Annotated in this window: 104 protein-coding genes, 1 tRNA gene and 1 pseudogene (2 of these 106 cut by a window edge); 42 read left to right on the forward strand and 64 right to left on the reverse strand. The window is 73.3% G+C overall.

The genetic code is table 11. The features are described 5' to 3' along the window. Positions 1-379, forward strand: the 3' portion of a protein-coding gene (locus Ae505Ps2_RS01355) for a cob(I)yrinic acid a,c-diamide adenosyltransferase (RefSeq protein ID WP_020621463.1). It extends 215 nt beyond the left edge of the window; only the last 379 of its 594 coding nucleotides appear in the window; its start codon lies off the left edge, out of view; its stop codon occupies positions 377-379. Positions 380-440: 61 nt separating this feature from the next. Here Ae505Ps2_RS01355 and Ae505Ps2_RS01360 read toward each other — a convergent pair whose 3' ends face one another. From Ae505Ps2_RS01360 to argS, 22 genes are all read right to left on the reverse strand, one after another. After that, positions 441-890 carry a DUF2550 domain-containing protein gene (locus Ae505Ps2_RS01360; RefSeq protein ID WP_020621464.1) on the reverse strand — a complete coding sequence of 150 codons (450 nt, stop codon included), beginning with the start codon at positions 888-890 and terminating at the stop codon, positions 441-443. Positions 891-910: 20 nt separating this feature from the next. Beyond that, positions 911-1282, reverse strand: coding sequence for a F0F1 ATP synthase subunit epsilon (locus Ae505Ps2_RS01365; RefSeq protein ID WP_020621465.1), 372 nt, complete (start codon positions 1280-1282; stop codon positions 911-913). Positions 1283-1300: 18 nt separating this feature from the next. Next, entirely contained in the window at positions 1301-2734 is a 1434-nt protein-coding gene (gene atpD, locus Ae505Ps2_RS01370; protein WP_075553348.1) for a F0F1 ATP synthase subunit beta, read from the reverse strand. Beyond that, the gene (locus Ae505Ps2_RS01375; RefSeq protein ID WP_075310509.1) at positions 2734-3732 is read right to left on the reverse strand and encodes a F0F1 ATP synthase subunit gamma; all 999 of its coding nucleotides are present in this window, start codon (positions 3730-3732) and stop codon (positions 2734-2736) included. Before Ae505Ps2_RS01375 ends, atpD begins: the two co-directional genes overlap by 1 nt. Positions 3733-3744: 12 nt before the next feature. Next, positions 3745-5382, reverse strand: a complete 1638-nt coding sequence (atpA, locus tag Ae505Ps2_RS01380; RefSeq protein ID WP_075333822.1) for a F0F1 ATP synthase subunit alpha — start codon at positions 5380-5382, stop codon at positions 3745-3747. A 76-nt stretch (positions 5383-5458) separates the two neighbouring features. Beyond that, positions 5459-6289 (reverse strand): F0F1 ATP synthase subunit delta, encoded by an 831-nt coding sequence (locus Ae505Ps2_RS01385; RefSeq protein ID WP_075310505.1) that lies wholly within the window; start codon positions 6287-6289, stop codon positions 5459-5461. Next, positions 6289-6837, reverse strand: coding sequence for a F0F1 ATP synthase subunit B (locus tag Ae505Ps2_RS01390; RefSeq protein WP_083695233.1), 549 nt, complete (start codon positions 6835-6837; stop codon positions 6289-6291). The genes Ae505Ps2_RS01385 and Ae505Ps2_RS01390 overlap by 1 nt, the downstream gene beginning before the upstream one ends. Before the next feature lie 63 nt (positions 6838-6900). Next, positions 6901-7146, reverse strand: coding sequence for a F0F1 ATP synthase subunit C (locus tag Ae505Ps2_RS01395; RefSeq protein WP_020621511.1), 246 nt, complete (start codon positions 7144-7146; stop codon positions 6901-6903). A 124-nt stretch (positions 7147-7270) separates the two neighbouring features. Continuing rightward, positions 7271-8044 (reverse strand): F0F1 ATP synthase subunit A, encoded by a 774-nt coding sequence (gene atpB, locus Ae505Ps2_RS01400; protein ID WP_075553349.1) that lies wholly within the window; start codon positions 8042-8044, stop codon positions 7271-7273. Between the two features lie 360 nt (positions 8045-8404). Beyond that, positions 8405-8881, reverse strand: coding sequence for a hypothetical protein (locus Ae505Ps2_RS01405; RefSeq protein WP_139318942.1), 477 nt, complete (start codon positions 8879-8881; stop codon positions 8405-8407). A 250-nt stretch (positions 8882-9131) separates the two neighbouring features. Continuing rightward, positions 9132-11054: a hypothetical protein gene (locus Ae505Ps2_RS34165; protein ID WP_075310501.1), complete on the reverse strand. Its 1923-nt coding sequence runs from the start codon at positions 11052-11054 to the stop codon at positions 9132-9134. A 38-nt stretch (positions 11055-11092) separates the two neighbouring features. After that, on the reverse strand, positions 11093-12376 hold the full coding sequence (gene glyA / locus Ae505Ps2_RS01415) for a serine hydroxymethyltransferase (protein ID WP_020622278.1): 1284 nt from the start codon (positions 12374-12376) through the stop codon (positions 11093-11095). Positions 12377-12452: 76 nt separating this feature from the next. After that, complete coding sequence (locus Ae505Ps2_RS01420) at positions 12453-13115, reverse strand: L-threonylcarbamoyladenylate synthase (RefSeq protein WP_020622279.1); 663 nt, start codon at positions 13113-13115, stop codon at positions 12453-12455. 59 nt (positions 13116-13174) lie between these two features. Then, positions 13175-14074: a peptide chain release factor N(5)-glutamine methyltransferase gene (prmC, locus tag Ae505Ps2_RS01425; protein ID WP_060713082.1), complete on the reverse strand. Its 900-nt coding sequence runs from the start codon at positions 14072-14074 to the stop codon at positions 13175-13177. A gap of 71 nt (positions 14075-14145) precedes the next feature. Then, a complete protein-coding gene (gene prfA, locus Ae505Ps2_RS01430) occupies positions 14146-15222 on the reverse strand; it encodes a peptide chain release factor 1 (protein ID WP_075310499.1) in 1077 nt (358 codons plus the stop codon). An 88-nt stretch (positions 15223-15310) separates the two neighbouring features. Continuing rightward, complete coding sequence (gene rpmE / locus Ae505Ps2_RS01435) at positions 15311-15532, reverse strand: 50S ribosomal protein L31 (protein WP_020623493.1); 222 nt, start codon at positions 15530-15532, stop codon at positions 15311-15313. 132 nt (positions 15533-15664) lie between these two features. Beyond that, the gene (rho, locus tag Ae505Ps2_RS01440; RefSeq protein WP_084786488.1) at positions 15665-17986 is read right to left on the reverse strand and encodes a transcription termination factor Rho; all 2322 of its coding nucleotides are present in this window, start codon (positions 17984-17986) and stop codon (positions 15665-15667) included. 403 nt (positions 17987-18389) lie between these two features. Continuing rightward, the gene (gene thrB, locus Ae505Ps2_RS01445) at positions 18390-19292 is read right to left on the reverse strand and encodes a homoserine kinase (protein ID WP_075553351.1); all 903 of its coding nucleotides are present in this window, start codon (positions 19290-19292) and stop codon (positions 18390-18392) included. Next, on the reverse strand, positions 19292-20308 hold the full coding sequence (gene thrC / locus Ae505Ps2_RS01450) for a threonine synthase (protein WP_233147795.1): 1017 nt from the start codon (positions 20306-20308) through the stop codon (positions 19292-19294). Before thrC ends, thrB begins: the two co-directional genes overlap by 1 nt. 164 nt (positions 20309-20472) lie before the next feature. Then, positions 20473-21852 (reverse strand): homoserine dehydrogenase, encoded by a 1380-nt coding sequence (locus Ae505Ps2_RS01455; protein ID WP_020626020.1) that lies wholly within the window; start codon positions 21850-21852, stop codon positions 20473-20475. Between the two features lie 99 nt (positions 21853-21951). Then, positions 21952-23400, reverse strand: coding sequence for a diaminopimelate decarboxylase (gene lysA / locus Ae505Ps2_RS01460; RefSeq protein ID WP_075310495.1), 1449 nt, complete (start codon positions 23398-23400; stop codon positions 21952-21954). A 1-nt stretch (position 23401) separates the two neighbouring features. Then, positions 23402-25051 (reverse strand): arginine--tRNA ligase, encoded by a 1650-nt coding sequence (gene argS / locus Ae505Ps2_RS01465; RefSeq protein ID WP_075310493.1) that lies wholly within the window; start codon positions 25049-25051, stop codon positions 23402-23404. 74 nt (positions 25052-25125) lie between these two features. On the opposite strand from argS, the gene Ae505Ps2_RS01470 reads away from it, so the two are divergent. The 8 genes from Ae505Ps2_RS01470 to Ae505Ps2_RS01505 all read left to right on the forward strand — a co-directional run bounded on the left by Ae505Ps2_RS01470 (position 25126) and on the right by Ae505Ps2_RS01505 (position 32654). After that, positions 25126-27228: a hypothetical protein gene (locus tag Ae505Ps2_RS01470; protein ID WP_075333824.1), complete on the forward strand. Its 2103-nt coding sequence runs from the start codon at positions 25126-25128 to the stop codon at positions 27226-27228. Between the two features lie 55 nt (positions 27229-27283). Further along, complete coding sequence (locus Ae505Ps2_RS01475; protein WP_020626016.1) at positions 27284-28099, forward strand: DUF3105 domain-containing protein; 816 nt, start codon at positions 27284-27286, stop codon at positions 28097-28099. Beyond that, complete coding sequence (locus Ae505Ps2_RS01480) at positions 28096-28761, forward strand: DUF305 domain-containing protein (protein ID WP_075310489.1); 666 nt, start codon at positions 28096-28098, stop codon at positions 28759-28761. Before Ae505Ps2_RS01475 ends, Ae505Ps2_RS01480 begins: the two co-directional genes overlap by 4 nt. 62 nt (positions 28762-28823) lie before the next feature. Next, a tRNA-Arg gene (locus Ae505Ps2_RS01485) sits at positions 28824-28895 on the forward strand. A gap of 418 nt (positions 28896-29313) precedes the next feature. Next, positions 29314-30135, forward strand: a complete 822-nt coding sequence (locus tag Ae505Ps2_RS01490) for a helix-turn-helix transcriptional regulator (protein ID WP_075310464.1) — start codon at positions 29314-29316, stop codon at positions 30133-30135. A gap of 136 nt (positions 30136-30271) precedes the next feature. Then, positions 30272-31297, forward strand: a complete 1026-nt coding sequence (locus Ae505Ps2_RS01495; RefSeq protein WP_233147647.1) for a lysophospholipase — start codon at positions 30272-30274, stop codon at positions 31295-31297. Continuing rightward, positions 31294-31761 (forward strand): SRPBCC family protein, encoded by a 468-nt coding sequence (locus tag Ae505Ps2_RS01500; RefSeq protein WP_075310462.1) that lies wholly within the window; start codon positions 31294-31296, stop codon positions 31759-31761. The genes Ae505Ps2_RS01495 and Ae505Ps2_RS01500 overlap by 4 nt, the downstream gene beginning before the upstream one ends. Then, complete coding sequence (locus Ae505Ps2_RS01505; RefSeq protein WP_075333833.1) at positions 31758-32654, forward strand: aldo/keto reductase; 897 nt, start codon at positions 31758-31760, stop codon at positions 32652-32654. The genes Ae505Ps2_RS01500 and Ae505Ps2_RS01505 overlap by 4 nt, the downstream gene beginning before the upstream one ends. A gap of 335 nt (positions 32655-32989) precedes the next feature. On the opposite strand, the gene Ae505Ps2_RS01515 is transcribed toward Ae505Ps2_RS01505, so the two are convergent. Continuing rightward, positions 32990-33886 (reverse strand): alpha/beta hydrolase, encoded by an 897-nt coding sequence (locus Ae505Ps2_RS01515; protein ID WP_075312864.1) that lies wholly within the window; start codon positions 33884-33886, stop codon positions 32990-32992. 134 nt (positions 33887-34020) lie between these two features. Here Ae505Ps2_RS01515 and Ae505Ps2_RS01520 point away from each other — a divergent pair, with 134 nt between their 5' ends. The 3 genes from Ae505Ps2_RS01520 to Ae505Ps2_RS01530 all read left to right on the forward strand — a co-directional run bounded on the left by Ae505Ps2_RS01520 (position 34021) and on the right by Ae505Ps2_RS01530 (position 35986). Continuing rightward, positions 34021-34632 carry a DJ-1/PfpI family protein gene (locus tag Ae505Ps2_RS01520; RefSeq protein ID WP_075553352.1) on the forward strand — a complete coding sequence of 204 codons (612 nt, stop codon included), beginning with the start codon at positions 34021-34023 and terminating at the stop codon, positions 34630-34632. A gap of 128 nt (positions 34633-34760) precedes the next feature. Further along, on the forward strand, positions 34761-35585 hold the full coding sequence (locus Ae505Ps2_RS01525) for a transposase family protein (protein WP_075553319.1): 825 nt from the start codon (positions 34761-34763) through the stop codon (positions 35583-35585). Beyond that, positions 35582-35986 (forward strand): helix-turn-helix domain-containing protein, encoded by a 405-nt coding sequence (locus Ae505Ps2_RS01530; protein ID WP_249265203.1) that lies wholly within the window; start codon positions 35582-35584, stop codon positions 35984-35986. Before Ae505Ps2_RS01525 ends, Ae505Ps2_RS01530 begins: the two co-directional genes overlap by 4 nt. 352 nt (positions 35987-36338) lie before the next feature. Here the strand turns inward: Ae505Ps2_RS01530 and Ae505Ps2_RS30795 are convergent, their stop codons facing one another. Together Ae505Ps2_RS30795 and Ae505Ps2_RS01535 are read right to left on the reverse strand one after the other, a co-directional pair. Further along, positions 36339-36734 carry a hypothetical protein gene (locus Ae505Ps2_RS30795; RefSeq protein ID WP_139320113.1) on the reverse strand — a complete coding sequence of 132 codons (396 nt, stop codon included), beginning with the start codon at positions 36732-36734 and terminating at the stop codon, positions 36339-36341. Beyond that, complete coding sequence (locus Ae505Ps2_RS01535) at positions 36731-37081, reverse strand: PadR family transcriptional regulator (RefSeq protein WP_075310452.1); 351 nt, start codon at positions 37079-37081, stop codon at positions 36731-36733. The genes Ae505Ps2_RS30795 and Ae505Ps2_RS01535 overlap by 4 nt, the downstream gene beginning before the upstream one ends. Positions 37082-37386: 305 nt before the next feature. Between Ae505Ps2_RS01535 and Ae505Ps2_RS33935 the strand changes: the two genes are divergently transcribed. From Ae505Ps2_RS33935 to Ae505Ps2_RS01545, 3 genes are all read left to right on the forward strand, one after another. Next, on the forward strand, positions 37387-37515 hold the full coding sequence (locus Ae505Ps2_RS33935; RefSeq protein WP_020621644.1) for a hypothetical protein: 129 nt from the start codon (positions 37387-37389) through the stop codon (positions 37513-37515). After that, positions 37515-37724, forward strand: coding sequence for a DoxX family protein (locus Ae505Ps2_RS31720; RefSeq protein ID WP_158071533.1), 210 nt, complete (start codon positions 37515-37517; stop codon positions 37722-37724). Before Ae505Ps2_RS33935 ends, Ae505Ps2_RS31720 begins: the two co-directional genes overlap by 1 nt. Positions 37725-37874: 150 nt before the next feature. Beyond that, positions 37875-38405: an SgcJ/EcaC family oxidoreductase gene (locus Ae505Ps2_RS01545; RefSeq protein ID WP_075310450.1), complete on the forward strand. Its 531-nt coding sequence runs from the start codon at positions 37875-37877 to the stop codon at positions 38403-38405. Here Ae505Ps2_RS01545 and Ae505Ps2_RS01550 read toward each other — a convergent pair. Then, positions 38301-39248, reverse strand: coding sequence for an NADP-dependent oxidoreductase (locus Ae505Ps2_RS01550; protein ID WP_075310448.1), 948 nt, complete (start codon positions 39246-39248; stop codon positions 38301-38303). The two genes, Ae505Ps2_RS01545 and Ae505Ps2_RS01550, sit on opposite strands and share 105 nt — an antisense overlap. Before the next feature lie 108 nt (positions 39249-39356). On the opposite strand from Ae505Ps2_RS01550, the gene Ae505Ps2_RS01555 reads away from it, so the two are divergent. Continuing rightward, entirely contained in the window at positions 39357-39692 is a 336-nt protein-coding gene (locus Ae505Ps2_RS01555; protein ID WP_233147649.1) for a metalloregulator ArsR/SmtB family transcription factor, read from the forward strand. Positions 39693-39742: 50 nt separating this feature from the next. Here Ae505Ps2_RS01555 and Ae505Ps2_RS01560 read toward each other — a convergent pair whose 3' ends face one another. From Ae505Ps2_RS01560 to Ae505Ps2_RS01605, 10 genes are all read right to left on the reverse strand, one after another. Further along, positions 39743-40225: a DinB family protein gene (locus tag Ae505Ps2_RS01560; RefSeq protein WP_020628004.1), complete on the reverse strand. Its 483-nt coding sequence runs from the start codon at positions 40223-40225 to the stop codon at positions 39743-39745. A gap of 2 nt (positions 40226-40227) precedes the next feature. Continuing rightward, positions 40228-40875, reverse strand: coding sequence for a class I SAM-dependent methyltransferase (locus Ae505Ps2_RS01565; RefSeq protein WP_075312851.1), 648 nt, complete (start codon positions 40873-40875; stop codon positions 40228-40230). 56 nt (positions 40876-40931) lie between these two features. Next, a complete protein-coding gene (locus tag Ae505Ps2_RS01570; RefSeq protein WP_249265204.1) occupies positions 40932-41921 on the reverse strand; it encodes an alpha/beta hydrolase in 990 nt (329 codons plus the stop codon). Between the two features lie 178 nt (positions 41922-42099). Further along, entirely contained in the window at positions 42100-42549 is a 450-nt protein-coding gene (locus Ae505Ps2_RS01575; protein ID WP_063718833.1) for a hypothetical protein, read from the reverse strand. 54 nt (positions 42550-42603) lie between these two features. After that, positions 42604-43581, reverse strand: a complete 978-nt coding sequence (locus Ae505Ps2_RS01580; RefSeq protein ID WP_075553354.1) for an asparaginase — start codon at positions 43579-43581, stop codon at positions 42604-42606. 55 nt (positions 43582-43636) lie between these two features. Next, positions 43637-44293 carry a FadR/GntR family transcriptional regulator gene (locus tag Ae505Ps2_RS01585; RefSeq protein ID WP_075553355.1) on the reverse strand — a complete coding sequence of 219 codons (657 nt, stop codon included), beginning with the start codon at positions 44291-44293 and terminating at the stop codon, positions 43637-43639. 113 nt (positions 44294-44406) lie between these two features. Next, positions 44407-44844, reverse strand: coding sequence for a VOC family protein (locus Ae505Ps2_RS01590; protein WP_075553356.1), 438 nt, complete (start codon positions 44842-44844; stop codon positions 44407-44409). A 77-nt stretch (positions 44845-44921) separates the two neighbouring features. Then, positions 44922-47519, reverse strand: coding sequence for a rifamycin-inactivating phosphotransferase (gene rph / locus Ae505Ps2_RS01595; protein WP_075310442.1), 2598 nt, complete (start codon positions 47517-47519; stop codon positions 44922-44924). A 140-nt stretch (positions 47520-47659) separates the two neighbouring features. After that, entirely contained in the window at positions 47660-49093 is a 1434-nt protein-coding gene (locus tag Ae505Ps2_RS01600; RefSeq protein WP_075310440.1) for a gluconate:H+ symporter, read from the reverse strand. A 70-nt stretch (positions 49094-49163) separates the two neighbouring features. Continuing rightward, the gene (locus tag Ae505Ps2_RS01605) at positions 49164-50333 is read right to left on the reverse strand and encodes a lipase family protein (protein WP_043282380.1); all 1170 of its coding nucleotides are present in this window, start codon (positions 50331-50333) and stop codon (positions 49164-49166) included. Between the two features lie 165 nt (positions 50334-50498). Here Ae505Ps2_RS01605 and Ae505Ps2_RS01610 point away from each other — a divergent pair, with 165 nt between their 5' ends. Beyond that, a complete protein-coding gene (locus Ae505Ps2_RS01610) occupies positions 50499-51617 on the forward strand; it encodes an alpha/beta hydrolase (RefSeq protein WP_075554156.1) in 1119 nt (372 codons plus the stop codon). 110 nt (positions 51618-51727) lie between these two features. On the opposite strand, the gene Ae505Ps2_RS01615 is transcribed toward Ae505Ps2_RS01610, so the two are convergent. Further along, a complete protein-coding gene (locus Ae505Ps2_RS01615) occupies positions 51728-52525 on the reverse strand; it encodes a PRC and DUF2382 domain-containing protein (protein WP_075553357.1) in 798 nt (265 codons plus the stop codon). 296 nt (positions 52526-52821) lie between these two features. Here Ae505Ps2_RS01615 and Ae505Ps2_RS01620 point away from each other — a divergent pair, with 296 nt between their 5' ends. The 5 genes from Ae505Ps2_RS01620 to Ae505Ps2_RS01640 are packed head-to-tail and all read left to right on the forward strand — an operon-like array spanning position 52822 to position 59130. Further along, positions 52822-53754: a hypothetical protein gene (locus Ae505Ps2_RS01620; protein ID WP_075553358.1), complete on the forward strand. Its 933-nt coding sequence runs from the start codon at positions 52822-52824 to the stop codon at positions 53752-53754. Then, complete coding sequence (locus Ae505Ps2_RS01625; RefSeq protein ID WP_083695245.1) at positions 53741-55552, forward strand: GNAT family N-acetyltransferase; 1812 nt, start codon at positions 53741-53743, stop codon at positions 55550-55552. The genes Ae505Ps2_RS01620 and Ae505Ps2_RS01625 overlap by 14 nt, the downstream gene beginning before the upstream one ends. Positions 55553-55577: 25 nt before the next feature. Beyond that, positions 55578-56765, forward strand: a complete 1188-nt coding sequence (locus Ae505Ps2_RS01630; protein WP_083695247.1) for an alpha/beta hydrolase-fold protein — start codon at positions 55578-55580, stop codon at positions 56763-56765. A 13-nt stretch (positions 56766-56778) separates the two neighbouring features. After that, the gene (locus Ae505Ps2_RS01635; RefSeq protein WP_020625124.1) at positions 56779-57051 is read left to right on the forward strand and encodes a hypothetical protein; all 273 of its coding nucleotides are present in this window, start codon (positions 56779-56781) and stop codon (positions 57049-57051) included. 24 nt (positions 57052-57075) lie between these two features. Then, positions 57076-59130, forward strand: a complete 2055-nt coding sequence (locus Ae505Ps2_RS01640; RefSeq protein ID WP_075329692.1) for an NAD(+) synthase — start codon at positions 57076-57078, stop codon at positions 59128-59130. On the opposite strand, the gene Ae505Ps2_RS01645 is transcribed toward Ae505Ps2_RS01640, so the two are convergent. Continuing rightward, positions 59127-60572, reverse strand: coding sequence for an amino acid permease (locus Ae505Ps2_RS01645; RefSeq protein ID WP_075333837.1), 1446 nt, complete (start codon positions 60570-60572; stop codon positions 59127-59129). The two genes, Ae505Ps2_RS01640 and Ae505Ps2_RS01645, sit on opposite strands and share 4 nt — an antisense overlap. Before the next feature lie 423 nt (positions 60573-60995). Here Ae505Ps2_RS01645 and Ae505Ps2_RS33940 point away from each other — a divergent pair, with 423 nt between their 5' ends. Beyond that, positions 60996-61322: a hypothetical protein gene (locus tag Ae505Ps2_RS33940; RefSeq protein WP_075310428.1), complete on the forward strand. Its 327-nt coding sequence runs from the start codon at positions 60996-60998 to the stop codon at positions 61320-61322. A gap of 44 nt (positions 61323-61366) precedes the next feature. Here Ae505Ps2_RS33940 and Ae505Ps2_RS01655 read toward each other — a convergent pair whose 3' ends face one another. Then, a complete protein-coding gene (locus Ae505Ps2_RS01655) occupies positions 61367-62710 on the reverse strand; it encodes an MFS transporter (protein WP_233147652.1) in 1344 nt (447 codons plus the stop codon). 277 nt (positions 62711-62987) lie between these two features. Here Ae505Ps2_RS01655 and Ae505Ps2_RS33015 point away from each other — a divergent pair, with 277 nt between their 5' ends. Further along, positions 62988-63764 (forward strand): hypothetical protein, encoded by a 777-nt coding sequence (locus Ae505Ps2_RS33015; RefSeq protein WP_233147653.1) that lies wholly within the window; start codon positions 62988-62990, stop codon positions 63762-63764. A 49-nt stretch (positions 63765-63813) separates the two neighbouring features. On the opposite strand, the gene Ae505Ps2_RS01665 is transcribed toward Ae505Ps2_RS33015, so the two are convergent. Then, a complete protein-coding gene (locus Ae505Ps2_RS01665) occupies positions 63814-65871 on the reverse strand; it encodes a PhoX family phosphatase (protein ID WP_075312844.1) in 2058 nt (685 codons plus the stop codon). Positions 65872-66208: 337 nt separating this feature from the next. After that, positions 66209-66946: a response regulator transcription factor gene (locus Ae505Ps2_RS01670; RefSeq protein WP_083695250.1), complete on the reverse strand. Its 738-nt coding sequence runs from the start codon at positions 66944-66946 to the stop codon at positions 66209-66211. 269 nt (positions 66947-67215) lie between these two features. Between Ae505Ps2_RS01670 and Ae505Ps2_RS01675 the strand changes: the two genes are divergently transcribed. Continuing rightward, on the forward strand, positions 67216-68721 hold the full coding sequence (locus Ae505Ps2_RS01675; RefSeq protein WP_075554157.1) for a helix-turn-helix domain-containing protein: 1506 nt from the start codon (positions 67216-67218) through the stop codon (positions 68719-68721). Positions 68722-68758: 37 nt separating this feature from the next. Here the strand turns inward: Ae505Ps2_RS01675 and Ae505Ps2_RS01680 are convergent, their stop codons facing one another. The 4 genes from Ae505Ps2_RS01680 to Ae505Ps2_RS01695 form a co-directional block, all read right to left on the reverse strand. Further along, positions 68759-72544: an ABC transporter ATP-binding protein gene (locus Ae505Ps2_RS01680; RefSeq protein WP_084786181.1), complete on the reverse strand. Its 3786-nt coding sequence runs from the start codon at positions 72542-72544 to the stop codon at positions 68759-68761. Positions 72545-72801: 257 nt separating this feature from the next. Further along, positions 72802-73662 (reverse strand): hypothetical protein, encoded by an 861-nt coding sequence (locus Ae505Ps2_RS01685; protein WP_075310424.1) that lies wholly within the window; start codon positions 73660-73662, stop codon positions 72802-72804. Next, on the reverse strand, positions 73662-74603 hold the full coding sequence (locus tag Ae505Ps2_RS01690) for an ATP-binding cassette domain-containing protein (RefSeq protein WP_075310422.1): 942 nt from the start codon (positions 74601-74603) through the stop codon (positions 73662-73664). The genes Ae505Ps2_RS01685 and Ae505Ps2_RS01690 overlap by 1 nt, the downstream gene beginning before the upstream one ends. 158 nt (positions 74604-74761) lie before the next feature. Continuing rightward, positions 74762-75361: a TetR/AcrR family transcriptional regulator gene (locus tag Ae505Ps2_RS01695; RefSeq protein ID WP_075553360.1), complete on the reverse strand. Its 600-nt coding sequence runs from the start codon at positions 75359-75361 to the stop codon at positions 74762-74764. A 108-nt stretch (positions 75362-75469) separates the two neighbouring features. On the opposite strand from Ae505Ps2_RS01695, the gene Ae505Ps2_RS01700 reads away from it, so the two are divergent. The 4 genes and pseudogenes from Ae505Ps2_RS01700 (at position 75470) to katG (ending at position 78997) form a co-directional block, all read left to right on the forward strand. Further along, complete coding sequence (locus Ae505Ps2_RS01700; RefSeq protein WP_084786182.1) at positions 75470-75883, forward strand: nuclear transport factor 2 family protein; 414 nt, start codon at positions 75470-75472, stop codon at positions 75881-75883. A gap of 134 nt (positions 75884-76017) precedes the next feature. Then, a pseudogene (locus Ae505Ps2_RS33020) lies at positions 76018-76191 on the forward strand (long-chain fatty acid--CoA ligase); the annotation flags it as partial. A gap of 120 nt (positions 76192-76311) precedes the next feature. Continuing rightward, positions 76312-76758, forward strand: a complete 447-nt coding sequence (locus tag Ae505Ps2_RS01710; protein WP_175581824.1) for a Fur family transcriptional regulator — start codon at positions 76312-76314, stop codon at positions 76756-76758. 25 nt (positions 76759-76783) lie between these two features. Beyond that, on the forward strand, positions 76784-78997 hold the full coding sequence (gene katG, locus Ae505Ps2_RS01715; RefSeq protein WP_086002306.1) for a catalase/peroxidase HPI: 2214 nt from the start codon (positions 76784-76786) through the stop codon (positions 78995-78997). A 217-nt stretch (positions 78998-79214) separates the two neighbouring features. On the opposite strand, the gene Ae505Ps2_RS01720 is transcribed toward katG, so the two are convergent. The 4 genes from Ae505Ps2_RS01720 to Ae505Ps2_RS01735 all read right to left on the reverse strand — a co-directional run bounded on the left by Ae505Ps2_RS01720 (position 79215) and on the right by Ae505Ps2_RS01735 (position 81510). Continuing rightward, entirely contained in the window at positions 79215-79409 is a 195-nt protein-coding gene (locus Ae505Ps2_RS01720) for a hypothetical protein (protein ID WP_020623821.1), read from the reverse strand. Next, a complete protein-coding gene (locus Ae505Ps2_RS01725; RefSeq protein ID WP_139318939.1) occupies positions 79406-80029 on the reverse strand; it encodes a helix-turn-helix domain-containing protein in 624 nt (207 codons plus the stop codon). Before Ae505Ps2_RS01725 ends, Ae505Ps2_RS01720 begins: the two co-directional genes overlap by 4 nt. 352 nt (positions 80030-80381) lie before the next feature. Continuing rightward, on the reverse strand, positions 80382-81089 hold the full coding sequence (locus Ae505Ps2_RS01730) for an alpha/beta hydrolase (RefSeq protein WP_075553361.1): 708 nt from the start codon (positions 81087-81089) through the stop codon (positions 80382-80384). Between the two features lie 43 nt (positions 81090-81132). Next, complete coding sequence (locus tag Ae505Ps2_RS01735) at positions 81133-81510, reverse strand: DUF5997 family protein (protein ID WP_043278687.1); 378 nt, start codon at positions 81508-81510, stop codon at positions 81133-81135. Positions 81511-81603: 93 nt separating this feature from the next. Here Ae505Ps2_RS01735 and Ae505Ps2_RS01740 point away from each other — a divergent pair, with 93 nt between their 5' ends. Continuing rightward, complete coding sequence (locus Ae505Ps2_RS01740) at positions 81604-82221, forward strand: LysR substrate-binding domain-containing protein (RefSeq protein WP_083696176.1); 618 nt, start codon at positions 81604-81606, stop codon at positions 82219-82221. A 71-nt stretch (positions 82222-82292) separates the two neighbouring features. Here Ae505Ps2_RS01740 and Ae505Ps2_RS01745 read toward each other — a convergent pair whose 3' ends face one another. Further along, complete coding sequence (locus tag Ae505Ps2_RS01745; RefSeq protein ID WP_020623104.1) at positions 82293-83261, reverse strand: acyl-CoA desaturase; 969 nt, start codon at positions 83259-83261, stop codon at positions 82293-82295. 120 nt (positions 83262-83381) lie between these two features. On the opposite strand from Ae505Ps2_RS01745, the gene Ae505Ps2_RS01750 reads away from it, so the two are divergent. The 4 genes from Ae505Ps2_RS01750 to Ae505Ps2_RS01765 all read left to right on the forward strand — a co-directional run bounded on the left by Ae505Ps2_RS01750 (position 83382) and on the right by Ae505Ps2_RS01765 (position 89734). Continuing rightward, on the forward strand, positions 83382-84410 hold the full coding sequence (locus Ae505Ps2_RS01750; protein ID WP_020623105.1) for an LLM class F420-dependent oxidoreductase: 1029 nt from the start codon (positions 83382-83384) through the stop codon (positions 84408-84410). A gap of 83 nt (positions 84411-84493) precedes the next feature. Next, on the forward strand, positions 84494-84670 hold the full coding sequence (locus Ae505Ps2_RS31725) for a hypothetical protein (protein WP_158071534.1): 177 nt from the start codon (positions 84494-84496) through the stop codon (positions 84668-84670). Positions 84671-84856: 186 nt separating this feature from the next. Beyond that, the gene (locus Ae505Ps2_RS01760; protein ID WP_083695254.1) at positions 84857-85636 is read left to right on the forward strand and encodes a hypothetical protein; all 780 of its coding nucleotides are present in this window, start codon (positions 84857-84859) and stop codon (positions 85634-85636) included. 144 nt (positions 85637-85780) lie between these two features. After that, positions 85781-89734 (forward strand): multifunctional oxoglutarate decarboxylase/oxoglutarate dehydrogenase thiamine pyrophosphate-binding subunit/dihydrolipoyllysine-residue succinyltransferase subunit, encoded by a 3954-nt coding sequence (locus Ae505Ps2_RS01765; RefSeq protein WP_043280452.1) that lies wholly within the window; start codon positions 85781-85783, stop codon positions 89732-89734. A gap of 64 nt (positions 89735-89798) precedes the next feature. Here the strand turns inward: Ae505Ps2_RS01765 and Ae505Ps2_RS01770 are convergent, their stop codons facing one another. Further along, positions 89799-90275, reverse strand: a complete 477-nt coding sequence (locus Ae505Ps2_RS01770; protein WP_075310412.1) for a hypothetical protein — start codon at positions 90273-90275, stop codon at positions 89799-89801. A 193-nt stretch (positions 90276-90468) separates the two neighbouring features. Continuing rightward, a complete protein-coding gene (locus Ae505Ps2_RS01775; RefSeq protein WP_075333842.1) occupies positions 90469-91677 on the reverse strand; it encodes a DUF418 domain-containing protein in 1209 nt (402 codons plus the stop codon). An 87-nt stretch (positions 91678-91764) separates the two neighbouring features. Here Ae505Ps2_RS01775 and Ae505Ps2_RS31730 point away from each other — a divergent pair, with 87 nt between their 5' ends. Together Ae505Ps2_RS31730 and Ae505Ps2_RS01780 are read left to right on the forward strand one after the other, a co-directional pair. Continuing rightward, the gene (locus Ae505Ps2_RS31730) at positions 91765-91941 is read left to right on the forward strand and encodes a DUF6104 family protein (RefSeq protein WP_020623156.1); all 177 of its coding nucleotides are present in this window, start codon (positions 91765-91767) and stop codon (positions 91939-91941) included. Positions 91942-92066: 125 nt separating this feature from the next. After that, positions 92067-93506 carry an SLC13 family permease gene (locus tag Ae505Ps2_RS01780; protein ID WP_075333843.1) on the forward strand — a complete coding sequence of 480 codons (1440 nt, stop codon included), beginning with the start codon at positions 92067-92069 and terminating at the stop codon, positions 93504-93506. Positions 93507-93549: 43 nt separating this feature from the next. On the opposite strand, the gene Ae505Ps2_RS30805 is transcribed toward Ae505Ps2_RS01780, so the two are convergent. Genes Ae505Ps2_RS30805 through Ae505Ps2_RS01795 form a run of 3 tightly spaced genes read right to left on the reverse strand, consistent with a single transcriptional unit; the run spans position 93550 to position 97059 of the window. Further along, complete coding sequence (locus tag Ae505Ps2_RS30805) at positions 93550-93912, reverse strand: hypothetical protein (protein WP_139318938.1); 363 nt, start codon at positions 93910-93912, stop codon at positions 93550-93552. Further along, positions 93909-96779 carry an FtsK/SpoIIIE domain-containing protein gene (locus Ae505Ps2_RS01790; protein ID WP_083695258.1) on the reverse strand — a complete coding sequence of 957 codons (2871 nt, stop codon included), beginning with the start codon at positions 96777-96779 and terminating at the stop codon, positions 93909-93911. The genes Ae505Ps2_RS30805 and Ae505Ps2_RS01790 overlap by 4 nt, the downstream gene beginning before the upstream one ends. A gap of 19 nt (positions 96780-96798) precedes the next feature. After that, entirely contained in the window at positions 96799-97059 is a 261-nt protein-coding gene (locus Ae505Ps2_RS01795) for a hypothetical protein (RefSeq protein WP_020623160.1), read from the reverse strand. A 260-nt stretch (positions 97060-97319) separates the two neighbouring features. Here Ae505Ps2_RS01795 and Ae505Ps2_RS01800 point away from each other — a divergent pair, with 260 nt between their 5' ends. After that, positions 97320-98678 (forward strand): Nramp family divalent metal transporter, encoded by a 1359-nt coding sequence (locus Ae505Ps2_RS01800; protein WP_075310406.1) that lies wholly within the window; start codon positions 97320-97322, stop codon positions 98676-98678. A gap of 6 nt (positions 98679-98684) precedes the next feature. Here Ae505Ps2_RS01800 and Ae505Ps2_RS01805 read toward each other — a convergent pair whose 3' ends face one another. Genes Ae505Ps2_RS01805 through Ae505Ps2_RS01825 form a run of 5 tightly spaced genes read right to left on the reverse strand, consistent with a single transcriptional unit; the run spans position 98685 to position 102912 of the window. Then, positions 98685-99485, reverse strand: coding sequence for an MOSC N-terminal beta barrel domain-containing protein (locus Ae505Ps2_RS01805; protein WP_075310404.1), 801 nt, complete (start codon positions 99483-99485; stop codon positions 98685-98687). Beyond that, complete coding sequence (locus Ae505Ps2_RS01810) at positions 99485-100420, reverse strand: ABC transporter substrate-binding protein (RefSeq protein WP_075553362.1); 936 nt, start codon at positions 100418-100420, stop codon at positions 99485-99487. The genes Ae505Ps2_RS01805 and Ae505Ps2_RS01810 overlap by 1 nt, the downstream gene beginning before the upstream one ends. Before the next feature lie 32 nt (positions 100421-100452). After that, positions 100453-101172: an ABC transporter permease gene (locus tag Ae505Ps2_RS01815; protein WP_075310402.1), complete on the reverse strand. Its 720-nt coding sequence runs from the start codon at positions 101170-101172 to the stop codon at positions 100453-100455. Further along, the gene (locus Ae505Ps2_RS01820; RefSeq protein WP_075310400.1) at positions 101169-101822 is read right to left on the reverse strand and encodes an ABC transporter permease; all 654 of its coding nucleotides are present in this window, start codon (positions 101820-101822) and stop codon (positions 101169-101171) included. Before Ae505Ps2_RS01820 ends, Ae505Ps2_RS01815 begins: the two co-directional genes overlap by 4 nt. A gap of 7 nt (positions 101823-101829) precedes the next feature. Continuing rightward, a complete protein-coding gene (locus Ae505Ps2_RS01825) occupies positions 101830-102912 on the reverse strand; it encodes an ATP-binding cassette domain-containing protein (protein WP_075310398.1) in 1083 nt (360 codons plus the stop codon). 153 nt (positions 102913-103065) lie between these two features. On the opposite strand from Ae505Ps2_RS01825, the gene Ae505Ps2_RS31735 reads away from it, so the two are divergent. Continuing rightward, positions 103066-103845: a hypothetical protein gene (locus Ae505Ps2_RS31735; RefSeq protein WP_075333845.1), complete on the forward strand. Its 780-nt coding sequence runs from the start codon at positions 103066-103068 to the stop codon at positions 103843-103845. A gap of 60 nt (positions 103846-103905) precedes the next feature. Next, positions 103906-105147 (forward strand): acyl-CoA dehydrogenase family protein, encoded by a 1242-nt coding sequence (locus Ae505Ps2_RS01835; RefSeq protein ID WP_075310394.1) that lies wholly within the window; start codon positions 103906-103908, stop codon positions 105145-105147. 39 nt (positions 105148-105186) lie between these two features. Here Ae505Ps2_RS01835 and Ae505Ps2_RS01840 read toward each other — a convergent pair whose 3' ends face one another. The 3 genes from Ae505Ps2_RS01840 to Ae505Ps2_RS01850 all read right to left on the reverse strand — a co-directional run bounded on the left by Ae505Ps2_RS01840 (position 105187) and on the right by Ae505Ps2_RS01850 (position 110746). Beyond that, on the reverse strand, positions 105187-107973 hold the full coding sequence (locus Ae505Ps2_RS01840; RefSeq protein WP_139318937.1) for a GGDEF domain-containing phosphodiesterase: 2787 nt from the start codon (positions 107971-107973) through the stop codon (positions 105187-105189). A 315-nt stretch (positions 107974-108288) separates the two neighbouring features. Further along, the gene (locus Ae505Ps2_RS01845) at positions 108289-109458 is read right to left on the reverse strand and encodes an NADP-dependent malic enzyme (RefSeq protein ID WP_075310392.1); all 1170 of its coding nucleotides are present in this window, start codon (positions 109456-109458) and stop codon (positions 108289-108291) included. A 283-nt stretch (positions 109459-109741) separates the two neighbouring features. After that, on the reverse strand, positions 109742-110746 hold the full coding sequence (locus Ae505Ps2_RS01850) for a hypothetical protein (RefSeq protein WP_075310390.1): 1005 nt from the start codon (positions 110744-110746) through the stop codon (positions 109742-109744). A gap of 161 nt (positions 110747-110907) precedes the next feature. Here Ae505Ps2_RS01850 and Ae505Ps2_RS01855 point away from each other — a divergent pair, with 161 nt between their 5' ends. Next, the gene (locus Ae505Ps2_RS01855) at positions 110908-111528 is read left to right on the forward strand and encodes a histidine phosphatase family protein (RefSeq protein WP_075310388.1); all 621 of its coding nucleotides are present in this window, start codon (positions 110908-110910) and stop codon (positions 111526-111528) included. 35 nt (positions 111529-111563) lie between these two features. Then, complete coding sequence (locus tag Ae505Ps2_RS01860) at positions 111564-112010, forward strand: GNAT family N-acetyltransferase (RefSeq protein WP_051050100.1); 447 nt, start codon at positions 111564-111566, stop codon at positions 112008-112010. On the opposite strand, the gene Ae505Ps2_RS01865 is transcribed toward Ae505Ps2_RS01860, so the two are convergent. Continuing rightward, complete coding sequence (locus Ae505Ps2_RS01865) at positions 112007-112435, reverse strand: hypothetical protein (protein WP_060710703.1); 429 nt, start codon at positions 112433-112435, stop codon at positions 112007-112009. The genes Ae505Ps2_RS01860 and Ae505Ps2_RS01865 overlap by 4 nt on opposite strands. An 83-nt stretch (positions 112436-112518) precedes the next feature. On the opposite strand from Ae505Ps2_RS01865, the gene Ae505Ps2_RS01870 reads away from it, so the two are divergent. Beyond that, positions 112519-113280: the 5' portion of a diacylglycerol kinase family protein gene (locus tag Ae505Ps2_RS01870; protein WP_020623034.1), read on the forward strand. 189 nt of this gene lie beyond the right edge of the window; only the first 762 of its 951 coding nucleotides appear in the window; its start codon is at positions 112519-112521; its stop codon lies beyond the right edge, outside the window.

A 113280-nucleotide genomic window follows, 5' to 3' on the forward strand; every position in this document is an offset into this window, starting at 1 on the left:
CGTCGGGGCCGACCTGTGCGCGCCGATCGTCGAGAATCCCGAGTACCCGCCGCTGCGGATCACCGAGGGCTACGTCACCCGGCTCGAGGGCTGGTGCGACGAGTTCAACCTCGAGCTGCCCAAGCTCAAGTCGTTCATCCTGCCCGGCGGCACCCCCGGCGGCGCGTACCTGCACGTCGCGCGGACCGTCACCCGCCGTGCCGAGCGGTCCGTGTGGGCCCTGCTGGAGGCCGACCGGGAGCGGACCAACCCGCTGACGGCGCAGTACCTCAACCGGCTCTCGGACCTGCTGTTCATCCTCGGCCGGGTCGCGAACCCCGACGGCGACGTCCTGTGGCAGCCGGGTGGCCCGCACGGCGCCCCGACCGCCGACGCCTGACCGACCGCGCGGGACGGAACGCCCGAGCGGTCGGCTCCGCAACACCACTGGGTCCGCGGGGTCAGGACGCCTCGCGGAACCCGTGTCCCTGGCCCGGGGGCGTGGACTCCAGCCAGGCCATGAAGCCGGTCCGGACGCCCGCGGACATCGCGAGCTCGACGTCGACGTCGCGCCCGGAGGCGTCACGGCCACGGCAGCGCAGCACCTCGACCGCCATCGGGATCGCGAACTCCTCCGACCGGTGCGGCGGCCGCCGGTCGACGATCTCCAGATCGGCCCGGTCCATCACGACGGTCGGCCCGATCCGGAAGCTGGTCAGGCGGTACCAGGCGAAGCGCTCGCCCTCGTAGCGCCCGACGCCGAAGTGCCAGTCCGTGACAGCGAAACGGCGGCGCAGACACAGGTCCACACCGCCGCCTCGCATGAGTCGTACCCGCCGTACGGCGAGCCAGACCAGGGGAATCACCAGACACAGCAGCAGAACTCCGACGATCGCCGCGATGAGCTCCACTGCCGTGTCCGGTCCCCGTACTAGTTCGCCTCGGCCGCCCGAAGGCGGGCCTCGGCCCGGGCGATCGCCGATTTCCCCTCGTCGGTGGACGAGTCGGCACCGTCGCGAGCCCGCCGGGCCCGCTCGACGTCGATCTCGTCCGCCTGCTCGGCGAACTCGGCGAGGATGGACACCCGCTCCGCCGACACCGACAGGAACCCGCCGTGCACCGCGATGGTGCGCTTCGAGCCGTCGGTGGAGTCGATGCGGACGACCCCGGCCTCCTCCAGCTGGGCCAGCATCGGCTGGTGGCCGGGCAGGATGCCGACCTCGCCGACCGTGGTCCGGGCGAGCACGAAGCGTGCGTCACCCGACCACAGCCGACGCTCGACCGAGACCAGCTCCACGGTCATCTCAGCAGGCATGGAGGATCAGCTCTCCAGCTTCTTGCGGTTCTTCTCCAGGTCGTCGAGACCACCGCAGAGGAAGAACGCCTGCTCCGGGACGTCGTCGAACTCGCCCTTGGCGATCTTGTCGAACGCCTCGATGGTCTCCTTGAGCGGGACCGTCGAGCCCGGCTGGCCGGTGAACTGCTCGGCGACCAGGAGGTTCTGCGACAGGAAGCGCTCGATGCGACGCGCCCGGCCGACGAGCTGCTTGTCCTCCTCGGACAGCTCGTCGATACCGAGGATGGCGATGATGTCCTGCAGGTCGTTGTACTTCTGCAGGATCCGCTTGACCTCGTTGGCGACGCGGAAGTGCTCGTCACCGACGTACTGCGGGTCCAGGATCCGCGAGGTCGAGGTCAGCGGGTCCACCGCCGGGTAGATCCCCTTCTGGGAGATCGGCCGGGAGAGCTCGGTAGTGGCGTCGAGGTGCGCGAACGTCGTCGCCGGAGCGGGGTCGGTGTAGTCGTCCGCGGGGACGTAGATCGCCTGCATCGAGGTGATCGAACGACCGCGGGTCGAGGTGATCCGCTCCTGCAGCTCGCCCATCTCGTCGGCCAGGGTGGGCTGGTAGCCCACCGCGGACGGCATGCGGCCGAGGAGGGTCGAGACCTCCTGGCCGGCCTGGGAGAACCGGAAGATGTTGTCGATGAACAGCAGGACGTCCTGCTCCTGCACGTCGCGGAAGTACTCCGCCATCGTCAGCGCGGAGAGCGCGACGCGCATACGGGTGCCCGGCGGCTCGTCCATCTGACCGAACACCAGGGCGGTGTTCTTCATGACGCCCGACTCGGTCATCTCCGTGATGAGGTCGTTGCCCTCACGGGTGCGCTCACCGACGCCGGCGAACACCGAGGTGCCACCGAAGTTCAGCGCGACACGCTGGATCATCTCCTGGATCAGCACGGTCTTGCCGACACCGGCACCACCGAACAGACCGATCTTGCCGCCGACGACGTAGGGCGTCATCAGGTCCAGCACCTTGATGCCGGTCTCCAGCATCTCGGTCTTGCCCTCGAGCTCGTCGAAGCGCGGGGCCTTCTGGTGGATCGACCGGAGGTCACCGGTGAACTGGATGGACGGGTCGTCCAGGCAGTCGCCGAGGGCGTTGAACACGTGCCCCTTGACCTGGTCGCCGACCGGGACGGAGATCGGGCGGCCGAGGTCGGTGACCTCCTGGCCGCGCACGACACCGTCGGTGGGCTGCATGGAGATGGCCCGCACCAGGTTGTCGCCCAGGTGCGTGGCGATCTCCAGGGTCAGCTTGCGCTTGTCGCCGGAGAGGTCCACCTCCAGCGTGAGCGCGTTGAGCAGGTGCGGGACCTGGTCACGCGGGAACTCGACGTCGACGACCGGGCCGGTCACCTGGACGACGCGCCCGGTGATCGGGCCAGCCGAAGTTTCGGCGGTCGTGGTCATCAGCTCTCACTTCCTGCGCTGGCGAGAGCGTCGACCCCACCGACGATCTCGCTGATCTCCTGGGTGATCTGTGCCTGGCGAGCCTGGTTGGCCTCCAGGGTCAGGCTACGGATCAGTTCGTTGGCGTTGTCCGTCGCGGCCTTCATGGCCCGCTGCCGGTTCGCCGACTCCGACGCCGCCGACTCCAGCAGGGCCGCGTAGAGGCGGGCCCCGATGTACTTCGGCAGCAGCGCGTCGAAGAGCGTGTCCGGGTCCGGCTCGAACTCGTAGAGCGGCTGGAGGCCCTTGGTCTCCGGGTGGTCCCGCTGGCTCTCGGCCGTGTCGGCGTCGCTGTCGATCTCGTCGACCGGCTTCGCCGAGGCACTGTCGGCCGCGTACTCGACCTCGAGCGGAGCCATCCGCCGGGCCTGCGGCACCTGGGTGATCATGTTCTTGAAGCTGGTGTACACGAGGTGCAGCTCGTCCACGCCGTGGGTGCCGTCGGCATTCCCGTCGTGGTCGTCCTCGCCGGCCATGAACGCGTCGACCAGCGTCTTCGCCGCCTCGGCCGCATGCTCGTAGCCCGGCTGCTCGGAGAAGCCGGTCCAGGACTGCTCGATCTCCCGGTTGCGGAACCGGTAGTACGAGACGCCCTTGCGGCCGATCACGTAGAGGACCGGCTCCTTGCCCTGCTCGCGGAGCAGGGCCTGGAGCTGCTCGGCCTCCTTGAGGACGTTGGCGTTGTAGCCGCCGCACTGACCGCGGTCACTGGTGACGACCAGGACCGCGGCGCGCTTCGGCTGCTCCCGCTCGACGAGCAGCGGGTGGTCCAGCGCCGAGTTCGACGCGAGCTCCGAGAGGGTGCTCGTCATCAGCTCGGCGTACGGACGCGCCTCGTCCACCCGTGCCCGGGCCTTCGCGATCCGTGAGGTCGCGATCAGCTCCTGGGAACGGGTGATCTTCTTGATGGACTGCGTCGACCGGATACGCCGGCGCAGCACCCTGATCTGTGCCGCCATCGGGTATCAGCCTCAGTTCTTCTTGACCGTGACGGTCTCCTGCTCGATATCGTCCTCGTCGAGAGCCTTCTCGGCCTTCTCCTTGGGGACGACCGAGGAACCGTCGGACGCGGTGAACTCGTTGCGCTTGAACTCGTCGACCGCCTTGGTCAGCGTCTCGACGGCGTCGTCGGAGAGCTTCCCGGTGTCGGTGATCTCGTTCAGGGCACCGGAGGCGTGGCGCCGCGAGTACTCGCGGAACTCCGCCTCGAAGCGCTGCACGTCGGCGACGGGCACCGAGTCGAGCTTGCCGGAGGTGCCCAGCCAGATCGAGACGACCTGGTCCTGCACCGAGACCGGCGCGTACTGCGCCTGCTTGAGCAGCTCGACCAGGCGCTCGCCACGGCCCAGAGCGGCGGCCGAGGCGGCGTCGAGGTCGGAACCGAAGGCGGCGAACGCCTCCAGCTCGCGGTACTGCGACAGGTCCAGACGCAGCGAGCCCGAGACCGTCTTCATGGCCTTGATCTGCGCCGAGCCACCGACCCGGGAGACCGAGATGCCGACGTTGATCGCCGGCCGGACGCCCTGGTTGAACAGGTCGGACTCGAGGAAGACCTGGCCGTCGGTGATCGAGATGACGTTGGTCGGGATGTAGGCCGACACGTCGTTCGCCTTGGTCTCGATGATCGGCAGACCGGTCATCGACCCCGCGCCGAGGGCGTCGGAGAGCTTCGCGCAGCGCTCCAGCAGACGCGAGTGCAGGTAGAAGACGTCGCCCGGGTAGGCCTCACGGCCCGGCGGGCGGCGCAGCAGCAGCGAGATCGCACGGTAGGCCTCGGCCTGCTTCGACAGGTCGTCGAACACGATCAGGACGTGCTTGCCCTGGTACATCCAGTGCTGGCCGATGGCCGAGCCGGTGTAGGGGGCGAGCCACTTGAAGCCGGCCGGGTCGGACGCAGGGGCGGCGACGATCGTCGTGTACTCCAGCGCTCCGGCGTCCTCCAGGGACTGCCGGACACCGGCGATCGTGGAGCCCTTCTGGCCGATGGCGACGTAGATGCAGCGGACCTGCTTCGTCGGGTCGCCCGACTCCCAGTTCTCCTTCTGGTTGATGATCGTGTCGACGCAGACCGCGGTCTTGCCGGTCTTGCGGTCGCCGATCACCAGCTGGCGCTGGCCGCGGCCGATCGGGGTCATGGCGTCGATGGCCTTGATCCCGGTCTGCAGCGGCTCGCCGACGGACTGGCGGTCCATCACGCCGGCCGCCTGGAGCTCGAGCACGCGGCGGGCGTCGCTCTCGACGTCGCCGAGGCCGTCGATCGGGTTGCCCAGCGGGTCGACGACCCGGCCCAGGTAGCCCTCGCCGACCGGCACGGACAGGACCTCGCCGGTGCGGGTGACCTGCTGGCCCTCCTCGAGGCCGGTGTAGTCGCCCAGGACGACCGCGCCGATCTCGTTCTGCTCGAGGTTCAGCGCGACGCCGCGGACGCCGCCCTCGAACTCGAGCAGCTCGTTGGTCATGGCCGAGGGCAGTCCCTCGACGTGGGCGATGCCGTCACCGGTGTCGGCGACGATCCCGACCTCACGGCGGGACGTGCCGCTCTCCAGCGACGAGACGTAGCTGGAGATCGCACTCCGGATCTCCTCGGAGGAGATCGTCAGCTCTGTCATGGCTGCGTCGTTCCTTCTCTCGAACGGGGTCTTCGGGTCGTTCCGCCGGGGCTCCGGCGATCGCGTCCGAAGCAGGTCAGCTGGGCAGGGATCGGCGAGCTGCGGCGAGTCGACCCGCCACACTGCCGTCGATGACCTCGCCGCCGACCTGCACGACCAGGCCTCCGAGGAGGCTCCGGTCGAGCTCGACCTGCAGGGAGATCGTGCGGCCGTACATACGGCCCAGGGTCTCGGCGAGCTTCGTCTCCTGCTCGGAGGAGAGCTCGACGGGTGTGCGCACCTTGGCCACCGAGCGGTCCCGGCGGGCCGCCGCGAGCTCGGCGAGCTCCTCGGCGACGACGTCGAGGTGCCGGCTGCGGGGCAGCCGGACCGCTTCACGGAGCAGCGTCGCCGTCACCGGGTAGACCTTGTCGCCGAGCACCGAGTCCAGGAGCTGGACACGACCCTCGACGGGCCGGGCGGTGTCGCCGAGCAGGCTCGCCAGCTGCGGCTCGCGGGCCACGATGCGGCCGAACCGGAACAGCTGGTCCTCGACCTCGTCGAGGGAGCCGTTGCGGTCCGCGATCGCGATGGCCGCGCGGCGGGCGAGGCCCTCCGCACCGGTGACGATGTCGCGGGCGGTCGACCAGCGCTTGCGCACCAGCTCGGAGACCAGGTCCACGGTCGGCTGCGAGAGCTGGGACCCGAACAGCCGGCGGACCAGGTCCACACGGGCGTCCTCGGGAGACGACGCGTCGGCCAACAGGCGCCGGACGGACCGCTCGGAGTCCAGGAACCGGGCCACCGCGAACAGCTCGTCCGCGGTCGTGGTCAGGTCCCGGGCCGACGCGGAGTCGGTCCAGGAGTCCAGCCGCTCGGTCAGCGCCGCGAGGGACTCACGGCTGGCGGGCTGCAGGACAGCCGCCATCAGTTCGCCCCGCTCCGCTGGGCCACGCCCTGCTGGTCGAGCTCACCGAGGAACGAGTCGATCGTCGCGGAGCGACGCGAGTCGTCGGCCAGCTGCTCGCGCAGCAGGCGCTCGGCCAGCTGGACCGACAGGCCCCCGACCTCGTTGCGCAGAGCACGCTGGGCGGCGTCGCGCGCCGCGGCCACCTGCTCCTCGCCACGGGCCTTGATGCGTGCGGCCTCGGCCTCGGCCTCCTCGCGGAGCTCGGCCTTGATCTGCTGGCCCTCGGCCCGGGCGTCGTCGCGGATGCGCGCCGCCTCGGCCCGGAGGCCGGCGAGCTGCTCCTCGTACTCCCTCTTCAGCCGGTCCGCCTGCTCCTGGGTCTCCTGAGCACGCTTGAGGCCGCCCTCGATCGCGTCGGTCCGCTCTTCGTAGAGCGCCTCGAAGCGCGGGACCGCGAACTTCCAGAGCAGGAACAGCAGGATCGCGAACGCGACCAGGCCGAGCACGAGCTCATCGAGGTGCGGGAGAATCGGAAGCGGCTGTTCGGCGGCGAGAATCAGTTCCACCGTGTGTCCTTCCCTGACATGGCCGCCGGTACCGGGACCGGCATGAGAGTGATCTGCCGGCTCTTACTGCGCGATGAAGAAGAGCACCAGGCCGATCAGCATGACCAGCTCGGCGAGAACGAAGGTGGTCCAGCCGATGCCCATCAGCTGGCCGCGGGCCTCCGGCTGGCGGGCGGTGCCGCTGATGACGGCCGACCAGATCAGGCCGACGCCGATACCGGCGCCGATGGCCGAGGCGCCGAACCCGATGGCCGCGAGGCCCGGGTTGATGTTGGCGGCTTCCTGGGCCAGAACCTGGGTGACGTTCACTTCGGGTTTCCTTCCGTCGGGTCCGCGGAATGCGGGTCGTTCGGTGTATCGGCCCGGGCGGGCCGGCGGATGAAGCAGGTGGTGCGAGCGCGGTGCCGGCGGCACCGGGGTCTCGGTGGTGCAGTCAGTGGTCCTCGGAGATCGCCGCGCCGATGAAGACGGCGGCGAGCAGGGCGAAGACGTAGGCCTGGATGACCTGGACCAGCGCCTCCAGGAACGTGAACGCGATCCCGGCGGCGAACACCACCGGCGACGCGGTGACGAGCGCGGAGCCCGCCGACAACAGGAACGCCGCACCCACGGCGGTCAGGGCGAGGATGAGGTGGCCGGCGAACATCGCGGCGAACACACGCAGTGCCAGCGAGAGCGGCTGCACCAGGAACTTCTGCAGCAGCTCGATCACGATGATCAGCGGCGCGATGAAGACCGGGACGCCCGGCGGGAGCGCGGCGTGCTTGATGTAGCCGAAGAACCCGTGCTTCTTGAACCCGGCGTAGTGGTAGAAGACGTAGACGAACAACGCCAGCGCGATGGGGAACCCGATCCGCGACAGCGTCGGGAACTGGATGAATGGGACGATCGCGAAGATGTTGTTGACCAGGATGAAGCTGAACAGGCCGAGGATCAGCGGGATGTACCGCTTGAACTCCTCGGAGCCGATCTGGTCACGCGCCATGGTGTTGCGCGGGATGTTGTAGAAGGACTCCAGCCCGAACTGGAATCGGCTCGGCACGATGGACAGCTTGCGCGTGCCCAGCGTGAAGACGGCCGCGACGATGATCAGCGACAGGACCGCCAGCACCATCGGCTTGGTGACGGCGCCGAAGATCGGCGGGTACTCGAACAGACCTGCGCCGGGCGGAGTGAACTCCTCGGCCGCCAGTACCAACGTGCCCAATGGGGGTCCTTCCGGTGCTCCCGCTCCGCATCCACGCGGAACGGGGGATCGCCTGCAAGGTGCCTCGTGATGCGATGTGTTTCCGGGCGACCGGGTCGAAACACCGGAAGTCACCCACATCGCCTACGTGGCGGATGCTATCAGCCGTACTTCTACACGACGTCGGGGGCTCGTACCCACCTCACCAGCGCGTTCGCCCGACGAAACGATCTTGATCGGGCCCGGCGGGCCGCCTCCGGTGATTCACCGTTAACACGCCCGCGGGTCGCCGCCCGGTCATCCGCCGGACGCTCCCGCCCGACCCCGTGGACGCCTCCGTTGGCACCGCAGGAACGGACGAATCGGTCGTCGAACCCCAGGTCAGGCATCTGTGGACCCCGGATCGGTGCCGATCAGGATCTGGAGCTTCTGCCCCGCCCAGGCCTCCGCCGCCGTGGTCGTGATGAAGACGACGAGCATCGTGACGGCCAGTGACATGCGGTGCAGTCCTGGCCCACCCCCGAGGGTGAACAGGGCGAGCAGGAGGATGATGGCCTTCAACGCGAGGCCGCCGAATGCGGCCAGCATCACAGCGCCGGGCTCGAGATGGGTCGTCCGCAGCATCAGCATCGGCGTCAGCAGGGCCGAGCCGGTGGCCAGCAGGCCGCCGAGCGCCGCCGCGGACAGGCCGGGGACCCCGGCCGCGATGGCCCCGCCGACGGCGCAGAGCACCGTGGTGGCCACGCCGACCAGGGCGGCACCGCGGGCCATCGACCCCGACAGCCGCCGTACGACCTGCGCCTGGCCGAGCGCGGGACCGTCGTACTCCACGGTTCCCCAGCGGTCCCATCGCCACACGGTGCGTCCGCCTCCCGGCTCACCGGCCGCCCCACCAGCGGGTACGGCTCCGCGCACACGGTAACCGGCGGGTCCGACACCTCGACCGGCGCCGTCGCGGTCGGCACCGTCGCGGTCCCCACCGGCACCGGTCGCAGCCGACACCGTTGCGGTCGCGGCCGTCCGTCCGGCGGCCGGACCGCCGCGGGACGGACAGCGTTCGTGACCGAGGACACCTGAGCCCCTGGCCAGGGCGGACGGGGACGGGCGGTCAGGAGTCGCCGTCGTGACCGGGATGGTGCGCCGGGGTGGGGACGGTCGGCTGCTCCCCCGGTGCCGCGACGGGGCGGGCGCGATGGCCGTCGGAGTTCCCGTCGCCCGGAGGGCGCTGCGGACCGCGGGCGCCGTCAGGCCGCGGGCCCGCAGCTCCGGGGGCCCCGGGGTCCGGTGCGGGCGGGCCGCCGGGTGTGCGCGGCATCGTCGGACGGACCGGGACCGGCCGCGACGGGGGCGGTGGGGTGGGCGGGCCGGCGGCGTGCGGCGCCGGCGCGACGGGCGTCGCGGGGGCCCGTGTGCCGGGTCCGACCCGGGCCGCACCACGGGCGCCCGCGGGACGGTGCACGCCACGGGGCCACGGCTCGGGCCCGGCGGCGGGGTTCCCACCCGGCACGACCCGTCCGGGCGCGGGCCGCGCGGTACGCCCCCGCGACCCGGTGCGGTCGGCAGCGTCCGCCGCCGTGGTCGCGCCCGGGCGACGGTCGGCGGCTCCGTTCGTGGCAGGGTTCCCGGCGGAACGACGATCGCCGGCCCCGTTCGCCGCCGGACTCCCGGCCGAACGACGGTCGGCGGGCCCGTCCGTGGTTGCGTTCGCGCCGGTCCGATGGCCGGTGGCGCCCGTCGCGGCCGGGCTCCCGCCGGAGCGGGGACCGTCCGTGGTCGGGCTCCCGCTGGACCGGTGGTCGTCGACGTCCGGGGTGGGCAGGTCGTCGGTCGAGGCGATCGCCGTCTCCCCGGCGGGGGACGCCGCCGCGGAGGCGCTGCGCATCCGCGACCGGTGCGGCACGGCCGAGGCCACGAACGCCACCGCCAGCGCGATCCCGGTCGCGGCGAGCACCAGCCCGGTGCGCGGGACCAGGGCGAGCGCGACCGCACCGAAGGCGATCACCGCGACCCACAGGTAGACCAGCAGCACCGCGCGCCGGTGGCTGTGCCCGACCTGCAGCAGCCGGTGGTGCAGGTGCATCTTGTCCGGGCTGAACGGGCTGGTCCCGGCCCGGGTGCGGCGTACGACCGCCATGAGCAGGTCTAGCGACGGGATGAAGACGATCCCGACCAGCACGATGACCGGGGAGACCAGGGCCAGGATGTTCCCGGCCGCCGTGTCGTCGGGCGGGATCCGGCCCGAGGCGGTCGTGATCGCCGCGGAGAGCATGACCCCGACCATCATCGACCCGGTGTCGCCCATGAAGATCCGGGCCGGGTGGAAGTTGTGCGGCAGGAACCCCAGGCAGGACCCGGCGAGAACCACCGCGATCAGCGAGGGCACGAACGCGGCCGGGTCGTTGCCGTTCTTGCTGATGAGGCCGACGCAGAAGACCGCGGTCGCCAGCGTGGTGATCAGCCCGATGCCGGCGGCGAGCCCGTCGAGTCCGTCGACGAAGTTCATCGCGTTGACCAGCACCACGGTGACCAGCACCGTCATGAGCACCGACTGCCCCTGCCCCAGCAGCAACAGCGAGCCACTGAGGAAGGACTCGCCGCCGATGGGGATCCACACGGTCACCCACTGCACGCCGTAGAGCACCAGCAGCCCGGCCGCGGTGACCTGGGCGGCGAACTTGGTGAGGGCGTCGAGGTCGTAGCGGTCGTCGAGCATCCCGACGCCGACCAGCAGCGCGGTCGCGACGACGACCCCGACCACCTCGGTGCTCTGCTCGAAGTAGGCCAGCCGCAGGGCCGGGAGCTGCAACGACAGCAGCAGCCCGGCCAGCACCCCGCCGAACATCGCGAGGCCGCCCCACCGCGGGGTCGGGGTGACGTGCACGTCCCGTCCCCGCGGCCAGGCGACCGCGCCGACCTTCAGCGCCAGCATCCGGACCGGCCCGGTCAGCAGCAGCGTGGCGCCGGCGGCGACCAGCCCGACGAGCAGGAGCTCCCGGACGGGGAGTCCGTACGTGAACTGGTCAGTCGGCACGTCGCGAGCGCCTCTCCGCCTCCGCCGTGGGTCTCAGGTCACCCCCGAGGGTAGGCCGGTGCCTTCGCGACGAGTGCGGTGACCGCCTTCGCGACGTCGGCGAGCTCGGCGTCGCCGGCCGCGGTGTCGTGCTCGGCCTTGACCGCGCGGGCCAGCAGGGCGCCGACCTCGGCCATGTCGGCCTCGTTCATCCCCTGCGTGGTGACGCTCGGCGAGCCGACCCGGATGCCGGACGGCTTCATCGGCGGCGCCGGGTCGTAGGGGATCGCGTTCTTGTTCAGCGTGATGCCGGCGCGGTCGCAGCGGGTCTCCGCCTCGGAGCCGGTGACGCCGATGGGCCGCAGGTCCAGCAGGGCGAGATGGTTGTCGGTGCCGCCGGAGACGGCGCGCATCCCCTCGGACTCCAGGCTCTTCGTCAGGGCCCGGGCGTTCGCGATGACCTGGCGGGTGTAGGCCTGGTACTCCGGCTGCGCCGCCTCCTTCATCGCGACGGCCTTCGCCGCGACCGCGTGCATCAGCGGGCCGCCCTGGGAGAACGGGAAGACGGCCTTGTCGATGGCCTTCGCGTGCTCCGCACGGCACAGCACCATGCCGCCGCGCGGGCCGCGCAGGACCTTGTGCGTGGTGGCGGTGACGACGTCGGCGTAGGGCACCGGCGACGGGATGGCCTTGCCTGCGACCAGGCCGATGAAGTGCGCGGCGTCGACCATGAGCTTGGCGCCGACCTCGTCGGCGATCTCGCGGAACACCGCGAAGTCGATCAGGCGCGGGTACGCGGTCGCCCCGGCGATGATGATCTTCGGCTGGTGCTGCTTGGCCAGGTCACGGACCTGGTCGTAGTCGATGACCTCGGTGTCCTCCCGGACGGTGTAGGACACCGCGTTGAACCACAGGCCGGAGAAGTTGACCTTGCTGCCGTGCGTGAGGTGGCCGCCCTGCTTGAGGTCCATGGCCAGCACGGTGTCGCCGGGCTTGGCGAACGCGGCGTAGGCGGCGAGGTTCGCGCTCGCGCCGGAGTGCGGCTGGAGGTTGGCGTGCTCGGCGCCGAAGAGCTCCTTGGTCCGGGCGTTGCCGATGTTCTCGGCGACGTCGACGACGCCGCAGCCGCCGTAGTAGCGGCGGCCGGGGTAGCCCTCGGCGTACTTGTTCGACAGCGTCGACCCGAGCGCGGCCAGCACCGCCGGGCTGGTCAGGTTCTCGCTCGCGATGAGCTGCAGTCCGCCGCGCAGGCGCTCGAGCTCGTCCAGCACGACGCCGGCGATCTCGGGGTCCTGCTGCTGCAGTGCGTGGAAGTCCGGTCCCCAGAAGGTCTGCTCGCTCACGCCGGGACACGCTACCCGCTGCCATCCCCGCAGGCTGCGGCCGTGCAGGCGTGATCACACCCGCGTGCGACCCGGATCAGACCCGGTCGATCTCCTGGCCGACGACCTCCTCGACCTGCTCGGCGGTCACCCCGCCCTCCCGCAGCAGGCGCGGACGGGCGCCGGTGAGGTCGACGATCGTCGAGGCGACCGGGTCGCCGGACGGGCCGCCGTCGAGGTAGACCTGCACGGTCGAGGCCAGCTGGGTGATCGCCTCGGTCACGTTGGACGCCGGCGGGTTGCCCGAGGTGTTCGCGCTCGACACCGCCATCGGCCCGACCTCGCGCAGCAGCTCCAGCGCGACCGGGTGCAGCGGCATGCGCAGCATCACCGTGCCGCGGGTGCTGCCCAGGTCCCAGGCCAGCGACGGCGCGTGTTCCAGGACGAGCGACACCTCGCCCGGCCAGAACGCCTCGATCAGGGCCCGCGCGGACTGCGGGACCGTCGACACGAGACCGTCGATGGTGGTCCAGGAGCCGACCAGCACGCCGACCGGCATGTCCGGGCCGCGCCGCTTGGCGGCGAGCAGCGCGCGCACGGCGGTGCCGTTGAACGCGTCACAGCCGATGCCGTAGACGGTGTCGGTGGGCAGGACGACCAGCTCACCCGCCCGGACGGCGCGCGCGGCGGCGGTCAGACCACGCGTGCGCTCGGCGGGGACGCTGCAGTCGAACAGCGGCTGGGTCTGCGGTGCACTCACGGTTCGCGAGGATACGACCGCGCCGCGGGCAGCCGCGGGGCGGCTCACGTCCGCGCGGGTCAGGGACAGGGGACGCGGCGGGCGGTGACGAAGCGCGGGCGACCGGTGAGGTCGTCGTGCTCGGTGACCTCCCCCAGCGTGCGACGGCGGCGCAGCAACGCCGGGACCGTCTCGCCGTGGGTGTCGTCGTGCTCGATCGCGAGGTGTCCGCCGTGCCGCAGCCATCCGCTGGCGCCGCGGACGACGGCCTGGATAATCTCGGTGCCGTCGGGACCGCCGAACACCGCGCCGGGCGGGTCCCAGCGCTCCACCTCGGGCGGCACCGGCGTCCCGTCCGGGACGTAGGGCGGGTTGCAGACGACCAGGTCGACCGCACCCTCCAGCTCGATGAGCAGGTCGGTCCACCGGACGTCGGCGACGTGCAGGGTCACCGGGCGCCCGCCCGCGGCGACGTGCGCGTCGAGGTTGCGCCGGGTCCACGACAGCGCCGACGGGTCGGCCTCGAGGGCGTGCACCTCGGCGTCGGGCCGCGACACCGCGAAGGCCAGCGCGAGCGCGCCGGACCCGGTGCACAGGTCGAGCACCCGGGGGCGGTGCACGTCGCGGATCGCGGCGAGGCCCCACTCCAGCAGCAGCTCGGTCTCCGGGCGCGGGGTGAACACCCCCGGTCCGACGGCGACCTCGACCGGGCCGAGCACCGCGGTGCCGAGGATGTGCTGCAACGGTTCGCGGGTGGCGCGGCGGGCGACGAGGGCCTGCAGCCGTTCGACGACCGGCGGGTCCACCAGCGGGGTCATCAGCAGCGTGGACCGTGACGAGCCGAGCACGTGCGCGGCGAGCAGCTCCGCGTCGACGCGCGGGGACGCGACTCCGGCGGCCGCCAGGGTGCGCTCGGCCTCCGCGATCGCCACCCGGAGCGGCAGCCGGCTGCCGGCCGCCGGGCTCGTCGTCTCGGTCACGCGTCCAGTGTCGCGGCTGCGGGGCGCGGGGACACCGCAGGTGACCGGTGCATCACCTGAGCGGGGGATCATCACTCCTGCTCCTGCTCCCCCGCCATGGCCTCGGCACGCTCGGCCGCGGTCAGCGCGGCGAGGACGTCGGCCAGGTGGCCGTCGAGGACCGCGGACAGGTTGTAGGCCTTGAACCCGACCCGGTGGTCGGAGATCCGGTTCTCCGGGTAGTTGTAGGTGCGGATCCGCTCGGAGCGGTCCACCGTGCGGACCTGCGAACGGCGCTGCTCCGAGGCCGCCTCGGCCGCCTCGGCCTCGGCCTTCGCCTGCAGCCGGACCCGCAGCACGTCCATCGCACGGGCCTTGTTCTGCAGCTGGGAGCGCTCGTTCTGGCAGGTCACGACGATGCCTGTCGGCAGGTGCGTGATCCGCACCGCGGAGTCGGTGGTGTTGACGCTCTGCCCGCCGTGGCCCGACGCCCGGTAGACGTCGACCCGGATGTCCGCGTCGTTGATCTCGACGTCGGGAGTGTCGTCGGCGTCGGGGAAGACCAGGACGCCCGCCGCCGAGGTGTGGATGCGGCCCTGCGACTCGGTCACCGGGACACGCTGCACGCGGTGCACGCCGCCCTCGAACTTCAGCGCGGCCCACACCCCGTCGACCGGGTCCTTGCTGCGCAGCGACAGCGTGATGTCCTTGTACCCACCCAGGTCGGACGGGGTGGCACCGAGCACCTCGACCTTCCAGCCACGGCTCTCGGCGTAGCGGGTGTACATCCGCACGAGGTCACCGGCGAACAACGCGGACTCCTCGCCGCCCTCGCCGGACTTGACCTCCATCACGACGTCGTCGCCGTCGTGCGGGTCGCGCGGGCGCAGCAGCTCGGTCAGCTCGGTCTCGAGCTCGACGATACGGGTGTCCAGGGCGTCGGCCTCGGCGGCGAAGGTGCGGTCCTCGGCGGCCAGCTCGCGGGCGGCGTCGCGGTCCTCACGGACCTGGGCGAGCTCGCGGGCACAGCGCACGACCGGCCCGAGCTCGGCGTAGCGACGGCCCAGCTTGCGGGCCTGCGCCTGGTCGGAGAGGACGCTCGCGTCGGCGAGGCGCTGCTCCAGCTCGGCGTGCTCGTCGAGCAGGGCGTCGACCGACTGCGTGCTCATCGGTGGCTCCTTCGAGGCGCTGGGACGGGAACGCGAAACGGCGCCCGCCTCCTCGCACGCGGCGAGGCGACGGGCGCCGTGTCGGGAGCTACTTGGCGGCGCGCTCGCGCTTCCCGTAGCGGGCCTCGAAGCGGGCCACGCGGCCACCGGAGTCCAGGATCTTCTGCTTGCCGGTGTAGAACGGGTGGCAGGCGGAGCAGACCTCGACGCTGATGGCGCCGTTGTTCTTGGTGCTGCGGGTGGTGAACTGGTTGCCGCAACCGCAGGTGACCTGGGTGTCGACGTACTGAGGGTGGATTCCCTCGCGCATGGCTCTCTCCTCATCGTTGGCCGCCGGGTCCCTGGTAGGACCAGGGTGAACCGGTGCCGGGAAGCTGACGGTCCATTCAACCATCCGGGCCCCGGTGGAATTCCCACCGGGGCCCGGACGGCGCCGCTCGGACTAGTCCTCGTCCTTGCCGGGGGTGTTCTTGGCGACCTGCATCAGGAACTCGATGTTGGTCTTGGTCTTCTTGAGCCGGCTGAGCACCAGGTCGAGCGCCTGCTGGTCGTCGAGCGCGGCGAGGACACGGCGGAGCTTCACCATCACCGCGTGCTCGTCGGGCGACATCAGGAGCTCCTCCTTGCGGGTGCTCGAGTCGCCGACGTCGATGGCCGGGAAGATCCGCTTGTCGGCGATCTTCCGGTCCAGCTTGAGCTCGGCGTTGCCGGTGCCCTTGAACTCCTCGAAGATCACCGTGTCCATCGTGGACCCGGTCTCGACCAGCGCGGTCGCGAAGATGGTGAGCGAGCCACCGTCCTCGATGTTGCGCGCAGCGCCGAGGAAGCGCTTCGGCGGGTAGAGCGCCGTGGAGTCGACACCGCCGGACAGGATCCGGCCCGAGGCGGGCGCGGCCAGGTTGTAGGCGCGGCCGAGCCGGGTGATGTTGTCCAGCAGGACGACGACGTCGTGCCCCATCTCGACCAGGCGCTTGGCCCGCTCGATGGACAGCTCGGCGACGGCGGTGTGGTCTGCCGGCGGGCGGTCGAAGGTCGAGGCGATGACCTCGCCCTTCACCGACCGCTGCATGTCGGTGACCTCCTCGGGCCGCTCGTCGACGAGGACGACCATGAGGTGGCACTCGGGGTTGTTCGTGGTGATCGCGTTCGCGATGTTCTGCATGATCGTCGTCTTGCCCGCCTTGGGCGGAGAGACGATCAGCGCACGCTGCCCCTTGCCGACCGGCATGATCAGGTCGATCACGCGGGTGGTCAGCTGCGACGGGTCGGTCTCCAGGCGGAGCCGCTCGTTGGGGTAGAGCGGCGTCAGCTTGGTGAACTCGGGCCGGTTCCGCGCGGCCTCCGGGTCCCGCCCGTTGATCGAGTCGACGCGCACCAGCGGGTTGAACTTCTGCCGCTGCTGCTCGCCCTCACGGGGCTGGCGGACGGCGCCGGTGATGGCGTCGCCACGCCGCAGGCCGTTCTTGCGGACCATCGACATCGACACGTAGACGTCGGTCGGGCCGGAGAGGTAACCGGTGGTCCGGACGAACGCGTAGTTGTCGAGGATGTCCACGATGCCGGCGACCGGCAGCAGGACGTCGTCGTCGCGGATCTCGGTGTCCACGCCGCCGCCGGCGCCACCACCGGTGCGCTCGCGGTCCCGGCCGCGACGGCGGTCGCGGAACCGGCGACCGCGGCGGCCGCGGCCGTCACCGTCGTCGCCGTCGTCGTCGCGGAAGTCGTTCCGGTCGGCACCCCGGTCGTTGTTCCGGTCGTTGACGCGGTCGCCGTTGCGGTCGTTGTTCCGGTCGCCGTTCCGGTCGCCACGGTTGTCGCCGCGGTCGCCGGTCCGGTCGTTGTTGCGGTTCCCGCGGTTGCCGCGCCCGGAGTCGTCGCCGTCGCGGTTGCGTCCGCCACGGCCGTTGTCGCCGTTCGCGCCGTTGCCGCGGCCGTTGTCCTCACGGGCGTCGCCGTTGCGGTCGCCGCCACGCTCGGCGTTGCGGTCGGTGTTGCGCTCGGTGTTGCGGTCGGTGTTGCGGTCGGCACCGCGGCCGCGACGGCGGTCGCCGTCGGAGCCGGTGTCGTCGCCGTCGGCGTCGCGACGGGCGTCGCGCTGGCCGGCGTCCCGCTGACCCGCGTCGGACGCGGTGTCCTTCGGCGCGTCCTTGGGACCGGCGTCCTTCTGACCGTTGTCGTCGCCCTGGCCGCGGCGGCGGGTCCGGCCACGACGGCCGGCGCCGTCGGCGTCCTCGCGACGCTCCTCGGCCGGGGCCGGGGTGCTCTCGGCCTGCGCCGGCGCACTCGCGGCCGGAGCGGCCTGCTCGGGCGCGGCGGCCGGGGCGCTCTCGGCGACGGCCGGGGCCGCGCCGTTGCCGGACGACGTGCCGGAGGCGGCGTCGGTCGCGGTGGCGTCAGGGGCGCCGGCCGGCCGTGTCGCCGCACGGCGACGACGGGTGCGCGGCGCGGGGGCCTCGGCCTTCTCCGCAGACTGTCCGCCCTGGTCACCGGCCTGCTCGGCGGGTGCCGAGGGGGCGGCCGGCGCAGCGGCGCCGTTGCCGGCGGGGGCCGCGGCGGTGTCGCCGAGGGCGAGCTGCGACGCGTCCGCGCCGCCGGAGCCGGTGGCGGCAGCGGGCTCCACCTTCGCCTTCGGCTTCTTCGCGGGGGCCGCCGCCGCTCCGCCCTGACGCTCCTTGATGGCCGCGATCAGGTCGCCCTTGCGCATGCCGGAGATGTCGGGGACGTTCAGCTCGGTGGCCAGCTGGCGCAGCTCGGCCAGCACCATGCCGGACAGGCCGCCGCGTCGGCGGGGCGCCGCCTCGGCAGACGCGGTCCCGGTACCGGCGAGATCGGTCTCGCTCACAGAGTTCCTTCCTGACCGACCCGGTTACCTGTCCAGGTCAGGGGATGTCACACGCTCGGCCGATACGGAGACCCCGTATCGGCAGCATTCACAGATGGAGTCCCACGACGACGTCGCGGGAGTCAGGCCGCCCGTTCGGGATTCCGAGTCCAATTCAGAAAGGAGATCGGGCGAGCGGGCCCGGCCGCAAGACTACGCCGATGTCGCGTGGATCGCCATGCGCTGTCGAGACTAGTCCGTACACCCCGGGGCGGCAACAACCCCCCTCGGACGACGCGCCGACCCACGGGGTCGCGTACCTCACGTTCCCGGCACGGAACCGGGATCAGCGGACCTCGACCTGCACACCGGTGGTGTCGACCGGCAGCCGCTGCACCGCGAAACCGTCGGTGTCGACGCCGTCGGGCAGCGCGCCGTCGCCGGTCAGGGCCAGCACCGTCGGCCCGGCGCCGGAGATCGCGGCCGGCACGCCGTGCTCGCGCAGCGCCTCGACCAGCCGCAGCGACGACGGGTACGCCGGGCGCCGGTAGGGCTGGTGCAGCCGGTCCTCGGTGGCCGCCATGAGCAGGTCGGGCCGCCGGGTCATCGCCAGCACCGCCAGCGCGCAGCGGCTGCCGGTGAACGCGGCGTCGGCCAGCGGGACCTGCTCGGGCAGCAGCCCGCGGGTGGTCTTGGTCGAGGACTCGACGTCGGGCACGCAGGCGACCGGGTGCACGTCGGGGTGCACCTCCAGCTTCTCGGCGTGGAAGCGCCGAGCCGACCCCGCGGCCTCCCAGGCCACCACGAACCCGCCGAGCAGGCTGGCCGCGGCGTTGTCGGCGTGGCCCTCCATCCCGGCCGAGAGCTGCAGCAACGCGTCGCGCTCCAGCTCCGGGTCCCGCCCGGCCAGGACGGCCGCGGCCGTCACCCCGGCGACGGCGGCCGCCGCGGAGCTGCCGAGACCGCGCGAGTGCGGCACCGCGTTGAGACAGCGCAGCCGCAGCCCCGCGAGCGCCCCGCCGAACGTCTCGAAGGCCAGGCGCATCGCCCGCAGGACCAGGTGACGCTCGTCACGGGGGACGTGCCGGCAGCCCTGCCCCGCGACGTCGACGAACAGTCCCGGCGTCTCGAAGGTCTCGACCTCGATCTCGTCGTACAGCGCCAGGGCCATGCCGAGGGAGTCGAAGCCGGGGCCCAGGTTGGCCGTCGACCCCGGCACCCGCACCAGTACCCGCGTCGGGCGGCCCATCAGGCCAGCTCGAGCGCCGCCGCGACCGCGCCGGGGTCGATCGGCACGATCTCCGGGTCCGGCGCGGTGAGCAGCGCGGTGTCGGGGTCCTTGAGGCCGTGCCCGGTCACCGTGCACACCACCAGCGAGTCCGCGGGAAGGGTGCCGTTCTCCCGGCTCTGCAGAAGCCCGGCGACGCTGGAGGCCGACGCCGGCTCGACGAACACGCCCTCCTGCGCGGACAGCATCCGATAGGCGGCGAGGATCTCGTCGTCGGTGACGGCGGCGAAGCGCCCGTTCGACTCGTCGCGGGCGGTGGTCGCGCCCTTCCACGAGGCGGGGGCGCCGATCCGGATGGCGGTCGCGATCGTCTCGGGCTCGCTCACCGGGGCGCCGTGCACCAGCGGGGCGGCACCGGCGGCCTGGAACCCGAACATCCGCGGCAGCGTGTCGACGATGCCGTCGGCGTGGTAGCCGCGGTAGCCGTGCCAGTAGGCGGTGATGTTGCCGGCGTTGCCGACCGGCAGGCAGTGCACGTCCGGGGCGCGGCCCAGCTGGTCGCAGATCTCGTAGGCGGCCGAGGCCTGCCCGGCGATCCGGGTCGGGTTCACCGAGTTGACCAGCGCGATCGCCGGGTAGTCGGCGGTGGTCTTGCGGGCCAGCTCCAGGCAGTCGTCGAAGTTGCCGTCGATCTGCAGGATCCGGGCGCCGTGTGCGACGGCCTGGGCGAGCTTGCCCAGCGCGATCTTCCCGGTCGGCACGAGCACCGCGCAGGTCATCCCGGCACGGGTCGCGTAGGCGGCCGCCGACGCGGAGGTGTTGCCGGTGGAGGCGCACAGCACGCTGGACTTGCCGTCGGCGAGCGCGGCGGTGACCGCCATCGTCATGCCGCGGTCCTTGAACGAGCCGGTCGGGTTGGCGCCGTCGACCTTGAGGTAGACCTGACAGCCGGTCCGCTCGGACAGCCGCGGGGCAGGGAGCAGCGGCGTACCGCCCTCCCCCAGGGTCACCACGGTCCAGTCCGGCTGCACCGGCATCCGGTCGCGGTAGGCCTCGATGACACCCGGCCACTGGCCGGGCGGTGGCGGCGCGACCGCACCGGTCACCTGGGTCACCGGACCGAAGGGGCCGGAAGCGGGCCCTCGGACTCCTCGCACGCTGCCCGTCACGACCGGTCCACTCCCTGATCCCTCGTCGGTGGTCATTCGCCCATACCCAGTGCGCTCACCGCGCGGCCCAGGCCCTCGACCCGCAGCACCCCGGCGACGCCGAGGACGTGGTCGAGGTCCAGCAGCGCCGACACCGTCGCCGACAGCGCGGCCTCCGGCGCCGAGTGCGTGACGACCGTCAGCCGGGCCTGGCTGCGGTCCGAGCCGTCGGCCCGGTCCACCGAGCCGTTCACGCCGCCGGTCTGACGCACCGCGGCGATCGACACGCCCTGCTGCGCGAACTCACCGGCGATCGCGGCGAGCACGCCCTCGCGGTCGGCCACCTCGAGGTCGACGTGGTAGCGCGTCGGCACCTCGCCGATCGGGCGCACCGGGAGGCTGGCGTAGGCCGACTCGCGCGGCCCGCGGCCGCCGCCGACCCGGTTGCGGGCCACCGCCACGAGGTCGCCGAGCACCGCGGAGGCGGTCGGCGCGCCGCCGGCGCCCTGGCCGTAGAACATCAGCTGGCCGGCGGCCTCGGCCTCGACGAACACCGCGTTGAAGGCGCCGTCGACGCCTGCCAGCGGGTGCGAGTCGGGGACCATCGCCGGGTAGACCCTGGCGGAGACCGACTCGGCCCCGTCGGCCGCGACGACGCGCTCGCAGATGGCGAGCAGCTTGATCGTGCAGCCGAGCCTGCGGGCGGCCGCGACGTCGGACGCGCTCACCTCGCGCATGCCCTCGCGGTGCACGTCGGAGGCGGTGATGCGGGTGTGGAACGCCAGCGACGCCAGGATCGCGGCCTTCGAGGCGGCGTCGTAGCCGTCGACGTCGGCGCTGGGGTCGGCCTCGGCGTAGCCCAGCCGGGTCGCCTCCTCCAGCGCGTCGACGTAGGAGGTGCCGCCCGCGGACATCGCCGAGAGGATGAAGTTCGAGGTGCCGTTGACGATGCCGGCGACCCGGGTGATGCGGTCCCCGGCGAGGGACTCGCGCAGCGGGCGGAGCAGCGGGATCGCCCCGGCGACCGCGGCCTCGTAGTAGAGGTCGGCACCGGAGGCGTCGGCGGCCTCGGCCAGCGTCGGGCCGTCCTCGGCGAGCAGCGCCTTGTTCGCCGTCACGACCGAGCGACCGGACTTGAGCGCCTCCAGCAGCCAGCCGCGGACCGGCTCGATCCCGCCGATGACCTCGACGACGACGTCGACGTCGTCGCGCGTCACGAGCTCGCCGGCGTCGGTGGTCACCAGGTCCGGGAAGTTCTCGGTCAGCCAGGGGTGCCGGTGCGGTCGCCGCACGGCGACCCCCGCCAGCTCGATGCGGGCCCCCACCCGCGCGGCCAGCTCGTCGGCCTGCTCGGTGATGAGCCGGACCACCTCGGTGCCGACGGTGCCGCAGCCCAGCAGTGCCACCCGGACGGCGCCGGTCTCGCTCGCCACGTGTCCTCCTCGCGTGCACGCACCCCTCGGGCGCGCGCCGATCATTCCTGGTCGGACGGGTGCAGACGGGTCCGGGTGGTGGTTCTCACCCGGCTGCGCTCACACCTCGAAACGGAACTGGTCCTCCAGTGTCTCGCGTCGCAACAGGGTCCGGTCGACCCCGTCACGCACCGCGACGACAGCGGGGCGCGGCAGCCGGTTGTAGCCCGACGCCATCGCGTAGCAGTAGGCCCCCGTCGCCGCGACGGCCAGCAGGTCGCCCGGCGCGAGGTCGGCCGGCAGCCAGCAGTCGCGCACCACGATGTCACCCGACTCGCAGTGCTTGCCGACCACCCGGGACAGCACGGGGGCCTCCCCACCGGGCACCGAGTCGCGCCCGCTGGCGCGGGACACCAGCCGCACGTCGTACTCGGCGTCGTAGAGGGAGGTGCGGATGTTGTCGCTCATCCCGCCGTCGACGCTGACGTAGCGCCGCGAGTACCCGCCGAGCGGGACGTCCTTGACGGTGCCGACCTCGTAGACGGTGACGGTGCCCGGTCCGGCGATGGCCCGGCCCGGCTCGACCGCGATCGCCGGCACGTCCAGCCCGGAGGCGGCGCACTCGCGCTTGACGATCGCGCGCAGCTCCTCGGCCAGCGCCGGCATCGACAGCGGGGTGTCCCCCGGCCGGTAGGCGATGCCGATGCCGCCGCCCAGGTCCAGCGTCCGCAGCGCGGTCAGGTTCTCGCCGCCGTGCTCGGCGTGCAGGTCGGCGAGCACCTTCACCACGCGGCGGGCGGCGGCCTCGAAGCCCTCGGTCTCGAAGATCTGCGAGCCGATGTGACTGTGCAGCCCGACCAGGCTCAGGTGGCTCGCGGCGAGGACGCGGCGGGCGGCCTCCAGCGCGGGCGAGTCCTTCTGGTCCTGGCTCGCGATGGAGAACCCGAACTTCTGGTCCTCGTGCGCGGTGGCGATGTACTCGTGGGTGTGCGCCTCGACGCCGACGGTGAGCCGGATCAGCACCGGCGCGACGGTGTCCCGCGCGGCGGCGACGTCGGCGAGCCGGGCGATCTCGTCGAAGGAGTCGACGACGATCCCGCCGACCCCCGCCTCGACCGCGGCGTCGAGCTCGGCGAGGGACTTGTTGTTGCCGTGCAGCGCGATCCGCTCGGGCGGGAACTCCGCGCGCAGCGCGACGGCCAGCTCGCCACCGGAGCACACGTCCAGCGACAGGCCCTCCTGCGCGACCCAGCGGGCGATCTCGGTGCACAGGAACGCCTTCGCCGCGTAGTGCACGGCGTGCGCCCCGAACGCGGCGGCGAACTCGGCGCAGCGGCCGCGGAAGTCGTCCTCGTCGAGCACGAACAGCGGGGTGCCGTGGGTCGCGGCGAGATCGCGCACGTCGACCCCGGCCAGGCGCAACGCGCCGTCCTCGCCGCGGGCGGCGTGCCGCGGCCAGACCGCCGGGGCCAGCTCGTCGAGCGCCGCGGCGCTCTCCGGGCGGGGGCCGGCCGACTCGGGCGCGGGGGTGAGGCCCGCGTGCATCGGGCCTGCGGGGTGTGCCCTCATGTCACATCCGTTCCGGGGCGTCGACGCCGAGCAGCGCGAGGCCGTTGGCGAGCACCGTGCGGGCCGCGACGCAGAGCGCGAGCCGGGCCCGGTGCAGGTCGGAGACCTCCTCGTCGCCCTGGGGCAGGACGCGGCAGGAGTCGTAGAACTTGTGGTAGGCGCCGGCGAGCGACTCCAGGTAGCGGGCGACCCGGTGCGGCTCGCGCAGCTCGGCGGCGGTCCGCACGACGTCGCCGAACTCGCCCAGGGTGCGGATCAGGTCGCCCTCGCGGGCGTGGGACAGCAGGCCGTAGTCCTCGCCGGGGGTGATGCCGAGGTCGGCGGCGTTGCGGGCCAGCGAGGACAGCCGGGCGTGCGCGTACTGGACGTAGAACACCGGGTTCTCGCTGGTCCGACTGGCCAGCAGGTCCAGGTCGATGTCCAGGCCCGAGTCCACCGACGAGCGCACCAGCGAGTACCGCGCGGCGTCGACGCCGACGGCCTCCACCAGGTCGTCCATCGTCACGACGGTGCCGGCACGCTTGCTCATCCGGACCGGGACGCCGTCCTTGACCAGGTTGACCAGCTGTCCGATCAGGACCTCGACGACGGCCGGGTCGTCCCCGAACGCGGCCGCGGCGGCCTTGAGCCGGGCGACGTAGCCGTGGTGGTCCGCGCCGAGCATGTAGATGCACAGGTCGAACCCGCGGGCCCGCTTGTCGCGCAGGTAGGCGATGTCGCCGGCGATGTAGGCGGGCCGGCCGTCGGACTTGATGACGACGCGGTCCTTGTCGTCGCCGTGGTCGGTCGAGCGCAGCCACCAGGCGCCGTCGGACTCGTAGAGCGAGCCCTTCTCCTTCAGCGCGGCGACGGCGGTCTCCACCGCGCCCGAGTCGTGCAGCGACTGCTCGTGGAACCACACGTCGAACTCGACGCGGAACTCCCCCAGCTTCTGCTTGATCTCGGTGAACATGAAGCCGACGCCAACCCGGCGGAACACCTCGTCCCGCTCGGTGTCGGGCAGCTCCAGCGCGCCGGGCTCGGCCGCGACGACCCGCTGGGCGATCTCGGCGATGTAGGCCCCGCCGTAGCCGTTCTCCGGGGCGGGCTCGCCCTTCGCGGCCGCGACCAGGGAGGCGACGAACCGGTCGATCTGGGCGCCGGCGTCGTTGAAGTAGTACTCGCGGGTGACCTTCGCGCCGCGCGCGGTCAGGACCCGGCCCAGCGCGTCGCCGACCGCGGCCCACCGGGTCCCGCCCAGGTGCAGCGGTCCGGTCGGGTTGGCGGAGACGAACTCCAGGTTCACGTTGCGCCCGGCCAGCTCGTCGCCGGTGCCGTAGCCCGCGCCCGCGGCGAGGACCTCCCCGACGATCGCGCCCTGCGCGTCGGCGGCCAGGCGCAGGTTGATGAACCCGGGCCCGGCGATCTCGGCGCTCGCGACGCCGTCGCGGGTGGCCAGCTCCTCGGCCAGCCAGGTCGCGAGCTCGCGCGGGTTGACACCCGCCTTCTTGGCGGTGCGCAGCGCGATGTTGGTGGCGTAGTCGCCGTGGTCGGGGTTGCGGGGACGCTCGACACCGGCATCGGCCGGCAGCGCGGAGACGTCCAGGTCGCGTCGGAGCAGCACGTCCCGCGCGACGTCACGGACCAGGTCGGCGAGCACGTCGGGATTCACCAGCGGGATTCTACGGAGGGACCCCCGACACCCTCATGCAGGTATCCGCACCCCGACCGGCGACGATGCGGGGCGTGACGTCCCCTTCCACCGACCGGAGTACCCGCGCCCCCGTCGTCTCCGGGGCGCTCGCCCTGCTGCTCGGGGCGGTCCTCGTCGCGGTGTCGGTCGGCTACAACCGGGGCAGCCTCGTGCCGCCGCTCGACGACGTCTACATCCACCTGCAGTACGCCCGGCAGTTCGGCGACGGCGAGCCGTTGCGCTACCAGCCCGGCGCCGAGATCACGACGGGCGCGTCGAGCCTGCTCTGGATGGTGCTGCTCGGCGCCGCGCACGCGGTCGGGTTCGACGGCCGGTGGCTGCTCGCCGTCGCGGTGGTGGGCGGGGTCGTCGGGGTCGCCTGTGCGGCGGGGTTCACCTCGGCCGCCGCGACCCGGCTCGGCGGGCGCGCGGCCGGGTGGTGGGCGGGGCTGCTCACCGCGCTGTGCGGGCCGCTGCTGTGGGGCGGGGCCAGCGGCATGGAGGTGGGGCTGCTCGCGGCGCTGGCCACCGGGACGCTGCTGTCCTACCTGCGCGAACGTCCCCGGTTCCGCGCGACGCCGGTGGTCGCGGCGCTGCTGGCCCTCACCCGGCCCGAGGGCTTCCTGCTCGCCGCCGCGTTCACCGCCGCGATGGCGTGGACGCTGCTGCGCCCGGCCCCGGGCCCGGCCGCGCGGGCGGGGCGTCCGTGGGGACGGCTCGCGCTCGTAGCCGTGCCGGTGGTGGTGTTCGCCGGGCAGCTGCTGCTGTACCGGGTACTCACCGGGACGTCGCAGGCCAACGGCGTGCTCGCCAAGTCGTGGCTGCACACCGGCTTCCTGCGCCAGCCGCTGGAGATCGCCGACCACGTGCAGCGCAACGTCGCCGCGATCCTCGCGTCGCTGTCCGGGCTGTCCGGGCAGGACGTGCTGGCGCCGCTCGCGCTGGTGCTCGCCGTACTCGGGGTCGCCGTGCTGGCCGCGCGCCGGGAGCGCGTCCTCGCGGTGGTGCTCGGCGGCGGGCTGGCGTCGGTGGTGCTCGCCGTCGCCACCCTGACCACGGCGATGTGGCAGGACCTGCGCTACCTGCAGCCGTTCCTGCCGCTGCTGCTCCTGCTCGTGGTGCTCGGTGCCGGGCTCGTCGGGAACCGGGCGGCGCGCACCGGGCTGCTCGCGGTGGTGCTGCTGTTCACCCTCGCCGCGACGCCGGCCTGGGCGCTGCGGCTGGGCCAGCAGGCGTCGGCCATGCGGGAGGGCCCGGTGAGCGTCGCGCAGTGGATCGCCGGCAACGTGCCGCCGGGCGACGCCGTCGCCGTCAACGACGTCGGCGCCGCGGCCTGGTTCGGCGGGCGCCGCACCGTCGACCTGGTCGGGCTGACCACGAACGGGATGGCCGCACCGTCGCTGAACGGGCCGGGGACGCTCTACGAGGCCCTGCGGGCACTGCCCGGGCCCGAGCGGCCGCAGTGGTTCGCGGTGTTCGACCGGTGGGGCGGGGTCCCGGTCGCCGACCTCGGCCGCGCCGGGCTGCTCGGCGCCGAGCCGGTCATCACCTTCGCGCTCGCCGGGCCGGCCCGGCCGATCTCGGCGTCCGCGCCGCAGACCTGCCAGCTCGACCGCAGCTGCGACCGGGTCAGCATCTGGCGGGCGGACTGGTCCGCCGCGGACTCCGCGCAGGCACCGGACCTGCCGGTGCCCGGCCGGATCGTCGACCACCTGAACATCGGGGACATGGCCGACGAGGCCGCGCACGGCTGGACGACCGACCCGCCGGTGCTCGGCGTGCAGCCGGACTCGGTGCTGGACCGCGCCGTCGTCGCACCCGGACGGCTCGTCGCCGACAGCGGCCGGCACGTCGTCGGTGGGGAGACCTTCACCCTCGGCGGGACCGTCCCCGGCCGGCCGGTCACCCTGACCGGGCGGATCGGCGCCGGGCCCGCGCTGCCGGGCGAGCGGACCCGGGTGGTCGCCGTCGACGTGGACGGTCGCCCTGCCGGGGAGTGGACGCTGCCGGACGCGCAGCCGTGGGCGCAGGCGTCGTTCACCGTGCCCGGCGAGCTCGTGACCGGTGACCGCGTCACGGTGACCACCCGCCCGGTCGCCCCGCTGCTCGCGCCCTACCCCGACTACCGCTCCTACGGGTGGTGGGCGAGCCGGTGACGGCGCCTTCCTAGACTCGGGCGAAACCGCCCGCCGACCACGAACAGGACTCCCCATGGCCAGCGGCAAGTCCGGCAAGAAGCGACCGTCGATGCCCAGCGCGGTCGGCCAGCGCCAGTTCCCCTGGGGCATGGTCGCGGCGATCACCGTGCTGGTGCTGCTGGCGGGGGCGTTCATCGTCTACCCGCTGGTGCAGCGCAACCAGAACCGGGCCTGGGAGCCCTCGGAGGACAATCGGAACCCCGCGCTCGCGATCCCCGGCATCGTCAGCCAGGAGTACCCGGGCCTGCAGCACGTGCTCGGCTTCCAGCGGGTCGCCTACACCCACAGCCCGCCCTTCGGCGGCGCGCACGACGGGTTCTGGGCCGCCTGCAACGGCGTCGTCTACCCGAACCCGGTCCGCTCGGAGAACCTCGTGCACTCCCTCGAGCACGGCGCCGTGTGGGTCGCCTACAACCCCGACACCCTCGACGAGGCCGGGAAGGCCGCGCTCGCCCAGCGGGTCGAGGGCCAGCCGTACACGGTCATGTCGCCCTACCCGGGCCTCGACGCCCCGATCTCGCTGCAGTCCTGGGGCAACCAGCTGAAGGTCCAGAACGCCGACGACGAGCGCATCGACCAGTTCATCCGCGCGCTGCGGCTCAACCGGTTCACCCACCCCGAGGTCGGCGCCTCCTGCGACGCACTCGGCGCGCAGGGCTTCGACCAGGACAACCCGCCGGCCTTCCAGCCGATCCCGCCGCAGTCCGCCGTCGACGGGCAGACCGTCCTGCCCGAGAACCAGGGTGCGACCCCGGGCGGTGCCCCCGCCCCCGACCCGGCCGTCCCCGGAGCGCCCGCCCCCGCGCCGGCGCCGGCTCCCGGGCAGTGAGCGCCCCGCAGCAGGAGCGCTCCCCCTGGAACAACCCCCCGGCCATCGCGTTCGGCCTGGTCGCGCTCGTGGCCGTGCTCGTCGCCGGGTTCGCGGTGCGCGGCGCGTTCGGCCCGTTCGTGCCCGAGCCGGGTTCGGTCGACGTCGGGTTTGCCCAGGACATGACCGTGCACCACCGCCAGGCCGTCGAGATGGCCTCCTGGGAACGCGACCGCGCGACCGACCCGCGGGTGCGCCAGCTCGCGTTCGACATCGAGACCACCCAGAACCAGCAGGTCGGCCGGATGCAGGGCTGGCTCGGCCTGTGGGACGCCCCGAGCCTGCCCAGCGGTGGCCACATGGCCTGGATGGGCTCCTCCGCGCACGCCGGGATGGCGGGCATGTCCGGCGGCACCGCGACGATGCCGGGCATGGCGAGCACCGCGGACCTCGCGCGGCTGCGCGCCACCCCGCCCGGCACGGCGCTGGACGTCGAGTTCCTCCAGCTCATGCTCCGCCACCACCAGGGCGGGGTGTCGATGCTGGAGTACGCCCGCGACCACGCCGACACCGGCGAGGTCCGCAACCTCGCGGCCCAGATGCTCGCGTCGCAGAACTCCGAGGCCGAGCTGATGCGCGGGCTGCTCGCCGAACGGGGAGCAGCGCCGCTGCCGCTGGGCTGATCACGCCCGGGCCCCCGTGCCGGGGACCCGGGCACCGTGCGCTACTGTTCTCCCATCGCACGGCCCCCGTAGCTCAGGGGATAGAGCACCGCCCTCCGGAGGCGGGAGCGCAGGTTCGAATCCTGCCGGGGGCACGTCAAAGCTTGACAGCGAACAAGGCCCCTCACCTGCTGTAACAGGGTGAGGGGCCTCGTTCGTTGTGTCCGGCCGTCACCGGCCGTGGATGGCTCGTTGCGGGTGTTCTCCCCGAATGCGCCCCGAAGTCTGCTCAGCCCGCCGCCCTGCCCAACGCAGCGTCGATGCGCCGACGCGCGGCGTCCTGCTGGCCGTCGATCGTCCTTGCGTAGACGTTCAACAGCGCCGCCGGGCGCTGCGCCAGGTGCGCAGGTGGCTGAGCTTCGGCAGCTCGTCCGCGCGCTCGCCCCGGAACAGTCGACTCACGCTGTCGCCCCCGACCGCTGCGATGTGAGCGCGCAGATGCTCGGTCAGCGCCTGATACCGGTTCCGGTGCTGTTGAGACGGCGACGACGATGCAAGAGCTAATCTAGTACCGTGACCGCCACCAACGGGGGCCTCGCTGAGTTCCTTCGGGCGCGTCGCAGCCTCGTTACTCCCGAGCAGGCGGGATTGATACGCGGTCCGGACCGGCGTGTAACGGGCCTGCGGCGCGACGAGGTCTCCCTGCTTGCGGGAATCAGCACTGACTACTACATACGGTTGGAGCAGGGGCGCGAGGTCCACCCGTCGGAGCAGGTGCTCGAGGCGCTCGCCTCGGCCCTCGACCTCGACCACATCGCCGCCGCCCACCTCTACCAGCTCGGGCTCCCCCGACCCGGCCACGCGCAGCCAGCCACGGAAGTGTCCGAGGGCGTACGGCGCCTGCTCGACTCCCTCTCCGCCGTTCCGGCCTTCGTGCTCGACCCGGCCCTCGACGTCCTCGTGGCCAACGACCTTGCGCTGGCCCTCTACTCCGGCTTCGAGCGATTCGACAACCTGCTCCGGATGATCTTTCTCGATCCGGCCGCCGCCACCTTCTACCGCGATCCGGACGCGGCCGCACGCGGCGCGGTCAGCCACCTGCGCGTCGCGTCGGCGCCCTTCCCACACGACCAGCACGTCACGAGTCGGGTGCGCGAAATGCAGCAGCGCAGTGCGAAGTTCGCCCGACTCTGGGAACGCTACGAGGTCGCGGAGAAGGTGAGCGTGGACAAGGTGCTGCAGCACCGCGAGGCCGGCATGCTGTCTCTGCACTACGAGTCGCTCGCGATCTCCAGCGCACGCGGACTGCACCTCGCGACCTACAGCGCCACCAACGAGGACACCGTGGCGGGCCTGGAGGCCCTCAGCCGGCTCCCTGCAGACGGCTCCACCTGACCTGGATCGCCGGACGTGCCCGATCGCCGCCACCGGTGTCCGTGCCGCGGCCTCCGGGTGGGTGCAGGAATACTACCCGACCGCTCGGAACGCTCCTTAGCGTCGTCCCACATCCCCGATAGGACGGTGAGACGACATGACCACACGTAGAGACGTCCGATCCCAGCTGCCCTGGGACGGTAGGACCGTCCGCGCGTCGCGCCGCGGCGAGTTCTGGGTCCCCGGCGAGCGAGTGATCCAGCGCGGGCACACCTACCAGCGCGGCCCGATGTTCGTCGCTTGGGAAGCGCCCGAGCACATCACGAAGCCCTGTCCGATCGTGCTCGTGCACGGCGGGGTCATGCAGAGCACCGAGTGGATGGACACCCCCGACGGACGACCCGGGTGGGCCCAGCGCCTCGTCGAGGCGGGCTGGCCCGTCTTGCTCGTCGACCGGCCCGCGCAGGGACGCTCACCATTCCATCCGTCGGTGGTGGGCACGATGGGGCCGGCGTTCCCCTATGAGGAGGGCCGCGCGGTCTTCTTTCCCGACTCCGCCGCCGACCGCCAGACCCGCTGGCCGATCGCCCGCGATGACGAGGCCGGGCTCGACGCGTTCATCGCCCCGTTCAACCCCCTGCCCGCAGCCCTCGCCGACTCCCAGGAGATGGACGTCGATCGGCTCACCACGTTGCTCGATCGGGTCGGGCCGGCAGTGGTGATGACGCACTCCGCCTCCGGTCCCGACGGGTGGCTGCTCGCCGACCGACGCCACGACCTCGTTCGCGCCATCGTCTCGATCGAACCGATGGGTCCGGCATTCGCCTCGGCGCCGGGGATCGGCACGCTGGACTGGGGCCTGACCGCAGCCCCGGTGACCTACGACCCGCCGCTCGCATCGCCGGACGAGGTGCGTGCCGCCGATCCGAGTGCACTGCGGATCCCGGGATTGCGCGAGGTCCCGGTGGCGATCGTCACCGGTGAGACGTCACCGTTCGCCGCCGCGGGCCCTGACATCGTCGCGTTCCTGCGCCACGCGGGTGCGGCCGTCGACCACGTCCATCTGCCCGACCACGGAATCTTCGGCAACGGGCACGGCCTGATCTACGAGACCAACTCCGACGAGGCACTACAGCCGGTCCTGCGCTGGCTCGACGAGCACACGACGGACACCGGACGATGACCGAGCTCTACGCGAGCGCAATGCTCGACCACGACGTCGACCGTGTCTGGGCTGTCGTCCGAGACTTCCACGGGCTCGCCCTCTGGCAGCCGGCGGTCGCGGCCAGTGCGATGGGCGCCCCCGCCGCGGGCCGCGCCGTGCGGGTGCTGACCATGGCCGACGGAGCGACGGTGGTGGAATCGTTGGCAGCCCTCGACGACTCCGACCGGTCCCTGGTTTACGAGATCGTCACCTCGCCCTACCCGGTGCAGCACTACCGGGGACGCCTCGAGCTGCGCCCGGTAACCAGCATCGGCGCGACCTTCATCGGCTGGTCGATCGTCGTCAACGCCCACCCCGACGACGCCACTGACCTGATCGAGAGCCTGCGTCAGGGCATCCTCCATCGAGGTCTGCGCGGACTCGCCGCGCACCTCGATGCCTCCACCGGTTCCTCCGACCTCTCCTCGAAGAAGACTTCATGACATCGACAGTGTGTGCCGCCGGCACCTTCCGCCTCGCAGACAAGGACGTCGCCCGACTGGGCTTCGGCGGTATGCGCCTCACGGGCCGCGGCATCTGGGGCGAACCCGACGACCGCGCCGAATGCATCCGAACCGTCCGACGTGCCATCGAGCTGGGCGTCCAGCTCGTCGACACTGCCGACTCCTACGGCCCGCACGTCAGCGAGGCCATCATCCGCGAGGCCCTGTACCCCTACCCGGACGACGTCGTCATCGCGACCAAGGTCGGGCTCACACGCAACGGACCCGATGTCGTCGACACAGCGCAGGGAGCGATGCGGCTGGGCCCACAGGCCTGGCCGCCGGTCGGTCGCCCGGAATACCTGCGTCAGCAGGTACTGCTGAGTCTGCGTCGCCTCGGGCTCGACCACATCGACCTGCTCCAACTGCACCGCGTCGACCCGCAGGTGCCCCTGGCCGACCAGGTCGGCGAACTCAAGGCGCTCCAGGACGAAGGCAAGATCGTCGAGATCGGGCTCTCCCAGGTCGGTGTCGAGCAGCTTGAGGAGGCCCGCGCGATCGCCCGGATCGCGACGGTGCAGAACCGCTACAACCTCATCGACCGCGGCTCGGCCGACGTGATGGAGTACTGCACCCGCGAAGGGATCGGCTTCATCCCGTGGGCGCCATTGGCTCAGGGAGGTCTACCCGCCGACTCGGGGCCGCTGGCCGAGATCGCCGCGGCGCATGGCGTGTCGGGTTCTCAGGTCGCGATCGCGTGGCTGCTCGCCCGCTCACCGACCATCCTGCCGATCCCGGGAACCTCTAAAGTCTCACACCTCGAGAACAACCTCGCGGGCGCTGCGATCGAGCTTCGGCCCGTCGAGATCGAACGCCTCACCGGTCTGGTCTAGCGGCTCGGCGCTGTGTCGAGGTCTGATGGCCGGGGCCTGTTGTGAGTCAACAGAGGTGTCGGCTGACGTGGCGCTCGAGGCAGCGGATGGCTTCACGGCGCGTGTAGCCCTCGCTGCCCCGCCGCCGCACACAGTCCTGGGTCTGTCGGTTCCCTCGAAGGCAGGCGATCGTGATCGTGTAGAGCGCCGAGTTCACCTGCGGGTCACCGCTGCGGCTGAGCCGGTGTCGATGGCTGCGGCCGCACGATGCCTCGGTGGGGATGACGCCGCAGAACGCGGCGAACGAGGCCCCGCTGGCCAGCGACGTGCAGGTTCTTGCAGGTGTTGACCCGACGCTAGCTCGACTCCCGGCAGAACGACAGCACAGCCTCGACGAACTCCTCCGGGTTCTCCTCGGCCGGGTAGTGGCCGCTGGCAGCGACCACGGCGAGAGAACCGTTCTCGGCAATGTCGGTCACGACGTCTTTCGCGATGGTTCTGAAGAAGCTCTCGGCGCCGGCCACGTAGAGCAGCGGCATGCGAAGTCTGCCGCCCGTGGACAGCAGCTCGGAATTGTCGTACCCGTCCTGGTCGAAGGCACGGTACAGCTCGAACCCGGCCCGCATCGCGCCCGGGGCGGCATAGGCCTTGGCATAGACGTCGACCACCTCCGGCGGGAACGCGCCGGCGTTGAAAGCGATGCGGTCGAAGAAGTCCTGGATGTAGACCCGCTCTCGCCCCGCCGTCAACGTCTCCGCCATGCCGTTCCGCGCATTGTGGAAGAAGAAGTGCGCCAGGTTGGAGTTGCTCAGCCTGCCGGTGGTGAGCAGCGCCCGGAAATGGTCCGTACCGGGGATGATCGCATCGACGAGGACCAGCTTCGCCACACCGTCGGCGAAGAGACTCGCATAGGCGAACGCCACCTTCATGCCGATGTCGTGGCCCACCAGCACGACCGGTTCCGTGATGCCGAGATGGTCGACGAGGAGTCGCCGGACGTCACCCGCCATGGTGCGCTTGTCGTAACCGGTCGCAGGCTTCGACGAGTGCCCCGCTCCGCGGTAGTCCACCGCGACGACCCGAAACCCCGCCGCGGCGAGCAGCGGCATCGTGTGTCGCCATTGCCACCACGTCTCCGGATAGCCGTGCAGCAGCACGACCGTGCGCTCCCCTCCACCGGTCTGCACGTAGTGGAGCTGCACCCCCGGCTCTACTTCCCTGATGCCGTGGACGAGATCGACTTCTCGGCTCATCGTCTCCCTCTGCTGGATCGTGGCGGCCGGTGCGGCCGGAGGAGTCGCCGACACCGGGGAGGAGCCACCAGCCTGCCGCGCATCCCGACCGAAGATCGAGTGGCAGGAACGACACTTATCGATACATTACTGCCATGCACGTCGTGGTCATCCCCGCGCTGGACGGCACCCCGATGTTCGAGCTCTCGACGGGCGCCCAGGTCTTCGGCATGGAGCGGCCGGCGCCGATCGGAGTGCCACCCGAGCAGTGGTACGACGTGCGGGTCTGCGCGGGCGAGCCCGGCCCGTTCCGTCTGCGCCCCTTCGGGCGCCTCGACGGGGACATGCCGGGTCTCGACGCACTCGACGAGGCCGACACCGTGCTCGTACCGCCCACGGCCGAGAAGCGGTTCGACTTCCCGCCGGCGCTGCTCGACGCACTGCGTCGGGCGCACGACCGCGGTGCCCGCATCGCCTCGGTCTGCACAGGGGCGTTCGTCCTGGCCGCCGCCGGCCTCCTGGACGGCCGGCCGGCGATCACGCACTGGGCCGATGTCGACGAACTCGCACGGCGACACCCGTCGGTGAACGTGCAGCGCACCGTGCTCTACGTCGACGACGGCGACGTGCTGACCTCGGCCGGTGTCGCCGCCGGTCTCGACCTGTGCCTGCACCTCGTACGACGTGACCACGGAAGCCGGGTCGCGAACGTCGTCGCCCGGTACTGCCTCGTCCCGCCACACCGCGACGGCGGGCAGGCACAGTGAGGTGTTCTCAGTAGCGGGGTGGCAGGTCGTGGCGACACGCCGAGGGTGGTGAGATGAGCGGGAACGGGGCAGGACCCCGGTAGATCGGTTCGGTCCAGCACAGATCGACACCGTCACCGAGGTCCTGCATGTCTGATCCTGTCACCTACACCGCTGTCCTCCCGATCGGGGAGCGCACCGTGGCCTATCTGGCGCGGCTCCTGGTCCTTCAACGCCGTCGACGTGGCACCCGGCGGCGGGCGTTGACCCCGTTCGCCCAGGCAGTGCTGGTGATCCGCTGGTTCTGTGATGCTACCCGGGTCCGATGTTCGGCCGGTGACAACGCGATCAGCACTGCAACGGCCTACCGTTACCTGCACGAAGGCATCGACGTCCTCGCCGCGGCCGCACCCGGCCTGCACGGAGCCCTGCTCGCCGCCCGCACAGCCGGGCACACCCACGTGAATCTCGACGGCACCCTGATCGCCACCGACCGGTGCCGCGCGCTCGGCCTCACCCCCGGGGTCGACCTGTGGTGGTCGGGCAAGCACCGCCGCCACGGCGGGAACATCCAGGTCCTCACCGCACCTGATGGATGGCCGCTATGGACCAGCGACGTGCGGCCGGGCCGCGAGCACGACACCCGCTGCGCCCGTACCCACCCCGGGCTGCTCGAGGGCCTGGCCGCGTTCACCGACGACACCCACGCCGCGCTGGGCGACCTCGGCTACGAAGGCGAAGCCGACCGGCTCACCGTGCCCATCAAACTCGCCCCCGGCCGCGGGCAGACGGTCAACCAGCGCACCGTCAACACCCTGCACTCAGCCCTTCGTGCTCTGGCCGAACGCGGAAACGCCCTGCTCAAGACCACCTTCGCCGCGTTGCGGCGAGTCACGCTATGTCCCTGGCGCACCGGCGCGATCACCGCAGCTGCGCTCGTACTACTCCACACCGAGTACGACCGCACGACATGATCAACCCGCTACTGAGAACACCTCAGTACGTGCCGGCGCCGGTGCCCTCTCCCACCTCATCCGGGTTCTCCGCGAGCCTCGACTGGGCTCGCGGGCGGATCGCCGAGCCGATCGACGTGGCCACCTGGGCTCGGGCAGCGGGACAGAGCCCCCGCAGCTTCGCCCGCCACTTCCGCGCAGCCGTCGGTTCGACGCCGCTCCAGTGGCTGGCCGCGGAGCGGGTCCGGCGGGCCCGCGAACTGCTGGAGACCACCGATCTGCCCGTGGAGGCCGTCGCCGCTCATTGCGGGTTCGCGACGGCCGCAGGCCTGCGCAGACACTTCGGGCGTCACGTCGGCACCACTCCGCACGCCTACCGACGCACGTTCCACGAGCCCGTTCACGAGACGGACGGGAGGTAGGCGGGGACGCAGGCACGCGCCCGCCGCGCATGTCCCGTCGTTGCATCCGGGCGTGACCGGACCCGGATGAGCCGCCGCCGGTGTTCTCCCGAACACGCCCCGGCGTTTCTCAGCCCACCGCCCGTCCGAGCGCGGCGTCCTGCGGACCATCGATCCCGCAGTCCAACCCGAACGCCGTGAAGTCAGCCTTCCGGTGCTCGGTCAGCCCTGGTGGCGCCAGCATCGTCCGCCCGTCACAGGGAACACGATTCTCGAGCTGCCGCCGGTCCCGCTGGCGGTCCTCGTCGCCCCAGCCGCCCCCGGGGCAGGGCGCACCTCACCCGGTTCCTGGAGCTGCGAGAGGCTCCGGACCTCAGTCACGATGGTTCCGTCCGGACCGATGGAACGATCGAGGAAGCCGACGGTTCACCATCGTGGCTACAGCAGTAGCTGCCGCCACCAGGGCGACCAGACTGATCCCCATCACCCATGGACGAACAGCTGGACCACCCGAGTCAAACAGTAACAAATTGGCAATATACAGAAAAATGGCGGCAAAAATCGCGGTCATGAAGATCCAGTGGCCAGCAGTCACACGCCTGCGCCTGGCGTAACGCGTCGCGAAGTCAGCAGCACTGCCGAACTCGCCCTCCGGGGCGCCTCCCGCGCTACGAACGAAGTCCTCCACTTCTCGCAAAATCTCTTCGACCCGCTCCTCTGACTGACCGCGCATGCGCAGCTCAAACGCAAGATCGTGATAGTAGCTCATTTCTCCACCTCGGTCGGATCAGACGCAAGGGAATTCTCGACGACGGCGGCCAGCCGGCCCCACTCGACCTTGAGTCGACCTAGGGCGCCTCTCCCTTCCTCCGTCAGGAAGAACACTTTCCGCGCAGGACCGCTTCCGTCGTGCTCCCATCGGAACCCCAATCTGCCGAGTTCCTGCTGGCGCGCCAGAAGCGGGTAAAGAGTGCTCCCGGTGACGTTCTCGAGACCCTCCTCGTGAAGGATCTGACGTAAGGCGTAGCCGTGGGCTTCACCCCGAGCCAGCGCCGCGAGGACCACGATCGGCAGGACGGCCCGCGTCCAGTCCGTCGGCAGCCCCGGTGAGTCCATGAATAGATCGTGTCACGTACTAGGTCGTCTGCCAACTGGTCCATGTGCAGGGCGCCTGCCATCAGTGCAGTCGGCGCCTCAGCTCCTCGTGGGCAGAGAGCAACGCGGCCCGACCGGCCGCGGACGACTTGTACCTGCCGCCCTACGTCGGGCCTCACAGCGAGCGGCCGGAAAGAGAGTGTCGGGGCGACCCGGGACTTCTAGGCTGTGGAGCGCGTGACCGGCACACGGCCTCTGCCCACCGGACGCTGCCCATGGTGTCGGCTCCGCGATCGGCACCGATCCTGCGAGAGGCCACGGCGCACATGGACACGACCTTCGCCGTCATCCTCGCGGTGACCTTCCTGTTCACCGGCCTGCCGATGGCCACCGCTCGTCTGTCGTCGGTCGAGCAGGGCCGCCAACTCGGTTCTCCCCGAACAGCTTCCGGCTAGTGGGCGTGGTGCAGGTCGTGGGCGCACTGGCGCTCGCGATCGGCGTCTTCTGGGAACCGCTGGCCATCGCCGCGGCGATCGGATTCGCCCTCATGATGGTCGGCGCGATCATCGCCCACGTCCGGGCCGGTGACCCCGCCGCGAAGGTCGCCCCGGCGGCATTCTTCGGCTTGGCGTCGATCGCGACCGCCGTCCTCTTCATCATCTGAAGAACCCCGCTGCGAGGCCCCTGAGATCGCTGCTACCGACGGCGGAACGCATGACGTCGGCTTCAGCCGACCTGGCGGCGGCTGTTGACCTCACGTCGCGTCGAGGTGTCACGGTCGGTCCGACCAGAACCCAGGACGTGAGAGGCAGATATGCCGAGGTCAGACTCTGCAGTCCACCGTGAATCTGCACCTCAGGCGGTTCTCGACCTTCTGTCCCGCTACGAGACTGCCTTCAATGCGAACGATCCCGACACCATGGCCTCGCTGTTCACGGAAGACTGCACATTCGTGAACTTCGGTGGGGCCGTGGTACTGGGCCGCAGCGACCTGCATCGAGCGCAATCCCAGGTCTTCGCGGCGGGCGGCCCACTGGAGGCGGTCGAGGTCACCTACAGCCCGGAGCACGCGACGTTGCTCGGTGCTGATCACGCAGTGGTGCACGCGCGCCAACGCACCATGACTCCGAACGGGGAAATCCTCAGCGACGACCCCATGGAAGCCGTGTTCACCCTCGTACTGGCACGGACGGACGAGGGGTGGCGAATTCGGATGGGGCAGAACACCCCCGTCAGGACCTCAGGAGAAGTCGAGGACCAGCCGGCCGCGGATGCCACCGGCCTCGAGCATGCGGTGCGCACGGTGCGCCTGCGCCGCCGGCAGGACCTCCGCCACCCGCAGTGAGAGGACACCGTCCTCGGCCTGGCGTGCGAGCCGGTCGAGCCCGACGGTGTCGGTGATGCCCCCGGGCGCAACCATGATCGGGCGGACCGTGATGTCGCGTTCGACGGGCCCGCTCCAGCCCTGGAGCTCGACGAGGGTTCCGCCGTCGGCGAGGGCGGGCGTGATCTCGGTGGTCTGCACGGAGCCGTCCACGAGACCGGGGACCCCACCGGGAACGAGTTCGCGGATGCGGGCTGCGACATCGCTGCCGCGTTGCACGACGTGATCGGCTCCGAACCCGCGCACGAGTTCCGTGTCGACGCTCGATGCGTCCGCGATCACGACCAGGCCGTCGGCCTTGGCCAGCTCGACCGCGTATCCCCCCACTGCCCCGGCGGCGCCGGTCACGGCGACGGAGTCTCCCAGCTGCGATTCGAGTGCGTCGAGGGCGATGCGGGCGGTCATCGCGTTCATCAGCAGCGTCGAGGCAGCCGCGAAGTCGACTCCCGCAGGCGCTGCCACGACCGACTCGGCCGAGACGACGACGTGTTCGGCGTAGCCTCCGCCGTGCGGACCGGTGAACAGGGGCATCGCGACGACCCGTTGCCCGACAGAGAGCCGCCCGTCGAGCTGCGGGCCGACCTGGTCGATCACACCGGCGACGTCCATCCCGGGTACGAACGGCGGTCGACGACCGGGCATGCGCACGGCATGGCCACCGGTGCGCAGCAGGACGTCCGTAGGACTGACCGCGGCGGCGTGGACGCGGATGCGCACCTCCCCGGCGCCGGCGTGCGGCTCGGGCAGGTCCATGAGCTGCAGGACCTCGGGCCCACCGAACTCGCACATGCCGATCGCCTTCACTGCGACGCCACCTCTCGACGGGGCCGGCAGCGACGCACAGACCACCCGATCGAATCTTCTTCGATACTTCCAAGAACTTGGAAACACTGCAGAAGCTAGCATGTCGAGGTGGCCGCCATCGAGCGCGATCTGCGCCCCGTACCTGCCGACGACGTCGAGCTCGCGTCCGTGCTGCGGGCCCTGGGCGACCCGGTGCGCCTGGAGATCGTGCGACTCATCGCCGACGGGCAGCGCCGGATGACCGGCCAGATCGCCGATCAGGTGGGCCTGCCTTCGTCGACCTGCTCGTACCACCTCAAGCAGCTCTTCACCGCCGGAGTCACCGAGTGCCGCACCGAAGGCACCGCCCGGTTCCCCGCCCTCCGGCACACCATGCTCGACGAGCGGTTCCCCGGCCTCACCCACGCGATCCTCGCGACGGACCACACCGCGACCGTCCGCTGACGGGCGGCACCACGCCGTCACGACCGACCGTCCGAGGTGCACAACGGGCCTCAGCGCCCAGTACGACCGTCGATGCGTTCGCGGAGGATGTCGGCGTGCCCGGCGTGGCGCCCGGTCTCCTCGATCATGTGCACGAGCAGCCAGCGCCGCGACGGGGCCGACCTCCGTCCCGCGGGCACCGGCGCCGCCCGGTCCAGGTCGGACCAGGTGTCGATGACCGCGTCGGCGCGGGCGACGGCCTCCCGGTAGGCGGCCACGACCTGCTCGGCGGTGTCCTCGTCGCGCGGCCGGAAGGTCGCGGGCCAGTCGCGGACGGCCTCGCCGAGGAAGTAGTGGCGTTCGACGTGCGTCAGGTGCGTGAGCAGGCCGAGCAGGCTGGTCCCCGAGGGGACGCCGGGCTCGCGGGCGGCGAGGTCCCCGACGCCGTCGGCCTTGGCGGCGACCGCGCCGCGGAGGTGTCCCAGGAACCCGGCCAGGACGCTCTTCTCGTCCGCGGCGTCGCGCGGGAGGGCGGTGTCGTGGTGTCGTGGCACGGTCAGCTCCGGTGGGTGCGGGCGTCGCCGGCGCGGCGCAGGACCAGGACGGTGTCGACGACCGTGGCGGTGCGGCCGTCGGGGCCGCTCGCGAGGCGCGTGGGCTCGTCGGCGCGCTCGACGGTCCACCCGTCGGGGTCGAGACCGAGCCCGGCGGCGATCTCCGCGGCGCCGGGGTGGCGGGTGCCGGGGTCCTGGTTCCACGACCAGGGTGCGACGGACCCGTGGTCGACGACGAGGAGCAGCCCGTCCGGCCGCAGTGCGTGGGCGGCGGTCCGCAGCACCGCGTCGCGGTCCAGGGTGAACGGGGTGTGCAGGTACTGGGCCGAGACCAGGTCGAACGTCCCGTCCGGGAACGTCGTCGCGAGGTCGTGGCGCTCGGCGCGGATCCGCTCGGTGAGCCCGTGGGCGCGGGCGCGGCGCCGGAGCCCGTCGACGGCGGTGGCGGAGATGTCCACCGCCGTGACGTGCCAGCCGCGTCGGGCGAGCCAGATCGTGTCGCCCCCGGCGCCGCATCCGAGGTCGAGCGCCGTTCCCGGTGCCAGCGGACCGGCGACCTCGGCGAGCAGGGGGTTGGCGCGGGCCTCTGCCCCGGCGTGGCGGCGGTACAGCTCGTCCCAGAAGGTCTCGGGATCGGACGCGGTCGGCATGGGGTCCATCGGTCGTTCCTCCGGAAGGTGTCGGTGTGCGGTCGGACGGGTGGCCGTCACGACAGGAAGGCGAGCAGCTCGGCGAGGACGAACCCCGGGTTCTCCTCGGGCAGCCAGTGCCCGCTGCCGGGCACCTCCACCGCGCGGACCAGGTTCGGCAGGCGCGACTCGACGGACGGTCTCGTCGACTCCAGCAGTCCCTGGGCGGTCATCAGCATCGTCGGCGTCGGGACGGGGGCGGCCGCGGTGTTGTCGCGCTCGTCCCGGTCGAGCGCCCGGTAGAGCTCGAAGCCGCCGCTCAGGACCTGGGGCCGGCTGTAGGTCCGGGTGAACTCGTCGATCTCCCGCTCGTCGAACGGCGGCGCCGTGCGGCTGCCGCCGAAGCTCTCCCCGTCGAGCGCGACCTGGGCGTAGAACAGGCTCAGGTACTCGCGCACGTCGTCGGCGACGACGGCCTCGGGCACGACCCGCTTGGTGTGGAAGGCGATGTGCCAGCTGAACGTGCGGTACCTCGCGGCACTGAGCGCGGGCCCCGGCAGTGGGTAGTCGAGGTGGGCGTAGCGCAGGACCTCGTCCGGGTACTGGGCCGCGTACCGGAACCCGACCCCGGCACCCAGGTCGTGCCCGACGACGTGGACCTCGCGCAACCCCAGGTGACCCGCGACCAGTCCGTGCACGTACCGGGCGAGGGTGGCCTTGTCGTAACCGGTGGGGACACCTTCGCTGTCCCCCAGTCCCGGCAGATCGACCGCGTAGACGGTGTGGTGCTCGGCGAGGGTGGGCATGATCGGCCACCACGCGTACCAGGACTGCGGCCATCCGTGCAGGAGCACCACGGGCGGGCCGGTCCCGCCGGCGACGTAGTGCATCCGGACCCCGTCGACGTCGGCGAACCCGTGCCGGAACGTGCCGTCGAAATCGGGGTCGTCCCGGGTGGCGGCGTCGAACCCGGTCGCACCGGGAGGCACCGGTGGGGGGCCGGTGTCCGGGACGCCGCCGGTCCCGCAGCCGGCCGCGAGGACCAGCACGGTGAGGGCGACGACCACGCCATGACGTCGTGGGCCCTGCCCACCGCCCCTGCCGCGGAGGACTGCTCGGAGGAGGTTCACCTCCGCAGCATCGGCGCCCGCCTACCCGAACTGCAAGAAATCTTGCGAATCGGCAATCCCGCGGTGCGGACGGCCCCGCCGCGACGTGCTCGCCGGGACCACGTCCGCGTCGTGATCACGCGGGAGGGTGCGGCGCAGGGTCGTGACCGTCGCCGGCCGGGCGGCGCCCGATCCGTTCCGCGACGGCGACGGTCTCGTCGGAGGTGTACGCACCGCGGGTGCCGGAGATCGACATCCCGGCCGCCGCCGCGAGCGTCTTGAGCGGGTAGGGCCGTGGCGTGACGAACTCGCGGCCGTAGGCGATGAGCATCCGCATCCGGTCCTCGGCCTCCCGCATCTCGGTGCGCGCACGATCGATCTCGTTCAGCAGGACGTCCCCGTGCGGAGGCTCACCGCCGCCGTCGGCGACGCGGAGGTAGCGCTGGAGGATCTCCCGCTGCCGGACGACCTCCTCGCGCACGGCCTCCTGCCCTGCTCGTGCCGGATCGTCCGCGTCCGGCGGGGCGGCCGGAGGGAGCGGAAGGATGATGTCGATGATGTCGTCGGTTCTGTCCCGTCTGTTCACCGCGCCAGCGTGCGCCCCCGGTTGCGCTGACCGCAATCGATTTCGGTGACCGCACTACTCCTGTGCATGCCGCCCGGCGTCGTCACGACCCCGGGCAGCCAGGGAACCGGTGACCTGCAGGTCGGTCCGCCCCGACGGAAGGTGGACGCCGCACCGGGCCAGCGCGGCGGTGACGACGGGGCGCAGCGCGCGCAGCCCGCCGTCGGCGATCTTCACGGCGACCGAGGTGCCGTCGGGCAGCGCGGCGACGGTGACGGCCTCGAAGCCGTCCTTGGCGAGCAGCCCCGGCACGGCACGCATCAGCGCGGTGACCGGACGCCGGGACCCGCCGACGAGCTCGGGGTGCCGACGCATCCCGGCCGCGACCAGGCCGTCCGGGGTCTCCGGGCCGGCCGTCACGAGCCGGGCCAGCGCGCCGGCCAGCCCCCGCAGCGAGATGGCGAACAGCGGTGCGCCGCAGCCGTCGACGGCGGTCCTGGCGACCGCGGCGCCGGTGAGGTCCTCGACGGTCTCCCGGATCGCCGTCTGCAACGGGTGCCGCGGGTCCAGGTAGCCCTCGGTCGGCCAGTCGCGCAGCACACAGGTCCGCAGCATCGCGGCGTGCTTGCCGGAGCAGTTCTGCGCCAGCTGCGACGCGGACCGGCCCGCGGCGAGCCAGGCGTCCCGCTCCTCGGGGTCGTAGGGCAGGTCGGCGGGGTTGCGCAGCGCGTCGACGCCGATCGGGCCGAGCAGCGCCCGCACGGCGCCGAGGTGGGCCTGCTCGCCGGAGTGGCTCGCGGCGGCGATCGCGAACCCGGCGGGCCCCGGCCGCAGCCCGAGCCGGGCCATCGCCGCCGCCTGCAGCGGCTTCGCCGTCGAGCGGGGGTAGAACGCGACGTCCGGGTCCCCCGCGGCGAACAGCGTCGAGCCGTCCGGGGCGAGGACCACGACCGAGCCGTGGTGCACCCCCTCGACCATGCCGTCACGCAGCAGGTGCACCAGCGGCTCGTGGGCCGGTACCCCGATCCTGGGTGGGGCGGCCAGCTGGGTCATTCCGTGTCGTCCTCTCCGTCCGGGGTGCCGTGGCCCGTGGTCCGGGTGGCCCCGCTCATCGGGTCGCGCCGCCCTCGCGGACGATCCCGGCCAGCGTCCGTTCGACGTGGCCCAGGTGGGCGGTCATCTCGGCGGCGGCGCGTTCCTGGGAGCGCTCCGCGATCGCGGCGACGATCCGCCGGTGCTCGGCGTTGGGCTGCTCGCGCCGGTCGCCCAGCTTGTTGAGGAACGACGACTGCGCGGCCAGCGCCTCCCGGATCTCCTCGATGACCTTGGTGAACGCCGGGTTCCGCGAGGCCCGCGCGATCGTGATGTGGAACAGCGAGTCCAGTGCGACCCAGGTGGCGTCGTCGGTCTCGGCGTCCATCCGCCCGACCAGGTGCCACAGCTCGTCGAGGTCGGCGTCCTCGTGCCGCAGGGCGGCGTAGCCCGCGACCGGGATCTCGACGTGCCGGCGGACCTCGACGAGGTCACGGGCGCTGTAGGCGCCGAAGGTCGGGTCGTCGGTCGGACCGGTCGCGACGACGAAGGTGCCCCGCCCGGTGCGCGACTCGGTCAGCCCGAGCGCCTGCAGACCCCGGAGCGCCTCGCGGACCACCGACCGGCTGACCTCGAACTCCGCGCTCAGCGCCGCCTCGGCGGGCAGCTTGTCGCCGACCTGGTACTCGCCCCGCTCGATGGTGGCGCGCAGGTGGGACAGCACGGCCTCCATCGCGCTGACGCGACGGGGACCGTGCTGTCCGGCTGTCCGGCTGTCTGACAGGTTCACGAGGCACGAGGGTGCTGGGCGGGGCGGCCGCTGTCAAGGGAGCAGGGGCGACCGGGTCAGCTGGTCTCCTCGGCCAGCGCGACGAGGATGCCGCCCGGTCCCCGCACGTAGGCGAGCACGTGCGCCCCGCCGAACGGCACCACGTCGCCGACCGGCGCGGCGCCGTGCCTGCGCAGCCGGGAGAGCGTCTCCGCCACGTCGGTGACCGCGAACATGATCCGCCGGATGCCCGGCACGTTCACCGCGGCGTCCGGATCCCCGGCCGGCGACGACGGCGAGCCGAACCGCATGAGCTCCAGCCGGCCGTGGCCGTCCGGCGTCCGCACGACGGCCATGTCGCACCGCACGCCGTCGAGCCCGACGAGCCGGTCCACGTCCGGGCCCTCCACCGTCGCCCGACCCTCCAGCTCCAGGCCGAGCGCGCCGAAGAACGCGACCGCCTCGTCGAGGTCGGTGACGACGACACCGACGTTGTCCATCCGCAGCACGCTCATGACGTCCTCCCGATCGCGCGGCCCCCGTGGCCGCGTCCGTCCCGGGGACGGAGCCGGTCCCCCGTTCTCGACACGACTCAGTCGAGGATCTCGACCAGGCCGCTCCCGCCGTCCACCCGGACCCGCCGGCCGTCGGGGATCAGGCGGGTCGCGTGCTCCACCCCGACCACCGCGGGCAGACCGTACTCGCGGGCGACGACGGCACCGTGGGTCATCCGCCCACCGACCTCGGTGACCAGCCCGGCGATCGTCACGAACGCCGGTGACCAGCTGGGATCGGTGTAGGCGGTGACCAGCACGTCCCCGGGTTCGAGTGCGGCGCCGGACAGGTCGGCGACGACGCGGGCGCGGCCCTCGATCGTCCCGGCCGACACCGCGAGCCCGGCGAGCGCTCCGGGCGGCACGTCGTCGCGGTGGTAGGAACCCTGGAGGCACTCGCCGTCCGAGGTGAGCACCCGCGGCGGGGTCAGCGTCTCGTGCACGGCGAACTCCGCCCGCCGGGTGCGCACCAGCGCGAGGTCGGCGTGCCCGGTCCGCGAGACCTGCTCCAGCTCGTCGAACCACAGGAAGTAGGCGTCGGTGCGGTCGTCGAGCACCCCCGCGGCGACGAGCCGGTCGGCCTCGGCGAGCAGCGCGGCCCGGTAGATCGCGTAGCGGGAGACCATGCCGAACTTGGGGAACTCGCGGTAGCCGATGAAGGTCCGCAACCGTTCGATCATCAGCGCCGTCGCCGCGGCGCGGGCCTCGCCGTCGACGCCTGCACGCAGCCGGGCCAGCAGGTCGTCGCGGGTCGCCTCGGCCTCGCGGCGGCCCTCGTCGAACCGGCGACGCCCGGCACCGGGCTCCTCGCCGTCGACGTGACCGAGGATCAACGGCACGAGCGCGGCCGGCCGCTCGTGCCACCGCGGCCGGGTGATGTCGATCTCTCCGACGCAGCGGGCCCCGTAGGCGTCGAGCCAGCCGAGGATCGCGTCCCGGGCCATCGTGCCGCCCTCGACCGACGGCAGCCGCTCCAGCACGTCGTCGCCGGCCCGGCGCAGCAGCGCCACCGCCTCCGGGTACGGGCGGATCGCGTCGGCGACGTCGAGCAGCGCGAGCCCCATCTGCGAGGTCACGTTGTCGGGCACCGACCGGGTCAGCACGTCCGACGGCCGCTCCCCCAGCCACTCGCCGACGTGCTCGTCGATCCAGTACGCCGCGTCCATCGCGGTCATGAACACCCGGGTGCTGCGCGGGTTGCTCAGCCGCGCCCGCAGCTCGGGGATGTCCTCGCGGATCGCGGTGAACAGCTCCGGCCCGACGCGGCCCCGGATCCGGCGGGCCGCCTCCGCCACCGAGGCCCTGCCCTCGGCCACCAGCTCGGCGACCGGTGCGGGGTCCGGGTCGAGCGGCTCCGTGGTCGGCGCACCGTGCACCGGCACGGGCACCGCCGGGTCCGCACCGAGCTCGACCACGCCGCGGTCGAGCACGGTGCGCAGCGCGTCGGCCATCAGCGGGTCCGACCGGCCCATCACCGCGAGCAGGCCGGCACGTCCGGAGGGGGTGCCCAGGGCGTCGGTGACGTCGACGAACAGCCGCCCGCCCGCCTCGGCCATCGGGCGCGGCGTCGTCATCTGCCACACCGACAGCCCGAGCGGGCGCATCGCATCGGTCATCATCTGCTGGTAGCCGACCGACAGGTAGACGTGGAAGCGGTCGTCGTCGGTGTCGGGCACCGGGAACAACGTGGTGATCGGGCGGCTCTGGACGACCTGGAACCGGCCGCCGGACAGGCACCACTCGACGTCCTGCGGGCTCCCGAACCCGGCCTCGATGGTCCGGCCGAGCCGGACCAGGGCCAGCACCTGGTCCTCGGTGAGCAGCGGCCCGCCGTCGGGGTCGAGCTGCTCGGTACGGGTACCGCCGCCCGGCGCCGGCCGCACCGCGACCGTCCGCGGTGCCGTCCGCGCGTCGACGACCTCGGCGGTCCCGCCGGTGTCGCGGACCGTCCACGCGTCCGCCGCGACCAGGCCGGACACCAGCGCCTCCCCCAGCCCGGGCACCGCCTCGACGACTCTCACGGTCCGGTCCGAGGTCACCGGGTCGGCGGTGAACAGCACCCCGGAGACGTCCGGGACCACCATCTCCTGCACCAACACCGCCATCGCGACGGCCCGGTGCTCCAGACCCCGGCTACGGCGGTAGGCCACCGCCCGGTCGGTGAACAGCGACGCCCAGCAGTCCCGCACCCGGTCGAGCACGGCGTCGGCGCCCACCACGTTGAGGTAGGAGTCCTGCTGCCCGGCGAACGACGCCGTCGGCAGGTCCTCGGCGGTCGCGCTGGAGCGCACCGCCCACGCCGTCCCCGCCGGGGCCCGGCCGACGGCCGCGATGACCGCCGCAGCGACGTCGTCGGGGACCGGCCGGGAGACCACCAGACCGCGGATCTCGGCGGCGACCGCGGCGAGTCCGTCGTCGTCACCGATCGGCAGACCGGCCAGGCGGTCCAGCAACGCGTCGAACCCGGGCGCACTCCCCACGACGGCCCGGTAGGCGTCGGTGGTCACGCACCAGCCGCGTGGGACCGCGACCCCCGCCGTCCGGGTCAGCTCCCCCAGATGCGCGGCCTTCCCCCCGACGAGGTCCACCAGTTCCCGGCCGACCTCGTCCCACTGCAGCACCCCGTGCACGTCCACCCCCGTGTCGCCACGACGCCGCAGGTCACGGCGCCGGGCGCAGAGTCTGGCGCGGCCCGGGGGTCTTGCCGCAAGTCCCCGTGTGCGTTATACGTTGACCATGGCGGGAGGAGCTCCCGCCATGGTCGTGCCCGCCATGGTCATGCCCCGGCGGGCAGCACCAGCGACAGCAGCAGCACCATCACCAGCCCGACCACGCTCACCACGGTCTGCACGGCGGTGTGCGAGCGCGTCGCCTGCCCCACCGTCATCCCGAACGACTCCTTGACCAGCCAGAACCCGGCGTGGTTGACGTAGTTCAGGCCGACCGACCCGGCGCCGACGGCGACCACGGCCAACGCCACGTACCAGGGGCCCGCCCCGGCGAGCAGCGGCGCGACCACACCGGTGGCCGCGACGATGCCGACGGTGGCCGAGCCGGTGGAGGTGGACAGCAGCAACGCGAGCAGCCACGCCAGCAGCAGAGGACTGACCGGCAGCCCGGACGCGGCGGCACCGACGGCGTCGCTGATGCCGGAGTCCTTGAGGACCTGGTTGAACGCACCGCCACCGCCGATGATGAGCAGGATTCCGGTCACCGACTTCACCGCGTCGGCGAGCGAGGTCCGCAGCTCCTCGGCCGGGCGACCGCGCAGCAGCCCGAGCGCGAACAACGCGTAGAGGAACCCGGCGAGCATCGCGACGATCGGCTGGCCGAGCAGGGTCGTGACCTGGCGGAACACGGCACCGTCCGGCAGGGCGACCTCGGCCACCGTGCGGGCCAGCATCAGCACCACCGGCACCGCGACGGCGACGAGCGCGATCGGCAGTGGAACCGGGGCGGGCTCCTCCCCGCGGCGGCCGTCCGGCCCGACCCCGCCCCCGGCCCCGGTGCCGGTCTCGGTGCCGGTCTCGGTGAACTGCGCGACCAGCTCGGCGTCGGGACGGACCGGCAACCGCGGAGCCATGAGACGCGCGTAGAGCGGCCCGCCCACCACGATCGCCGGGACCGCACACAGCAGCCCGACGACGATGGTGCGCCCGAGGTCGGCACCCAGCCCGTCGACGGCGATCAGCGGCCCGGGGTGCGGCGGCACCATTCCGTGCAGGGTCGCGAGCGTCGCGATCGCGGGGATCGCCACAGTCGCATACGGCGACGGCGCGGCCCCCTCCAGCTCCAGGCGGCGCGCGACGCTGAACAGCAACGGCAGCAGCACGATCAGCCCGACCTCGAAGAACATCGGCACGCCGATGACGAAGGCGGCCGCGCACACCAGCCACGGCAGGCTGCGCGGAGTGGAGCGCGACACCACGGCGTCGGCGATCCGCCCGGTCGCGCCGGACTCGGCGAGCAGCCGCCCCAGCATGGTGCCCAGGGCGAGGGTGAGGCCGACGTCGCCGAGGATGTCCCCGGCGCCCGTCGTGATCGAGTCGGCGATCGTGGCCAGGTCCTCGCCGCCCGCGAGCCCGACGCCGAGCGCCACCACCAGCAGGGCCACGAACGGGCTGAACCGGACCCGCGAGTTGATCAGGACGATCAGCACGACGATCGCCGCCACGAGCACGAGGACGAGGTACCACCCGGACCAGTTCACGACGCAATGGTCGCGTCAGGCCCGGGTGGCCGCACGCCCGGGTGGGTCGCTCGTGGACCGTCCGAACAGGTCAGTCGCAGGTGGAGTGCGTCGGCTGCCCGTCGAAGCGGGCCTTCAGGAACGCCAGCGCGCTGGGCGACCCGGCGGGGTAGCCGCCGACGTGCCCGGGGGCCGGCGTCGGCTGGAACTCGACGTCGGCGCCCTGTGCGCACCACCGCTGCGCCAGCTCGCGGGACTGCTCGAACGGCACGATGTCGTCGGTGAGGCTGTGCACGATGAGCACCGGGGCCTCGGGCGTACGGCGCCCGATCAGCTGCTCGTCCACCCGGCTCGCGAAGGGCTCCTCGTCGAGGAACGCCGAGATCGGCCGGCCGTCGGCGGACAGGCTCTCCGAGCGCAGGCCCGGGTAGCGCAGCACCGAGTCCTGGGTGCACTGCTCACGCAGCTCGGCGACGACCTGACGTCCGCGGTCGTTGAGCAGGTCCTGCACCCCGAGGTCGGGGTAGGCGGCGTCGAACCCGGAGACGGCGTAGCCGAGCAGCGAGACGAAGGGTCCGCCGTCGAGCAGGCGGCCGGTCGCGCGCAGGTCCGCCGGGGGCGCGCCCGCGTAGGCGCCGACGAGGTTCAGCTCGGGGGCGTACTCCGGGGCCAGCTCGACCGCGGCGGCCGACGCCCCGCCGCCCTGGGAGTAGCCGTAGAGCGCGGTCGGGGCGTCCTCCGGCACGCCGACGCCGGCCCGCTGGGCCGCACGCGCGACATCGAGCAGGGCGTGCGCCTGGGCGGCCCGGTTGACGTAGGTGTGCTCGCCGGGCGTGCCCAGGCCCTCGTAGTCGGTGACGGCCACGGTGTAGCCGCTGCTCAGCAGCGCACCGATCGCCGGGGCCTCGTACTCGGTGCCGGCCTGCAGCTGCCGCGACGGCGCGCAGCGGTCGGCGAGCCCCTGGGTCCCCGCGGCGAAGCCGATGACCCGGGCCGGCCCGGGCGCCGGGACGAGCGGGGTCAGGACGATCCCGCTCACCGTGACCGGGCGGTCGTCGGTGTCGAGGCTGCGGTAGAGGATCCGGGTCGCCGTCGCGGCGGGCACCGTCGGAGTGAGGACCCGCTCCGCGGACACGACGTCACCCGGCTCCCCGTCGGCTCCCGGTCCGTCCGGCGAGGCCATCGCCTGCGGCACCGCGACCACCGCCGCGACGACCGCCACCACCCCCGCCACGACCGTCGCACGCAGCCTCGCCCTCATGCACGTCCCCTCCGTAGATGATCTCCACTGGACTGAACGAGCATCCGGCGACGGAGGAACGGACGGCGGAGGTTGCGATCCGGCGACGACCGGCGGGTGATGCGTGCCGCGCACAGCGGCACACAACGGCACCCGGTGCCACAATCGGGGGTGGAGATCGAGCGGATGCGGGAGGTCGCCGTGGATCGTCGGGTGCGGGTGGCACGGGGAGCCCTGCGCGGTGTGCTGGCCCTGCCGAAGCCGGTGAAGCGGGTGATCGCGGGCCCGCCCGTCCGCCGCGACGGCCAGCAGCTCGACCTCGACATCCAGCTGCTGCTGCGGCTGCTCACCCCGCGCCGGCCGCAGCCCGTCCCGCCGCCGGAGCAGATGCGGGCGGGCCAGTCGTTCGTCGACCGCGTCGTCGCCGGGCCCGCCGAGCCGGGGGTGCGCCGCGAGGACCGGACGGTCCCCGGCGCGGTCGCCGACCTGCGGGCGCGGCTGTACGTGCCCCCGCCCGGACCGGACGTTCTCGACGGCGCACTGCTCGTCTACGTGCACGGCGGCGGCTTCGTCGCGGGCGACCTGGACACCCACGACGAGCTGTGCGCGACGCTGGCCGCCGAGTCCGGCGCCCGGGTGCTCTCGGTGGACTACCGGCTGGCGCCCGAGCACCCCTTCCCGGCCGCCGTCGACGACTGTCTGGCCGCCTTCGCGCACGTCGCGGCGCATCCGGAGGAGTTCGGCGCGGCCCCGGGCCGGATCGCGGTCGGCGGGGACTCCGCCGGGGCGAGCCTGGCGCTCACGGTGGCCCGCGAGACCAGCCGCGACGGCGCCGACCCGGCCGGGCGTCCGGTGTTCTGCCTGGCGTTCTTCCCCGTCACCGAGCTGGAGGGGCACACCCGCTCGCGCGAGCTGTTCGGCGACGGGTTCCTGCTCACCGGCGAGGCGATCGAGGCGATGGCCGGCTGGTACGTGCCCGAGGCGCTGCGCGACGACCCACGGCTGCGGATCGCCGAGGGCGATCTGACCGGGATGCCGCCGGCCTACGTCGCGACCGCCGGGTTCGACCCGCTGCGCGACGAGGGCGAGCACCTGGTCGCCCGGATGCGGGAGGCGGGCGTCCCGGCCACGCTGCGCCGCCACCCGGACCTGGTGCACGGCTTCGCGACCTCGCTCGGGATCGGGACGCGGCCCCGGCAGGCGGTCGCCGAGGCGTCCGGCGCGCTCCGGACGGCGTTCGCGCTGCTCGCCTCCCCGGTCCCGGCGCCCGCACCGGATCCGAGCAGGAGCAGCACCCCGTCCTGATGCCCGCGGGGCACCGTCGGTGACGTACCCGGGCGGCCCGGACATGGGTCCGGCGCGTCACCGGGCCCGCGTGCGGGCTCCGGTGACGCGCCGGTGGCGCGGTGCGTCGCTCAGCTGCGGCGCTCGTCGCGGGGCAGGGCGTGCTGCGGGTCGTCGACCTCGATGCGCTCCTTGCGCACGGTGTCGGAGACCTTCTCGTCCTCGGTGACGGTGCGGGTACCCAGGCGAACCTTCTCGACGGCCTCGGTGGTCTTGTCGACGACCGGGCGCTCGCGGTGCAGGATCACCTCCTGCTCGGCCTCGCCGATGGCGCCCGGGCGGGCCGTCGCCTCGGTGCCGTCGATCGGCTCGCGCTCGAGGCGGACCTCCTCGTGCGACACCGGGACGGTGACGGTCTGGTCCTCGGTCACCACGTACTTGCGCAGCGCGACGCGACCGGTCTCCTCGGTCTCGGTGCCGACGCGCAGGTTCTCCTCGTGCCGGACGATCGCGTCGTCGCCGCCGGTGCGGGCAGTGCGGTCACGGCCGGTGCGGTCGGTGCGGTCGGTGCGGTCGGTGCGCTCACCGGTGGCGTGGCGGGCGTCGGTGCGGCCCTGGCCGATGCCGTAGTGACGGTAGAGCTCGTCCTCCTCCGACCCGGTCAGGCGCTCGTCGGAGCGGCCCACGTGCGGGGAGTTCTTGACGGCCTGCTTCTCCACACCCAGCGCGACGTCGCGGTCGTGCACGTCGGCGTTCTGCAGCGGCACGAAGCTCTCCTTGGTGCCGAACAGCCCGGTGTTGACCGTGGCCCAGGTCGGCTCCCCGCTCCGCTCGTCCAGGTAGATCTGGCCGATCTTGCCGACCTTCTCGCCGTGGTTGTCGACGACCTGGCGACCGATGAGCTCCCGGGTCATGTCCTTCGTGATCATGCTGCTGTCCTCCGTGGCTCGGTGCGATTGCTGTCGAACACCGGTGGGGTCGGCCCGAAACGGCCCCGGCATGCGGCGGGGACCCCGTTCCCCGTCGTCCGTGTGACGTCCGTCATCCACCTGGCCCCACGGGATCGTCTGCGGGACAACGCTGGGTGCATCACGTTCCCGTCACGGGCGACCCCGGACGGCATGTTTGGGACAGTCTGTTCTGGACTTGATCTAGGAGGTTCCCGACGACGGGGACGGATCGTCCCGCCGCCGGGGCCCCGGGACCGCCGTGGAATCGTGGTGAGGTGCTCGCCGGGACCGCACTGCTCCCGCTCGGGTCGGCCGTCACCGTCACTGCCGTCGCGGGCGCGGCCGTGCTCGCCGTCGTCCTGCTCGTGCTCCGGTGGGGCCGGTGGCGACCCGCGGTGCGGGCGGCCGCCCTGCCGGCCGTGGTCGCGCTCGTCGTGCTCACCCTCGCGGTCGCGACGAACGCCTGGTTCGGCTTCTACCCGTCGCCCGCCTCGCTGGCCGCCGGACCGGACCGCGGCGGCCTGCCCGCGCCGCCCGCCCCGCCGGTGACCGGCCCCGGCCGGGACACCGTGCTGACCGTCGACGGCGTCGAGGTGCCCGTGCACCTCCCGCCCGGCTACGACGACCACCTCGCACACCCCGTCCTGGTGTGGACCGGGCCCCGTGACGGGTCGGCCGCGGTCGACGCCGCCGTCGACGCCGCGGTCACCGCGGGGCGGATGCCGGCCGTGGTGGTGCTGTGGACCGACCGGGTGCCGGCGGCCCGGCTGCGTGCGGCCGCGGTCGCGGCCGGCTCCCCGGCGCTGCGGACCGACCGGGCCGCGTGGGCCCTCGCCGGACCGCCCGACGCGCCGGGGTGCCCACTGGGCCGGGCGCTCGCCGAGCGTGCCGACGTCGCGACGGCGGCCGGGCCTCCCGGCGGCGACGGCTGCCCGGACCCCGCGTCCGGTTCGCCCGATCCGTTGGACCTGGTCGTCGTGCGCACCGCGGCGACGCAGGATGACCCGGTGCCGGGCGCGCCGCCGCCGGGCCCGACGCTAGCGTCGGGGTCGGTGACCGCGGCGCCGGGGACCCCGGCGGCCGACGTCGTCGCCGCGGAGCTGGACGCGCTCGGCGCCCGGCTGCGGGGTCCGGTGGCCCGCTCGGACGCCGCCGGTGGATCGCCACCGGAGACGGGATCGACAGGAGGAACGCGTGACGGGCTCTGAGGGCTCCGGTCCGCCCGGCGACACCACGGACGAGCGCGGGGACGTCCGCTCCACCCGCGGAGCGGCCCCGACGCCGGACCCGGAGGCCCGCAGACGACGGCTGTCCGAGGCCGCCGTCGTGCGCGCCGTGGTGTGGGCGGCACGGATCGTCGGTGCGCTGACCGTCGTCGCGGCGGTGCTGCCCGCGCCGCGGCGCATCCTCGGCGGCGAGCTGCGCAGCACCCTGGGGCTGCCCGCGGGGCTGGGGCTGGCGTCGCTGGTCGTGACCGCACTCGCCGGGGTCGGCCTGCTGCTGCTGGCCACCGGGCTGCGCCGGCGCAAGCAGCGCGCGTGGTGGGTGGCGACCGCGACGACGACGTTCCTCGTCGTGGTCAACCTGCTGCACGTGCTGGACCAGCGGCGCGGCATCGGGCCCGCGGTGCTCGTCGTCGCGCTGCTGGCGGCGCTGATCGCCACGCGCCGCTACTTCGTCGCCCGGCAGGACCCGGGCGGGCTGGGCCGGTCGGTCCGGTCGCTGCTGCAGTTCGGGCTGTCCGGCTTCCTCATCGTCTGGGTGCTGCTCGCGCTCAACCCGCGCCGGCTCGTCGGCGACCCGTCGATCGCCGCGCAGGCCGCGCACGCGGCGCTGTCGCTGATCGGGGTGACCGGCCCGGTCCAGTTCGAGCAGCGTTCCGTGTGGCTCGACGACCTGACCTCGGCGATCGGGCTGACCTTCGGGGTGGTGGCGCTCGTCGTCGCCGGCTACCACCTGCTGCGCTCACCGGAGCCGCGCCCGTCGCTCGCCCCCGAGGACGAGGAGCGCCTGCGCGCCCTGCTCGACCAGCGCGACGGCGACTCGCTGGGCTACTTCGCCCTGCGCCGTGACAAGGCCGCGGTGTTCGCCCACGGCGGGAAGTCCGCGGTGTCCTACCGGGTGCTCGCCGGGGTCGCGCTGGCCTCGGGCGACCCCGTCGGCGACGTCGGCGCGTGGCCCGGCGCCATCGAGGCCTTCCTCGACATCTGCACCCGGTACGGCTGGTCGCCCGCGGTGCTGGGCTGTTCCGAGCGCGGCGCGACCGCCTGGGCCAAGGCCGGCCTCGACGCCCTGGAGCTGGGCGACGAGGCGGTGCTGGAGACGGCGACGTTCAGCCTCGACGGGCGCCCCATGCGCGGGGTCCGCCAGACCGTCAACCGGATGCAGCGCAGCGGGCACACCGTCGAGGTGACGCGGCTGCGCGACGTCGACGAGGCCGAGCGGACCCGGATCGCCGAGCGCGCGCACCGCTGGCGCGGCGCGGAGGACGAGCGCGGCTTCTCGATGGCGTCCTCGCGGGTCGCGGACCCCTCCGACCCGGACGCGGTGATCGTCACCGCGTTCCGCGACGGCGAGCCGACCGGGATGCTGCAGCTGGTCCCCTGGGGCCGCGACGGACTCTCGCTGGACCTCATGATCCGCTCCGCCGACGCCGACAACGGCGTCAACGAGCTGATGATCGCCGAGCTGATGGCCGCCGCGAAGGACCACGGCGTGAAGCGGGTGTCGCTGAACTTCGCGATGTTCCGCTCCGCCCTGGAGCGCGGCGAGCGGATCGGTGCCGGACCGGTCGCCCGCGGCTGGGCCCGGGTGCTGCGGATCGCCTCGCGCTGGTGGCAGATCGACTCGCTCTACCGGTTCAACGCGAAGTTCCGTCCCACCTGGTACCCGCGCTACGTGCTGTTCCCCGCCGTCCGCGACCTGCCGCGGGTGCTGTTCGTCGTGCTCGAGGCCGAGGGCTTCGGCGGCCGCCCGCCGACGCTGCTGCGGCTGCTGCGCCGGTGAGCCGGGACCACGTGGGGGCGGTGTCGTGATCCACGCCTCCGAGCTGCGCCTCGACGTCGTCGCCGCGGCGGTGGTGCCGGCCGTCACGGCGGTACTGGCGCTCGTCCTCACCGGAGGGCTGTGGCACCGGCTGCGCCGGGTCGCGCGGACGCTGCTCGTGATCGTCTCGGCCGTGGCCGTGCTCGCGGCCGCCGGGGCCGGGGCGAACCTGCTCGGCGGCTTCTTCCCCACCGTCGGCTCGCTGATCGGGTCCTCTCCCGACCCGGGCGAGGGCTCGGTCGCCGACATCGGCCCGGACGGCGCCGGCCTCGACGCGGCGATGCCGCTGGTCGCCGCCCGGTCCGCGCAGGGGCTGGGCTCCACGCTGCACATGACCCTGCACGGGGACGCGTCCGGCATCGACCGCGACGCCGACGTCTACCTCCCGCCCGGCTACACCGAGCACCCGCAGGCCCGCTTCCCGGTCGTCGAGTGGCTGCCCGGGTTCCCCGGCGAGCCCCGCGAGGTCGCCGCGCTGTTCCGGGTCCCCGAGGTGCTCGACGCCGCGATCGCCGCGCACCGCATCCCGCCGGTCGTCCTGGTGATCCCCGACATCAACGGCGAACCCCGGTTCGGCCACGACCAGGAGTGCGTCGACGCCCAGCACGGCGCGGCCGACGACACCTACCTGACCACCGACCTCGTCGGCTGGACCACCCGGCACCTGCGGGTGCGCACCGACCGCGGCGCCTGGGCGCTGGCCGGCTGGTCCTCGGGTGGGTACTGCGCGATGAACCTGGCGCTGCGCCACCCGCGCACCTACGCGCTCGCGGTCAGCCAGAGCGGCTACGACCGCACCCCCGACGACGTCGTCACCGGGGAGCTGTTCGCCGGCCGGCCCGACCTGGCGTCCGCGAACGACGTCGTCGCACTGCTGCGCGAGCGGCCTGCACCACTGGCGATGCTGGTCACCGCGGGTTCCGACGAGCCCGAGGAGCGGGCGGCGGCGGACCGGATCCGGGCCGCCGCGGCGCCGCCGGTGACCGTCGACACCCGGGTGTACCCGGGCGGCGGACACAACCAGAACGCCGTCCGCGCCCAGCTGCCGGACCTGGTGGACTGGCTGGGTGCGCACCTGCTGGGGCCGCTCGCCCCGCCCGCGACGCCGGCGGGTGTCACGATCGACGACGGGCCCGGTGTGCCGCAGCGCGTGCTGCCGGTCCCCGACCCCTAGGAAGGAGACACGCGTGGTCTGGGAGGGAGTCGGCACCCTGCTGCTGGTCGGTGGGCTGCTCGCCGGGGTGGTGTGGATCGTGATCGCGGCCGGCGTCGGGGAGATCCCGGCGCTGCTGCACGGCCTGGCGCTGTGGTTGCTGGTGCCGCTGGCGTGGCTGGGGTCGCTCGGGGTCGTGCTGGCCGGCGGCTCGGTCGGGGCCGGCTGGGCGGTGCTGCTGGGGCTGCTCGTCGCCACCGGGATCGCCTGCGGGGCGGCGCGGATGCTGGCGGGTCGACGGGGCTGACCACCCACCGGTCAGAATGACGACGTGGACTTCCGCTCCGTCTACCGCCACCGCTTCCTGCGCACCGCCGCGGCGACCCTGCACACCACGATGGCCGACCCGGCCGCGAACGTCGCCGCCGTGCTGGAGACCGCCCGGACCTGCGCCGACGACGGCGTCGGGCTGGTGGTGTTCCCCGAGCTGACGCTCTCGGGCTACTCCATCGAGGACGTCCTGATGCAGGACACCTTGCTGGACACCGTCGAGACCGAGCTGGTCTCGCTCGTCGCGGCGACGGCGGACCTGCTGCCGGTCCTCGTGGTCGGGGCACCGCTGCGGTACCGCCACCGCCTCTACAACTGCGCGGTCGTGATCCACCGGGGCCGGATCCTCGGCGTCGCCCCCAAGTCCTACCTGCCGACCTACCGCGAGTTCTACGAGCGCCGCCAGACCGCCGCCGGCGACGACGTCCGCGGTGCGACCATCCGGCTGGGCGGCGCGTCCGGTGTCGACGTGCCGTTCGGCACCGACCTGCTCTTCGCCGCCGAGGACCTGCCCGGCCTGGTGCTGCACGCCGAGATCTGCGAGGACTACTGGGTGCCGATCCCGCCGTCGTCGGAGGCGGCGCTGGCCGGGGCGACGGTGCTGGCGAACCTGTCCGGCTCGCCGATCACCGTCGGCCGGGCCGACACCCGGCACCTGCTGTCGCGCTCGGCGTCGGCGCGCTGCCTGGCCGCCTACGTCTACGCCGCAGCGGGCGAGGGCGAGTCCACCACGGACGTCTCGTGGGACGGCCAGACCATGATCTACGAGAACGGCGTGCTCCTCGCGGAGTCGGGGCGCTTCCCGCAGGGGGCGCGGCACGCCGTCGCCGACGTCGACCTCGACCTGATCGCCGCCGAGCGGCGCCGCCAGGGCACGTTCGACGACAACCGCCGCACCCACGCCGCCCGCACCGACGCCTTCCGCACCATCGGGTTCCGGCTCGACCCGCCCGGCCACGACATCGGGCTGCGCCGCACCGTGGAGCGCTTCCCGTTCGTGCCCGCGGACCCGGCGCGGCTGGAGCAGGACTGCTTCGAGGCCTACTCGATTCAGGTCGCCGGGCTGGAGCAGCGGCTGCGCGCGATCGGCCAGCCGAAGGTCGTGATCGGGGTGTCCGGCGGGCTCGACTCCACGCACGCGTTGATCGTCGCGGCCCGGGCGATGGACCGGCTCGGGCGCCCGCGCACCGACATCCTGGCCTTCACCATGCCCGGCTTCGCGACCTCGGACCACACCCGCAGCAACGCCGTCGCGCTGTCCGAGGCCCTCGGGGTCACCTTCGACACGATCGACATCACCGGCACCGCGCGGACGATGCTGTCGGAGATCGACCATCCCTTCGGGCGCGGCGAGCCGGTCTACGACGTCACGTTCGAGAACGTCCAGGCCGGGCTGCGCACCGACTACCTGTTCCGGCTGGCGAACCAGCGCGGCGGGATCGTGCTCGGGACCGGGGACCTGTCGGAGATCGCGCTCGGCTGGTCCACCTACGGCGTCGGCGACCAGATGTCGCACTACAACGTCAACAGCGGCGTCCCGAAGACGCTGATGCAGCACCTCATCCGCTGGGTGATCTCCTCCGAGCAGTTCCCGGCCGAGGTCTCCACCGTGCTGCAGTCGGTGCTCGACACCGAGATCACCCCGGAGCTGGTGCCGTCGGACGGGACCACCGAGGTGCAGTCCAGCCAGGCCACCGTCGGGCCGTACGCGCTGCAGGACTTCACGCTCTGGTACACGCTGCGCCACGGCTACCGGCCGTCGAAGATCGCCTTCCTGGCCGGGCACGCCTGGTCCGACGCGACCGCGGGCGCCTGGCCGCCCGGCTTCCCCGACGACGAGCGGCCCGAGTACTCCCCGGCGGAGATCCGCCGGTGGCTGCAGGTGTTCGCCCGGCGCTTCTTCCAGTTCGCCCAGTTCAAGCGCTCGGCGCTGCCGAACGGACCCAAGGTGTCCGCCGGGGGTGCGCTGTCGCCGCGCGGTGACTGGCGGGCGCCCTCGGACCTGTCGGCGACGATCTGGCTGGACGAGATCGAGCGCGAGGTCCCGGAGGGCTAGGCGGCGATCCGGTCCCGCTCGGCGAGCTCGGCGGCCACCTTCTCCCGGTGAGCGGCCCTGGCCCGGGCGTGCGCCGGGCTGCGGCGCAGCACCAGGTAGGCGACGGCGAGCACGGCGAACCAGATCGGCGTCACCAGCAGGGCGACCAGGGTGTCGTCCTGCTGGGTCAGCGCCCACAGCACGAACACGAAGAACGCCAGCACCGCGACGACCATCGGCACCCCACCCGGCATCGGGAACCTCGACGCCGCGTGGCGCTGCGGGCGGCGCCTGCGGTGCTCCAGGTAGCTCACCAGGATCATCGTCCACACGAACACGAAGCAGACCGACGAGATCGTCGTGACGACGGTGAACGCCTCCACCACGGACTGCCCCGAGTACAGCAGCGCCACCCCCACCAGCAGGAACGCGCACGAGAACGCGAGCGCGTTCACCGGGACCCGGCGCGCGGACAGCCGGGCGAACCGCGGAGGCGCGGCGCCGTCACCGGCGAGGCCGTAGACCATCCGCGACGTCGAGTAGATGCCGGAGTTGGCGCTGGACAGGGCACTGGTGAGCACCACGAAGTTGACGACGCCTGCCGCCGCGGCGAGCCCGGCGAGACCGAACATCGCGACGAACGGGCTCTCGTCGGCAGCGATCCGCCTCCACGGGGTGACCGCGCAGATGACGACGAGGGCGCCGACGTAGAACAGCAGGATCCGCACCGGGATCGTGTTGATCGCCCGCGGCAGCGTGCGCTCCGGGTCACGCGCCTCGGCGGCGGTGGTGCCGACGAGCTCGACCCCGACGAAGGCGAACACGGCGATCTGGAAGCCGGCCACGAAGCCCGTCACACCGGTCGGGAAGAAGCCGCCGTCGTTCCAGAGGTTGGCGAACGCCGCGGTCGTGCCGTCCGGGGCGCGGAACCCGCCGAGGACCATCGCCAGCCCGACGACGACGAGGGCGAGGATCGCGACGATCTTGACCAGAGCGAACCAGAACTCGGCCTCGCCGAAGGCGCGCACCGTCGGCAGGTTCAGCGCGAAGAGCACCAGGATGCAGGCCAGCGCGGGGATCCAGAGCGGGACGTCGGCCCACCAGTAGGCGACGTAGCCAGAGATCGCGACGACGTCGGCGATGCCGGTGACCACCCAGCAGAACCAGTAGGTCCAGCCGGTGAAGAACCCGGCCCACGGGCCGAGCAGGTCGGCGGCGACGTCGCTGAAGGACTTGTAGCGCAGGTCCGACAGCAGCACCTCGCCCATCGCGCGCAGCACGAAGAACAGGAAGAAGCCGATGATCGCGTAGACCAGGATCACCGACGGCCCCGCGAGCGAGATCGTCTTGCCCGCCCCCAGGAACAACCCGGTGCCGATCGCGCCGCCGATGGCGATGAGCTGGATGTGGCGGTGGGCGAGGTCCCGGCGGAGCGGCGACCCGGCCGTCGCGTCGTCGTGCATCGTGCTGTCCCCCTTGCGCTCCCGAACCGTTCGGAGGCGCCCGACCGTATCGAGGCGCAATGCGGACGTCCCAACGTGACGGGTACGGACGGGGGTGACCCACTGGTCCGGACGCGGTGACGACGAGTGCTCCGAGTGCGCGTCCGGCGCAGCGGTGGTGCGTGTCGTCGTGTCGTCGGCACCGACTGCCGATCGGTGACACGGTTCACCGAGCAGGCAGGGCCCCACTGTGCCGACGGGACGGCGCCGCACCCGGCGACCGGGCGACCGAGCCGCTCCGCCCCGTCCGCCGGCACCCGGTGCGAGCAGCGGTGACGGACGGTCCTGAGTGGATCGCCGGTCCACGGTGGGCGGCTCCCCGCCCCGCCGGGCCCGGGTGAACCCGACCACTACTGTCGCTCGCATTCGACCTGGAGGTGAGTCGTGGCACTCGCGAACATCCTGTCCGAGATGCCGGATCTGCTGGAGCGGACCCTGGCGGAACACACCCCCGACACGCAGGGCTTCTGCCGTGAGTGCCGGGACGCGACGGGGGTCAGTGCCACCTGGCCCTGCGTGACCCGCGAGCTGGCCGAGCAGGCCCGCTCGATGTCCTCCCCCGGCACCGGAACCAGCACCGGCCCCGCAACCAGCGCCGTCGACGAGCGGGCGGTCGAGGGCACCGTGGCCGGGCGTCGCCGGGCCAGGGACCTCTCGTCCTCGGCCGGCGCCCCGGCCCCGCTCGGCAACGGCCGGCACCGTTCGCTCTAGGCCCCTCCGGCGCCCCGGACACCGCGTCCGGGGCGCCGTCGTCGTCAGGAGAGCCGGGCGGGTGCGTCCGGGCGGTGCGTCTCGCGGATGAGCAGCACCGCGACCAGCGAGATGACCGCGACGACGACCATGTAGGCCGCGACCGCCATCGACGTCCCGAAGCCCTGCTGCAGCGCGGCGGCGATCAGCGGCGCGAACCCGCCGCCCAGCACCGCGCCGACGGCGTAGGAGAAGGACGCGCCGCTGTAGCGGAAGCGGGCCTCGAACATCTCCGCGAACAACGCGGACTGCGGGCCGTAGGACAGCCCCAGCCCCACCGTGAGGACGACGACCGCGACGACCATCGCGGCGAACCCGGTGGTGTCGAGCAGCAGGAAGAACGGCACCGGCCACACCACGAGCAGCACCGAGCCCGCCAGGTAGGCACGCTTGCGGCCGACCCGGTCCGACCAGACCGCTCCGGCGACGATGCTGACCAGCCAGCTCAGCGAGCCGATGATCACGACGACGATCATGGTGTTCCGCGGGACCGCCAGCACCTGGGTGCCGTAGGAGAGCAGGTAGGCCAGGAAGATGTAGCCGATCGCGTTGTTGGCGACGAAGCTGACCGAGGCCAGCACCAGCTCGCGCGGCCGCTGCCGGAACACCTCCAGGATCGGGGCCCGGCTGCGGCCGCGGTGGGTCCGCAGCAGCGCGAACACCGGGCTCTCCTCGACCCGCATCCGGATCACGAGCCCGACGACGACCAGCAGGATCGACAGCAGGAACGGGATCCGCCAGCCCCACGCGGCGAACTGCTCTGGGGTGGTCAGGTTGGACACGACGAGGAACACCAGCTGGGCCAGGATCAGCCCGGCGGGCACCCCGATCTGCGGGAACGAGCCGTAGCGCCCGCGCCGTCCGGGCGGGGCGTGCTCGACCGCCATGAGCGCGGCGCCGCCCCACTCACCGCCCGCCGAGAGACCCTGCAGCAGCCGCAGCACGACGAGCAGCACCGGCGCCGCGACGCCGATCTGGCCGTAGGTGGGCAGCAGGCCGACCCCGACGGTGGCCACACCCATCAGCAGCAGCGAGAGGACCAGCATCTTCTTGCGGCCGAGACGGTCACCGAAGTGCCCCCACACGATGCCGCCGAGCGGACGTGCCACCAGGCCGACGCCGAGGGTCGCGAACGCGGCCAGGGTGCCCGAGGCCGCGGACATCGTGCTGAAGAACTGGCTGTTGAACACCAGGGCCGCGGCCGTGGCGTAGATGAAGAAGTCGTACCACTCGATCGTCGTGCCGATCGCGCTCGTCGCGGCGACCCGGCGCACCTGCGCGGGCGCGGAGCCGGTCGTGTCGGCGGCACTCGTCGGGCCCGTGCCGGGCGCGGCCTGCTGCTCGGTCATGCGTCCTCCCCTGCCCCGGGACGACGGTGGCGCGGACGCGCTACTTTTGCACCGAACGTCCGGTCGGGTAAAGACGTCCGGTGCATCCGGTGCGTGCCACTCGCCGCACGGCCGGGTGCGGTCGCCGCCACGAACGGACCGTGAAGATCGGACATCGCGGGACATTCGCTACCGTCCGGTCACTGAACACGCGGTCCGGTATCCCCCGACGGGCCGGGATCCCCCGATCCCGACGCTCCCCCGCAGCCCGGCCGGTCCGCGTGCCGGAGGAGAGACCGTGCCGCCGCACCAGGAAGTGCCCCGACACCGACATCGGGCGCAGGCCGGGCCACGGCCCGGCCTGCGTCACGTCGCCACCGCGGCCGCCGTCGCGAGCGGCACGCTCGCCGTCGTCACGCCCGTGACCGGGCTCGACCTCGGGCCGACCCGGGCCGACCTGCGCCTGGCCGCGCAGGAGGTGTCCGATGGCCCCGGCGCACCGTTCGCCGAGGCCGCGGCCGCAGCGCGGGACACCCCGGTCCTCGGCGCCGAGATCGTCCGCGACGCGGGCCTGCTCGACCCGCCCGCCGACGCGAGCCTCGCCGCGGCCCGCAAGGCCCAGGCCCTGGTGCAGGAGGCCGCCGAACGGGCCAAGGCCGCTGCGGAACTCGCCGCGCGCGGGCTGAACGACCCGTCGTGCGGGCTCGACCTCGGCGATCTGGGCCGGGTGAAGGAGTGGGTCTCCGACGCCGCGGAGTTCCTCGGCTGCGCCTACGGCGAGACCGACCTGATCGGCGTCGCGCAGCGGGCGAACGCCTCCGACCACCCCACCGGGCACGCGCTGGACATCATGGTGCGCGGGCAGAAGGGCGACCGCATCGCCGACTGCGCACTGGCCAACGCCGACGAGCTCGGCGTGAAGTACGTCATCTGGGAGCAGCGCATGAACGACGGCTCCGGGTGGTCGACGATGGAGGACCGCGGCGGCGACACCGCGAACCACTACGACCACGTGCACATCTCGTTCGACGAGCGCGCCGGGTCCGGCGAGCCGGACCTCGGCCGCTGCGCCTGACCCGGCGCCACCCGGTCCGCGCGGAGCGCGGACCGGGTGGCGCCGGGTGTCAGACGCCGATCTTCGCCGGGCGGCCGCCCTTCAGGTGCCGGATCGCGGCGACGGCCGGGCGCGGCTGCGCGGCGCCGCCGTCGGGCCAGTGCGAGGCGGGCTTCTCCGGGGAGGCCCCGTCGAGGTCGCCCGGGTGCTGCACCGACACGAGCACGAAGTTCTCGGTGACGACCGGCCCGCAGCACTCCGAGCCGACCGGGACGCTGGCGAACAGCCGGGTCGAGCCGCGCTGCGGCCCCTCCAGCACGACGCCGTAGAGGCCGTCGTTGATCTTCAGCGCCTGGGTGGAGTCGGTCGAGACCCAGAGGTTGCCGTAGGGGTCGAACGCCACGTTGTCCGGCGAGGTGATCGGGCTGACCTGGGACTTGTCGAACCCGCCGAAGTAGGTCGACGGGTCGTCGGGGTCCCCGCAGACCAGCAGGATGTTCCAGGCGAACGTCGTCGCCGCCGGGTCGTCGCGCGTCTCGGTCAGCTCGATGACGTGGCCGTGCTTGTTCGCGTTGCGCGGGTTCGCCTCGTCCGGACCGGCCTTGGCACCCGCCTTGCCGCGGTCGGAGTTGTTGGTGCAGGCGATGTAGACCTTCCCGGTGCGCGGGTTGGGCTCCACGTCCTCCGGACGGTCCATCTTCGTCGCGCCGACCTTGTCCGCGGCGAGCCGGGTGAACACGAAGACGTCGGCGACGCTCATGCCGTCCACGTAGGACTTCGTGGTCGACGCCAGCGGCTTCCACTGCCCGGAGCCGTCGAAGCGGCCGTCGCGCGGCAGCGCCCCGGTGCCGGTGATCTCCGCGGCCGGGCTGTCCCCGGTGAAGGTCGCGACGTAGAGCGTGCCCGAGGACAGCAGGGTGGCGTTGTGCTCGCGGGCGGCCCGGCTGTTGCCGCGACGCATCCGCTTGTCCGACACGAACTTGTAGACGTAGTCGAAGCGCTCGTCGTCGCCCATGTAGACGACGGGGCGGCCGTCGCGGGTGAGGGCGACGGTGGCGCCCTCGTGCTTGAAGCGGCCGAGCGCGGTGTGCTTGACCGGTTTCGAACGCGGGTCGTGCGGATCGATCTCGACGATGTAGCCGAACCGGTTGGCCTCGTTCGGCTCCTGCGCGAGGTCCCAGCGCGGGTCGACGCGCTCCCACTTGCGCGACGAGCTGCCCTCGGAGATCCCGTAGCGCTTCGCGCGCTCGTCGGTGACCGGGCCGGAGGCGAAGTAGCCGTCGAAGTTCTCCTCGCCGGACAGGAAGGTGCCCCACGGGGTGGTGCCGCCGGCGCAGTTGCCGATCATGCCCTTGACGCTGCGTCCGGTCGGGTCGGCCTTGGTGCGCAGCACCTCGGCACCGGCGGCCGGGCCGTCGAGCACCATCTCGGTGTCGGCGGTGATCCGCCGGTTGAGTTTCCCGTTGCGGTCGTAGCGCAGCTCGCCGGTGCGCAGGTCGCGGGTCACCTCGACGACGCCGCCGCCGTGCGCGGCGATCCCGATCCGGATCTGCTCGGGGGTGGGGGCGTCCTCGTCGTAGCCGCGGAACATCAGCGGCTCGAGGGTGTACTCGTGGTTGGAGAACATGACGTAGCGGCGACCGGGGCCGTCGATCGGCAGGATGCCGCAGAAGTCGTTGTTGTAGCCGAACTGGCGGGCCTGCGCCGCGGCGGTCTGCTTCTCGAAGTCGAACTCCGGCGCGTCCGGGAACATCGGGTCGCCCCAGCGGATCACGACGTTGCTCGCGTAGTCGGTCGGCACGCGGATCGCGTCGTCGAGGTTCGGCGCGACGGTCTCGTACTGCAGCCCGCGCGGGGGCCGGGCCTGCCGCCCCGCGGCCACGTCGGCACCGAGCGGATGGGCAGGCGCGGCCGGGGCGGGCTCCGCCGCGGAGGCCGTGCCGGCCAGCGCCACACCGGCCCCGGCGCCCAGGCCGATCACCGCACCGGCGCGGAGCATCCCGCGCCGGTCGAGCACGGCCTGCATGACGTCGCCGAAGTAGGCGTTCGACGACGGGTTGGGCTCGGGCCGGGAGCAGGCGTCGCCGCACCGGTAGCGGCAGGTGAGTCCCTGGCGGTCGTGCCGCATGCGGTCGAGGAGCGGGAGGGCACGGCGGGGGCCGGCCTGGGGGGCGTCGCCGGGGCAGGTGTGAGCCACGGTCGTCCTCCTGGGGTCGTGGTGGGATGGCGCGGTGCGGTCCGGTCCGTTCGGAACCGTCCCTTTCCTCCGCATCCCAACACCCCTGTTCTCCCGTGAGGTGAGGAGAAGGTGGCCGCCGGGTGAACGCATCCCCGGATGGGATGACGTCGACCACGCGACGCGACCGGCACGGCCACCCGATGGGTGACCGCGCCGGTCGTGTCACTCCGTGGAGCAGGGGCACGGGCCGGGGCGGGTACGTGTCCTCCGCCCCGGCCCGGCGGGATCAGACGATGCCCTGGCGGGCGGCGGTGTAGACGATCTCGGTGCGGCGCCGGACCTCGAGCTTGTCGCGAAGGTTCCGCACGTGGAACTTCACGGTCGCCTCGGAGATCCGCAGCCGGGTCCCGATCTCGCGGTTGGACAGGCCGACGGCGAGCAGCCGCAGCACCTGGTTCTCGCGGTCGGTCAGCAGCGAGGTCTTGCAGAGGTCCGGCGCGGGCGACGGCGCCGGGTCGGTGTCCCGCAGCACCTGCAGCGGGCCGGCGCTCGCGGTGCCCGGGTCGAAGACGCCCTCACCGCGCAGGACCGTGCGCAGCGCCCGCACGATCTCGGCGGTGTCGGCACCCTTGCGCAGGTAGCCGTGCACCCCCAGACGCACGGTGCGCATCATCGCGTCGCGGTCCCGGCAGCCGGTCAGCACGAGGATCTTCACCCCGCGGCAGCGCTCCATCAGCGCACGCACCAGGTCCAGGCCGGGCCGCTCGTCGCGGGCGAACTCGATGTCGACGACGATCACGTCGGGGCGGGTCCGCTCGGCGGCCATCAGGGCGTCGCGCGGGGAGGCGGCCTCGCCGGCCGGGGCCAGGTCGGGTTCGGCGGTCAGCAGTGCCCGCAGCCCGTGCCGGACGACCGGCTCGGAGTCGACGACGAGTACCCGGGCCGCGCGGCGGATCACATCCGCGCCGTCGGCCCCGCGGCCGGCACGCAGATCGGTGGCCTCACGAACGGCTTCGAGCGTCATCGCTGTCCTCCGGTGGGTCTGTTGCGTCATCGCCGGGCACCACCCGGCGTCCCGATGCGGCAAACCGTAAGGAGCGCCACGTTGCCCCCACGTTGCGCGCGATCCGGCGACGTCGCATCCCGGCCCGGTCGTATGGAGGTCGGGCCCCCGAACAGCGGGTATGCTCGCCACCCCGGGGGACGAACGCCGGGACGGATCGACCCGCGCCGGCGCGGGGCATCACGTGGGAGCAGGGCACCGGGTGTGCCCCGGCCGTGGCGGGAGGCGACGTGAGCGGAGCCGAGGGCGGCACCTCCCCCGACGAGCTGGTGGCCGACGCGAACCGCCTGCGGCGCATCTACGACGACGGGCTCGGCGCCGGCGGCTCGGCCGGCGCACCGCGACCGGTCGTGTCCGACTCCTGGCAGCGCAGCCTGGCCGCGCACGTCGACCCGGAGGGCAGGCTCCCCCCGCTCGTCTACCTCGCCGACGAGCTGAAGGAGGTCCGGACCGGCCACCCGCTGCACGCGGTGATGCCGCTGCTCCGCTCCACGCTCGTGAGCATCGCCGACGAGGCGATGCACGTGATGCTCGTGACCGACGCCGACGGCACCGTCCTGTGGCGCGACGGCGCACACGGCCTGCTGCGCTCCGCCGACGACGTCGGGCTCGTCGAGGGCACCCGCTGGGCCGAGGAGACCATCGGCACCAACGCGATGGGGACCGCGCTGGCCGTCGACCAGCCGGTCCGGATCCACTCCGCCGAGCACCTCGTGCGGACCTACCACGACTGGACCTGCGTCGCGGCTCCCGTGCACGACCCGGACACCGGCGACACCATCGGCGCCATCGACATCTCCGGCCCGCTGCACACCGTGCACCCCGCGCTGGTGCAGCTGGTGACGGCGACCGCGCACCTCGCGGAGAACCAGCTGCGGGTGCGGCTGGCGATCGCCGACGAGCGGCTGCGGGTCAAGAACATGCCCCACCTGACGGCGTTGCGCGGCTCCGAGGGCGCCCTGCTGTCCCCGAGCGGCCGGGTCATCGCCAGCGAGCCCTACGGCCTGTTCCCCGAGCGGATCCGGCTCGACGACGGCGTCGACCGGGTGCAGCTCGGCGACGGCCGGGAGATGGCCGTCGAGAAGCTTGCCGAGGGCTACCTGCTGGTGCCGCCGCCGCGACGGCGCGGGCGTGTGGTCGCGGCGGTGCCGCCCGAGACGGCACGCCCGCTGGAGCTGCGCTTCACCGGCGGGGGCGGGCCGCGCGTCACCCTCGACGGCGAGGAGTTCGCGGCCACCCTGCGCCCGGCCGAGATCCTCACGGCGCTGGCGCTGCACCCCGACGGGCTCTCCGGCGAGCAGCTGACCCTGATGCTCTACGGCGAGGACGGCAACCCGACCACCCTGCGCGGCGAGATCCACCGCCTGCGGTCGTCGCTGGGGGCGGAGCTGCTGCTCACCCGTCCGTACCGGCTCGCGACCGGGCCCCAGGCCGACTTCCTGCGGGTCCGGGACGCGCTGCGGGACGGCCGGGTGTCCGAGGCGCTCGACTCCTGCCACGGCGAGCTGCTGCCCCGTTCCGACGCGCCCGCCGTGCGCGAGCTGCGTGACGAGCTGCTGGTCGGGCTGCGGCACGCGGTGCTCGCCTCGGACGACGTCGCGCTCCTGCACCGCTTCGTCGTGCACCCGCTGGGGACCGACGACCTGGAGGCGCACGAGCTGCTGCTGGACCTGCTCGACCGGGACGACCCGCGCCGTGCCGCCGTCGCCGCGCGGGCCGAGCACCTGCGGGACTGACCCGGCCCGGTCGACCCGGTGACCCGGCCGACCCGGGTCAGGTCCGTGCGGCCAGCGGGCTGTCCGGCTCCGGCTCCAGCTCCCCCGCGCGCCACAGGGCCGCATACCGACCGCCCGCGCGGACCAGCTCGTCGTGGGTGCCCTCCTCGGCGATCCGGCCGCCGGACAGCACTACGATCCGGTCCGACCGCCGGGCGGTCTGCAGCCGGTGGGCGACGACGAACGCGGTCCGCCGCGACGCCACCCGCTCCCCCGCCGCCAGCACGGTGGCCTCGGTGGCCGGGTCCAGCGCCGCGGTCGCCTCGTCGAAGATCAGCACGTCCGGGTCGACCAGCGCGGCCCTCGCGAGCGCGACGAGCTGCCGCTGTCCCGCCGACAGGCCCTGCCCCCGCTCGCCGACGGGGGTGTGGAACCCCTGGGGCAGCGACCGCACCAGGCCCAGCGCCCCGACCGCGCGGGCCGCGGCCTCGATCCGCTCCGGCGGGGCGTCCGGGCGGCCGTAGGCGATGTTGGAGGCGACGTCACCGGTGAACAGGTGCGCCTCCTGCGGGACCACCCCGAGCCGGGACCGGTACCCGGCCAGCGGGAAGCGGCGCACGTCGACGCCGTCGACGCGGACCTGGCCCTCGCCGGTGTCGTAGAACCGGGCGATCAGCTTGATCAGCGTCGACTTCCCGGCGCCGGTCGCGCCCACCAGCGCGACGGTCTCACCCGCACCGACGCGCAGCGACACGTCGTCGAGGGCGGGGGCGTCGACCCCCGGGTAGCGGAACGTCACGTGGTCGAGCTCGACCTCGCCGCGCAGCCGCGACGGCACCGGCACCGGCCGCTGCGGCTCGTCCGGGACCGAGGTGGGCGTGCGCAGCAGCTCCGAGATCCGGTTCAGGCCGACCCGGGCCTGCTGGTAGCCGTCGAACACCTGCGACAGCTGCTGCACCGGGCCGAAGAACAGGGTCAGGTACAGCAGGAACGCGGTGAGCACACCCGGGGTGATGTCCCCGCCGACGATCCGGGTGCCGCCGACGAACAGCACCACCGCCGTCGCGATGTCGGACAGCAACCCCACGAACGGGAAGTAGGTGGCGATGTAGCGCTGCGCGCGCAGCCGCGACCGACGGTAGGCGTCGGACCGCTCGCCGAAGCGGTCGTAGCTCAGCTCCTCGCGGACGTAGGCCTGCGCGATGCGGACCCCGGACACGTTCTCCTGCAGGTCGGCGTTGACCACGCTGACCCGCTCGCGGGCCTCGGCGTAGGCGCGGGAGGAGAACCGGCGGAACACCACGGTGCCGACCGCGAGCAGCGGCAGCAGCCAGCCCAGCGCGTACAGCGCGAGCTCCGGGTCGGTGAGCACCAGGGCGGTCGCGACCCCGCCGATCGTCAGGAGGCTGACGACGGCCTGCGCCAGCCCGGTCTGCAGGAACGTGGACAGCGCGTCCACGTCGGTGGTCATCCGGGTCATGATCCGGCCGGACAGCTCCCGCTCGTAGAAGTCGAGGCCGAGCCGCTGCAGGTGCGCGTAGCTGCGCAGCCGCAGCAGGTAGAGCAGGCTCTCCCCGGCCCGGGCGGTGACCAGCGTCTGGAACCCGACGACCACCGCGTCCAGCACGACGATCAGCAGCCCGGCCAGCGCCGCCAGCAGCAGGACCCGAGTGGCGCCGTCGGCGATGCCGTCGTCGACGGCGATCCGGGCGATGCTCGGCAGGGCCAGGGTCGCCAGCGCGTCCACGGTCATCAGCGCGACGCCGAGCACCAGCAGCCAGCGCACCGGCCGCAGCAGCGAGGACAGCCGGAACGCGGGGTCGGGGGCCGTCGGGTCGTCGTCGCCGTGCAGCCGGGGCGTCTCGGTCACCGGGGGCAGCTTCGCGACGGACTCGAGCAGCTCGGGGGTCGCGCTGATCCCGCCCGCCCACCCGGCCGCGCCGCCTCCGCCGCCGCGGGTCAGGGCCCGGTCCGGGTCCTGCTCGACGCTGACCCGCGGCCACAGCTCCGGGGTGACGGCCGGGACGGCTGCCTCGAACGCCGCCATCGTCTCGCCGGCGCCCGCCCCGCCGGTGTCGTCCGCGGGCTCGTCGCCGACCGGGGCGACGGTGGCCGCGCGGGTGCCGCCGCCCAGCTCGTCGGCGGGGCCGGTGGCCAGCAGCTCCCGGAACAGCGCGCACCGGCTGCGCAGCTCGTCCTCGGTGCCGGTGTCGACCACCTGCCCCTTGTCCAGGACCGCGATCCGGTCGGCCAGCGCCAGGGTGGACCGGCGGTGCGCGACCAGCAGCGTGGTCCGCTCGGCGGTCAGCTCGTGCAGGGTCTCGTGGATCGCGGCCTCGGTGGCGGTGTCGACCGCGGAGGTCGCGTCGTCGAGCACGAGCACCCGCGGCCGGGTGAGCATCGCCCGGGCCAGTGCGATCCGCTGTCGCTGGCCACCGGACAGGGTCAGGCCGCGCTCGCCGACCTCGGTGTCGTAGCCGTCGGGCAGGTCCTCGACGAACGACGCGACCTGCGCCGCCTCGGCGGCGGCGCGGATCTCGTCCTCGTCGGCGTCGGGGCGGCCATAGGCGATGTTGTTGCGGATGGTGTCGGAGAACAGGAACGCCTCCTCGAACACCACCCCCAGCTCGGCGCGCAGGTCGTGCAGCCGCAGGTCGCGCAGGTCCACCCCGCCGATCGCGAGACGCCCGGCCTGCGGGTCGTAGAACCGGGGCAGCAGCGCCACCGTCGACTTGCCCGAGCCGGGCGGGCCGACCAGGGCGAGGGTCTCACCGGGCTCGACGCGCAGGGAGAGCCCGTCCAGGACCGGGTCGGGGGCGGCGTGGCCGTCCGGGCCGGAGCCCGCGGGCTCGTAGCCGAACCGGACGTCCTCCAGCTCGACGGTCAGGGGGCCCTCGGGGAGCGAGGCCGGACGTTCCGGGTCCACGATCCCCGGTGCGGAGTCGACGATCTCGAAGACGCGCTCGGCGCCGGCCCGGGTCAGCTGCGCGGTGACCACGAGCGCGCCGATCAGCCGGGCGGGCCCGACGAGCATGCCGACGTAGGTGGTGAACGCCAGGAACGTGCCGAGGTCGATCGTGCCCCGGGCGGCCATCCAGCCACCGATGCCGATCACCGCGACCTGCCCCAGGCCGGGCAGCGCCAGCAGCATCGGGTTGAGCCGCGCGGTCAGCCCGGCGGCCCGCAACCGCTCGCCGTAGAGCCGGCGGGCCCGGCCCTCCAGCGTGGCGGTCTCGCGGGCCTCCTGCCCGAAGCCCTTCACCACGCGCACGCCGGTGACGGTCTCCTCGACCTGCTGGGCGATCTCGGCGGCCCGCTGCTGCGCGGACCAGGTGGCCGGGAACAGCCTGCGCCGGATGCTGTTGGTGGCCAGGAACGCCAGCGGCAGCAGGACCAGCGCGACCACCGTGAGCAACGGAGACAGGTACAGCATCGCGACGACCGCGACGACCACCAGCACGACGGTGCCCGCCGACAGCGGAACCATCGACAGGAAGCCCTGCACCAGCTGCAGGTCGGAGATGGCCCGCGAGGCGACCTGGCCGGTGCGCAGCCGGTCCTGGCGGACCCCGTCCATCCGCTGCACCGCGCCGAACACCGCGCGCCGCAGGTCGTGCTGCACGTTCAGCGCCATCTTGCCGCCGAGGTAGCGGCGCACGAACGCGCCGACGAACTTCAGCACGCCCAGCACCAGGAGCCCACCGACGACCGGCGCGAGCACGCCGGTGTCCCCGCCGATCGCGCCGTTCACGCCCTCGCGGATCAGCAGCGGGCCGATCGCCTCCAGCCCGACGCCGAGCATGGACGCGACCAGCGCACCGACCGTGACGCGGCGGTGCCGCATGCAGGCCGCGGCCAGTCTGCGGATCCAGCCGGGGCCTGCGGAGGGGTGGGGAGTGGGCACGTCGCCAGGCTATGCCCGACCCCCGACAACCGGCCCGTCGACGCCGCCCGATACGGGGCATCCACCGTCGACGGCGGCAGCTCCTCCGCACCACCCCCACGGACCCGGCGCTCCGCTGTCGATCAGTACATGAGCGCTGCCGGTAGCTGGGCGGACAACGCTCATGCACTGATCGACGGGACGCGCAGCGGCACTGCTCAGGTGATGTCCCGCCGTGCCCCGACGACGGCGGCCAGCGCGATCCCTGCGGCCGTCCAGGCCGCCAGGACCAGCAGCCCGACCCAGCCGGGCGGCGGGGCGCTGACCCCGGCCAGGAACTCCAGGACGAACCGGGACTGCGCGCCCAGCCCCGCCGAGCTCACGACCGGCTCCCAGACCGCGAGGTCACCGGCGTTGCCGGGCAGGAACGGGGTCAGCCGGGCGAACACCGACGGGTCGCCGAGCGAGGACCCGTCGCCCGCGCGCAGCGCCCCGGCGATCAGGTTCTCCCCGATCAGCAGGTAGCCGACGGTGAGCGCGAGCGCCCCGGCCTGGTTGGTGACCAGGGTCCCGACGGCGACGCCGAGCACCCCCCACAGCGCGCACACCAGGATCCCGATCGCGCCCAGCCCGGCGAGCCGGCCGAGGTCGGGGAGCTGCTGGCCGCCGAGCGTCGCACCGCCGAGCAGCGGGCCGACCACGACGAGGGCCAGTGCGTACAGCCCGGCGACGACGGCGGCGATCACCGCCTTGGCCGCGAGCACCTGGCCCCGGGACCCGGTCAGGTAGGCCAGCGTGACCGTGCGGTGCCGGAAGTCGCCGGTGCCCAGCAGGGTCCCGAAGGCGGCGCCGACGATCGCGGTCATGGTCAGGGCCGACGCCAGGCCCGCGAGCATCAGGATCGAGGAGGTCTCGGTGGCCTGCGGCACGAGCAGCTGCAGGATGCTGCCGAGCAGGCTCTGGGCCAGCGCGAGCAGCAGCACCGGGAGGAACAGCAGCCACCACACCCGGGTGGACAGGGTCTTGCGGACCTCCGCGGTCAGCACCGCGCGGAAGCGGTCGAGGCTCACGGTCGCCATCAGCGCTGCTCCTCCCCGGCGAGCAGGCGCAGGAACATCTGTTCCAGCCCGGCCCGCTCCTCGCTCATCCCGTACACGGCGACGCCCGCGGCGAGCGCCAGGTCCCCGACGCGGACCGCGTCGGCCCCGCCGACGGCCAGCACGCCGTCGTCGACGCGGTCGATCTCGGTGATCCCGTCCGTGGCGAGCGCCTCGGCCAGCCGGGCCGGGTCCGCGGCGCGCACGAGCACGCGCGAGCCGTGGCCGGCGCGCAGCTCGGCGACGGTGCCGTCGAAGCGGCAGGCACCACGGTCGATGACGACCAGCCGCTGCGCGGTCAGCTCCATCTCGGCCAGCTGGTGGGAGGAGACGAGCACGCTGCGCCCCGACGCGGCGAAGGCCTGCAGGAACGAGCGCAGCCAGGCGATGCCGTCGGGGTCCAGGCCGTTGCCCGGCTCGTCGAGCACGAGGATGCGCGGGTCGCCGAGCAGTGCCACCGCCAGGGCCAGCCGCTGGTTCATGCCGAGCGAGAACCCACCCGCCGAGCGGTCCGCGGCGGCGGCCAGGCCCACCAGGGTGAGCACCTCGTCGACCCGGGTGTCGGGCACGCCGATCGCGGCGGCCGCGGCGCGCAGGTGTGCGCGGGCGGTGCGTCGCGGATGCACCCCCTGCACCTCCAGCACCGCGCCGACGACGCGGCCGGGCGAGACCAGCGCGGAGAACGGCACCCCGTCGACGAGCGCGCGCCCGGTGCTGGGCACGACCAGGCCGAGGATCATCCGCAGCGTCGTCGTCTTGCCCGAGCCGTTGGGCCCGAGGAACCCGGTCACCGAGCCGGGCTCGACGGTGAACGACAGGTCGTGCACGGCCTCGACCGGGCCGAACCTCTTGCCGAGCCCCTCGACGACGATCCGCCCGCTCCCGGCCGCCGTCGCCGGGTCCGTGGACGCGGTCTCCTGCACTCCGGTCTCCGTCCGTCTCGCGTCGCGCCCCGGGGTTCGCACCGGGGCATCGCCTGCCGCCAATCCTCGCCCAGCCCGGGATCGCGGCGGGAGGCGGGCCCCGCACCGTTCCGGGCGGCGCGGGACCGACCGGACCGTGGCCGTCGGGGCCCCGACCGCTACACGGTGGCGCGGACCGCCGCCTCGACGGCCGCGGCGAGCGTGTCCAGGTACGGGTCGTCGCACGCCGCCCCCGTGACCAGCACCCGGAACAGCAGCGGGGCGATCAGGAGGTCGACCGCGAGATCGACGTCCACCGACGGCGGCAGGTCCCCCCGCGCGATCGCCGCGCGGAGCATCTGCACGCCGACCTCCCGCCGCGGACCGGCCACGTCCGTCTGCAGCACCTCGGCCAGCGCCGGGGTGTGGCGGAGCTCGGCGAGCAGCGTCGGGACCACCGCCGCCACCACCGGGGTGGCCACCTGGTCGCGCAGGGCACCGAGCAGCTCACGCAGGTCGCTGCGGAACGCCCCGGTCGCCGGGGCGGGCGGCAAGGTGTCGGCGACGGCCTGGCGGACCAGGTCGGCCAGCATCTGCTCCTTCGACGACCAGCGGCGGTAGAGCGCCGCCTTGCCCACACCCGCACGCCGGGTGACCGCCTCCATCGACAGGCGGGCGTACCCGGACGCGGCCAGCTCGGCGAAGGCCGCGGACACGATCGCCTCGGTGACACGGGGGCGCAGCACCGATCCGCCGCCGGTGGTTCGTCGGAGCGTCACGCCGACATCCTAGCCGCCGACGGAACGCTTGCGTTCCGTCGGTCGTCGACCCAGCCTCGGACACCAAAACGGAACGGCACCGTTCCGTCGAAGGAACGGAGGGATGCGATGTCCACGTCCACCGGCGACCGGGTCCGACTGCTGACCACCGGCCTCGAGGCCTTCCACCGGGAGGACGTCGAGACGTTCATGGCCATGTACCGCGAGGACGCCGTGCACGAGTTCCCGTTCGCCCCGGAGGGGATGCCCACACGCGTCGAGGGCCGGGAGGCCATCGAGGCCTGGATGCGCACCGTGCCCGATCTCCCGACCCTCGACGGCGGGATGCACGACCTGCGGATCCACGAGGGCGGCGACACCCTGACCGCCGAGTGGTCCTCGACCGGCCACTTCGCCGACGGGACCCCGGCCGCGATCTCCTACGTCGCGGTGGTCACCTTCGACGGCGATCTGGTCGCGCGCTACCGCGACTACATCAACCCCCTCGACCTGCGGCCCGCCTTCCCCGCCGCCTGCCACTGACGCCCGGGCCCCGTCCGACGTCACACAGGGCGCGATGCCGCTGTTCCACGTCGACGGGACCAGCGACGCGTTCGTCGCGCCGGCCCGGGGCGCGCGGATCGTGATGACACGGACGCCCGGCCGGCGTCGGCGACGTCGCCGTCATCGGGGCGCCCGACGACCGCCGGGGCGAGGCGCCGAAGGCCTGCGTCGCACCCTCCCCCGGCGCCCGCATCGACCCCGAGGACCTGCCGGTTCATGCGCGCGCCCACCGCGCGTCGTTCACATGTCCGACGACCGTCGACGCCCTGTCGGGGCCCCCTCGCAGCCCGACCGGCAAGATCGTCGAGAAGGACCTCCGGCCACCGTTCCAGGTGATGTGGCGCCGGTCTCATACTGAGACACGCCGAAACTTGACTGACTCAAGAAAAGCGGGCAGGCTCGCCGCCGTGTCGAACGCATCGGACTACGAGGGCATGTTGCGTGGAGCGTCGCTGCGCGTGACGCGTCCTCGCCTGGCCGTGCTGCAGGCGGTCCACTCCCACCAGCACGCGGACACGGAGTCGATCATCCGTGTCGTGCGGGAGGACCTCGGGGAGGTGTCGCACCAGGCCGTCTACGACGTGCTGCGTGCGCTGCACTCCTCAGGGCTGGTCCGACGGATCCAGCCCACCGGCTCCGTCGCGCGGTACGAGGCGCGGGTCGGCGACAACCACCACCACGTGGTCTGCCGATCCTGTGGCGCCATCGCCGACGTCGACTGCGCCGTCGGCTCCGCACCCTGTCTCACCGCCTCCGACGACAGCGGCTTCGTGATCGACGAGGCCGAGGTCGTCTACTGGGGACGGTGCCCCGACTGCTCATCCACTGATCCCGAGAGGATGTCCCGTGTCTGACGAGCACCCCACCGTCGAGAGCGAGATGAACCGCGAGCAGGACGGCGGTTGCCCCGTCGCCGCCGGTCGCATCGCGCACCCCACCGAGGGTGGCGGCAACCAGAGCTGGTGGCCCAACCAGCTCAACCTGAAGATCCTCCGCAAGCACGCTCCCGCGTCGGACCCGATGGAGCCGGACTTCGACTACGCGAAGGAGTTCGCGACCGTCGACCTCGACGAGCTCGCGCGCGACGTCGACGCCGTCATCACCACCTCGCAGGACTGGTGGCCGGCCGACCACGGCAGCTACGCCGGGTTCTTCATCCGGATGGCCTGGCACTCCGCGGGCACCTACCGGACCTACGACGGCCGCGGCGGCGCGGGCGCCGGCATGCAGCGCTTCGCCCCGCTGAACAGCTGGCCGGACAACGGCAACCTGGACAAGGCCCGCCGGCTGCTCTGGCCGGTCAAGCAGAAGTGGGGCCGCAAGGTCTCCTGGGCCGACCTGATGGTCTTCGCGGGCAACCGCGCGCACGAGATCTCCGGCTTCCCGATGTTCGGCTTCGCCGGCGGCCGCGCCGACGTGTGGGAGCCCGACGAGGACGTGTACTGGGGCTCGGAGAACGTCTGGCTGGGCAACGAGGCGCGCTACGGCGGCAGCAAGGACTTCGCCCACCGCGAGCTGGAGAAGCCGCTCGGCGCGTCGCACATGGGCCTGATCTACGTCAACCCGGAGGGCCCGGACGCCAGCGGTGACCCGATCGCCGCCGCGCGCGACATCCGCGAGACCTTCGGCCGGATGGCGATGAACGACGAGGAGACCGCGGCGCTGATCGTCGGCGGCCACACCCTCGGCAAGACCCACGGTGCCGCCAACCCCGACGAGAACGGCAACGTCGGCCCCGAGCCGGAGGCCGCCGACATCACCGAGCAGGGCCTGGGCTGGAAGCAGAACTACGGCAAGGGCAAGGGCCGCGACGCCATCACATCCGGGCTCGAGGTCATCTGGACCCGCACCCCGAACCGGTGGAGCCACGACTACCTCAAGCACCTCTACGCCTACGAGTGGGAGCTGGAGGAGTCGCCGGCCGGCGCCAGGCAGTTCGTCGCCAAGGACGGCCCGGAGGTCATCCCGGACCCCGAGCCCGGCTACCCGAACCGCAAGCCGCGGATGCTGGTCACCGACGTCGCGCTGCGCGTGGACCCGGTCTACGGCGAGATCACCCGTCGCTGGCTGGACAACCCGTCCGAGTTCGAGGACACCTACCGTCGCGCCTGGTACAAGCTGACCCACCGCGACATGGGCCCGAAGGAGCGCTACATCGGCGCCTGGGTGCCGCAGGAGGAGCTCCTGTGGCAGGACCCGGTCCCGGCCGTCGACCACCCGCTGGTGGACGCCGACGACGTCGCGTCGATCAAGGCGAAGGTCCTGGAGTCCGGCCTGTCGGTCACCGACCTGATCAAGACCGCCTGGGCCGCGGCCTCGTCGTTCCGCCAGTCCGACAAGCGCGGTGGCGCCAACGGCGGCCGCATCCGCCTGGAGCCGCAGCTGCAGTGGGAGGTCAACGACCCCGACACGCTGCGCCAGGTCGTCTCGGCGCTGGAGTCGCTCCAGTCCGAGATCAACGGCTCCCTGACCGGCGGCAAGAAGATCTCCTTCGCCGACCTCGTCGTGCTGGCCGGTGCCGCCGCCCTGGAGAAGGCCGCCAAGGACGGCGGGCACGACATCACCGTGCCGTTCGTCCCGGGGCGGACCGACGCCACCCAGGAGAAGACCGACGTCGAGTCGTTCTCCTACCTGGAGCCCACTGCCGACGGCTTCCGCAACTACCGCGGCAAGGGCCACACCCTGCCCGGCGAGTTCCTGCTCGTCGACCGCGCGAACCTGCTCGGCGTCTCCGCCCCGGAGATGACCGTGCTGGTCGGCGGCCTGCGCGTGCTGGGCGCCAACACCGGCGGGTCGACGGCCGGCGTGTTCACCGACCGGGTCGGCACGCTGTCCAACGACTTCTTCACCAACCTGCTGGCCGGCGACGTCCAGTGGCGCTCGGTGGCCGGCGACGACGACTCCTTCGAGGCCGTCGACGCCTCCGGGAACGTCAAGTGGACCGGCACCCGCGCCGACCTGGTCTTCGGGTCGAACTCCGAGCTGCGCGCCGTCGCCGAGGTCTACGCCTCCGACGACGCGAAGGAGAAGTTCGTCCGCGACTTCGTCGCCGCCTGGGACAAGGTCATGATGGCCGACCGCTACGACGTCTGATCGTCGCGTAGCAGCACGTCACGACGCCCGGGCCGGGTCACCGGCCCGGGCGTCGTCATGTCCGGCCCCCCGCACGGACCCTGAGCTGCATCTCGACGCATTCCGGACACCGAGATGCAGCTCAGCGGGCTGGGGAGATCCACAACTCCCGCTGAGCTGCATCTCGGCGGGTCGGCGCCGGCGGTGCCGGTCGACGGGCGTCCCGTGGACCGGGGCGTCAGTGCTGCAGCAGCCGTGGGGCCCAGGTCCCGGCACGCGGGCGGACGGCCCACCACAGACGGGCGTAGGCGGAGTGCAGGGAGTCCCGCACCCGCGGACGGGGGCGGCCGCGACCGAGACGGTGAGCCTCGGCCTCGCGGTGCAGGTCCGCCATCCGCGCCCGCGCGAGCCGGGCCCAGTGGTCCTCGATCACGACCCGCCTCCCGGCGGTTCGGACGGGGTGATCTCGTGCGGCGGTCGCGGGAGCCACGTGCCGAAGAAGAACTCGACCGGACGTGCCCCCGGCGGACGGACCGACGGGTCGTGCTGCCGCTGCTCGAACCGTCGCGAGACGGCGATCAGCTCGTCGTGCAGCGCGCCGAGCTCCTCAGCGGTCATCCAGGTGGAGCCCGCCGAGAACCCGGCACCCTCACGCCACTCGGGTGCCTCGGCCCCGGCGCGCCGGAACCACCGCTTCATCTTCTCGGCGACCCGGTCGACGTAGACCTCCGACAGCGTCTCCGCCGCCATCGCGGTCTCCGGCTCCATGCCGTCCTCGACGCCCCAGGACTGGCCGTAGCGGACGAGCTTCCAGGGCTTCTCCCGGCCGCGGCCGCCCTCGGCCGGCTCGACGAAGCCGTACTTGGCGAGGATCCCCAGGTGGTACGCGCAGCTGGCCACGCTCTCGCCGGTGAGCTCGGCGCACCGGGTGGCCGTCGCGGTCCGTTCGAGCCCGACCACCTCCAGCAGCTCCACCCGCAGCGGATGGGACAGCGCGCGCAGCCGCGCGGGGTCGGTGAGGGTGTAGGGCTCCTTCGGCACAGAAGTCAACATACCTTTATCAAGATACTTTGAGCAAGGAGTGCTGATACGACTCGACCGCGCCGCGATGCAGCCGAGGGCTGCCCCGGCGCACGTGCGCACAGCCCTGACCCGCATCGCGACATCCGAGGGTCGTCGAGATGCAGCTCAGCGGGAGCTGTCGATCTCCACGGCCCGCTGAGCTGCATCTCGGCGACCGGCGGGCCGGACAGCGGGGCGGGCGGCGGGCCGGGCGATGGGCCGACCGGCGAGCCGGGCGGCGGGCCAACCGGCGGGCCGGGCGATGGGCCGACCGCCGGGCCGGGCGGCGGGCCGGGACGGGACGGCAGAGCGGCGGCGCGACCGGAATGCGCGACGGGCGGGATCACCCCAGCCCGTCGAACACCCCCGCGAGCTCCGACGGCGCGGAGAGCATCGGCCAGTGCCCCGTCGGCAGCGCCACGAACGTCCACTCCGGACCGTCCATCTCCGCGAACCCGGGCACCCCGGCGTCGATCAGCTCGCGGGCATCGGCGGGGGTGAAGCTGCAGGCCACGACGGTCTTCGGCAGCGAGGGATCGGGCGTTCCGCGACGGGCGCCGGTGAGCACCACCCCGGGCGGCTCGGCCGTCGAGCGGGCACGGACGTCGTCGAAGACGGTGTCGGGGATGCCTGCGGTGCTGCTGCCCGCGGCGTCGAGCTCGGCGCGGGACGGCATCGGCAGTGCACCGTGCTCGGCGAGGGTCGCCCGGGTCGCGGCCTGCGCGTCGGGCGGAGTGAAGTCGATCTGCGCGACCCCGTCGGGCAGCGGTCCGGTGTCGACGAACACCAGGTGCGCGACCCGGTCCCGGGCCCGCTCGGCCGCCGCCGCGCAGACCGGGCCCGCGCCGCTGTGACCGACGAGCACGACCGGCTCGCCCGCGCCACCCAGCGCGGCGAGCACGTCGTCGACGCGGGTCCGGGCGGTGGCCCCGGGCCCGTGACCGAGGTCGAGCGCGGTGACGTCGTGCCCGCGGGCGCGCAGGTCGCCCGCGACCGCGCTCCATGCCGTCGCGTCGATCCAGAACCCGGGAACCAGCAGGTAGCTCGTCATGCCCCGAGCCTGGCGGCGGACGAGGACGGTTCCGGTCCTCGTGCTAGTTCTTCTGCTGCTCGGCCTTCAGCCGAGCGGCCTCGCGCTGGCTCTCGGCGCGGGTGGCGCGCTCACGGGCCAGCCACTCGGGCTCCTCGGCCTTGATCGCGGCGATCTGCTCGGTGGTCAGCGGCTCGGTGATCCCGGCGCGGGCCAGTCCCGAGATCGACACCCCGAGCCGGTCCGCGACGACCGGGCGCGGGTGCGGCCCGGTGGCGCGCAGCTCGCGCAGCCACTCCGGCGGGTCGGCCTGCAGCGCGTCGAGCTCGTCGCGGGAGACGACCCCCTCGCGGAAGTCGGCGGGGGTGGCGTCGAGGAGCACACCGAGCTTCTTCGCCGCGGTCGCGGGCTTCATCGTCTGGGCGGACCTCTGGCGCGTCATGTCACCAGGCTAGGCGGCTAGCCTCGACCGGTGACCGCCACGTCCTTCCACCTCGGCTACGTCCCGGGCGTCACCCCCGGCAAGTGGACCCGGATGTGGGCCGAGCGCCGCCCCGGGGTCCCCCTGGAGCTGCACACGGTGAGCCCGGCCGAGGCCGCGGACCTGGTCCGCGCGGGCACGGTGGACGCGGCCGTCGCCCGGCTGCCGATCGACCGGACCGGACTGCACGCGATCCCGCTCTACACCGAGACGACCGTGGTGGTGGTCCCGAAGGAGCACGTGGTGACCGCGGCCGACGAGGTGACCGTCGCCGACCTGACCGACGAGATCGTCCTGCGCACCGGCGACGACACCCTCGACTGGCCCGACGGGCCGCCCGGCCGGGCCGCGGAGTACACCCCGCCGACGACGGCCGAGGCGGTCGAGATCGTCGCGGCGGGGGTCGGGCTGCTGGTCGTCCCGCAGTCGCTGGCCCGGCTGCACCACCGCCGGGACCTCACCTACCGGCCGTTGGTCGACGCGCCGGGCTCCGGCGTCGCGCTGACCTGGCCGGACGCCGAGAACAGCGACCTGATGGAGGAGTTCATCGGGATCGTGCGCGGCCGCTCGGCACACAGCACCCGGACCCGGCGCAGCGAGCCACCGGCCGCGCCGGCGCGCCGCCCCGCGTCGACGGCGGCGAAGCGGCGACCGGCCCGGCGTCGCCGCTAGCCCCCCCCCGGACACGACGACGCCCCCGGCGCACGGGGCACCGGGGGCGTCGGGCGTATGACGCGGACGGGTCAGGCCGCGGCAGGCACCGGCTTCTGCGAGAGCTTCTCGAGGCGGCGCGTGGTGGGCCAGCGGACGGCGGTCGCCCAGCCGAGCTTCTCGAAGCCGCGGATGACGGCGGCCGAGATGTCGATCTGGCCCTTCTTCACACCGTGCCGGGCGCAGGTCGGGTCGGCGTGGTGCAGGTTGTGCCAGGACTCGCCGAAGGACAGGACCGCCAGCCACCAGACGTTGGCGGACTTGTCACGGGAGGCGAAGGGGCGCTCGCCCCAGATGTGGCAGATCGAGTTGATCGACCAGGTGACGTGGTGCAGCACCGCGACGCGGACCAGACCGGCCCAGAAGAACGCGGTGAACGCGCCCCACCAGGACATGGTCACCAGACCGCCGATGAGCGCCGGGCCCGCCAGGCTGAAGACGACGATCAGCGGGAACGCCTTCTCGACGCGCATCATGTCGCGGTCAGCGAGCAGGTCCGGGGCGAACCGCTTCATGTTGGTGAGGTCGCGGTCGAACAGCCAGCCCAGGTGCGAGTGCCAGAAGCCCTTGACCAGCGCCGAGGCGCCGGTGCCGTAGAGCCACGGCGAGTGGGGGTCGCCCTCCTTGTCGGAGAACGCGTGGTGGCGGCGGTGGTCGCCGACCCAGTCGAGCACGCTGCCCTGCAGCGAGATGCTGCCGGCGATCGCCAGGGCGATCCGCAGCGGACGGTTCGCCTTGAACGAGCCGTGGGTGAAGTAGCGGTGGAAACCGACGGTCACACCCAGGCCGCTGACGGCGTAGAAGACGACGAACAGCGCGACGTCGACCCACCCGAGACCCCAGCCCCAGGCGAGCGGGACGGCGGCGAACAGCGCGAGCGTCGGGAGGATCACGAACAGTCCGACCAGGAACATCGCGCCGGGCGGGCGCTGCCCGTCGACGATCGGAGCGGGCGTCCGCTTCTCGGACGTGCTGCGGGGTGGTGCGGCCTCGAGCGTCATGCGTCCCACTGTCGCGGCACCCCTACCCCGCGGGCAGTGCGGTTAACCCCCCTGTTCGGATTCGGGTTCCGCCCCGGCCCGGACTTGACCGACGAGTAACTTGTGAGTACTGAACGGGGAGTGAAGCTCTCCACCGTCCTCCCCTACGGCGACGACCCGATCCGCAACGCGGACGCCGTCACCGACATGGAACGCGCCGGCCTCGACGTCGTCTGGGCCGCCGAGGCGTACTCGTTCGACGCCGTCTCCCTGCTCGGCTACCTCGCCGCCCGCACCGAGCGTCTCGAGATCGGGTCGGCGATCCTGCCGATCTACTCGCGCACCCCGACCCTGACCGCGATGACCGCGGCCGGCCTCGACGCCCTGTCCGACGGTCGGTTCAACCTGGGCCTCGGCGCGTCCGGCCCGCAGGTCATCGAGGGCTTCCACGGGGTCGCCTACGACAAGCCGGTCGGGCGCACGCGCGAGATCATCGAGATCTGCCGCAAGGTCTGGAAGCGGGAGGAGAAGCTCACCAACGACGGGCTCTACCCGATCCCGCTGCCCGGCGGCACCGGCCTCGGCAAGCCACTGAAGATCATCAACCACCCGAAGCGCGCCGACATCCCGGTCTGGGTCGCCGCGCTGGGCGAGAAGAACCTGGAGATGACCGCGGAGCTGGCGAACGGCTGGCTCCCGCACGTCGTGCTGCCGGAGAAGATCCAGGAGGTCTTCGGGCCCGCGCTGCAGGCCGGCTACGCCAAGCGCGCCCCCGAGCTGGGTCCGCTGCAGATCACCGGCGGCGGGATCGTCGCGCTCGAGGAGGAGTTCTTCGAGCCCGCCCGCCAGGCCGCCCGCGGCCTCTACGCGCTCTACATCGGCGGCATGGGGGCGCGCGGGAAGAACTTCTACAACACCGTGTTCGCCAAGCAGGGCTACGCCGACGAGGCGAAGACCGTGCAGGACCTCTACCTGGACGGGAAGAAGGAGGAGGCCATGGCCGCCCTCCCCGCCGACTTCATCGACAAGGTCACCCTGATCGGCCCCGAGGGGCACGTCCGCGAGCGGATCGCCGCCCTGCGCGAGAACGGGATCACCCACCTGCACGTGAACCCGATGACCAACGACGTGAACCACACGTTCGAGAAGCTCAAGACCTGGATGTCGTAGGTCGACGTCCTGGGCCGATGTCCTGGGTCGACGTCCCGGGTCCCGGCTTGCCGGGCCCGCGCGGGCGTGCTCATCTGGGTGACGTGGTCGACAGCACCGTTGGTCAGGACCTCACCCCCGACGAGCGCGACGCGGTCGTGGCCGGAGCCCGGTTCGCCGGGCTCTCCGGGCCGCACCGCCTGCGCGGGCCAGGACCCGTCCGCCGTCGCGCCGGACGCCACCGCGGGCTCCGGCCGTCCGGCCGCGGCGCGGCCGCGTGAGCGCCACGCCGCCCCCCGACGGAGGGACCTGCGACATTGCGCCGTTCGGCCCAGTACCGGGGGGTCCTGTCACGGCTCGTAGGCGGGGCGTAGAGAATGTGTGACGTCATCCACGGTTCACGGTGCTCCGGGCAACCCCCGGCGGGGCACCCGCGACAGGACTCGCGACATGACGAGGAGACCGACTTGCTGGAGCTCGCCATCCGGACCTCCGACGAGCCGATCTCCCCCGGTCAGTACCGGCACACGGCGACGCACGCCTGGTGGATGGGGACCTGCTTCGCCCGCGACGAGCTCTGTGTCCACTACAGCGAGCACCTGCTCCAGCAGTGGACGCCGCTCGACCCGGCCCAGGACTGGCTGCTCGACCGCGAGCTGACCGGCCGCGTGCACTGGCTGTGCGGTGACGGCGCGGCGGCGATCGAGGACGGCTTCGACATCGCCGACCAGTGGCCCACCGGCCGCTTCCGCGCCCCGCACGGGGACTTCTACGCCGAGCTCCACGGCCACCGGCCCGCCGCGAAGGTCGGCTCGTGGGCCAACCCGACCGAGGCGTTCCTCGCCGGCCTGCCCCGCGACCCGGCGGCGATGCTGGACCGGCTGATCGCCGACAGCCCGCCCGGCCGCGGTTACACCGGCCCGTTCCCCAGCGCCGTGAGCGCGCTGCGGACCTGCCGGGTCCCCGCCGAGCTGCGCGCGGTGCTGTACGCCGCGCTGCGCCGGATGCCCGCCGTCTCCCTCGGCGAGACCGACAACCTCGACGGCGAGCGGCACCCCACCCTCGTCCACGACGACGGGCCGGTCCGCACCGAGCTGCTGATCTCCCCTGTCGACGGGCAGTACGCCGGCGAGCGCGACACCGTCCGGCGCCCGGCCCGCGTCGGCCCGCCGGTCGGCACCGTCGTCGCCGAGACGACCACGCAGACCTCCGTGGTCGACGTGCTCGGCTCCCCGCCCGGCTTCTGAATCGTGCCGCTCGCCGTCCGCGGGCGGTCGATCACGAAACGATCACGAAGTGGGACCCGGCACACTGCCCGGTCTCGCGCCAAGGGGACTAACCTGGTAGCCGGTCGCGAAAAATCGAGCAGCTATCAAGGCGGTTGACGCAGAGTGTCATCGAGCAGTACCTCCCATCAGGCGAGCGACTTCGGTCCGAACGAGTGGCTCGTCGAGGAGATGTACCAGCGCTTCCAGGAGGACCCGTCGGCCGTGGACCCGGCCTGGCACGAGTTCTTCGCCGACTACGGCAAGGGCGGTGAGAAGGCCTCCTCCTCGTCGTCCGTCGGGACCGAGGAGTCCGACGACACCTCCTCCGGCAACGGCTCCGCCCCGACCTCCTCGGGTGGTGTCACCCGCGGCGCGGGCACCGAGGACGACCAGGGCAGTGGGCACGGCACCGGGAACGGCGCCGGAAGCGGCACCGTGAGCAGCAAGGGGACCGGCGCGGCCGGCTCCGGCGACGCCCCGGCCCAGAAGGCCGTGACGAACGGCGGGAAGGCCGGGGGCAACGGCACCGCCACCTCTCGCGACGTCCCGCCGCCGGTCACCCCGAAGGCCGAGCCGCCGCCCGCCGAGGAGCGCCTGCGCACCGCGAGCGCCCCGGCACCGGCGTCGTCGAACGGGTCGTCGGCCAAGCCGGCCGCGGGCAGCGGCTCCAAGGCCGCGAAGCCGGCGCAGGACGGGGGTGGCGCGACCACCACCCCGCTGCGCGGTGCCGCGAACGCCATCGCCAAGAACATGACGTCGTCCCTCACGCTGCCGACCGCGACCAGCGTCCGTGCGGTCCCGGCCAAGCTGCTGGCCGACAACCGCATCGTCATCAACAACCACCTCAAGCGCACCCGCGGCGGGAAGCTGTCGTTCACGCACCTGATCGGCTACGCGCTGGTCCGGGCCCTGGCCGACTTCCCGAACATGAACCGGCACTTCGTCGAGACCGACGGCAAGGCCTCGGTCGCCACGCCGGAGCACGTGAACCTCGGCCTGGCCATGGACATGGCGGGCAAGGACGGCAGCCGCACGCTGATCGTCGTGTCCATCAAGGGCTGCGAGAACATGTCGTTCGCGCAGTTCTGGCAGGCCTACGAGGGCATGGTCCGCAAGGCCCGCGAGGGCAAGCTGACCGCCGAGGACTTCTCCGGCACCACGATCAGCCTCACCAACCCGGGCACGCTGGGCACGAACCACTCGGTGCCGCGGCTGACCGTGGGCCAGGGCGCGATCATCGGCGTCGGCGCGATGGAGTACCCGGCCGCGTTCCAGGGTGCGTCGGAGGAGCGGCTCGTCGAGCTCGGCATCTCCAAGATCATCACCCTGACCTCGACCTACGACCACCGGATCATCCAGGGCGCCGAGTCCGGCGACTTCCTGCGCCGGATCCACCAGCTGCTCCTCGGCGAGGACGGCTTCTACGACGACGTCTTCGCCTCGCTGCGGGTGCCGTACGAGCCGGTCCGCTGGGTGCAGGACTTCCCCGAGGGCGAGGTCGACAAGACCGCCCGCGTGCTGGAGCTGATCGAGTCCTACCGGACCCGCGGCCACCTGATGGCCGACACCGACCCGCTAAACTACCGCCAGCGCCGCCACCCCGACCTCGACGTCCTCAGCCACGGCCTGACCCTGTGGGACCTCGACCGCGACTTCGCGGTCGGCGGGTTCGGCGGGCAGAGCCACATGAAGCTGCGCGACGTGCTCGGCCTGCTGCGCAACTCCTACTGCCGCACCATCGGCACGGAGTACATGCACATCGCCGACCCCGAGCAGCGCAAGTGGCTCGAGGAGCGCATCGAGGTCCCGCACGTCAAGCCGGACTCCTCGGAGCAGAAGTACATCCTGTCCCGGCTGAACGCGGCCGAGGCCTTCGAGACCTTCCTGCAGACCAAGTACGTCGGGCAGAAGCGGTTCTCGCTGGAGGGCGGCGAGACCGTCATCCCGCTGCTCGACGCCGTGCTGGACAAGGCCGCCGAGCGCGAGCTCGACGAGGTCGTCATCGGCATGCCGCACCGCGGCCGGCTCAACGTGCTGGCCAACATCGTCGGCAAGCCGATCAGCCAGATATTCCGCGAGTTCGAGGGCAACCTCGACCCGGGCCAGGCGCACGGTTCCGGCGACGTGAAGTACCACCTCGGCGCCGAGGGCAAGTACTTCCGGATGTTCGGCGACGGCGAGACCGCCGTCTCGCTGACCGCGAACCCGTCGCACCTGGAGGCCGTGGACCCGGTGCTGGAGGGCATCGTCCGCGCCAAGCAGGACCTGCTCGACAAGGGCGACGGCGGCTTCACCGTGCTGCCGGTGCTCATGCACGGCGACGCGGCGTTCGCCGGCCAGGGAGTCGTCGCCGAGACGCTGAACCTCGCGCTGCTGCGCGGGTACCGCACCGGCGGCACCGTGCACGTCGTGGTCAACAACCAGGTCGGGTTCACCACCGCGCCGGAGCACTCGCGCTCCTCGCAGTACTGCACCGACGTGGCGAAGATGATCGGCGCACCGGTCTTCCACGTGAACGGCGACGACCCGGAGGCATGTGTCTGGGTCGCCAAGCTGGCCGTCGAGTACCGCCAGCGCTGGAACAACGACGTCGTGATCGACATGATCTGCTACCGGCGCCGGGGCCACAACGAGGGCGACGACCCCTCGATGACCCAGCCGTCGATGTACGACATCATCGACGCCAAGCGCAGCGTCCGGAAGATCTACACCGAGTCGCTGATCGGCCGTGGTGACATCACCATGGAGGAGGCCGAGCAGGCGCTCAAGGACTTCTCCAACCAGCTCGAGCACGTCTTCAACGAGGTGCGCGAGCTCGAGAAGACCCCGCCGGTGATCTCGCCGTCGATCGAGTCGGAGCAGCTCGTCCCGTCCGACCTCGACACCTCGGTCCCGCTCGAGGTCGTGCACCGGATCGGCGACGTGCACACCAACCTCCCCGAGGGGTTCGCGGTGCACAAGCGGGTCGAGCCCGTGCTGCGCAAGCGCGAGAAGATGTCCCGCGAGGGCGACGTCGACTGGGCCTTCGCCGAGCTGCTCGCCCTCGGCTCGCTGGCGATGGACGGCCGGCTGGTCCGGCTGTCCGGTCAGGACTCCCGTCGTGGCACCTTCGTGCAGCGGCACTCGGTCCTGATCGACCGGCACACCGGCGCCGAGTACTTCCCGCTGCGCAACCTGGCCGAGGGCCAGGGCCGGTTCCTGCCCTACGACTCGGCACTGTCGGAGTTCGCCGCGGTCGGCTTCGAGTACGGCTACTCGGTCGCCAACCCGGACGCGCTCGTGATGTGGGAGGGCCAGTTCGGCGACTTCGTCAACGGTGCCCAGTCGATCATCGACGAGTTCATCTCCTCCGGCGAGGCCAAGTGGGGCCAGCTCTCCGACGTCGCGCTGCTGCTGCCGCACGGCCTGGAGGGCCAGGGCCCCGACCACAGCTCCGGGCGCATCGAGCGCTTCCTGCAGCTGTGCGCCGAGGGCTCGATGACCGTCGCGCTGCCCTCGGAGCCGGCGAACTACTTCCACCTGCTGCGCCAGCACACCCTGGACGGGGTGCGCCGGCCGCTGGTGGTGTTCACGCCGAAGTGGATGCTGCGCGCCAAGCAGGTCGTCAGCCCGCTGTCGGACTTCACCGAGGGCCGGTTCCGCCCGGTCATCGACGACCCCGAGCACGCCGGCAAGGGCGAGCGCGTCTCCGGCGTGAAGCGGGTACTCTTCTGCTCCGGCAAGATCTACTGGGAGCTGGCCGCGGCACGCGACAAGCGCCGCAAGAACGGCGACGAGTCGGTCGACGAGGCCGCGCTGGTCCGGGTCGAGCGGCTCTACCCGATGCCGGCCGAGGAGATCGCCGCCGTCCTCGAGCGTTACCCCGAGGCCGCCGGTGACGTCCGCTGGGTCCAGGAGGAGCCGGCCAACCAGGGCTCGTGGCCGTACTACGGCCTGGAGCTGCCGCAGAAGCTCCCGCAGCTGCAGGGCAACTTCACCCGGGTGTCCCGGCGGCGGATGGCGGCCCCGGCCGCCGGCTCGTCGAAGGTGCACGAGGTCGAGCAGGCCGAGCTGATCGAGAAGGCGTTCGCCCGCTAGGGCACACGCGACGACGACGGCCGGGCCGGGGACTCCCCCCGCCCGGCCGTCGTGCTGTGCGGGGTCAGCGTCCGCGCACGGCACCGACGACGACCGCGGCCCCGGTCAACGCGGGCACGGCCCACTCGACCGCCCGGATCCGGCGCGCCAGGGCAGGCTCCGGCGCGGCCGGACCGGCGCCGGCCGGGGCCTCCGACCCGGCACGCCGTCCCAGGGCACCCGCGTAGGCGGTCGCGGCGAGCGCCGCGCCGGTGAGCGCGGCCCGGGAGACCGCGGCGGTGGCGGCGGCGGGCTCGCGCCGGGCACGGGCCACGTCGCGCACCAGCAGGCCCGCGCCACCGAGCAGGTGGGTGGCCATCGCGGCGCTGCCGATCCGGCCCCACCGGCCCCAGCCGGCCCCGGCGAGCCGCTCGCGCTCGGCCGGGTCGCCGACGGCGTCGAGCGCGCCGTTCAGTCCGGTGACGCCCATCAGCGACCCGCCGAACCAGGCGGCCAGTCCGACGTCGTGCAGGGTGCGGGCGAGGGGCTCGGTACGGGACATCGGTACTCCGGTGGGTCGGGGGCGGCGGGCCACGGGTGCGGCCGCACCGGACGCTAGTGCGGCCCCTCGGTGGGGTTCCCGCGGGCCGGTGGGATCCTCCGTCCGCGGTGCCACCGCACGCCGACGCTTCCGCGGTGCCACCGCACGCCGACGGTGACGGTGCGGCCACCGTGCCGCCACCCCCGGAGCGGGGTCACCGACGGGCGGCCGAGCGGTAGGTCAGCCGTCGTAGCAGGGTCTCGGCGGGCCCCCGGACACCAGCCCGGTCGAGCCGGTACGCGACGACGACGGTGAGCAGCCACACTCCCACCGCGACCAGCGACGCCGACCAGCCCGAGAGGTGGGCACCCAGCCCGAGGCCCCAGGCGGCGAGCAGCGGCACGAACAGCAGCGACTGCGCCAGGTAGCCGCTCAGCGACCGGCGGCCGAGCGCGACGAGGGCCCGGACCGGCAGCGGCGCCACCGGACGGGTGCCGAGCCGGTGCGCGACGAGGCCGAACACCGCGACGTAGCCGAGGGCGGCGAAGATCCCGGTGGCGATGTGCAGACCGGCGAACGCGCCCGGGTCCGGCAGGACGACGACGCCGACGTGCACGAGCGCCTGGGCGAGCCCCGCCGACCAGCCGACGGCGATGCCCACGACGGCGGTGCGGCGGAGCAGGGGCAGGTACCGGCCCGGCTCCTCCAGGACGCGGTGCCGCGCGGCGAGCAGCCCGAGCAGCACCGCGGCGGGCATCACCAGGGTCAGGAACGCCCCGGGGAGCGCCGCGACCCACAGTCCGAGCCGCAACGGCAGGGTGGCGAGCCAGCCCGGCGTGGACAGGGCCACCTGCTGCGCGACGGCCGTGGGCGTGCCGCCGCCGGTGAACTGTGCGAGCACGCCGGTCACCGTGGGGACGACGACGGCGAGTCCGACCAGCACGCCGGCCACGGTCCGCAGGGTGCGGTCGCTGCGGTGCAGGAACAGCGGTACCAGCACCAGGCCGAGGAGGCCGTAGGTGCCGAGGATGTCGCCCTGCCACAGCAGTGCCGCGTGGAGCAGACCGAACGCGAGCATCCACCAGTGCCGGGTGCGCAGCAGCCGTCGTGCCTGCGCATCGGTGCCGCCACCGGCGATGCGGCGGGCGTAGAGCTGCCCGATGCCGTAGGCGAACAGGAACCCGAACAGCGTCCAGGCCCGGCCGTCGACGGCGGTGATCGTCACGATCTGGGCGATCCGGTCGGCCGGCCCGCCGTCCGCGGCGTGCAGCAGCGTGGCCCCCAGCTCCGAGGTGTAGGCGAACCAAGGGGCGTGGGCCAGTGCGATCAGCAGCAGCATCGCCCCCCGGGCGAGGTCGGGGGCGAGCGCACGGTCGCCGACCGGGGTCGGCGCGACGGTCGCCGCGGGCGGCGCGGTGGACATGGGGTCTCCTCACGAGGCGGTGGGAGACCCATCGAAAACGATGCCGTCGCGTCCGGGTCAAGCAGTGCCCGCCGTATCCTCGCCGGCATGTACTTCACCGACCGCGGCATCGAGGAGCTCGTCGACCGGCGCGGCGACGAGCAGGTCAGCGTCGAGTGGCTGGCCGACCGGCTCCGCGCCTTCGTCGACGCGAACCCGCAGTTCGAGACGGCCGTCGAGCGGCTGTCGAGCTTTCTGGCCCGGGACGACGCCGACGACGAGTGACCCCGTGACCACAACGACCACAGGGCACGCAGCGACCACTACGTGGGCTGTGTCCGCAAGCGGGACCGGGGCGGGGGTCCGGACCTAGCGTTGCTCCTCGACACGTCCGTCGAAGAGGAGCACCGATGCTCATCGTTCTCGGGTCCGCGATGATCGCGGTCTTCATGTACCTGATCCTGTCGAAGCGGCTCGCGCCGACACTGGCGCTGGTCCTCGTCCCGCTGACCTTCGCCCTCGTGGTGACCGGCACCGGCCTGTCCGAACCGGGTGAGGACGGCGTCGTCGACTCGATCTCGTCCGCCTTCAAGGACTTCGCGCCGACGGCCGTGCTGCTGTTCTTCGCGATCATCTTCTTCGGCACGATGATCGACGTCGGGCTGTTCGACCCGCTGATCCGCTTCGTGCTGCGCACGGTGAAGAACGACCCGGTGCGCCTGGTCGTGCTGACCGCGGTGCTGGCCGGGGTCGTCTCCCTCGACGGCGACGGCTCGACCACCTTCATCATCACGGTGTCCGCGCTGCTGCCGATCTACCTGCGGCTCGGGCTGAGCCCGGTGGTGCTGACCGTCGTCGCCAACCTCGCCAACGGCGTGCTCAACATCCTGCCCTGGGGCGGCCCGACGATCCGCGCCGCGACGGTGCTGAACGTGTCCCCCTCGGAGCTGTTCAACCCGATGGTCCCGGGCATGGTGGCCGGCATCGCCACGGTGCTGCTGCTGGCCTGGCAGCTCGGTCGTTCCGAGCGCAAGCGGCTGCTCGCCTCGGGCCGCACACTGTCGGTCGTCGCCGACGAGATGGTGGCGGTGCGCGAGCCCGCCCTGGTCGGCGGGGGCACCGGCACCGACGGCACGCACGGTGCCGACCGCCCGGCGTCGGGCTCCGCCGGTGGCGCCTCCGACGTCTCCGACGATCTCGGGGGCACCCTCGACCCGAACCGCCCGACCCTGCGGCCGAAGCTGATCTGGTTCAACCTGGGGCTCACCGTCGCGCTGCTGGTGCTGCTGGGCATGGACGTCCTCCCGCTGTCGCTGGTGTTCGTCGCGGCCGCCGCGATCGCCCTGGTCGTGAACTTCCCGAAGCCCGAGGACCAGCTCCGGGCGGTGACCTCGCACGCCACCTCGATCGTCGGCGTCGTGTCCATGGTGTTCGCCGCCGCGGTCCTGGTCGGGGTGCTGTCGGGCACCGGCATGGTGACGGCGATGGCGAACGGGATCGTCTCGGCCGTGCCGCCGTCGGTCGGCTCCTGGTTCGCGGTGATCACCGGGGTGCTGAGCATGCCGCTGACGTTCTTCATCACCAACGACGCGTTCTACTTCGGCATCCTGCCGATCCTCACCGAGGCCGCGGGCCACTACGGCATCGCCCCGGTGGAGATGGCCCGCGCCTCGATCATCGGCCAGCCGGTGCACATGACCAGCCCGCTGGTCCCGGCGCTGCTGCTGCTCGTCTCGCTGGCGAAGGTCAACCTGGCCGACCACCACCGCAAGGTGATCTGGCGGGCCGCGGTCTGCTCGCTGGTGATGCTGGGGGTCGCGCTGCTGCTGGGCGTCGTCCCGCTGGGCTGACCGCCCGGTGCGGCGCGGGCCCGATGCGGGGCGCGGGACGGGGTCAGTCGTCGTCGCGGCGCAGGCGGAACAGCCGCCGGTCGCCCGAGGAGCGCAGCTCGCGCAGAGCCTCGTCGGCGGCCTCCTCCAGCGCGGCGTGCTCGTCCGGGTCGGCCCGCAGGTCGGGTCGTGGCCGGGGCCGCCCCGGCTCCTCGGCCGCCCACATCAGCTGCAACGCGGCCTCCCAGCGCAGCTCGAACATGCCGCGGGCCAGGGTGAGCCGGTCCGCGGCCTCGCGCAGCTCCCGCTCGGTGCCACGCAGCTCGCGGCGCAGCTCCTCGGCCCGCCGGGCGTCGTGTTCCCGCAGGTCGACGACGGCGCCGGCCAGCTCGGACACCACCGCCCGGTAACGCTCCACCGCACTCACGCCCCACCTCCGGCGAGAGTCCCCGAGCCGCCGCCACCCGCGGGGGTGCCCGAGCCACCGCGTCCGGCGAGGGTGTCCGAGCTGCCGCCACCGGAGAAGGTGTCCGAGCCGCCACCCCCGGCGTCGGTCAGGATGACCAGCTGCGGGCGTCCGTGCCGGGAGCGGTCGAGGAACAGCGCGCGCCCCGGCGTCGGCGTCCAGTCGAGCGGCTGACCGCCCAGCAGCGCCACCAGGTCGGTGCCCTGCACGCCGGTCGCCACCCAGGCACCCAGGTCGTCGATCGCCGCACCCGGCGGGGCCAGCAGCATCTTCAACCGTTGCGCGCCCTGCCACCAGCCCAGCACGTGCACCCCGACACCCGGGCCGTGACGCAGCAGCGCCCGCAGGTCCTCGGTGCCGGCGCGGTCCAGCATCGACTCCGCGGCATCGGCGCCGAACACCACGACCAGCAGGGGTGCATGCCCTCCGCCGCCCGTCGCCGCCCGGGCGCGGACCGTCGCGGCCAGCTCGGCCACGCGCGCGGCGAACCCGTCGGCGGACACCTTCTCCACCGTGCCGGGCAGATCCGGGGCGAGCGCGCCCGAGGCGGCCACCGCGTCCGGGACCAGCGGCACGAGCACGATCTGCGCGCCGGCCGGGTCGGGCAGCGACGACGTCACCGAGCGGACGGCCGAGCACAGCAGCGGGACGGCGACGCGGGCATCGGGCCCGATCACCCCGAGGTTGCGACCGGGACCGTCGGACAGCTCGGCGGCCGCGGGGCTGCCGTGCACGTCGACGAACTGCCCGACCAGCGCGCGGGGCACACCGTCGGCGGGCAGCCGGGCGGCCAGCGCGTCGTACCCGGGGGCGCGGGCACCGTCGAAGACGACCGGCTCCGGGGTGTCCGGGAAGTCGGCGAACGCGGTCACCTGGACGTCGCGGACCACCGGACCGCCCGCCTCGGGCAGCCGGACCACCCGGTTGCCGTGCGCGACGCCCGAGTCGTGGTTGACGATCGCGTGCCAGCGCGGGAGCGCCAGCGCCGCCTCGTTGTCCTGGGCGAGGATCCGCCGCGCGCGGGGCAGCGCGATCCGCAGCACGAACTGCTCGAAGATCGCCGAACGGCCCCACAGCGCGTCGATGCCGGAGACGTCCTGGCTGGCCAGCACCAGGTGCACGCCCTGCGAGCGGCCGCGCCGGGCGACGTCCTCCAGCAGCGCGGTCGCCTCGGCGCTGACCGCGTCCCGGCCGGTGAACAGGAACTGGAACTCGTCGATGACCGCGACGATCCGCGGCAGCCGCAGGTCCGGACGCTCGGCCCGCAGCTCGGCCAGCTTGGTCGCGCCGTGCCGGCGGGCGGCCTCGGCGCGGCTGCGCATGACCTCGGAGAGGTGGCGCAGCAGCGCGAGCCCGAACTCCCGGTCGGTGTTGATGTTGACGCCGATCAGGCGGGCCTGCGGGAGCCGGTCGGCGCGGTGCCCGTCGGGGTCCGGGGCGAACGGGGTGAACGACACCCCCTCCTTGAAGTCGAGCAGGTACAGCTCGACCTCGTCGGGGCCGTAGTGCGCGGCGAGGCCGGCGATCCAGGCCAGCAGCAGGTTCGTCTTGCCCGACCCGCTCGGCCCGCCGACGAGTGCGTGCGGGGAGTGGTCGTCGAGGCTCAGCTCGGCGGGGATGCCGTCCTCGTGCCCGACGACGACCTTCAGCCCGTCGTGCGAGCGGCCCTCGCCACGCCGCCGGGGCAGCATGTCCTTGAACGCGCCCAGCCGTCCGCGCCACTGCTCGTGCCCGGCGGCGATCGCCTCGCACACCGCGGTGACGTCGTCGGCCGGTACCGGAGGGTCCGGCTCGACGAGCACGTGCGGCCCGGTCACCGACGTCCGCACCGGGACCGGCTGCCGGTCGTCGGCGGGGTCGACGCCCGGCGGGTCCCCGAAGTCGACGGTCTCCACCGGACGCGGCAGCGCCGCCGGGACGTCGAGCAGCACCAGCTGCACCCCCGCCGCGACACCGCCGCGCGCGACCCGCTGCAGCTGACGCAGCTCGGCCTCGGGCAGCTCGCGGCCGTTGCCGACGAGCACCGCCACCAGCCACGCCTCGGGGCGCTCCCCCATGCGGTCGGCGAGCTCGCGCAGCGAGGTGGCGCCGTCGGCGAGCACCCGGGTCTGCACCCGGCGGATCCGGTCGGCGAGCTGGTCCAGCAGCCGCCCCAGCCGGGTCGGGTCGTGCACGGTCAGCAGCCCGGTGCGGGTCAGCGGGTACAGCCCGGGCAGCGCGCCGGCGAGCTGGCCGACGTCCCAGACGTGCACGTTCACCGCGCCGGGCCGGAAGTACCGCACGGTGCGCAGGACCAGCTGCTCGACCATCGCCTCGGCCCGGTCGCGGGAGCGCGGCGTCGACACCACCTGCAGGTGCGCGCCGTCGAGCAGCGGGACCGCGACCCGGAACGGGGCGCCACCCTCCACCGAGCCGGTGCCGAGCACCCACATCTCCGGCACCGGACCGGTCGGCTCCACAGCACCCGCGACCGGCTTCCAGTCGGTCGGGTCGTCACCGGCGGCACCCGGGGTGGCGTCGGCGACGATCTCCGACAGCGTCTGCGGGGAGTCGCCCTGCCAGCGGTCGAACACGTGCGCCCGGTCCTCGGCGACCCGGGTGAGGACGCCGTCGAGCCGCGGGTTGTCGAACAACCGGGAGAGCCCCGGGTCGCGGCGCGCGGCGTCGTACCCGGTCTCGCGCAGCCACAGCTCCGCCATGACCTCGGCGTGCCGGGTCGCGGCCCGGTCGCGGCGCCCCTCCGCCGCGCCCAGTGCCCGCGACGCCGCCCGGTGGAACCCGTCGAAGGCGGACCGGATCCGCTCGCGGCGGTTCGGACGACGGGCCATCAGGGGCGGGCGGGCGCGGTCAGAGCCGCGAGGCGACGTCGTCGGCGGACTGCATGGCGATGTGCAGGGCCTGCTCGACCTCGTCGATCTTCTCCGACGCGGCGGCGAAGCGGGCGCGGGCGTCGTCGGCGTCGTTCTGGGCGGTGCCGTAGATGTTCTGCGAGAACGCGGCGCCGGCCTCCTCGATGGCCTGGCGGGCGTGCCTCAGTGCGCCGAGGCTCTCGGTGGCCTGCTGGTTGGCCCGCCCGATCCCGGCCCGGATCTCGTCGATGTTCGCCATGCCCACCCTCCGTGCGTGCGCGTGCGACGACCGTGACCCGGCCGACGCCGCGGCCAATCTATCGGCCGGTCCCGGTACCCGTTCATGGTGCGCCGCACCTGCGGCCGCTGCAACGCCGGGTGCGCCGGCCACCCCACCCCGGCCCGCGTTCGGGGGGTCCGGTTCGTCCGTTCGTGACCCTCTCGCGCTGGAACCCCCCGGCGCGCTCGCCTAGCGTGCACGGCACACCACCCACGACGCCGTGATCGGAGACTGTGACGATGGCCTCCCCCGCTCCGCAGACGGACTTCCTGGAACCGCCCACCGGTGCACGGAAGATCCGCTCGATCGGGCCGGGGCTGCTCGCCGCGGCGACCGGCGTCGGGGCGGGAGACCTCGTCGCGACGATGGTGGCGGGAGCGTCGTTCGGGACGGTGCTGCTGTGGGCCGCCGTCGTCGGGACGCTGGTCAAGCTCGCGCTCGGCGAGGCCGTCGGCCGCTGGCACCTCGGTTCCGGGGCCACCATGCTCGACGGCTGGCGGCGGCTGGGCTACTGGGCCACCGGCTTCTTCGGCGTCTACATCGTGGTGTGGGGCTTCGTCTACGGCGCCACCGCGATGTCGGCGGTCGGGCTGCCCCTCAACGCGCTGTTCGGCGGACTGCCGGTCGGCGGGTGGGCGGCGATCGCGGGCGTCGTCGGGCTGGTGCTGGTGTGGGTGCAGCGCTACCACGCCTTCGAGAAGTTCATGACGGTGCTCGTGCTGATCAAGTTCGCGACGGTCGTGTTCGTCGCGATCCTGGTCGGCCCGGACGTGCCCGCCCTGCTGAACGGCCTGGTGCCGCGGCTGCCGGAGGGGTCAACGGTCTACGTGCTCGGGCTGATCGGCGGCGTCGGCGGCACGATCACCATGGCCGCCTACGGCTACTGGCTGTTCGCGAAGGGCTGGAAGGGCCCGAAGTGGCTGTCGATGATGCGGCTCGACAACGCGACCGGCTACATCATGACCGGCATCTTCGTCGTCTCGATGCTCGTCGTCGGGTCGACGATCCTGCTCGGGGAGAACCTCACCGAGTCCGACAGTGGCCTGCTCACCCTCGCCGACCGGCTCGGTGCCCTCTACGGCGACCCGGTGCGGATCCTGTTCCTCGTCGGCTTCCTGTCGGTCACCTTCACCTCGCTGCTCGGCGTGTGGAACGGCGTGTCGCTGCTGTTCACCGACTGGGTGCGGGCGATCCGGCTCCCGCACGGCAAGAAGGCCGCGATCGGGCCGGACGAGGTCAACGCCGTCGTGCCCGGCGAGGAGGCGACCGCCGAGCGCGGCGACGGCCCCGGGCGGCCGGGCGCCTACGAGGCGGCCCGCGCCGAGCGCTCGCTGCCCTTCCGCGGCTACCTGCTGTGGCTGACGTTCCCGCCGATGGCGCTGCTGCTCATCGGGCGGCCGTTCGCGCTGACGCTGGTCTACGGCGTGCTGGGCTCGTTCTTCATGCCGTTCCTGGCGGTCACGCTGCTCCTGCTGCTGAACACGACGATGGTGGCCCGCGAGGCGCGCTCGCGGTGGCTGTCCAACGCGATCCTGGGGATCTCGTCGGTGCTCTTCGCGGTCCTGCTCATCACCGACGTCTACGGCCGCCTCACCTGACCGAGGTCAGGTCACCTCGACGCGGTCGCCGACGCGCAGCGTGCCGGTGTGCTCGACGCGGGCGTAGAGACCCGCGCACGGCAGCACCCCGAAGCCCTCGACCTCCACACGGTTGGCCTCGGCCGGGCCGCGCAGGGCGTGCGGGGCCCGGGGCAGGTCGCCGTGCTCCAGCGTCGGCACGGAACAGCGCGGCGTCGGCAGGGTCGGGACCAGCACGACGTCGCCCAGGGTGAGCCGGCGCCCCAGCCAGTCGTTCTCCACGAACGGCTCGGTGCCCGGCGGCGTCGCGACGACCACGTTGGGCCGGTAACGCAGCGCCTCGACACCGAGCGCGTCCAGCGTCGCGGTGGTGATCAGGTGCACCGGTGAGTGGTCGACGAACCGCCCGCCGGGAGCGCCCTGGGCGATCTCCAGGATCGGCGCGTCGACCTCGGCGTCCAGGCCGTGGGCCAGTACGTCCTCCGGGTCCGGGCGCTCGACGACGGCACCGTCGGCCCGCTGCTGTGCGACGACGACCGGTCGCCCGAGCAGCTCCGCGAGCGGCCCGGCGGCCTGCCCGGCGTCGACGGTGCGGCCGTCGGGCAGGGTGACCCGCACGTCGTCGCCGACGCCCTCGGAGGTGCACGTCAGCAGGCGTCGCCAGTGCCGGGGCTGTTTGGCCGTCGCGACCCGGCCGGTGTCCGGGTCGGTCAGGGCGAGTGCCCGGTCGCCGACGACGCCGTGCACGTCGAGCTCCAGGGCGGCGAGGTCCTCCCCCAGCATCGACTTCACGGGGTAGCGGTGCAGGGATCGGACCTCGCCGACCATCAGAGCAGGCCCTGCGCGGTCAGCCAGTTCTTCGCCACGGTCTCGACCGACGGCTTGTCCGGTGCGGCCGCGGCCTCGTTCAGGCCGAGCAGCTCCTGGGTGGTCAGCTTCGCCGAGACCGCGTTCAGGATCTCGGTGACCTGCGGGGTCGCCTTCGCCTTGTTGATCAGCGGCACGACGTTCTGCGCGGCGAAGTTGTTCTTCGGGTCGGTGAGGACCACGAAGTCGTTCTCCGGGATCGCCGCGTCGGTGGTGAACAGGTCCGCGGCCTGCACGTCGCCGTTCTTCAGTGCCGCGACGGTCAGCGGGCCGCCGGCGTCGAGCGAGCGGTAGGACTTGAACGAGCAGTTGTAGGTCTTCTGGAGGCCGGGGATGCCGTCGGGCCGGGTCTGGAACTCCGGCGGGCCGCCGAACACGAGCTCACCGCAGCGCGGCGCGATGTCGGCGATGGAGGTCGCGTTCAGCCGCTGCGCGGTCTCCCGGGTGACGACGACGGCGTCCTTGTCCTCGGCCTCGGCCCGGTTCAGGACGGTCAGCGTCGGCGCCGCGGTGTTCAGGGTGGACTGCAGCGCGGTGTAGACCTCGTCCGGCTGGGTCTGCGCGGCGCTCTTGTCCAGGTACTGCAGCAGCGTGCCGCTGTAGTCCGGGATGAGGTCGATGGAGCCGTCCTTGAGCGCGGGCACGTAGGCCTCGCGGGACCCGATCGGCGGCCGGGTCTCGACGGTGACGCCCTTGGCCTGCAGCGCCTGGGCGAACACCGAGGACAGGATCTGGCTCTCGGTGAAGTTCGCGGCGCCGACGACGACGGTGTTCTGGTCACCGCTGCCGGACTGCCCGCCCCCGGCGAGGGGGTCGGAGCCCCCGCCGCAGACGGTCAGCGCGAACGCGGCGGTCACCGTCGCGGCGACGGCGGTCAGGAGGCGGGTGCGTCTCATGGTGGGTGTCCTCTCGGGACGTGCGGGGTGGTTCAGGCCGCTTCGCGGACGGGTTCGGGGCGGGTGGGCACCGCGCGCAGCCGGCGCGGCGCGGTGCGGCCGGTGGCCTGCAGGCCGGGTGACACGATCAGCTTCTGCAGCCCGCCCAGGATCAGGTCGGCGAGGATCGCGAGCACCGCGACCAGGATCGAGCCGCCGATCATCATGCCGAAGTCGCGCTGGCCGAGGCCGTCGATGATGAACCGGCCGAGCCCGCCGAGGGACACGTAGGCGGCGATCGTCGCGGTGGCGATGACCTGCAGGGTGGCGCTGCGCAGCCCGCCGATGATCAGCGGCAGCGCGTTGGGGAGCTCGACCTTCCAGAGCACCTCGGACCCGCGCATGCCCATCCCGGTGGCGGCGTCGACCACCGCCGGGTCGACGTTGCGGATGCCGGCGTAGGTGCCGGCCAGCACCGCCGGCACCGCCAGCACGATGAGGGTGATGATCGGGCCGACCAGGGAGAGCCCGGTGAGCGTCGCCAGCAGCACGAGCAGGCCGAGGGTCGGCAGCGCGCGCAGGCCGTTGGCCAGCCCGACGACGACGAACCCGCCGCGCCCGGTGTGCCCGATCCAGGCGCCCAGCGGCACCGCGATCACGACCGCGACCAGCAGGGTCAGGGCGGTGTAGCCGAGGTGCTCGGCGAGCCGGGCGAGGATGCCGGTCGACCCCGTCCAGTTCGCGCCGTCGAACAGCCAGCCGAAGTAGGTCATGTCCCCGCCTTCCCGGTCCGGGCCCGCTGCCAGGGGGTGAGCAGCCTGCCGGCGAGCAGCAGGGCCGAGTCGACGACGAGGGCCAGCAGCAGCACGAGCACGATGCCCGCGACGATCTGGGCGTCGTTGCTGCGGTTGAAGCCCTCGGTGAACAGCAGGCCGAGCCCACCGAAGCCGATCACCGCACCGACGGTGACCAGGCTGATCGTGGACACCGCGGCGACCCGCAGCCCGGCCACGATCACCGGCACGGCCAGCGGCAGCTCGACGCCGACGAAGCGGCGCAGCGGCGTGTAGCCCATCGCGTTCGCGGCGTCGACGACGTTGCCGGGCACCGCGGACAGCGCGTCGGACACCGTCCGTACGAGCAGCGCGACGGTGTAGACCGTCAGCGCGACGACCACGTTGACCGGGTCGAGGATCTGGGTGCCGAGCAGCGGCGGCATGAACACGAACAGCGCCAGCGACGGCACCGTGTAGAGCAGCCCGGCCGCGTTGGTCATGACGGTGCGCAGGGTTCCGTTGCGGTTGGCGACCCAGCCCAGCGGGATCGCGAACAGCAGCCCGAGCAGCACCGGGATCAGGGCGTACACGACGTGCTCGGCGAGCGCGTCGAGCACGGAGTCGAGGTTGGCAAGCACCCAGGTCACGGCGGCCTCAGGCGGCGTTGTGCGAGTCGCGGGCCGCGGGCAGGGCCTCGAGCACCGAGTCGGCGGTGACCGAGCCGGCGACGCGGCCGTCGGCGTCGACGGCGACGCCCTGCCCGGACGGTGAGGACAGCGCCGCGTCGAGCGCGCCGCGCAGTGAGCCGGACTCGACGGCGTAGAGCGATCCGCCCGGGACGAGGGCCTCCTCGGTCACCCGTCCCGCACCGGCCTCGACCCAGCCCAGCGGCCGGGCGGACTCGTCGACGACGACCGCCCAGCCGTCGTCGGGGAGGGGATCGCCGACCGAGAGCATCGGCAGCGACCCGAGCGGGATGGTGTCCGAGGACAGGAAGCCCAGGCCCCGGTATCCGCGGTCGCGGCCGACGAAGTTGTCGACGAAGCCGTCGACCGGGCGGGACAGCAGCACGCCCGGCTCGTCGTACTGGGCCAGTCTGCCGCCGACCCGGAACACCGCGACCTTGTCGCCGAGCTTGATGGCCTCGTCGATGTCGTGGGTGACGAACACGATGGTCTTGCCGAGCTCGGACTGCAGGCGCAGCAGCTCCTCCTGCAGGCTCTCCCGGACGATCGGGTCCACCGCGGAGAACGGCTCGTCCATCAGCAGCACGGGCGGGTCGGCGGCGAGCGCACGGGCCACGCCGACGCGCTGCTGCTGGCCGCCGGACAGCTGCGCCGGGTACCGCTTGGCCATCGAGGTGTCGAGGCCGACGATCTCCATCAGCTCCATCGCCCGGTCCCGCGCGGCCTTCTTGCTGCTCCCGACGAGCATCGGCACGGTCGCGATGTTGTCGACGATCGTGCGGTGCGGGAACAGACCGGCCTGCTGGATGACGTAGCCGATGCCCCGGCGCAGCTCGGCCGGGTCGGCGGACAGCACGTCGCGCCCGTCGACGCGGAGCTCGCCGCCGGTCGGCTCGATCATCCTGTTGATCATGCGGAGGGAGGTCGTCTTGCCGCAGCCGGACGGACCCACGAAGACCGTGATCCGCCCCTGCTCGGCGACGAGGTCGAGCTCGTCGACCGCGACCGTCCCGTCCGGGAAGCGCTTCGTGACGCCCCGGAACTCGATCATCGGCGGTTCCCCCTGCCGTCGCGCGGGACCCCTGCTCCCCGCTTGGTCGCAGCACACTAACCCGGTCGTGCGCGACGGGCGAGCGGTCGGCCGCAGGTCACGACACCCCGTCGCGCTTGACCTGCAGCCCGGTTCAGCACCGACGCTGCGGACATGACCCCGACCACCGCCCTGGGCCCGCTCGGCATCGCCACCGGACCCGCTCCCGCCGATGCCGCGGCCCTGGAGGACGCCGGTGCCCGCACCCTGTGGCTCGCCGGGGGCGCGATCGACCGGCTCGACCGGCTGACCGCGCTGCTCGACGGCACCCGGGACGCCGTCGTGGTGCCCGGCATCGTCCCGACCGGGGTGTACCCGGCGTCGGCCGTCGCCGCGGTGCACGCCGACGCGGCCCGCCGTCATCCCGGGCGCTACCTCACCGGGTTGGGGGCGTCCCAGCAACCGGGGGCGCTGGACGCACTGCACCGCCACCTCGACGAGCTCGACGCACTCGGGCTGCCCGCGTCGCAGCGGCTGCTGGCCGCGCTCGGACCACGCAAGCTCGACCTCGCCCGTACCCGCTGCGCCGGGGCGGTGACGCTGCTGGTCACCCCGGAGCACACCGCCCGGGCGCGGGCGGCGCTCGGTACGGGCCGGCTGCTCGCGGTGATGCTGCCGACCGTGCTCGGGACCGACCGGACGGGGCTGCGCGAGCTGGCCGGGTTCCTCCTCGACGTGCCCGGCTACCGCGCCGCCGTCCGCGGGATGGGGTTCACCGACGCCGAGATCGACACCCGCGCCGACCGGCTGCTCGACGCCGTCGCCGCCCGCGGCGACCGCGACGACATCGTCGCGCGGATGGCCGAGCACCGGGCCGCGGGCGCCGACCACGTCGTGCTCAGCCCGGTCGGGGACCCCGGATCCGGTGCCGCGCTGCTGCGCGCGCTCCGGTAGGCGCCCCGGGCCGGCCCGTCCTGCCGTGCGGCCGGTGCGCCGCGGCGCAACAGTGGGGCCATGCCGAAGGAGCCCACGCGTCTGCCGCGTCCCGAGCTGGACCTCGACCCGGACCACCCGCACGTCGCGGACTGGTTCCACTACGCCGACCTGCTCACCGACGCCGAGCGCGCCGACCTGCGCCGGGTGCGGGAGTTCCTGCGGGCCGAGGTCGCCCCGGTCGTGCTGGACGCGTGGGACCGCGCCGAGTTCCCGATGCAGCTGGTGAAGGGCTTCGCCGGGCTGGACCTGGCGGGGGCCGGTTATGCCGACCCTCCTGCGTCGCGGCTGTTCCTCGGGTTCCTGCATGCGGAGATCTCGCGGGTCGACCCGTCGGTCAACAGCTTCTACGGGGTCCACACCGGCCTCGCGATGGGCTCGATCCACGCCGGCGGCACCCCCGAGCAGCGCCGGCGCTGGCTGCCCGCGATGGCCCGGATGGACTCCATCGGCGCGTTCGGGCTGACCGAGCCGCACGGCGGGTCCGACGTGGCCGGTGGCATGGAGACCACCGCCACCCGGGACGGGTCCGGGCCCGACGCGGAGTGGGTCCTCGACGGCGAGAAGCGCTGGATCGGCAACGCCACCTTCGCCGACCTGATCATCGTATGGGCCCGGGACACCGACCCGGACGCCGACGGCGCGGTGCGCGGCTTCGTCGTGCCGTCGCCGTCCGACGGCATGACGATCACGAAGATCGAGGGCAAGCAGTCGCTGCGGATCGTGCAGAACGCCGACATCCTGCTCGACCAGGTCCGGGTGCCGGAGTCGCACCGGCTCTCCGGCGGCTCGGGCACGTTCCGCGACGCCGGGCTGGTCCTGCAGCGCACACGGGCCAACGCCGCCTGGGGTGCGGTCGGGGTGCAGATGGCCGCCTACGAGCTGGCGCTGTCCTACGCCGCGCAGCGCGAGCAGTTCGGCCGCCCGATCGGCGGGTTCCAGCTGATGCAGGACCTGCTGGTGCGGATGCTCGGCAACGTGAGCGCCTCACTGGGCATGGCGGTGCGCAACGCCCAGCTGCTCGACGAGGGCCGGGGGTCGGACGCGCACTCGTCGCTGGTGAAGGAGTTCTGCGCGACCCGGATGCGCGAGACCGTGGCGATGGGCCGCCAGCTCGTCGGCGGCAACGGGGTGGTGCTGGAGAACCGGATCGCGAAGTACTTCGCCGACGCCGAGGCGATGTTCTCCTTCGAGGGCACCCGGGAGATGAACACGCTGATCGTCGGGAAGGCGATCACCGGGCAGAGCGCGTTCGTGCGGTGACGACGGCGGTCGCGCCCGCGCTGGGCGGGCGCGACCGGCTCACCAGAGGTCCGGGGTCCCCTCGGGCGGGGTGGCACTCGTCGCCGGGGTCGGCAGGCCGCCGCCGCGCAGCACGCGGTGCAGGTCGGCGGGGCGCAGCGAGCGGGCGAACAGCCAGCCCTGGAACGCGTCCACACCGAGCCCGCGCAGCACGTGGAACTGCTCGGCGGTCTCGACGCCCTCGGCGACGGTCTTGCGGCCCATCGCCCGGGCGACCTCGACGACGGCGCGGGCGAGCGCGAAGTCGGCCGGGTCGGTGCCGACGCCGGTGACGAAGGCCCGGTCGACCTTGACCGTCTGCGCCGGGAGCTCCTTGAGCCGGGCCAGCGACGAGTAGCCGGTGCCGAAGTCGTCGACGGCGAAGCGGACACCGCGGTGCACGAGCTCGCTCATCGCGTCCAGCGCGGGGCGCGGCAGCGCGACCAGGCTGGTCTCGACGAGCTCGAGCACCAGCTGGTTCCACGGCAGCCCGGCACCCTCGACGATCGCGGTGACGTCGGCCAGGAACGACGGGTCGGCGGGCAGCAGCCCGGCCAGGTTCACCGCGACGGCGACGGCCTGACCGGTCCTGGGCCAGGTCGCGGCCTCGGTGACCGCGGAGCGCAGCACCCACAGGTCCAGCTCGCGCTGCAGGCCGCCGCGCTGGGCGACCGGCAGGAACTCGCCGGGCGAGACCTCCCCGTGCACCGGGTGCGACCAGCGCAGCAGCGCCTCGGCGGACAGCACCGTGCCGTCCGGCGCGACGACCGGCTGGTACTCCAGGCGCAGCGCGTCGCCCTCGATCGCGGCGCGCAGCTCGGCCTCCAGCTCCAGCTGGCGGCGCGCCGGCGCGACGGCGCCGCGGTCGGCGACGGCGACCGTGCCGCGTCCGCGCTGCTTGGCCTCGCGCACCGCGACCTCGGCCGAGCGCAGCAGGTCGTCGCCGCGGGGGCCGCGGGCGTCGGCGTGCGGGCCGGTCAGCGCGGCGTCCCGCCCGGCGACGCCGACCGAGGCGGTCAGCGTGATCGGCCTCCCGGCCACGGTGACCTCCCCACGCAGCAGCTCGGCGACGACGGCGGCGAGCGCCTGCGGTCCGCCGACCTCGTCGACGTCGGCGCAGACCACCGCGAACTCGTCGGCCGACAGCCGCCCGGCCGTGCAGTGGTACGGCAGCTCGCGCTGCAGCCGCCCCGCCAGCTCGATGAGCAGCAGGTCACCGGCGTCGTGGCCGAGGCCGGTGTTGACGCGGGAGAAGTCGTCGACGTCACCGCAGACGACGGCGACCCGGTCGGCGTCCGGACCGGCCAGCAGCCGGTCGGCGAGCTCCAGCAGCCCGGCCCGGTTGGGCAGCCGGGTCAGCGGGTCGACGGTGTCGGCCTCGCGCAGCACGTCGGCGGCGCGGCGGCGCTCCCCCACGTCGGTGACGACGAGCAGCCAGAACGGGCGGCCGTCGTCGGAGGGTGCGGCGTTGACCACGACCTCGCAGTCGACCCGGGTGCCGTCGGCCCGCAGCAGCGGCAGCGACTCGATCCGGTAGGTCGGCTCGGGGTGCGACGGGTCGCGCAGCCAGTCCGGCAACCCCCCGCGCCGGTCGGACCCGGGCTCGGCGGACAGGCTGCGTGCCGGGACCCCGCGCAGGGTCTCCAGATCGGCGTCGAGCAACTGGCACAGCGCCGGGTTGGCGTCGACGATCCGGCCACGCCCGTCGAGCATCGCGACGCCGGTGGTGATCGCGGCGACGAGGTCGGCGAACCGCTGCCCGGAACGCTGCGCGCGGGACTCGGCGCGGCGCCGGTCGGAGACGTCCTGCACGGTCCCGATCAGGCGCAGCGGTGCGCCGCCGGGCGTGCGGTCGATCCGGGTGCGGCACGACAGCACCGCACCGCCCTCGGGGCGGATCTCGGAGCTGTGCGCGGTGGTGGGCTCCGGCGCGGCCTCCGGGCCGCGGCGCAGCATCCGGCAGACCCGCTCGACCTGCTCGCCCTCGATGGGGCCGTCCGGGCCGTCGGGGCGCACGCCCAGCGCGCGGTAGAGCTCGACGAGCCCCTCGCTGCGGGTCAGCGTCCCGGCCTGCAGGTCGAAGGTCCAGGTGCCGGAGCGGGTGGCGCGCTCGAGGTCGAGCGCGGGTGCCTCGTCCGACGGCGCGGGCGCGGCGTCGGGGAACGGGGTGAGCAGCACGACGGTGCGGTCGCCGGGCTGGTTCCAGCGGACGACCTTGACCCGGGCCAGCCGGCGGTCGGCGCGGACCAGGCGGGCGTCGGAGTCCGGGCCGACGAGCAGCTGTGGGAGCCGCATGCCGGTCGGGTCGGCGGAGCCGGCGAGGCGACGGAGCGCGGCGTTGGTGTGGACGACGACGCCCCCGGCGTCGCAGACCAGCGCGGGCGAGGGCGGGAGCTGCACCGCGGAGTGGTCGGCGCCGTCGGCGCCCGTGGATCCGGCGGTCCCCGGACCGGGACCCGCGGCGGTGTCCGACGGGGCCGGACCGGGCGGGCGCGGTGCACCGGGCAGCCGCCGGGCCATGCCGAACGGCGGCTCCCCGAAGCCCGCGCCGGAGATCTCGGCGTCCGGCGCGGCCGCGGCGTTCAGGGCCTCCGCCGGGGCGAGGAGCTGCTCGTCGTCGGGACCGGGCCGGGTGCGACCCGCCGGGGTGCCGCCGGGACCGGCGAAGGCCCGGGCGAGGTCGCCGGCCAGGCCGGGGTCACGATCCCGGTCCCGGCGGACACCCGGTGCCTGCTCCGCGCGTCCACCGGCCGGTTCTCCGACCGATGCACCCGGACGGTGTCCCGCCCGCGACTCCTGCTCCGACACGCCCGCCTCCGTTCCGTTCGGCAGCTCCGTCGGGAACAACGAGCCACCGTGCCGGGCGATCCGGGCGGGTAGACCGATCGAGCCACCCGATACAGCGAGTGATGAGGCCGTTCGGCCCAATGTCGCTACTCCGCCCGTCACTCACGGGTGGTGACAGGTAGTCGTCGGAGGGTGAAGGGTGTGGCGCGCTCGGCGAGCGGTGGCAACCGATCCGACCGTGCGTGGTCGACCGCTCACAGCGCACCGTGCCGTTCGGCGCAGACCCCGATTGCACACGTTTCGTAACCGGGGTTATGGCCGCCCGACGGCCGGCGGTCAGACGGGCGTCGCCGCGGCGCGGGCCACCGCCGCGGCGACGGCCGGGGCCACCCGCGGGTCGAACGGGCCCGGCACGATCTTCTGCGGGGACAGCTCGTCGGCCACGACGTCGGCGATGGCCCGCGCGGCCGCGATCTTCATGTCGTCGGTGATGCGGCGGGCGTGCGCGTCGAGGGCCCCGCGGAAGATCCCCGGGAAGGCCAGCACGTTGTTGATCTGGTTCGGGAAGTCGCTGCGGCCGGTCGCGACGATCGCGGCGTGCCGGGCCGCGACCTCCGGGTGCACCTCGGGATCGGGGTTGGACAGCGCGAAGACCATGCCCTCCGGGGCCATCGTGGCCAGCAGCTCCTCGGGCAGCGTGGCGCTGGAGAGCCCGACGAACACGTCCGCACCGGCCAGTGCCTCGGCGACCCCGCCGGTGACCCCGCGCGGGTTGGTGACGGCGGCCAGGGCGGCCTTCTCCCCGCCACGTCCGGCGTCGACGACCCCGCGCGAGTCCAGCAGGACGACGTCCGAGGCGCCCGCGGTCAGCAGGATGCGGGCGCAGGCGATGCCGGCCGCGCCGGCCCCCGAGATCACGATGCGCAGGTCCGACAGCGAGCGGTCCTGCACCCGGCAGGCGCCGTCGACGGCGGCGAGCAGCACGACGGCGGTGCCGTGCTGGTCGTCGTGCATGACCGGGCAGTCCAGCGCCTCGACCAGGCGCCGCTCCAGCTCGAAGCAGCGCGGCGCGGCGACGTCCTCGAGGTTGACCGCACCGAAGGTCGGTCGCAGCCGCACCAGGGTCTCCACGATCTCGTCGACGTCGGTGGTGTCGAGGACCAGCGGGATCGAGTCGAGCCCGGCGAAGGACTTGAACAGCGCCGACTTGCCCTCCATCACCGGCAGCGACGCGCGCGGCCCGATGTCACCGAGGCCGAGCACCGCGGTGCCGTCGCTGACGACGGCGACCAGCCGGTGCGCCCAGGTGTAGCGGGCGGCCAGCGAGGCGTCGTCGGCGATGGCGCGGCAGACGTAGGCGACGCCGGGGGTGTAGGCGATGGACAGGTCGCGCTCGTCGGCCAGCGGCGCGGTCAGGCCGGTGGCGAGCTTGCCGCCCTCGTGCGCGCCGAACACCTCGTGCCGGTCGGGGGCGGAGCGCGTGGTCGGGTCCTGGGCGAGCGTCATGGGAGAACTCCACGGGTGGTGCGGTACGAGAGCGGCGCACGGACGCGCCTGCCGTCGCACCGGGCGTCGCGGGTTGACGTCGACCTGCTCGCGGTGCCGGACGGCCATCCCGCCCGCCACGCCGGGATAGGGGCGCCGCGCCGGGACGAGCTGTCGGATCTGGCGGCGAGTCTAACCGGGCGCGCGCCGGGAACCGGTCACCCGGCACGTCCGGAGTGGCCACCCGCACACCGAGGGGCGTGCGGCGCCGGTCCCCGGCGGTGCACCGGGTCCGCTCAGCGGGTCAGCGCAGCGGGGCCGGGGTGAGGTCGGGCAGCGGGAGCGCGGGCAGCGACGGGCCGGTGGGCAGCTCGGTCAGCGGCAGCACGCCCGGGGTGAACGGGACCCGCCCGGGGACGACCTCCAGCGCGCCGACGTCGCCGTAGCGCTCGGCGTAGGCCAGCGCGCGGGCGATGTCGGTGACCCCGTTGGTGTTGGTCGGCAGCATCAGGCTCGACAGCAGCCCGAACGCACGGCCGCGCGCGTCGAGGTAGCCCGAGCCCGAGTCGCCCGGGACCCCCGGCGGCGTGGTGGAGACGACGTGGGTGCGCGGCCCCTCCGGCTGCCCGAGGCTCAGCCCCTGCTTGTACGGCGTCGCCACGAGCTGGTTGGGCTGGTAGCTGTAGACCTTCTCCCCCTGTTCGGTGCCGTCGGTGTCGAGCCCGGTCGGGCCGCCGAAGCCGGGGACCGTGGGGTCGGCGACGGCGACGGCCGCCGGGTCGAGGCGGATCAGCGACAGGTCGTTGTAGAGGCACAGCTGCGGGTCGCTCTCCCCGCGGTCCTGCATGACCGCCCAGGAGTTGTAGGCGACCCGTCCGGTGTAGTTCCTGCCGTCGCGGCCGCGGATGCCGACCTCGATGCCCTCCGGCATGACCGGCTCGCTGCAGCCGTCCACCGAGGACATCGCGTCCTCGCCCGCCATGCAGTGCGCGGCCGCGCCCAGGTAGAGCGCCCCGGCGGGCGCTGCCTGGTGCTCGGCGCCGTCGGCCCCGTCCCGGTGTCCGTCCTGCGCGGCGGCCGGGGTGTAGAGGAAGTTGGCGGTGCACAGCTCGGCCCCGCCGGTGACCGGGGTGGCGATCTGCACGCCCGGGCCGATCGCGCCCGCCTGCGCCGCCGGGGCGGACGGCGCGGCCACCGCGGTGCCCGCGGCGGCGGGCGCGGTCAGCGCGACGGTGACCGCGAGGCCGGCCGCGGCGGCGATCCCGGCGATGCGCCGCCGCGAGGGGCGGTGGGAGAACTGCGACGACATGACGCTCCTCGGCTCGTGGTCCGCCACGGATCTCAGCCGAACCGGCCACCCTGCGGGTACGGCGCGCCCGGCGGACTCCCCGGTCGGGGACCGATCCGACCCGACCGGGTGACGTGATCACCGCGAGCGTCCCGCAGCGTCCGCGACTAGCGTCGCCGCACGTGAGCACCGACGCCGATCCCGAGGGACGGATCCTCCTGCTGCGCCACGGCGAGACCGAGTGGTCGCGCACCGGCAAGCACACCGGCCGCACCGACGTCCCGCTGACCGACCAGGGCCGGGTCGCCGCCCGCCGGGTGCGCACCGCGCTGGCCCTGGTCCGCCACGACGCCCCGCCCGCCCGGGTCCTCTGCTCCCCGCGCTCGCGCGCGCGGGACACCGCCGAGCTGGCCGGGCTGCGGGTGGACGCGGTCGACGACCGGCTCGTCGAGTGGGACTACGGCGACAACGAGGGCCGGACCACGCCGCAGATCCGCGAGTCCCTACCGGGCTGGACGATCTGGGACGGACCGTGGCCCGGAGGTGAGACCCCCGACGACGTCGCGGCCCGCGCCGACGCCGTGCTCGCCGACGCACGCGCCCTGCTCGGCGACGGCGATGTCGTGCTCGTGGGGCACGGCCACTTCTCGCGGGTGCTGACGGCGCGCTGGATCGGGTTGCCCACGAGTGGCGGGGTGCACTTCCGCATGGACCCGGCCGGGGTCAGCGTGCTGGGGTTCGAGCGCGGGGTCCCCCGCCTCGACCACGTCAACCAGCGCCCCACCCCAACGGAGGACCAGTGAGCGTCCGGACGGCCACCCCCGACGACGTGCCGGTGATGGTCCGGCTTGTGCACGAGCTGGCCGACTACGAGAAGGCCGCGGACGAGTGCGGGCTGACCGAGGAGCAGCTGCACGCCGCGCTGTTCGGCCCCGACCCGTCGGCCGGGGCCCTGGTCGCCACCGGCGACGACGGCGCGGTCGTCGGCACGGCCATCTGGTTCCGGACCTTCTCCACCTGGGAGGGCGTCGCCGGGATCCACCTGGAGGACCTCTACGTGACCCCCGCCGCCCGCGGCGGCGGGCACGGCGCGGCCCTGCTCGCCGAGCTGGCCGCCGAGGTGGCCCGGCGCGGCTGGAAGCGCCTGGAGTGGAACGTGCTGGACTGGAACACCCCGGCCATCGGCTTCTACCGCTCCGTCGGCGCGGTGCCGAACGAGGGATGGACCACCTACCGGCTCACCGGCGACCCGCTCGTCGCGCTGGCCGGGCGGGCCGGACGCTAGTCCTCGGGGTACTCGTCGCCCATCGACCAGCGGCGGGACTGCTCGCTGATCAGCATCAGGAACGTGAACAGCACGAACAGGCCGCAGACGATGCCCCACACCAGCTGCCGGCTGGGGCCCAGCGCGTAGTAGATGACCGGGAACAGCAGGAGTTGCACGACGATCGCCGGCGTGCGGCAGCCGTGCACCCCGCGGACCAGCCCGTAGCCGACACCGGCCACGGCGGCCGCCATGAGCACGAAGATCCCAGCCTCGGCGAGCCCGTAGTAGAGGCGTGCGCCACCGGCCTCCAGGGCGCGCACGCCGAGCACGACCGCGAGGACGGCGCCGACGAGCCCCTGCGCCGCGACGAGCACCCCCGCCACCCGCACGTTCTCCGGCGGTCGCTCCCGCGTCGCGGGGCGGGCGTCACGGTCATCGGCCACCTCGCGAGGATAGGCCGCCCGGCGTGACGGCCACCGCCGGGCGGCCGACGGACCGCCCGGTGCGCGGTCGATACAGTCGGCCCGTGCGCGCGCTGCTCGTGGTCAACCCTCAGGCCACGTCCACCACCGCCGCCGGCCGGGACGTGCTGACCAAGGCCCTGGCCAGCGAGCTGAAGCTCGACGTCCTGCAGACCCGCTACCGGGGCCACGCGGCGGAGGCGACCGCGGCGGCCGTGGCGGACGGCGTCGAGCTCGTCGTGGCGCTCGGGGGCGACGGCACGGTCAACGAGGTCGTCAACGGGCTCCTGGCCGCGCAGACCGGCTCGGGCAGCGGCGCCCCGCGGCCGGACCCGGACGCCACGGCGATGCTCGCGGTGGTCCCCGGTGGCTCGGCGAACGTCTTCGCCCGCGCCCTGGACATGCCGCGCGACCCGGTCGAGGCGACCGGGCACGTGCTGACCGCGCTGGCCCAGCGACGACGACGGCTGGTCGGCCTGGGCTGGGCCGACGACCGCTGGTTCACCTTCAACGCCGGCATGGGCTGGGACGCCGAGGTCGTGGCCGCGGTGGAGCGCGCCCGCGCGCAGGGCCACGAGGCCAGCCCCGGCCGCTACGCGCTGACCGCGATCGCCCAGTACCTCGCGCAGCTGCGCCGGCCGCCGTCGATGACGGTGGAGCTGCCCGACGCGGCGCCGCTGACCGGGGTGCGGCTGGCGTTCGTCTCCAACACCGACCCGTGGACCTTCCTGTCCGGCCGCGCGGTGCGGACCAACCCCCGCTCGTCGTTCGGCAGCGGGCTGGGGCTGTTCGCCCTCACCGGGCTGAGCCCGCGGACGATCGCCTCG

The organism is Pseudonocardia sp. Ae505_Ps2 (genome assembly GCF_001932425.1).
Classification (GTDB): Bacteria; Actinomycetota; Actinomycetes; order Mycobacteriales; family Pseudonocardiaceae; genus Pseudonocardia.

What these genes read in the sequence shown, in the direction of transcription:
- Ae505Ps2_RS01745 (WP_020623104.1), bottom strand. Translation starts at nt 83,261, where the DNA reads ATGACGCTCGAGGCCGCACCACCCCGCAGCACGTCCGAGAAGCGGACG.
- Ae505Ps2_RS31735 (WP_075333845.1), top strand. Translation starts at nt 103,066, where the DNA reads ATGACCCCGACCACCGCCCTGGGCCCGCTCGGCATCGCCACCGGACCC.
- Ae505Ps2_RS01845 (WP_075310392.1), bottom strand. Translation starts at nt 109,458, where the DNA reads ATGACGCTCGCCCAGGACCCGACCACGCGCTCCGCCCCCGACCGGCAC.
- Ae505Ps2_RS01730 (WP_075553361.1), bottom strand. Translation starts at nt 81,089, where the DNA reads ATGACGAGCTACCTGCTGGTTCCCGGGTTCTGGATCGACGCGACGGCA.
- Ae505Ps2_RS01610 (WP_075554156.1), top strand. Translation starts at nt 50,499, where the DNA reads ATGCGGGAGGTCGCCGTGGATCGTCGGGTGCGGGTGGCACGGGGAGCC.
- Ae505Ps2_RS01800 (WP_075310406.1), top strand. Translation starts at nt 97,320, where the DNA reads ATGGCCTCCCCCGCTCCGCAGACGGACTTCCTGGAACCGCCCACCGGT.
- Ae505Ps2_RS01665 (WP_075312844.1), bottom strand. Translation starts at nt 65,871, where the DNA reads ATGCGGCACGACCGCCAGGGACTCACCTGCCGCTACCGGTGCGGCGAC.
- Ae505Ps2_RS01645 (WP_075333837.1), bottom strand. Translation starts at nt 60,572, where the DNA reads ATGCACGACGACGCGACGGCCGGGTCGCCGCTCCGCCGGGACCTCGCC.
- Ae505Ps2_RS01530 (WP_249265203.1), top strand. Translation starts at nt 35,582, where the DNA reads ATGATCAACCCGCTACTGAGAACACCTCAGTACGTGCCGGCGCCGGTG.
- Ae505Ps2_RS01505 (WP_075333833.1), top strand. Translation starts at nt 31,758, where the DNA reads ATGACATCGACAGTGTGTGCCGCCGGCACCTTCCGCCTCGCAGACAAG.
- Ae505Ps2_RS01685 (WP_075310424.1), bottom strand. Translation starts at nt 73,662, where the DNA reads ATGGCGACCGTGAGCCTCGACCGCTTCCGCGCGGTGCTGACCGCGGAG.
- Ae505Ps2_RS01590 (WP_075553356.1), bottom strand. Translation starts at nt 44,844, where the DNA reads ATGAGCGTGCTGCGGATGGACAACGTCGGTGTCGTCGTCACCGACCTC.
- Ae505Ps2_RS01815 (WP_075310402.1), bottom strand. Translation starts at nt 101,172, where the DNA reads ATGACCTACTTCGGCTGGCTGTTCGACGGCGCGAACTGGACGGGGTCG.
- Ae505Ps2_RS01375 (WP_075310509.1), bottom strand. Translation starts at nt 3,732, where the DNA reads ATGGCGGCACAGATCAGGGTGCTGCGCCGGCGTATCCGGTCGACGCAG.
- Ae505Ps2_RS31730 (WP_020623156.1), top strand. Translation starts at nt 91,765, where the DNA reads ATGTACTTCACCGACCGCGGCATCGAGGAGCTCGTCGACCGGCGCGGC.
- Ae505Ps2_RS01545 (WP_075310450.1), top strand. Translation starts at nt 37,875, where the DNA reads ATGCCGAGGTCAGACTCTGCAGTCCACCGTGAATCTGCACCTCAGGCG.
- Ae505Ps2_RS01500 (WP_075310462.1), top strand. Translation starts at nt 31,294, where the DNA reads ATGACCGAGCTCTACGCGAGCGCAATGCTCGACCACGACGTCGACCGT.
- Ae505Ps2_RS01700 (WP_084786182.1), top strand. Translation starts at nt 75,470, where the DNA reads ATGTCCACGTCCACCGGCGACCGGGTCCGACTGCTGACCACCGGCCTC.
- Ae505Ps2_RS01775 (WP_075333842.1), bottom strand. Translation starts at nt 91,677, where the DNA reads ATGTCCACCGCGCCGCCCGCGGCGACCGTCGCGCCGACCCCGGTCGGC.
- Ae505Ps2_RS01385 (WP_075310505.1), bottom strand. Translation starts at nt 6,289, where the DNA reads ATGGCGGCTGTCCTGCAGCCCGCCAGCCGTGAGTCCCTCGCGGCGCTG.
- rpmE (WP_020623493.1), bottom strand. Translation starts at nt 15,532, where the DNA reads ATGCGCGAGGGAATCCACCCTCAGTACGTCGACACCCAGGTCACCTGC.
- Ae505Ps2_RS01525 (WP_075553319.1), top strand. Translation starts at nt 34,761, where the DNA reads ATGTCTGATCCTGTCACCTACACCGCTGTCCTCCCGATCGGGGAGCGC.
- Ae505Ps2_RS01735 (WP_043278687.1), bottom strand. Translation starts at nt 81,510, where the DNA reads ATGACGCGCCAGAGGTCCGCCCAGACGATGAAGCCCGCGACCGCGGCG.
- Ae505Ps2_RS01495 (WP_233147647.1), top strand. Translation starts at nt 30,272, where the DNA reads ATGACCACACGTAGAGACGTCCGATCCCAGCTGCCCTGGGACGGTAGG.
- Ae505Ps2_RS01365 (WP_020621465.1), bottom strand. Translation starts at nt 1,282, where the DNA reads ATGACCGTGGAGCTGGTCTCGGTCGAGCGTCGGCTGTGGTCGGGTGAC.
- atpD (WP_075553348.1), bottom strand. Translation starts at nt 2,734, where the DNA reads ATGACCACGACCGCCGAAACTTCGGCTGGCCCGATCACCGGGCGCGTC.
- Ae505Ps2_RS01615 (WP_075553357.1), bottom strand. Translation starts at nt 52,525, where the DNA reads ATGATCACGAAGGACATGACCCGGGAGCTCATCGGTCGCCAGGTCGTC.
- atpA (WP_075333822.1), bottom strand. Translation starts at nt 5,382, where the DNA reads ATGACAGAGCTGACGATCTCCTCCGAGGAGATCCGGAGTGCGATCTCC.
- Ae505Ps2_RS01520 (WP_075553352.1), top strand. Translation starts at nt 34,021, where the DNA reads ATGCACGTCGTGGTCATCCCCGCGCTGGACGGCACCCCGATGTTCGAG.
- Ae505Ps2_RS01655 (WP_233147652.1), bottom strand. Translation starts at nt 62,710, where the DNA reads ATGACCGAGCAGCAGGCCGCGCCCGGCACGGGCCCGACGAGTGCCGCC.
- Ae505Ps2_RS01725 (WP_139318939.1), bottom strand. Translation starts at nt 80,029, where the DNA reads ATGTTGACTTCTGTGCCGAAGGAGCCCTACACCCTCACCGACCCCGCG.
- Ae505Ps2_RS01670 (WP_083695250.1), bottom strand. Translation starts at nt 66,946, where the DNA reads ATGACGCTCGAAGCCGTTCGTGAGGCCACCGATCTGCGTGCCGGCCGC.
- Ae505Ps2_RS01580 (WP_075553354.1), bottom strand. Translation starts at nt 43,581, where the DNA reads ATGACCCAGCTGGCCGCCCCACCCAGGATCGGGGTACCGGCCCACGAG.
- Ae505Ps2_RS33935 (WP_020621644.1), top strand. Translation starts at nt 37,387, where the DNA reads ATGGACACGACCTTCGCCGTCATCCTCGCGGTGACCTTCCTGTTCACC.
- Ae505Ps2_RS01565 (WP_075312851.1), bottom strand. Translation starts at nt 40,875, where the DNA reads ATGCCGACCGCGTCCGATCCCGAGACCTTCTGGGACGAGCTGTACCGC.
- rho (WP_084786488.1), bottom strand. Translation starts at nt 17,986, where the DNA reads ATGGTGCTGGCCGAGCTGCGCCAGCTGGCCACCGAGCTGAACGTCCCC.
- Ae505Ps2_RS01795 (WP_020623160.1), bottom strand. Translation starts at nt 97,059, where the DNA reads ATGGCGAACATCGACGAGATCCGGGCCGGGATCGGGCGGGCCAACCAG.
- Ae505Ps2_RS01740 (WP_083696176.1), top strand. Translation starts at nt 81,604, where the DNA reads ATGTGGGCCGAGCGCCGCCCCGGGGTCCCCCTGGAGCTGCACACGGTG.
- thrC (WP_233147795.1), bottom strand. Translation starts at nt 20,308, where the DNA reads ATGCCGGTGCAGCCGGACTGGACCGTGGTGACCCTGGGGGAGGGCGGT.
- Ae505Ps2_RS01515 (WP_075312864.1), bottom strand. Translation starts at nt 33,886, where the DNA reads ATGAGCCGAGAAGTCGATCTCGTCCACGGCATCAGGGAAGTAGAGCCG.
- katG (WP_086002306.1), top strand. Translation starts at nt 76,784, where the DNA reads ATGAACCGCGAGCAGGACGGCGGTTGCCCCGTCGCCGCCGGTCGCATC.
- Ae505Ps2_RS01475 (WP_020626016.1), top strand. Translation starts at nt 27,284, where the DNA reads ATGGCCAGCGGCAAGTCCGGCAAGAAGCGACCGTCGATGCCCAGCGCG.
- Ae505Ps2_RS01835 (WP_075310394.1), top strand. Translation starts at nt 103,906, where the DNA reads ATGCCGAAGGAGCCCACGCGTCTGCCGCGTCCCGAGCTGGACCTCGAC.
- Ae505Ps2_RS01770 (WP_075310412.1), bottom strand. Translation starts at nt 90,275, where the DNA reads ATGTCCCGTACCGAGCCCCTCGCCCGCACCCTGCACGACGTCGGACTG.
- Ae505Ps2_RS01805 (WP_075310404.1), bottom strand. Translation starts at nt 99,485, where the DNA reads ATGGTCGGCGAGGTCCGATCCCTGCACCGCTACCCCGTGAAGTCGATG.
- Ae505Ps2_RS01850 (WP_075310390.1), bottom strand. Translation starts at nt 110,746, where the DNA reads ATGTCGTCGCAGTTCTCCCACCGCCCCTCGCGGCGGCGCATCGCCGGG.
- Ae505Ps2_RS01810 (WP_075553362.1), bottom strand. Translation starts at nt 100,420, where the DNA reads ATGAGACGCACCCGCCTCCTGACCGCCGTCGCCGCGACGGTGACCGCC.
- Ae505Ps2_RS30795 (WP_139320113.1), bottom strand. Translation starts at nt 36,734, where the DNA reads ATGAGCTACTATCACGATCTTGCGTTTGAGCTGCGCATGCGCGGTCAG.
- Ae505Ps2_RS01535 (WP_075310452.1), bottom strand. Translation starts at nt 37,081, where the DNA reads ATGGACTCACCGGGGCTGCCGACGGACTGGACGCGGGCCGTCCTGCCG.
- prfA (WP_075310499.1), bottom strand. Translation starts at nt 15,222, where the DNA reads ATGAGCACGCAGTCGGTCGACGCCCTGCTCGACGAGCACGCCGAGCTG.
- Ae505Ps2_RS01780 (WP_075333843.1), top strand. Translation starts at nt 92,067, where the DNA reads ATGCTCATCGTTCTCGGGTCCGCGATGATCGCGGTCTTCATGTACCTG.
- Ae505Ps2_RS01825 (WP_075310398.1), bottom strand. Translation starts at nt 102,912, where the DNA reads ATGATCGAGTTCCGGGGCGTCACGAAGCGCTTCCCGGACGGGACGGTC.
- Ae505Ps2_RS01860 (WP_051050100.1), top strand. Translation starts at nt 111,564, where the DNA reads ATGGTCCGGCTTGTGCACGAGCTGGCCGACTACGAGAAGGCCGCGGAC.
- Ae505Ps2_RS01605 (WP_043282380.1), bottom strand. Translation starts at nt 50,333, where the DNA reads ATGAGGGCGAGGCTGCGTGCGACGGTCGTGGCGGGGGTGGTGGCGGTC.
- Ae505Ps2_RS01680 (WP_084786181.1), bottom strand. Translation starts at nt 72,544, where the DNA reads ATGCGGCACCGCCGCGTCACGGTCGGTGCGCTGGTCGCGTCCATGCTC.
- lysA (WP_075310495.1), bottom strand. Translation starts at nt 23,400, where the DNA reads ATGAGGGCACACCCCGCAGGCCCGATGCACGCGGGCCTCACCCCCGCG.
- Ae505Ps2_RS01585 (WP_075553355.1), bottom strand. Translation starts at nt 44,293, where the DNA reads ATGGAGGCCGTGCTGTCCCACCTGCGCGCCACCATCGAGCGGGGCGAG.
- Ae505Ps2_RS01790 (WP_083695258.1), bottom strand. Translation starts at nt 96,779, where the DNA reads ATGGCCCGTCGTCCGAACCGCCGCGAGCGGATCCGGTCCGCCTTCGAC.
- thrB (WP_075553351.1), bottom strand. Translation starts at nt 19,292, where the DNA reads ATGGGCCGCCCGACGCGGGTACTGGTGCGGGTGCCGGGGTCGACGGCC.